Consider the following 115,343-nt stretch of genomic DNA (forward strand, 5'->3'; position numbering starts at 1 on the left):
TTTTATTTATTGCATCAGGGATATTCATAGCAGTCATTACTTGTATACCTCTTACATTTTGATAAATATTATTACTCTGTAATTTGCTCCAAGCTAAATCATCTAAATGAAACATATAAAATATTTCTTTTAATATTTTATGGGCATCTCCAACAAATCTTTGATCAGATTCAATTAATACAGAAATAAAAATTTTTTTAAAATTTTTATTTCTTGATAACGCTTTAAATTTTTCATCTGTTTGTATTTCGTTAATCCCATTAAAAATAGAGTAGCTAATCTTATCTTCAATAATGCGTTTCCATTGCTGTGCATTATGGATAAGCTGAAAATTTTTATACCCGTAGATGAGCACTGCTATTATTAGTAATAGTACAAATAGTAGCAACGCAGTCAATGCGAGTGTAAGATTGTGTAGTTGAATTTTAAGAAATATCATTTTATTTCAAACGTAGTAATCTCTTTATTCTTAATACGAGCTCATTTGGATTAAATGGTTTTACCATAAAATCAGCTGCACCTAACAAAAAGGCTTCTTCCACAACATCTTCTTGACCTAAAGAAGATAATACAATTACATTAGTATATAAATTATGCTCCTGAATTGCGGAAAGAATTTCAATTCCAGAGGCAAACGGCATCATAATATCTGTTACAATTAAATCTGGTTTAGCCTCTAATATTTGATCTATCGCCTCTTTACCATTTCTACATAAAATGACTTCATACCCTTCATTTTTCAATTTATGTTCGATAGTTCTTAAAATTAATTCGTCGTCTTCTGCTAATAAAATTTTCATTATTTTAATATTTTATAGATCCTCAAGTTTTTTTAAACTTGTATTTATTTCTGTTATAATGTCATTATAATCAACATCTTTCAAAGTGTTTAAGAGGATAAGATCTTCGTATTTTGATACCTTATTCGCTAATTTATTCATTCCAATCGTTGATGCCGAACCTTTAAGTTTGTGAAGTATATGTCTTAACTCTTCTACGTTGTTGTCTTTTTCACAATCCTTTAATGTTTCTATGGTCTTATTTAATTCAGTAACTATCAAGTCCATAAAGAAGATCTTAAAATCATCATCTCCAATAAAATTTTGACATTTCAGATACTGTAATTGGTTGTTATCAATCTGGGTCCGCATTAATAATTCCGAAAAACCAATTATACCGTTAAGCGGTGTGCGAATTTCATGACTCATATTCGCTAGAAATTCTGATTTTGCATTATTAGCTAATTCAGCCACTTTTCTAGCTTCTACTAATTCTTTATTAATTTTTATATAAGAGGAAATATTTTGAGCAAATATTATAATACCTCCTACAATGTTTTTAGATATATACCATGGTCTAACTTCCCAATTTAAGTGTTTTGGTTCTTCGTCTTCTCTAAATTGAATACGTTCGTTAGAATTTTTGTAAGTAATGCCTTTTAGGGCATTTAAATATATATTTTTTCGTTCTTCAGGTAGATTTGGAAAAAGTGAAAACAGATTCTTATCCTTAATTCTTTTCAAGTTAATTCCAAATTCCTTATGCCACTCATTACTGTAGAATAAGAAATCAAAATTATGGTTAAACATTGCTACAGATGCAGGAACAAACTTCACAAATGTGCGCAACATAGCTTCTTTTTTTTCTATTTCTAAATAGAGTCTTTTACTTTTATCAATGTTCTGAATAATGCCATATATACGGGAACATTTACCATTTTTACATTCAGGTATACCTTTAAGACGAATCCAGATCGATTCCGATTTTTTTTGTTTTAGTTTTAATTCGATATCAAAACCCTGTATTGATTCAATGGCGTGGTTTAATGCTTTTCGAAGTGTTGATTTAGACTCTTCATCAAAATGATTTTCCCACTGTAGTAAGTTGGAAATTGAATCTTTTTGAAGGTTAAAAATACTCTCAGCGGAATCGGAAAATTGAATTTTTTCATTTTCCATATTGATTTTCCATCCTCCAACTTGAGCTACAGCATTCGTTTGTTCTAATAACTCTTTAGTGCGTCTCAATTCAAGTTCAAGCTTTCTCTGCTCGGTAATATTAAAGGAAGTACTCGCTACATATGGAGAGTCTTCAGTATCCTTTTCTAAGGTGTTGTGGTATAGAAAGTAAAGCTTATCCCCGGACTTTGATACAAAGGAAATTATTCCGGAGGTTTGATTTTTTTGCGTAATATTTTTTAGATATGCATCTAAGTACTCCTTTCTATCCTCTGGTATAAAGTCTATAATGTTTTTTCCAATAACATCTTGGACATTATACCCAAGGAGTTGACATCCTTTTTCATTAATTTTAATGATGTTTCCTTCTAGGTCATGTAAACATGTAAGGCCAATACTGTTTTCAAAAAAATTTCTGAACTTACGCTCTGAGGTTTCAAGTTTTTTTCGTTCTTCACTTTCTTCCGTTATGTCTCTGCCGAAGACAAAGAACTCCTTAAATTTGCTGTTATATTTAAAAGCCCATTCTATTTGTAATATCTTATTATCTATAATACTAATAGATTGTTTGCTGCTTTTGCCGTTTTTAATACTATTAGATATAGCTTGGTTTATTTTTTCGCTGTCGCTATTTATCACATCAACGAAATTTTTAAAACTATTACTGGGCCTGTAAGCCGTCAAAAATAATTTATGAAATACTGGATTTGCTTGTTTAATATTTAAATCATAATCCAGAACGCAAATCATATTTTGCGTTTGTTCATACATATTTTTATAATACCCAGATTCTAGATCTTTTTTCTTTCGAGTATAAAGCTGGCTGACGGCCTTTGCTAAAAGGTGTAAAGATGATATCTGATCTTCGGTAAGATTTTTAGGTTTATAGTCGATAACGCAAATTGTTCCTAGTACAATATCGTCTTCATCTATTATTGGAACTCCAGCATAAAACTTAATTCCAGCGGCATTAATTAGGGGGTTATTCGCTGTTCTGGGATCTTTTGCAGTGTCTGTAATTATAAGAGCATTTTTGCTCATTATTGTATATTGACATACAGTATTTTGTCTTTCAACTGTGTCTATTTCTAATCCAATACAACTTTGTATACGTTGAACATCGTCTTCCATCAGCGCAATCAATGAAACAGCGCATCCTGTGATTAATGTTGCTGACTGAGCGAAGATATCAAATTCTGCATCTTTACCTAATCCTAACAGTTCGTAATCACGAAGTCGGCTAATTCTATCAATTTCATTATGAGGAATAGGAAACATTTTCATAATAAAGCTATATTTTAATTAGACAATACTTTAGGCGTGTTTTAAAATATTCTACTAAAGCCAATACTTAAATCATACTGATTACCTTTCTCTAAAGGTTTATATTCTTGATTAAAGTATGTAGCCGATATATTTATCAAGTTTCTTTTTTGGATGGAGAAATTATAGTTAGCGCCTATTTTATACGTTTTTAATTTGAAGGAATCTTCAATGAATAAATTGTTTCTATTTTCTTCAGGACTAATTCCGGTACCAACTTGAACACCAAAATAATCGTTGGCACCTTTTAAATAATAGCGTACAGTTCCCGTATAAGAGTGTGAAATGTTTTCGCTATCGGGTGAAAGGTAGGTTCTTAGGTTAAACCATAAATTTTGGTAATATTTTCCTATAGATGCTGTATATAGCCATATATTGTTTGAAAAATACAATTGTCGGTATCCTATTTCACCCTCAAAGCTTTGAGGTAAGTTGGCGTATAGGGAAACACCAGTTCTATATTTTGGAAATATTCCAACATTTTCAGAATAGCCAGCGCCGAGGTATAAATAGAAAATTTTGTTGATTCTAGGGTAAGCTTCTATTTCAAACTGCAAGCCGTTATCAGCAAATTTATTAGCGTAATTTGCCTTAAATAATATTGATCCAAAGGATGTAGCTCTCTTATAGCCAACTCCTAGGATATGCCAGTTGTCCTCAAATTGTTTATCAAAGTGCGTGAAATCATAGTTAATGTCTATTTCGGAGATGCTGGTTCTTCGTCAATTTTGGTGAATTATGCTGATTTTGCAAGTATCATTTTCCTCAATAGCTGAAATCCTGCCCTTCCGTACATTTTTCTTTTTATATTTTTTATTCGATTCACTTGTCCCTCAACCTGGCCGTTACTTACTGTTCTTACTACTGCATTATTCACTGCTTCATAGTCCCTTAAAAGGTTTTTAGCGAAATTTTTAAGCCCGCACTCTGATGTTGATGCCTCCTGAATCCATTTTTGTAACATTCCGTCTTTCTTGATAAGAAACAATTGTTTAAAGTCCTTTATCAACTGCTCCAGTTGTTTTATTTGAGGAAGCTTTTCAAATAATAATTCTAAAAATTCTTTATCATCTTCCTTAAGGTGTTTTGACTCCCTATAGAGCATTAAGGATAATTTGGTTGGCGACCAAGTTTTTGCTACCACCACCTGCGGCTTATATTTCATTCTACTAAGCCCCGGCATATTATAAACTTCATTCATCTTGTGGCAAAACTGGGTATACTTACCATTGAATCCCATCTGAACAATAGTGTTATGTAGTTCTCTATATGTTTTTCCGTGGTTCTCTTCGCTCAAAAGATAATTAATGAAGGATTCCAGGTTGGTGGAGTTTCTGGACTGTCTTTTCTCAAGTTTTTCCACGGATACATACCTTGCGACTGTTTTTCGATCCAGGTTTGTAATTCTGGCAATTTGTCTCAGCGTAATACCATTGGCATATAGCTCTTTAACCTTGTCGAATAGATATTGTTTATGTGCACCAATGTTTGCTGTAGAAATCGTTGCTAGAACTTCTAAATTTGCTTCAACAGGCCCGGTAACTTCCGTTAATGTAGGTTCTTTCCTTTTGGGATCATTATAAAGCTTAAATATTTCCTTCAATTCTTTTGCTTTTGATTGTAAGACTTTTTTAGCTGCTTCCCCTAAGTTCATAATTAGGTGAAAGCGGTCGGCTACCTGAATGGCATCAGGGGCCCCTGTTTTTATACCCAAAGCATATGGGCCATAGCGATCTCTGGATACTACTTTTATTTCTGGATGATTCTTCAGCCACTCTGCCAGCGTATCCGATTCACGATCCGGAAGTAAATCTATCACTTCTTTCCGTTCTAAATCCACAATAACGGTTCCGTAGGTACTTCCTTTTTTGAATGCCCAATCATCTACGCCAATTACCCCAGATGTCAAAGCCTTAGGTTGTATATCTACTCCTTGAATCACTCTTAACATAGTGGAGGAGCTAACCGGCAGTCCAACATAGCGACTAATTGCTGAACCTCTAATTCCTCCCAATTCAAGCCCCATTTTAAAAAGAAGTTCATTTGAACGAATCATTCTTCTATAATATGGCCTGATTTCACAATCGAAGCGTTCAGTAAAAACCTTTCGATGACAGACTGAATTATCACAAAAATACTTCCTAGCCCTGAGCTTGATTTTTACTAAATATCCGGAAACAGGAAGGTCTAAAAGAGTTCGGAAATATCTACTATGAACCCTATCACTCGTAATGCCACAAATAGGGCATGTTGAGTGTTTTTGATAAGCGTACGTACTAATATAAAGCTCTCCTAGAGAGGTGTACGTTGTTTCAGCTTTTAACTGTAAATTGGGAGGAAGTACAAATTCTGGAATCATAACTAAAAGTATAATATTAAATTACACATAATAATTTATATATTTGTTGTTTAGAAAAAATAAATTACAGTGGGAAAATCAGTCTTACAAATTCAGCGATCAGACGCAACAGAGATAAAGAAATTATTAAATGCAAATGATGCTTATACCGTTGGTATAAGGCTATACATGGTATATCTTGTTGCATTAGGCTATTCGAGCAGACGGTTGTCTGAACTACATAATATCAGCTTCAAGCAGATAACAAATTGGGTTCATAGATTTGAAAAAGAAGGTATTGAAGGATTAAAAGATAAGAAAGGGCGCGGTAGACGGAGCAATTTATCAAACGAACAACTCGAAAGAATCAAAAACTTGGTCATAAACGAAAAACCCTCGGATCATGGATATCAATCAGTAAAGTGGACAGGCCCTCTTTTGGCTCAATGGATTGATAAAGAATATGGCTTAGCATATCAAAAGGCACAAGTCTATAACTTGCTCGAAAAGGTTGGAATTGTGTTTGAAAAGAAAAAAGGTTTAGTTTATAAAGTGTAATTATTTAACATACTTTCACCAAAATTGACGAAGAACCGAGATGCTGGGGCAGGGATTTCGGAGTCATTGGGCCAATTATTTCGCTAGTCATTGGGGCACTTTCCGATTACAATAATATACAATTTGATTAAGATTCCAATTTCTTTTTTCTACGATAGGATTCACCTGTCAATTCTACTCTATGTGAGGAGAATGTTACCCTGTCAAGTATAGCATCAGCAATCGTACTTTCACCGATTAGTCCATGCCATTTTTCTACGGGGATCTGAGTAGCTATTATTAATGAGGCGCTATTATAACGATCTTCTATGATATCCAAAAGTGCTGTCCTTGCGTGCTGATCTATGGAAGTAAGTCCAAAGTCATCGAGTATTAGTAATTCTGCTCTTTCGATCTTTTTGAGTAACTTATGGTATGTGCCATCCAATCTGGCGATTTTCACCATATCAAAGAACCTGCCTGTATTGAGATAGAGCGTCTTATACAACATCTGACAGGCTTTAACTCCGATACACTGCGCAAGGAAGCTTTTTCCTGAACCGGCAGAGCCTGTTAATATTATGTTTTCTTTACGGTTTATAAACCCCAGAGAAAGGAGTCTCTCAAACATATTTCTGTCAAGGTTTCTGGAAGGGTTGTAATCAATGTCAGTGGCAGCAGCTTTTTCCTTGAATGAAGCCCTGTAGATCAGATTATCAATATTCTTATTCTGTCTAGCTTCCCATTCTGCATCGATAATGGTCGCTAGGAAGTCATCCAGGCTCATTTCACGATAAAGATTATCACTCAGACTACTTCGATAAAGCTCGGCCATGGTGATCATACGCATCTTGCGCATTTTTTCGATTGTTGTGTTCTCATTCATATTATCATTTTTAATGTTGTTTACTATCTGTAAATCGAGGTGTCCCGTAGATTTTCATGCTCAGGGATATGGAAGGTCTGTTGTACTTCCTCTTCTAGAGTGTCAAGTTTATTTTTAAGGATATTGACTATCGTTTGGTAAGATGATTTATGATGGAAAAGACCTCTCTTACAGGCGTTTTCAACGCGGGAAACGCTATGGGTTTTCACAAGAGCAAGTATTCCCTGTGCCTGTTTATACCCTAGTTCAGGGTAGCTATACTGTGCAATTAGTTGGCGGATATATTGTTGTGCAGATGGTCCAACAGCTTCGGCCCGCTGTTCAAAGTACATCGGACTCCAGTGGTTATAAACCTGATGTGAAGAAGGCATATGATCTGCGATGGTGGCATAGTTACCCGGTCGAAAGCACCGCTGATGCTTTGCTATACGCTGAAAGTTATAAAAGACCTCAACAGTGTCATTGTTATATTGAACTTCTACATGATGGCCAATATAACGGTGAGGTACACTATAGTAGTTTCTATCAGCATTGAGATATATATGCGATATCTTCTGCACTTTTGCTCGTCTAAAGTACCGCAAGTTATAGGTTGATAAAGGTAACGGGGTTAGGTGTTCTTTTTCCATATCAATAAATTGGCTCCTCCTAGTGGAGCCTCCATGTGAGAACAAATAATCATTATATAACACCAACTGTTCTGCTATGGCTACATTAAGTTCTTTCAAACTAAAGAAGGTCTGTTTGTCCAGTGGGTAAAAGATACGCTGGTAGACCAATGTTACACTACGTTCTACAAGAGCTTTATCTTGTGGGTGATATGGGCGGGCAGGATCTACTACACAACTATGAAAGAGTGCAAAGTCGGCAAGTGTTTTATTGATTTCTGGGGCATATTTGGAGCCTTTACTCACGGCTGATTTAAGATTGTCAGATACAATAGCCTGCGGCACGCCACCAGACCACTGCAAACAGCTATTAAGGCAATCGATAAAATCTTCACGTTTTTGGCTTGCAACGGCTTTTACAAACGTATATTGACTGCAGGGATAGACGGCAACGAAGATTTCGACAGGGATAACCTCTCCTGTACCTCTATCAACATAGGACATCTTTTTGCCTGTAAAGTCTACGAAAAGTTTTTCACCCGCTTTATGATCCAGTTTCCCCGAAGCTTTGATCTTGCCTCTCCACTTTCTGTAATGGGTGGTAAATTGGGTATAGCGGTAACCATCAGGATATTCAAGTAGGTAATTTTGCCATAACGTCTGCAAGGTGGCCCCAGGGCGCTTAAGCTCTTGCTGTATCTTACTGAACTGAGATGACAGGTGTTCATATCGCATCTTTTCGGTTTGGTCATCCTGGGTAAAAAGATCATGAAGATTTGCATCATCCATAGCTAGAAGTTCAGCATGATCTAATTCTAGTACTTTAAACCGCTTAATATAGCTGTCCACCGTTTTACGGTTGATGTTCATTATCTGGGCAACCTTACGGTTACTAAGTCCTTTTTTCTTTAGAAGGATAAGTGTTCTGAGTTCCATTTTGTCTTTCCGTTGTCCTGCCATGCTGTGATCATATGATTATACAACAGCAACTTAAGCAGTTTAATGGAAAGTGGCCCAACGACCTCCGAATTTAAGAAGATTATTTGGCCCATTGACCTCCGAAATAATTGGCAAATCAAACCGAATCAACTGGCCCATTGACCTCCGTTATAGACAGTTAATGCTTATTGCATTTTTGGCCGTATAAGATTTTAAATTTTGAGCCAATGAATTCGCATCTGTATTTTTTGGGTTGATCTCTAATAGTCGGTTGACAGAGTTTTCCGCTTCCTGATAGTTTTTAATACCGTAATTAAATTTGGAATGGAGTAGCAATATATCCTCCGAGGTTGGATGTTCAATTAATCCCTCGTTTATTATAGATTGTGCTTTATGATTAATATTATTCCAGTAGAGGAGGTACCCGTAGGCTAAATAGAAATCTTCATCTTTCACTTTTTTGCTATGCAAATTTTCGAAAACATATGTTGCGGAATCTATTTTATCGCTCCAAGTATAGAGCCTTCCTAAAAAAACATGTTAGTCGGTGTAGTCTGGAGACTGCTGTATTGCTTGCTTAATCAGTCCAATAGCTTTTGGGTAATCCTTAGAATCGAAGGCAGATGTACGCGCGCGTGAAAATAATTCATCAGAAGATAAATCTGTTGATTGACCATAGACAGCTATAGTTGCTAGAACGCTTAAAAAAAGCGAAATTATGTAAGGCTTCATAGATAAACAAAAAGTCGGGAAATTTATTAATTTTATAAATATATACAATTATGTATACATATTATATTAACCCTTTAATATAACAATAGTTTCAGTCTGAGAATTACCTGTTTTCTCGGCTCTGATCGGGATTATTTATTAGCTTCTGGATAATCTTAATACCTCTGTCTATTTCACTCACGATATTTAATATTTCGTTCCATCGAAACGGTTCTTGGTTTAAAATTTTACTTTCCAATTCTTTAGTAACTTGAGACAGTTTTGCGAACCCCACATGCGAGGCCGTACCTTTAAGTTTATGAAGTATTGATTTAAGGGATGAGACATCCTTAAACTCCATTGCTTGGTTTAAAGTGTATTGGATGTTTTCTAATTCTTGAATTACAAGGTCAAGAAAATAGCTTTTGAACTCTGCATCATTGGTGTAGTTACTTTCAAGAACCGAAATATCAAAATCTAGATCCGTGTTATCGGTTTGGATACTTTCTTTAGCAAGAGGATTCGGCAGGGCTCCTAAAATTACATTTTTTAAATCTTCAAGGCGAATAGGTTTAGCAAGAAATTGAGTCATGCCTGCTTGCAAACATTTTTGTTTTTCGTTCAGTGTATTACCGGCAGTGATTGCAATGATAGGGGTATGTTTATAATTATGCATTTGTCTTATTCTTTTAGTCGCCTCTATACCATCCATGTTTGGCATTTGCACATCCATTAAAAGAAAATCAAACTGATTTTCTTTACAGGAATTGACCGCCTGTTCTCCATCGCTTACTGCGATTATTTCGGCCTTAGGTAATAGACCAGCTAACATGCGGAGATTTAACTGCATATTCACCGCGTTGTCATCGGCAACCAATATGGAGACCGTAGATTCGGTTTTGCCCAATAAATCATCTGCCCCGATGCTACTATTAGGTAGTGATTTATTTTGTTCCTTATCTTGATTGTGTTTGTGTAATGATTGGTTTATCGCTAAATATAATTTGTCCGTCTTAATTGGTTTCATCAAGCTAACAATTTCATTATCGTCGCTTAAGTGTGATAATAATTCTTTCTTTTCGAATGAAGTGTGCAAAATGATTAAGGGTATTTCCATATTCTTACTACCCATAATGTTTTTCATCTTAGCGATAGTTTCTACTCCTGAGAGAACAGGCATATGATAATCAACAAGTATAAGTTCGAATTCTTCACCTTGAGCTAATATTTGTAAAGCTTCAACACCATTTTATGCTAAGGTTGCATCAATGCCTTTATACTTAAGCATATGCTCCATTATAATCCGATTATTCGTGTTGTCATCTACAACCAAAGCCCGTTTGATAGGGACTTCGAGATTTCTGGAGTTCGTTATTGCCTTTTCAAACTTAACTTCTAAATCAAAAAAGAAAGTAGCCCCATTTCCTGCCTCACTGAGAAGTTGCAAATTGCTGTCCATGTATTTTAATAAGTTGTTAGATATGGTCAGACCTAGGCCCGTTCCACCATACCGCTTACTAATAGAGCTATCTTCCTGCGTAAATGCCTGAAATATTTTGTCCTGTTTTTCTTCTGCAATACCTATTCCTGTATCTCTCACCGAGAATCGAAGTTTTATTTTTGATCCCACCTCACTAATTTGTTGAACTTTAAGTTCGATTTCCCCTTTATCGGTAAACTTAACAGCGTTACTCATTAAGTTTATTAAAACTTGCTTTAAGCGCGAATCATCCACCCAAATATTCAAATCAAGATCTTCAGGTACATTAAGTAATAATTCTAAGCCTTTGCTTTGCGCTTGAAACAAGATTACATCTACAACTTGACTACATACCTCGTATAAGTTGCATTTATCAATATATAGTTCGAGTTTGCCAGACTCTATTTTGGAGAAATCTAATATATCATTGATAATACTTAACAGACTATTACCCGATTCATTTATATATTTAAGGTACTGCTGTTGCAGATCATTCAAAGGGGTTTGAAGTAGCAGATCTGAAAAGCCGATTACGCCATTTAGGGGTGTGCGTATTTCGTGACTCATATTTGCTAAGAATTCAGACTTTGCTTTATTGGCTGCCACTGCGGATTGTTGTGCAGTGATTAATTCTTCGTTTTTCTTTACTTCTTCTGATATATTTTGGACAAAAATAATTATACCTCCAATTTCTCCTTCTGTGATATACCAAGGTCGAACCTCCCAATTAAGATGCTTTTCTATTTTATCTTTTCCGATAAACATTACCTCATGGGTGTTCTTGTAAGAAATTCCTTTTAAAGCATTTCTATATATTTCTAATCGATACTCTGGAATATCGGTTGATAATTCACCAATATTTCTGTTTTGGATTTTAGATTTTGAAAAATTAAATTCCTCTAGCCACTGATTGCTGACGTATAGGTAGTTGAGATTATGGTCAAGCATAGCAACAGCTGCAGGGACATATTCAACGAATGTTCGAAGCATGGATTCTTTTCTTTCCATCTCCAGATGCATAGTCTTACTCTCGTGAATGTTTTGTATGATTCCAAATATCCGAGTACACACACCATCGGAGAACTCAGGTACACCTTTTACTCGTACCCATTGTCTTTCTTGATTAGGCGGCTGGATCTCTATTTCTAAATCATAGGGTATTCCTTGAGTGACGGCAATTTTGAAAGCCTCTTGAAGTATAATAGACGACTGAGGTTGGAAATTAGCAAAAGCTGTTTCTAGATCGAGATCATGAACTTCATGCATTTGCATAATTTGTTTGGCTTGTGGAGATAAGTACACTTTATCATTACTAAGGCCAACTTCCCATCCACCGACTTGAGCTACGGCATCGGTTTGCTCTAAAATTTGTTTAGTGTGTAAAAGATCTAACTCTAATTTTCTTCTGTCGGTCATATCTAAGGCCATACTTCCCACATATGGCCTGCCTTCTATGTCGGTCTCCAATACATTATGGTACAGAAAAAAGAGTTTTTCTCCTGATTTTTTTAGTAAGGTCATCATCCCTCTCATTTGTCCATGCTCAATCAGTTGTTTCATATACTGATCATATAGTGGTCTATTTTCTGGAGGTATTAAGTCACTTAATTTAAGGTCCTTTACTTCACTTTCTTGATACCCCAGGAGCTCCCGTCCTTTCTCGTTAACACTTAAAATATTTCCATCTAAATCATGCATACTCATTAGGCCCAAAGAATTCTCGAAATAATTTCTAAATCGTCTTTCAGAGTCCAGCAATTTCAAGCGTTCTTGGTTTTCCTTAGTTATGTCACGTCCAATTGCGAAAAATTCATTGTATTTTTCTTCGTACTCAAAGTGCCATTGTATAGTTATTAAACGATTCTTATCAGAAAGTGAATATGTATAAATAGTTACTTCCTGGCCCGATAATGTGTCTTTGAATGCTTGTTTTAATTCTTTTTGTGTATCGGCTGTGAAAAATGCTAAGAAAGGTTGGCCAATTATTTGGTTATTTTCCTGACTAAATGTTAGCGAGAATGAATGATTAATTTCTTTTATGTTTAAATCACTATCTATTACACCAATTAAATTTTGAGTAAGCTTTAATATATCTGTATAATAACCGGACTCCACCTTTAACTTTTTGTAAGTATAAAGTTGGCTTACATTTTTGGCAAGCGCATAAAGGAGGTCAATTTGGTTTTGGTTAAGTTTTTTAGGGAGAAAATCAAGAACACAAAGAGTGCCTAGGGTAAAACCATCCTCGTCGATAATAGGCACGCCGGCATAAAATCTTATATCTGCCTCTTTCACTAAAGGGTTTGATGCTGTCCTTTTATCAAGTAATGTATCTTCGATGACTAGGGCATCTCTGCTCATTAATGTGTATTGACAGATTGTTTGTTTTCTTTCTACCGTATCAACCTCCATTCCGATGCAACTTTGGACGCGTTGATTGTCTTTTTCCATGATGCTAACTAAGGCGACGGGGCACCCAGTGAAGTTAGCAGCTCCTTGCGCAATGACATCAAAGTCGGCATCCTTACTAAGGTTCAGAAGGTTGAATTTCTTTAGATGATCCAATCGATCATCTTCGTTTAAAGGTATAGGGTATATGTCCATCTTTTTTATTTTGCAACCATACAATTTAGCTATAATCTTTTAATGTTTCTCATTCTGAACATTTAACTAACGAAATCGTTTCATTTTTGATGAAAAGTAATATCATTTATCCATATTCTTGGCTATTAGATTTTGGAGAATATAGAATGGATTTAAAAGAGTGTTATAAAAAAACGAGTATCCATAGCCTATGGTGTTTTGTGTTAAATCTGTAGCAAGTTAAATTGACTACTTACAAAAACCATAGGCCTATTTTATTTCATGGATACTCGTAATCGCAGAAGGGCCTAATTATCCAGCAGTTTGAAAAAAATCGAAGTTGAACCCGGAATATGCATTAGCTATAAACGAGTTTAGGAGGTAGGTTTTCAATTTTGGAGAAAATGCCATCCATTGTCTTCTTTTTGTAGGCAATGCTATTTTTAGCACCTTTCTATTTGCATGTTTCGCCGTCCAAGCTCCTAATGCAAAGCAATAGGATTTAAGTGTACTATGCATAGCTTTGTTATGTTCATTTAATGCAAAATGACGGAATAAACTAATCAGATTGTACGCTATCATAATGAATCTGAAAGATGCTTCTGTTGCCCAAAAGTTCTGTAAGCAGAAGTTTTCTAATCCAAAATCCTGCTTCAGTTCTTTGATCCTATTTTCACAATCCGCTCTACTATTGTAAACATTCCAAATTTGGTCTAATGGCATATCCATATTGGTCACATAGCAACTGTACCTGTAACCGGGCATTTCGTCAAAGAGCTTTCCTCCGCTATTGGGACGGTCATCTACCCGTTTTTTCACAATAATATAACGTCGTTCTTTTCCATTAAGATGCCCGAATGTCATTTCTGACAATTCTATTCCTTTACTTAGCGATATCCAGTTACGCTCTCCCAAAACTTCCGATTTGATATTGGGATACATCCTGACAGCAATCACATAATTTTTAGTTGATTCTTCCAGATAGCTCAAAATATCCTCGGTATAAAAGCCACTATCTGCTCGCACTAAGCCCACATTCTTACTTGCCAAACAGCGGTCAAATGTTTCTTGCATGAATGCTATACAAGATTGTATATGTATTTAGGTGCGCTGATGTTTTTAAACATCGGCTAAAAGCTAAAGTCTGCACAAGATAATAATTTCCTATGCCACTTTGGGCATTATATAATTTTATGAGAGTTTCCTGTTCTCTTTTTTGTAGACCATTTGTGTTTGAGGATAAACACTATAAAATAACTGCTACGTAGACATTAGTCATTAAAAGGAAATATGACTATTTTTGGAATAATCTTAAACAGCATTCAATGCCCGAACAGCAGAATATAGAATATAAACAGAATTGGCACGAAGAATATCTTAAGTGGGTTTGTGGTTTTGCTAATGCACAAGGTGGGGTGATTTACATCGGGAAAGACGATAATGGAAATGTTGTCGGCTTGGAGGATTATAAAAAGTTGATGGATGATATTCCTAACAAAATCCGAAATGCGATGGGGATAACCGTTGAGGTAAATTTGCACGAGGAAGCAGGGAAACATTTTATTGAAATCGTTACGCACCCTTATTCCGTGCCTATTTCATTGCGTGGTAGATATTATTACCGTAGCGGAAGCACTAAGCAGGAATTGACTGGCGCATCACTCAATGAGTTTTTGTTGAAGAAATCGGGCAAAACGTGGGATGATGTGATTGAGCCAAGAGCAACGTTTGATGATATAGATGAAAATACCTTTTCTGCATTCTTGAAAATGTCAGAAGAAAAAGGTCGGATGCCCGAAACAATTGGTTTAACCATTCGACAGATACTCGATAAGCTTCTGTTGACTGAAAGCGGACAGTTGAAAAGAGTTGCTATTATTCTGTTTGGGAAAAACCCTGCAAAGTTTTATCCGAATACGTTTGTGAAAATCGGACGTTTCAGAGAGAACGATATTTTATTTCACGATGTAGCAGAGGGTAATTTGATTACACTTTTGCGAGAAGTTACGAATCAGCTCAATCATAAGTATCTCACACAGAAAATTCATTTTGAGGGTTTGTATCGTATTGAAACAGGCGAATATCCTACACCTGCAATCAGAGAAATGTTATTGAACGCTTTGATACACCGTAATTATATGGGTGCAATGACACAAATCCGTGTGTATGACGATAATATTAATGTGTGGAATGATGGAACATTGCCGGCAGGTATTAGTTCAGAAGCATTAAAAAGACCGCATCGGTCAAATCCACGAAACCCGATTATTGCAGATGTTTGTTTCAAAGGAGGTCTGATTGATTCGTGGGGGAGCGGAACGATAAAAATCATTGACACTTGTAAACAGGCTGAACTCCCCGAACCCGAACTTATCGAGCAAGATGGAGGTTTTTCGGTAACCCTTTTCAAAAATAAGTTGACAGTAGAACAGCTAACGAAACTTGGCTTAAACGAGCGACAGCTAAAAGCCGTTGACTATGTAAAAGAGAAAGGAAAAATTACGAATAGGGAGTACCAAACTATAAATTCAATTAGTGAGCGGACTGCATCAAGGGAATTGTCTGATTTGGTTGATAAAGAGGTATTGAAAAGTTCGGAAACAAAAGGCGCAGGTTCATATTTTTATTTATCCAGCGAATAGCGCCAAAATAACGCCAATAACGCCATGATAAAGCCAGAATGAAGCCAAGTCGTTTTCCCCTCGCTCATTTGTGGCCTGCGAAACGCCACCGCTCTTTTGCCCGTGGCAGTTCTCGCTTTGGGCATTTACGGGATTGGTTTGGCGACTAAATTCTATGAAAAAGGGATTGTTGTTATCGGGGAACTTTCTTATCTTTATGGCAACAAAGTACATTGACTGATTGGAAAAGGTTCTGTCAAGAGAACTCAAAACCCTACAAAGTAGGGCATATTAAAGGAGACCTATTCGGTTACCTGTCTTGATAGTCTACTTGCTAACAATAATATAATCAACGATTTAGGGGAGTGGTGGAAAATCCTGCCACCCCGACTAGAAAAGCTCTAACGAAGGTTAGGGCTTTTTTTGTTTCAGGGCAGGGTGCGAACGTACGACCTTTAAGGGATCAAGCTGAATTCTTGGGGGGAATGTCAAAAATTTCTTAGTTTAGCATCCTTAATACAGATATCCCTTGCAAGAAGCCGAACGTAAATTACTGTCCCTATTGATGCCCGAAGGGCTATTGGAATACTTTCAGATTTTAGAAGTCGATCAGGTTGACAATCAGCTCCACATTTATTTAGATGAGCTTAATATTGCTCCGACAGGCTATCAGAACAGCAAGTTGGAGTCAAAGGGCTTCATGCCTTCCACTGAGATTTCAGACTTTCCCATTCGAGGCCAGAAAGTTACGCTACATATCCGCCGTCGTCGCTGGACGGTCCTGGATACCGGAGAGATCATCACAAGAGATTGGAATCTGGTGCGTGAGGGTGCTCGAATGACTACGGAATTCGGGCTTTTTTTAAAGAAGATATTTGGATAATCATCCTGTAAGCGCCCAATTGGTAGGTCTGTTCTTCCAAATGGACGGTAAGCAACTACAGGATCAATACAAGAACCATCTCAGTGACTTCCAGGACTGGGACCAAAAGCCACACGCAGAGCAATGGACCCTTTTTCCTGATAACATATCGGAACACCTGAGCATCGATGAGACCAGCTTTAGCAACGGTGAACTTTACACGATCGTAAGCAGTAAATCAGCAAAGGGCAGGAAGGGAACCATATTGGCTACCATAAGAGGGACAAAGGCGGAAGATATTATTGCTGTATTAGAGCGCATTCCACTTAAACTAAGGAACAAAGTTAGGGAAGTAACGATGGATATGGCCCCCAATATGGCAAAGGCTATCCGTAGGTGTTTCAGAAATGCCAGAAGGGTTATCGATCGGTTTCATGTACAAAAACTTGCTTATGATGCTGTTCAGGAACTCCGTATCAAATACCGATGGGAAGTCTTAGATGCAGAAAGCAAAAAAATAATGGAATCGCGAAAACGGGGTATCCCATATGACCCCGAGTTGTTGCCTAATGGTGATACGCTCAAACAGCTATTAGCTAGGTCGAGACACCTCCTGTTCAAGCATCCAAGTCGATGGTCGGAAAGCCAAAAACGCCGTGCAGAACTGCTGTTCATCAGGTTTCCCAAGCTAAAACAGGCTTATGATCTTGGAGTTGCCTTAGGTGACATCTTCAATAAATGCAGGGATAAAAAAGTTGCTTTCACAAAGTTAGGACTGTGGCACAACCAGGTTGAGAACGCGGGTATTGCTTCATTCGAGAGTGTCGCAAGATCCATTGCAGCACATCATCAATACATTCTCCACTACTTCGACAATAGAAGCACCAATGCATCCGCAGAGTCCTTCAATGCAAAACTCAAAGCTTTCAGGAGCGTCTTCCGTGGAGTAAGGGATACAACATTCTTCCTGTACAGAGTGATGAAATTGTATGCTTAAAAATGATTACCCCCCAAACTTTCGGTATGATCCCCTTTAAGATATTAGGAGGTTCGATCCGTAGGAGGCTCAGGGTTGTGTTTGGGGAAAGTGGGGCTGAGTCAATCCTGCCACCCCGACTAGAAAAGCTCTAACGAAAGTTAGGGCTTTTTTTGTTTCAGGGTAGGGGCGGACCTGCGACCCTTAAAATGCCAAGAGGTTCCATCCGTAGGAGACTCAGGGTTTTGTTTGGGGAAAATGGGGCCGAGTCAATCTGCCACCCCGATAAAACCCACTGGTAATCAGTGGATTTTTCTATTTTTGGATATATTTCGGACAAATTTCCCTTGTTTTTTAAAGCTTGTAAAGTTAAGAAAAGTGGGATTCATGATACACGTACTTAAATATCCACCAATAGCACACGGTGCTGACCTAAACCTTAAACTTATTTTTCTCAGTGAAGGGTTTCTTCCAAAAATGCTTTCCAGAGGATAAAACCTCTTTCTGGATCGCTGTAGTCATGAAGGATACGATTAAATCTTTCGGGAGTATGGTTTTCTAAGAAAACCTGCCTACCTTTTTCACGAATAATCTGGAGATCTTTATCTATCATCGCAACAGCGTCTTTCAAGACGGTTTTATTTTTATCTGTGTGCCAGATATAAGTCGCCTCCTCCGTATCTAAGGTTTCAAGGATGATGTGGTATAGGCTGTCTCCCGATAGAAGAAATACAAATGCAAAGGGACTAAGCACGAACCTAATCTTCATAATACTGCTCTGGTGGTGATCGGCTAAAAATTGAACTTGCCGAGAGTGTTTGTATTTTCGTAACTTAAGGATTTCAGAAAGTAATTCTTCGGCGTTTTGATATACAGTATCGCCATTCTGTAACTGATCTGAAGTCAAAATATTTTGTTTTTGCAAAGGTAGCTTGCCTAATAATCCCTTGTTCAGAAACTGGAATTTTACACCTTCTACAATTTCTTTATTTATTCGTTCTATATCATCGGAAGTAGCGATTTGCGCGACCAGTTTTCCGTACTCAAATTCAGCGTTTAAGTGAACGACGATATTTTTGGATTTCAGTATCTTGATAAAGTAAGGTTTTAATACCTCAAATTCAGGCCTAATCTCCAAATTTTCGATTTGAAATTCCAAAATCGTATGCATCTCTTCCACTTTATAAGTGAAAGCTACATGCCCATAATGGAACGATAGGTCTTCAATGGGAATCTTGGTCATCTTTTCTAAACTGAATAGATGACCAACTTGTGCGTTATAGTCCACTGTTGGTTCATCAAAAAGTGTCGCTTGTTTGGCGATTTTACGGTAATGGATATTTCGTTTGAGAAACATTTTGCCTAGGTAATCTATCTGTACATCCCGATAGTCATATATAGTTGGATTGATCTCGGATCGCTGCACCCGACCGATGTATTGAATCAATTTTCCATGGAAAGCAAAGGGATAGGCCAAAAGTAGTGTGCTGATATGCTGAATATCAGAACCTTCGCCAAAATACTGACCTGTCGTAATTAGTACTTGAAAATTCCCTTCTGATAATGTTTTCCATTTCGCTTTCTTACTGCTGTCTGAATCATCTCCGCTGAGCGGTATGGTTTCATAATTTGATTTTAGCAATAGATTGAGCGTCTCAATATGTTCTTTTCTTTCGGTAATTATAACTGCCTTTTTTCCTTGGTTTAGCTCTGCAGATACATCGTCTACTATTAATTGGTTTCTTGCTGTATCATGAATTAGAATTTGGGAAAGTGTTTCGAAACTGTCGGTTTTAGAATTATAGGGAACATGGAGTTTGGTATTCCGGACGATGATATTTGCCCTTTTGTAATCTTCAATTTCCTCTGGTCGGATTTCCGTAATGATATCACCGAGATAAGTAAAGATCAATTTATCATCATTATATTTCCGAAAAGGAGTTGCTGTGAGACCGTAGCAATAAACACTGTTTAGTTTTCCGACGGTGGTACGGTAAGATTCCGCCGGAATATGATGGCATTCGTCGATTAGAATTGTACCAAATTTGTCTTGAATAATTTCGATATATTTAGGGAGACTTTGTATCGTTGCAACGGTTATTTTACCGGTACCCAGTTTTGCTTTTCCTTGCCCTATAATTCCGATATCTGCTTTTGGTATCCCCAAGAATGATTCTATACGTTCTATCCATTGATCTAGCAGCTGTTTACGATGCACGACAATAAGTGCAGGTTGTTGTTTGACTGCAATAATCTTCAAGCCAATAACAGTTTTTCCTGTTCCTGGTGGTGCGACAATTACACCGAAATCTTTTTTTTCTACTACCGCTACAGCATTGGTTTGATGCTGTCGCAATGCGGCATTAAAAGAGAATTGGATTATCGGGAGTTCACGTCTATTATCAACAAAGTCATGTGGTACCTGTGTTTCTCTGCAGAATCGCAGCAATTTTCCAATAAATCCTCTTGGGATAAGGATTTCATTTTCCGTTTCTTCAATTAATTTAAAAAATCTTTGCGTTTCGAAGGTATTTCTCCCTGACTTTTTCTTGATAATAAAAGCTGAATTAGCAAAATTAAGTTGCTCCTTCAAAAAATTGATGAGTACAAAAGGTATAGCGTGACTATTAAGACGGATCGTATTGCTTAGGGTAATCTTAAGTTTTTCGTCAATAGCTGGGATATAGCTATCTCCACTAGTAGCCCCAGTATCGTTATATAATTCCTCAAGTAAATTTAAACTTACTCTTTTTACTTTTTTTAGATATGCGATTTGATCCGGAAATGGATCCATTGTTTTAGGGTCGACAAAGGAACTGTTGCCTTTCTGTAAAGCCGACAAATATAAGGGCAGTGCAATTAGGTTTCCTAAACCTTTACCCGACAGGTAATCTTGATTTGGAAACAGACGGTCAAAGCTGGAACTCTTATCAAATGGCGAGAATGCACCGCACCCTTCCAAGATATGCGTAAATAACTTACGACTTTTGGCTGCTGGATAAGGGATCTCAAAGAAAATCCAGACATGTGCGCCATTGCCGGAACGGGACCGTTCAAGATAAGCAGGGATATTTTTAGCGGTACATGATTCGAGAAATTTCAAAGCCTGTTGTTGCCAATCGGATTTATCGAAATCAGCTACTAAAAACCAAGAAGTGTTATCTTGCAACAGTGGGTAAATTCCGATCTGCTGAAGGCCGTTAAGATGTTTCGTAATTTCTATTTCTGACAATGGCAGGTAGCTTTTGTGGGCATAGCTTTGAAAAGTACCGCCATTAGCTTTATGTAGTCGATAATGGTATGGGTCATAGCTATAGGCCGGCATGTACCCGCCTTTACTTCCCTTCTCCCAGCGTAAAGCAAATACGTCTTCGCGACCTCTAAAAAGGTTGAGAAGATAGATTATGTCCTCGTTAGTGAATTCCACTTGTTTTTATTTTGGTATTAAGATAAGTGAATTAGAATATACATCTTAAAAATATTAATAATCTGGAACACTTTCGTTTATTCAAAGTGACTATTGAGATTTGATATCAAGCGTTGTTTTTTGAATAATTGTTACTTATCTTTACCAATCGTGTTACGATAAGACCCATTTTTTAGGTCTTATCGTAACACAAAAGGTAATATGGCAGACAGCGTTTATATATCAGAACATCTTACGAAGCCCCAACTTGGGTTCTTAAAGTTGCTGGATGACTATGAAGTACAGTTGTTCAAATTCTCCGAAATTGAACAGTTGCTAGAACAAAAGTTTGACAACTTAAGTGAAATCCTAGAGAATCTAGTCGACAAGGAACTACTTGTGCGAATGGAAAAAGGTAAATTTTGCAAACAAGGTTTTCGGGACGAATATGTCATCGGTACTTTCGTCGCTGAAAATAGTGCTGTCGCGTATTGGTCTGCATTAAATTTGCACGGATTGACCGAACAATTTTCTAATACCGTTTTTATTCAGACGACTAATCAGAAAAACGACAAGTCAATCTTAGGTACTTCTTATAAATTCGTTAGGATAGCACCTAATAAAAAAACAGGAATAATAGACAATGGTTACGGTAACCTTCATTATCCGATAACCGATGTAGAGAAAACAATAGTCGATTGCTTTGACCTACCTCAACATTCTGGTGGCTATGCGGAACTGATTCGAGCAGTTAGTCAAGCGCAAATGCAACCCACTAAATTAGTCGAGTATTGCAAGGCTGTGAATAATATAGCGGTTACCAAACGAATTGGCTATTTGGTTGAACTTCTACAAATTACAGGCATGGATCCTTTTATAGATTTTGCCAAGATGCAGGTAAAAAATAAATATAATTTGTTTGATCCCCAGGGATTGGAAGAAGGTGAATTTGTCGCAGAATGGCGATTGCGATTGAATATCAGCCGGGAGGAATTGTTAGACATATCCAATAAACAATACTAGATGATACTGAAAAAGGAAATAGCAGAAAAAGCTTTGGAAAATGAAGTGTCCAGAAGTACCATCGAAAAGTTACTGAATCAGAAAGAGCTATTGACTAAGGAGTCAATTTCATAAAGGCATTATGGCAGAATCTCAAAATATTGAATACAAGCAGAGCTGGAGGGATGAATATCTCAAATGGATATGTGGCTTCGCAAATGCAAATGGTGGTACTATTTTCATTGGTAAGGATGATGGCGGCAAGACTGTTGGTGTAGCTGATGCTAAGAAATTGTTGGAGGATATTCCGAACAAGGTGCGTGATGTATTGGGTATTTTGGTTGATGTAAATCTGCATGAGACTGTTGAAGGGGATTTCTTAGAGATTATTGTGGAGCCTTATCCTAATGCTGTAAATTATAAAGGTCAATATCACTATCGAAGCGGTAGCACAAAACAGGAAATGAAAGGTGCTACGTTGGATAAGTTTTTATTACAAAAGAAAGGTGTTCGTTGGGATGGAGCTGCTGTTCCTCGAGTATCCGTTGATGATCTAAAGAAAGAAACGTTTGTTTTTTTTCGTCAACGTGGTTTTAAGAATAAGCGTTTGTCTGAAGACAGTTTGATTGACCGTGACGAGCATTTACTTGAAAACTTGAAGTTGATTGAGAATGGTTATTTGAAACGAGCTGCTATTTTGTTGTTTCATCCTGATCCGGAAAAGTATATGACGGGAGCTTATGTGAAGATTGGTTATTTTGAAGGGGAAACGGATTTGATATTTCAGGATGAGGTTCATGGGAACTTATTTGAACAGGTTGAAAGGACCATCGATCTTTTATTTACGAAGTATATCAAAGCGCTAATTAGCTATGATGGGATCCATCGTAATGAAACTTATGAATATCCTAAAGAAGCTGTACGTGAGGCTTTATTAAACGCCATCGCTCATAAAGATTATTCGGGATTAACTCCTATTCAGATTCGTGTATACCCTGATAAGCTTATGATCTGGAATGAGGGACATCTTCCGGAAAATTGGACCGTGAGTAACTTATTAAAGAGTCATTCTTCGAGGCCCTATAATCCTGATATAGCAAATGCATTTTTTCGTAGTGGCTATGTGGAATCCTGGGGCCGTGGCATTAGTAAGATGACAGAGCAGTGTTTGGCTGAAGGATTGCCTGAGCCAAGTTACTTGGTTGAGGGATCAGATTTCTGGGTTGTATTTAAGAAGGATATTTATAATACGGAGTATCTTGAATCGCTTGGTTTGAATAGCCGACAGGTGAAGGCTGTTTTATTTACAAAGAACAAAGGAAAGATTACGAATAGTGATTATCAGGAATTGGCAGGTGTTTCTAGAGAAACATCTACTCGAGATATCAAGGAGTTGATTGATAAAAAATTATTTAAATCTAGTGGAATTAAAGGTGCAGGAGCTTATTATACCTTAAATTGAATTGCGTCATGAATTGCGTCAATTGCGTCAAACTGGGGCTTTTGAGAATAGTAAAGTAAAAGCAATATAGAGAAAATTTTCACTAGTTTGTACCAGCATTACTGTTGAACCCATGGTTTGCCGATAAAACAATAGTGTAATGATTGCACCTAAAACCTCAGAAAATGTTAGATGTCCGCTACGGCTACGCTTCGCAGTTTAAACAAGAACGCGGAATCAAATCCGGATCTAAAAGATTGGAGAAAAAGACTAAAAGCTTACTATCAAAGAGTTAATCTTTCTTCCTAACATCAAATACTATCTTCGCTCGTTCAGGATCTTCATGTGGATTGGAAATCTCGATCTTGCCCATATCTGCCAATTCTTTCAATCGATAAAAGAGAAAAAGATCGCCTACGGAACTATCATAGAATTCATCCCATATATCACAAAGTGTATAGCCAACAATCAATGCCGACCTTTGAGGTGTCTCGTTGCACCTTTTCAAAAGATATGCATCAAAAAATGTCTCATCGCCAGCTAAATGTTTCCCTGAATCATCAAATAGATTAACTACTGCATCATTCGAACGAATATGCGACCAAAGTGATGAATAGGATTGAATATCATCTTCACTTAACTTTTCAAAGTGTTTAGCAGCCTCCACAATATTGTCTTCTCGCATCACCTGTAAGGAACGGAGATTTAGCTTTTCTCCTTTCTCGTTCCTAAAATTCATATGATGGAAATTGAGTTTATGAATAGGTGTCGAAGATTCTTTCAAGTGGGAGAGTAAACGTGCTATAATGATCTTTTCGTTGGCATCGTCACCAAGCCATAAGTAAATATGGCGATACCGATCGGAAGAAGAGATTACCTTTTTCAAAAGCGCTAGATTGTCATCTACAAAATTATTGCTCCCCTCAGACTGGATAGAACCAAAAACGTTAGTCCACCATGCCTTCCTGCTCTCAATAGCTTCCGCATCGCCCAAATCACATAGAGGTCCGAGACTAAGTGCTTCGGTAAAACCTAAAATTTCACCTTTCTCTACATCGATTAATTTGCTCTGAATGAGTGTAGCATTTCCGGAGAAACCAAAAGTGATGTGCAGATCCTTTTTAGACATGAATACCTACTTATCCTTCAACAACCTCTCCAAATACTCCACCTTAGATTTTTCGGCTTCCAAAAGGCGCTCGTAAAGCTTTTTGTTTTCCTCGTAAGCTTCGATCAGTTTGTCAGCAGGGTTAAAGGTAAATGTTGGACTGGTGCTATATGCGCCAGCACCACTATTATCATGGAAATTATTGAAATAGTTGAACACAGCCTCTTCACTAAAATTCTCAATAGCTTCTGGAGTAACACCTAATATTTCGGCTACCTGTGCCAATAGATCCGCTTCGATAGCAGTACTTTTCTCGATATTGGATACCGTCTGCTGACTAACACCCAATTCGATCGCTAAAGCTTCCTGTTTCATGCCACGCAGTTCACGGATGCGGCTGATTTTTCTTCCAATATGGTTTGTCGTGTTGGTTGTACTCATATTCCAAAGTTAACAAATATTCAGCGTTCAAGATACGAAATATCTTCAGATGGTACAAAACAAGAATCTGTGGTACGATACAAACGAGAAATGGTTTTATACAAGCTGTTTTGGTTCGGTACGTGGACGGCACTATGTTCATTTGTGTAAACCAAAATAAATTTGATATGAAGAAGAAAAGGAAGCACAGAGTTGTAACCGTGGACATGTATCACAAGTATGCTGAAATCGATGAAATGTATTCCAGTAAAGTCAGAGAGATAAAATTGGATATCCCATCAAATCTCAGAATGTTGTGTGCCATACTGGATGTCAAGGTCGAGAAACTGTTAAACGATTTTATGTGGATGTTAAGTTATTCCCATCATAATTCAGCTACACCTAAACAACGAAAAATAGCAAATAAGTTCTTTATCAACTGCAAGTATGGCCAGCCTCTGTATGCTAAAAATCAGGTCAAGCAGATGTTTGATGAATTAAAGGCTGAACGAGAAATTTATGAAACCATAGACGGGATGGATCACGAGGATAAGAAGCTATTTTGGAAAAATAATCATATGTATAAGCAGCACTGGTTTAAACGCTGGTTTGAAAAGAATAGACACACGGGTGATATTTCTGTACTTCAAGAATACTAACTAAAAAATCATGAATGATTTTAACGCCTTAATTATACAAACCCGTTGTAAGGTTATACTTGCACATGGCGAACAACCATCTTTCTCTATCAACGAAAGCGGAGAAAAGGCGAATTGGGTAAATACAGCTATCCTCAACGATCAATTAGTCGTATACACAAAGCCTGAATATTACGGTTACCTGCTGCTACATGATTATTATCCGCAGATAACAATTACCTATAAAACATTGACAGGATTGCAGATGCTGGATAGGTGTTTTGTAGAGTCTGATGGAACGCTCAAATTACAGAAGTTAGGCATGATCGTCAGAGAAGGGTGCATAAATATATCTGTAGATGCTTTTTTAATCGACTGTACCGTGATAAAAAATGGGTATGCAAAAATCTCCGGCGAAACAATCATCTCGTATGTTTTGGTGCATCAAATAAGTGTCTATGATGGATCAGAACTGGAAGCTTCGGGAGGAAATGTGCATGCCCACGACGCGGCCAACGTGTCGATATGGTTTGAAGATGAGCTTGAATTTGGACTGTACGGACAAAGCAGTATGGAGTACAGGGGTAATCCGAGAATGAAAATATTGCAGTTAGATGAAGGCTGTGCATTAAGACAAATCAATGTCGGTGATAAAATAAAAATTAAAAATTGTCGGTTATGAATAATGCTTATATAAAAAATCCGGAAGATGAGTGGGACATTCGATGGTATCTAATTGAAGGAGGAATACTTGAATCCATTCAATATGGCACTTATGAATCTTTCAAGAAAAAGCTATGGGACATCCTTGTTATTCTCACATCTCAAAACAATACAGAAGAAACAAAAAAAGAATATATAATTGATCGTTTAGATAACATCGTCTTAATGGTTAAGGGATGTCATTATTTTTTGCATCATAAAAAGCGATTAAAGTATGAAGAGGATTGGATAGATATCCAATGGCTACCAAATCCTTATCGCTGTTTAGAAAAATATCGACCTCGCGAAGACGAAAAGCTCAATCATCATGTAGCGCATTTCGATTATAATTTCACTCAGCTAACACGAGAAGAGATTCAAAATTTTGTGATCGCATTTGAGAATTTTTTCTCCGAAATGGATCTGTCTTCTTGGCTGAACTTATTAGATGATTGGAAAAGATGTATAAATGAGAAGGAATCCATCTTCGAAAGTTGTGGCGAATACGCATCTTTAAAAACTTACGAACAACTCTTAAAACTACGTGAAGCTTGTTATGTCGCTTACCACTGGGCAGCGATTAGTTATCCACCACCAAACAAACACTTAATAGTTGATTATTTAGGATCGGATTATATAAATGGCTATCAAAGTGCAAACCCTTTCGAAATGACTGGTGAGGTTTTCTATGAACAAAGTTACACGAACATTAGACAAAGTATTTTGTATTTATATCCCACATGTTCTTGTGAAAGAGGTGCCATAGTATTGACTTCTCGTGACCTGCGATATGTTTTAAGGTGGTTGCTCCAAGCCGGATGGATGTTTTTACAAACAGATTATTTTCCTGAAAACTGGCTTGACCCTGACAAAATAGACTTTTTGCGCTGTCCTATTCCAGAAGCCGATATAGCAACTTGGAAGCCGAAGAGCTTAAGTAAGAAAGGACAAAAAAATATTCCAAAGACTTTGTCGAAATTATTTTATGGCGTTGATGTACGTGACGAAATATACAGGGTTGAATGTAGGATGATGACTTACCTAGAGGATAAATATTCCGAAAAATATACAGATTTGAACAAAGAGCAAATTATCACAAGAGAACGGCTACTGAAAGTTTTGGATGTGCTAACCCTCATCGTTTTGGATCTGCGAAAACGTAGAACCAAGAAGGAAGGTATATGCAATCCGCCAATATTCGATCATGACAAGCAGACAGAATTACTAAAAGTTGAAAATGAAACCGAAACTTTATAAGTTATGAGAATTACAAATAAAAATGATCAGACTGATTTAAATAGCATCATTCTGATTCTAGCGAGCAAATACAATATCGATCGGATATTCCTGAACACTTACTATGCGGTTGATGTTCCTTTCTACGAGTTGGTTATTCTATTATCTAACAAGGAGCATAAATCTGTCGGCGAACTAGATCCACAGATTAGAATGTCCTTAAAGGATTTCCCGAAGTTTCATCATGTCACTTTGATAGCGTTTCAGGTAAAAAGTAAGCTTATTGATGGGAACTTATATTTACATATGACCTGTCACCCAGACAAACTTATTTATCAAAATCCATCGTCAAGATTCGAGCTATACCCTGAAGGGCATTCCATCGAAAATACGCTGGAGTCGGTAAACGAATTATTTGCGCGTGAAAATCATAAAATTAATGAGTTTAAAGAAGGATACTATTATTTCAAGGAACGAGATTCGCTGTCGCATGCAGGATTTATGCTGCATCAGGTATTTGAGCTGAGGTATAGATGCATGGAGATTATGGTCATGGGAAAAGAACGCGCAACGCACTCTATCAGGTCTCACCATCGTTATCTGGTTAGAATGGCACCGTCACTAGCCACTATATTTAAAGAAGGCAAATCAGAAGATGAAATTATGCTCCAATTTTTAGAGGGGGTATATCGGGCGACACGCTATGAAGATAATTTTTACGTGGATCTTAATATTCTACTGAAGCTGGAAGAACGGATGGAAAACTTTATGCAGATCACAGACACGATGTTTGAGGATTCCGTGACGAATTTTAAAAACTACTCTTTTGAGGTCGATAATCCGAAAGAGAAATTAGAAGATAGTGTCGAAAGTCAAGAAAAGTCGCTACGAAGCATTTCTAATGACGATACTATGATGCCAGAATATGATATCTACAAAAGCACTGCTGATAAGAAGTTGGAATTGATTATTACTCGTTTGAAGAATACAATTGACATACAAGGTATCTATCTATTTGGTCAGCGAACTAGATCATTTGTCATCAATGGTATTAATAAACCTTCAAATACTGACATTTATGATTACTACTTCGATTTGTTAATTGTTAGCGAAAGTGATATTCGTGCGACAATAGGTAATATTCAAGCATCGATAAATAAAGAATTGGAAGTTTCCGTTTTATTACTTTCTTTCACTCGAGATCAAATACAAAAACAGTTGGACAAAAATAATCCATTCTTTCATCGGTCTTTGCAATATGTGGATCCGCTTCATGGTACTGAGATCAATTTATTGAAGTGGAAATTTCATGAACACAATGGAAAGCGTACTCAAGACGAAATGAAAGAGGCGAAGCAAAATGGTACCAAAGAGAAAATAACGCGAGTGGCTTCTACAATGGAGGTAAAGCGATAGATCAATCCGAAGAGGTTGAAATTAAAGTGCTTCTTTATAATCAAGCTATTGAACAAGCATGTTTGGGTCTACTGGAATATTTTTATGACTATACGCCATACCAATACAATCTAAAACATTTGTTCAGTCTGTGTGCTAGTTTATGGCAATTTCCAAACGATATCTTTCCTCGTAATACCGAAGAAGAAAAATCGCTATTCGATGAATTTGCGCAAACTGTAAAAGATACGCGATATCAGGGTTGGTCCATGGTCGGTTGGGATGAAGCTTATCGTTACGACGAACGATGTGAGCGGTTTCTTAAAGAATGTATAAAGCTTGTTCGAAGTCTTTTGTTTCTCGCTTTCTTTCTGTTTTTTAACATTATATCCTTGTAAACCCGCTGTTAAACAGTTAAATTGCTTGAAATTATTGTCAATTAGAATATAAACATAAATAATATGAACAGAAAAGCGGCATTTCTTTTAGGAATTTTGGCCTCTTGTGCATTACCGCAAGTAACCTTTGCTAAACATTCAATCGGAGAATCTAGTCATTATCAACAAGACGTAGAAGGCAAAGAGCTTATTGGTCGATGGGACATCGAAGTTGATATTAATGGTACCCCGGCACCATCCTGGTTGGAGGTAAAATTGTCGGGCTATAGAACTTTAGTCGGTCATTATGTGAGTACTTCCGGAAGTGCTCGACCAGTTTCGCAGGTGTTTTATGAGAAAGGAAAGTTTAGATTTGCTATCCCACCTCAATGGGAAGGCGGAAAGATGAATCTAAGTGTTGAAGGAGAGGTTGTAAACGGTGTGTTGCAAGGGACAATAACAGAGCCTGATGGGAAAACATATCGCTTTAAAGGTGTTCGTGCTCCGGAGTTGAAGCGAACAGCTGCGGTAAAATGGGGTAAGCCTATTCAGTTGTTCAATGGCAAGGATCTGACCGGATGGAAAGCAACTGGTAAAACGAATCAGTGGGTGGTAAAAAACGGAATTTTGACTAGCCCGCAATCTGGTTCTAATTTGGTCTCTGAGCAAAAATTTGAAGATTTTAAATTACATGTTGAATTTAAAATTCCGGCAGGAAGTAATAGTGGTGTCTACTTAAGAGGCCGTTATGAGGTTCAGATCGAAGATAGTCCTAAAGACGCACATCCCAATGCCGTACTTTTTGCGGGGGTATATGGTTTCTTAGCTGCAAATGAAATGGTCAATAAAGGAGCTGGAGAATGGCAGACCTATGATATTACATTGGTGGGACGTCTAGTGACGGTTGTGGCAAACGGAAAGACTGTTATCAGTAACCAAGAAATCCCTGGTATAACGGGTGGTGCTTTGGATAGTAAAGAGGCAGAGCCAGGGCCAATTTATTTCCAAGGGGATCATGGTCCCGTGGAATTCCGAAAAGTGATTATTACTCCAGCTATTAAATAGCATAACATGATACAAAGGCTATCTGAAAAGGTAGCCTTTTTAAATCCCTATGACAACGACTACAATATCTTCATTCTGGTAGGAGGTATAATAGCGCTCAATGGAGCCATGAGCCTTGTATTCTTGCAACTCTTCAAAAACCATTTTTTTTAACATTCCTTTTCCTTTGCCATGAATAAACTTTATTTCGTTCATTTCCCAATAAATAGCTGCATCTAGATTAGATCGCATAAAATCAATGGACTCTTGTAAGAGTTCCTCTGGCGAATAATCTTCCCAATCTTCAAGGAAAGTATCGGTATGTAAGTCTACGATAGCTGGTGGTCTGCGCATTTTTCCATATTTTACAATGCTGCAAAAGTATAATAAAACGGCGACTTAATAGGTTAAGTCACCAACGAAATCAATCGCTTGAGCAAATTTTTCATACCATTTTTTGATAATAGCTGCAATTTCATACTCTTCCTCATCGGCATGGTTGAGCATGAGTAACTCGATCGATTGGAGTAGCTGTTTGAGATCTAGAAAATAACCGTCAAAATCCCGGAACGCAGACACAGTGTCCCGAATAAGCAGCATGGCATCATGTCGAAGTGTAATCATATCATGACGTGAAGATATTCGGTCCAGCAACCATTCCTTCTGGAAATTGGAATCAATATGTCTGTTGCAAGCCTGATTAAAAAGCAATTCAAATTCTACAATTTGATGTTTCAGATCATATATAGTTTTTTGGAGCTCTTCAAAAGTACTGATGATCTTTTCTTGGGTCTCCATGTTTTTTGATATAATTGCCATGATATTTTACTTAAAAATGTATGAACTTGGTTTTTAGTTATTTAAATAAAAGCATGTAAGGTATATACAAATAGATAAGCCGAATGTTTTACCTGTCTAAAATTCGGTTATGACTTTTGAATACAAAAGAAAAGATGGAAACTAAAATGGACCTGAGTTTTTTCTATTTTTGGTTCAGGTTCAAATGGTCGATTTTTTTTTGAAACCTATTTAATTAATATTATTTCATTTTAAGTATATTTAATATGCTGTATTGGAGTCAATACAGTATGAATGTATTAACAATGGTAGCATCTGGTTTTGTTGATTTCTTTAAGAAGAAGGGATTTTATATGCTTCTTTTACTGCTAATAACCAGCTTACCCATGTGCCATGGCCAATACAGGCTTAAAGATTCTACAAAATTTATAAATGATCAGTTGCCTAGGTATCTCGGAAGAATGGGGAAGATTAAGTCTAGAAATTATCCCCTCTGTGGTCGTGAAGCAATCTTGCGGATATTACTGAAAGACTATTTCGTGAATAGATTGGTGTCAGGAGAGGATAGTTTGGATAGGGAACGTTATCCTGCTTTATGGAATCCGCTTTCGGTACAAACATTTAAAATGCTAAATACGCGTGATATGTTTAGTTACTGTATGCTTGCACCTGAGTTTGAGATGCAAAATTGTGGTTCCTTGGGGCGGTTGAAAGGCCAACACATATTCGGAGTCTTTTATCGAAGGAACATACCGCTGGAATATTGGAGCAATAGACAGTTGGTTGCTTTGCATGTAAATAGAGATTCCGTTGTACAATATGTGAAGCAGATGTGGCCTACACTCGATTTCATTGGTGAGAACACTAAAGATTTAGTGGTTGAATTGATGATGTGGGAGTTGATACCAAAGGTGTTGGATAAGTTGGTTTTGACTCCAGCGGACAATGATCTGTATGCTCTATTGGTACAAATAATGATGCGCCTGAAATTCAAACCTTTTGAAGATTCGGCTATTTATGAGCAATTGTATGGTCCGGCGTCTTATATAGGAAGTCAAATTGAAAGCAATACAGAAAATCGGAATGACATCGTGAAACTTGCGCGGGAATGTTTTGAAACGCTAAATGCATCGCCTGGCTTCCAATTACCAGCTTATATCAAACGAGAGCGTTTCTTAGATCCACCTTCTTCAAAGGATCTGCAAGATCAGGGAAGCACTCCGAAAGGACCGGATTGGAAGTGGAAAAAAGTCGATGTACCTCGTTATAAGCTAAAGCTGTAGATCTTCGTCTGCGAGCAAAATTTCCAACGCTGGCAAAATATCTTTTACCTATAGTATTTTCTAACGCTTGTACTGTTTTGACCAGAGGGAGGGCAGTAGGTTATTTGCTTTTTTTTTACGTTATTCGCGTAAACAAAAAATAGCTTAAAATATAATAGAATGAAGGAAAAGGCAATTGGAAATTACCAATTAGAAATCTGTTCAAATTCCGTAGCATCAGCAATTGAAGCCGAACAAGGTGGAGCGACCCGAGTCGAGTTTTGTCAAAATTTGGAAAATGGCGGGACTACACCGTCATTTGGTCAGTTGAAGTTGGTGCGAGGATTGGTGAATATTGGTATTCATGTGCTTATCAGGCCGCGTGGAGGTGATTTTCTTTATACAGAGACCGAGATTTTGGAAATGATTGAAGATATTGAAGTATGTAAGCAGTTGGGGATGGATGGCGTTGTGATCGGTATGCTGAATGCAGATGGTACGGTTGATAAAGTCAATACCCAACGGTTGGTTGAAGCTGCACGCCCCATGCACGTTACGTTCCATCGCGCCTTTGATCGCGTAGAAGATCCTTTTCAGGCATTAGAAGATGTCATCGAACTGGGGATAGATCGTATTTTGACATCTGGTCTGCAAAATTCTGCTTTAGCTGGAGCTCCACTACTCAAACAGTTGGTTCAACAAGCAAATGGCCGTATTGTGATTATGCCGGGGGCGGGGGTCGACGCGTCCAATATTATTCACATTTTAAAAGAAACGGGTGCAGTTGCGATACACAGTTCGGCGAAAGAGTTACATGTATCAGAGATGAGTTTTAAGCAGACACAGGTTAATGGAATGGATGAAGCACAGTGGATGAGCTCAAAAGAAAAAGTCCACCAAATGGTGGACCTATTAAAAAGCCTTTAAAGTTATACTTTAAAGGCTATTAAATTCTTCTTACTTATTTAGCTTCTGAAACTAATTGATTTAAGATAGCATCGTTTTTAACGATTTGGTTGCTAGCTTTCATTTTTGATCTAGAACCTAACTCTACGTTAGTTCCTAATTTCAAAAACTGAACTTCAACACGTGAAACAGTTTTATTTCTTCTATCTTTTCTTTTTAAACGTGTAACTCCCATTTTGATAATATTTTTATTGTTTAAAATAAAACGAGGTCGGAAGCGGATTCGAACCGCTGTAGGAGGTTTTGCAGACCTCAGCCTAGCCACTCGGCCATCCGACCCTATTTTTTTCCTTTTGAAGGTCTGCAAAAATAAAACTTATAATTGGAATTAAAAAATCTTTATGATAAAACTTTTGAGTTTTTAAGCATTGCTCTGAAAACCAAGCTTGTATTTTCAATACTTAGCCTCTAGTGCATGTTGATGAAAATGTGTTTAAAAATTTAAAGTGAACTTTTAGCCGCTTTACCTCAATAAGGTATCCAGCTTTTTACGAATGCTTTTTAGATGATCATTAACAACATAGTAAGATGAAATTTACTCCACCAATTGTCTTTTTTAAAGGACATTGGTAAATGGAGGATTTTTGATTTTTTTTGTTTTTTTAATTTGAAAATGAACGTATTATATATTTTGGAATAGATATTGCAAACGACGTTGTCAGAAATCTCATACAGGAAATATATGAGAATAAAAGAAAAAAGAACAAAGTAATTAAATTTGGAAACATGAAAAAATTATTATTATCTGCAGCAATTTTATTTGGATCAATGGGCGCCTTTGCACAAGGGGGATTGGGTTACGGATTACGTGCGGGTGTAAATATTCCTAAATATTCAATGGACAATGGTAGTACAAAATCTATCACAGGATTTTTTGTGACAGGTTATTTGGATGCACCAATTTCACCAACGTTTTCTATCCAGCCCGGATTATCCCTGCAAAATAAAGGTGGAAAAGAATCCATCAGCGAAGGCTCAAGTGAAAGTAAAGTAACTGTTATGTCTTTGGATATTCCAGTCAATTTAGTAGCTAAATTTCCTACTGGTGCATCTGGTAATTTCTTTGTAGGTGCAGGACCATATGTTGGTTTTGGATTAAGTGGTAAAACTAAGCAAACTCTTGCCGGTATTACAACGGAAGATGATATTAAGTTTGGCAGTGGTTCAGGAGACCAAATGAAGCGTACCGATTTTGGTGTGAACTTTTTAGCCGGTTATCAATTAACCAACGGATTTCAGATCAATGCTGGTTATGGTTTAGGTTTAACGAACCTATCACCTAATGTTGGTTCGGCTAAAAACAGAGTTTGGTCCGTTGGTATCGGTTTCGGACTATAAGAAATATAAGTACTTAAACTTATTATGAGGAAAGAGTCCCTGCAGTTGTGGGGACTTTTTTAATGCATTAAACTTAAGTCGACCTAAATTGTTATTTTTATGCAAAAGATAGCTGTATGAAAAGATTTCTTATTTTACCATTCTATGTGAAGTTGGCCTGTGTACTTATTAGTATTCTCCTGTTAGGTTATTTAGCAAAGATTGGCGATACGATCCTTGTCCCGATGATCCTGGGATTGCTATTTTCCTTACTTTTGATACCGTTAAGCAATTTCATGGAACGTAAACTACGCTTCCCTCGAACGTTAGCGGGAATTTTAAGTGTAATATTATTTTTCGGAGTTTTGGGGTACGGTCTTTTTCTATTAGCTTCCCAACTCACACTTCTGAAAGAAGATTTTCCGGCATTTAAAGAGCAGATCATGGATGGTGCGAGCAAACTGCAAAGCTGGGTCAGTAAACAATTTGGCATAAGGCACAAAGAGCAGATGGAATTTATCAATAAGACGGCCTCGAAATCCGTGGATTCTGGTACGCTGTTTTTAGGCACGGCATTGGTTTCACTTTCCTCCATGTTTATATTATTTGTTTTTACTTTCCTTTATACGTTTTTCCTCCTCATCTACAGAGGGCATATCGTGAAGTTTCTGCTATTTGTCAATCGTGTCGAAGACCGGCCCATTGTAGTCGATGTGGTACAGCAGGTACAGTATGTGGTGAAAAAGTATCTTATTGGTTTATTGATTCAGATGAGTTTGGTCTCGCTTTTGGTGTTTATTGTTTTGTCATTGATTGGTGTCAAATATAGTTTGCTTTTAGCATTGATTACAGGGGTGTTCAATGTGCTTCCCTATGTCGGTATTTTTTCCTCTATACTTATTATTTCCATTCTTACTTTCGCGACATCTTCATTGACGCACGTGGTTTTTGTTATCTTAGCGTTGATTATTGTACACATGATTGATAGCAATTTTATCGTCCCTAAAATCGTGGGTTCAAAAGTTAAAGTAAATTCATTGTTTGCGATGTTGTCTATCATTATTGGTGAGATGATATGGGGTATTTCCGGGATGTTTTTAGCCATTCCTATTTTGGCAATAGTGAAGATTGTGATGGATCGCATTAGAGAGCTTAAGCCCTGGGGATTTTTACTGGGAGAAGAAGATAGCAAAGATGAAGTTTATAACGATATGTATGCAACATTACATAAAGAACTTCCACCCTTGAAAGATCTTGATAGCGATATAGAATAATATTTTTTTATCATATGTGTCCTAAATAAATTTTAGGATTGGATTTCTGTGGTACAGGCATAGCTTTTTTCATCATTTCGATATTGACCCCTATTTTTCAATCTGCGAAGATCTTTAGCTGTCCCTTTTTTCCTTTTATAGGCGGCCTGAGAAAGGGATCATCTATCCATTGCCAGATGTTTATTTTCACGAAGATATTCATTCTGATGAATTCGACCAGATTGGACAGGTTTCAGTCATATTTGGCCTTTTTTTGTAAGTATTTTAACAGTAATATGCCAATGAGTGAAGTCCAGATCTGGATCATCACTGCATTTTCAGAAGTCCCTATGAATGTCGATACTTTTAAGCGCTGCTTTAGATGCTTGAAGAAGACTTCGATATGCCAGCGTTGTTTATAGATGTCTGCCACCAAAGAAGCCTTCCACTTCGTATTATTGGTCAAAAAGTGGTACTCATTGCCAGTGGTGCTGTCCCAAAAGTGGACTAGGCGTAGCGGCTTGCCGTTGTATTTATTGCAGGCAGCACCGGATAGCTCAATGAGCTCATCCTTAAGGATCCCCTTTTCCATGAGTGCTTCACTCTGATAGGACTTGATAACCTTGTACTTCATATTAACTTTACTCCTGGTAACGAAGTAACACCCCCTGCTGTCCAAATCCCCAAGCCAGCTGTAATCCACGTAGCCACGGTCCACTACCACCACGCTTCCCTTGGAAAAACTGTAACTACCGGCTCGCTGGCTCTCATGTACTTTTCCATCGGTAATCTGCATAAAAACAGGTAGGCAGCCATCATAATCCAAGACAGTGTGCAGCTTTACGGCACCTTTGGTGCTGCGAAACTTTGCCCAGTCAAATACAGATAGACATAAGGGGATGATGCTTGCATCCATCAGATATACTTTACGCTTTAGCTGAACAAGATCTTTGCGAAAATGGGTGTCCTTTTGCCAAAGCCTTTCCAAAACAGAGAAATAAAGATCTTTGAAAAGTTCATGGGTACGGTGTGTGTTGATATAGGATATATTGGACTTACTTGGAGCTCTTACTACACCTAAGTGGTTCAGATTACCAGTGGTACTGCGTAGACCGTTACTAATATCACGAACTGAATCTGCCGAGGAAAAATGACAGAAAAGCATACTGACTAGATGCGTCCAGCTGTTGATCCCTTTCTGATGTTTGTCACTTTTGTGCTTTGAAACCAAATCTTTGAATAATTCGCGGTCGATAAGAGATAAAATCTGACTAAAAACATTTAAATTTATCATGGCGGTGTGTTATAATTTTGCAATTTAAATATAGCAACTTTGCTATATCCAATCACCGCCACTTTTTAAACGTTTAGGACGCAAGTGATGTTGTAGTTTTTTTTGTTCATTATTTAATTTATTTTAATGAAAAGAAAATTACTCTCAATCGCTGCAATATTATGTTTTAATGCTGGCGCAAAAGCACAGACTTCTTATGGCTTAAAGGCTGGTGTTAACTTTGCTAAGTTTAAGGTTAGCCAAGGTAATTTGAATTATACTTCGGACGCTAATACCTCATTTTATATCACTGGATTTGCAGATATGCCAGTCGCGCCAAACTTTAGCTTACAGCTCGGCGTTTCACTTCAAGGTAAAGGAGGAAAGGTTTCTGCTGGTGAGTTTGGTTTGGATGAGGATGCTAAAGATAATCTGATGTATATTGAGGTGCCTGTAAATTTAGTATATTATGCTCCTACCGGAGATGCTTGAAAAGTGTTTTTGGGTGCAGGTCCTTATGCTGGGTTTGGGATCCATTCAAAAGCTAGTAAAGGAAATTATAGTGAAAGCGGAAGTTTTGGCGATGCCGGTATAAAGACCTTCCATGCTGGGTTAAATTTATTGGGTGGTTACAAACTAACAAATGGTTTCTTGATCAATGCTGGTTATGGATTAGGATTAACAAACATGTATAAAGATATTGACGGGGTTACTGCTAAAAACCGCGTATTCTCAGTAGGCATCGGTTACCAATTCTAGTCAAAAAAGTATAAACAACAAAAAAGGGGCTTTTCTTGCGAAAGGCCCCTTCTTTTTTCAGTGACTGAAATCTATCACACTTTGATTTCTACTTCAACACCTGAAGGCAATTCAAGTTTCATCAATGCGTCAACAGTTTTAGCGTTTGATGAATAGATATCCAACAATCTTTTGTAAGCACACAATTGGAATTGCTCACGTGCTTTTTTGTTAACGTGTGGTGAACGTAATACCGTATAGATTTTTTTCTCAGTAGGCAATGGAATAGGACCACTAACAACTGCACCTGTAGGTTTTACTGTTTTTACGATTTTTTCAGCTGATTTGTCAACCAAATTGTAATCGTAAGATTTCAATTTAATTCTGATTCTTTGGCTCATTTTTATTTATTTAAAATGACTGCTAATTAGAGCTATTCACAACTAGCAATCGGTGTTTATTTAATATTTGATTAAAGAACAAAGACAAGCTACAATAGTACTTCATCTTTGTTCCTCTATCTACGGTCTATATTATTCTACAGAACCTTTGATTTTACCTTTTGATTTTGCAATCACCTCTTCAGCAACGTTACGAGGAGCTTCTTCAAAGTGATCAAATTCCATTGTCGATGTTGCACGACCTGAAGTGATTGTACGTAATTGTGTTACGTAACCGAACATCTCAGAAAGTGGAACCAATGCTTTGATTACTTGTGCCCCGTTACGTGAATCCAAACCTTGCATTTGACCACGACGACGGTTTAAGTCACCCATTACATCACCCATGTTTTCTTCTGGTGTTAAAACCTCTATTTTCATAATTGGTTCCATTAACACTGGAGAACATTTAGGTAATCCTTCACGGTATGCTTGACGAGCAGCTAATTCGAAAGACAATGAATCTGAATCGACAGCGTGGAATGAACCATCAATCAAACGAACTTTCATTCCTGATAATGGGAATCCTGCTAATACACCATTTTTCATTGAAGTTTCAAATCCTTTTTGAACTGAAGGGATAAATTCTTTAGGAATTTTACCACCAACGATTTCATTAACGAATTGAAGTGGTGATTTTGACAAATCGAAATCTTCATCCGCTGGAGAAATAACAACTTTGATATCCGCGAATTTACCACGACCACCTGATTGTTTTTTGAATACCTCACGGTGCTCAGTAGTACCGTTGATAGACTCTTTGTATGATACTTGAGGAGCACCTTGGTTAACCTCAACTTTAAATTCACGTTTCAAACGGTCGATCAAGATCTCTAAGTGAAGCTCACCCATACCAGAGATAACTGTTTGACCAGTTTCTTCGTCAGTTTTTACAACGAATGTAGGATCCTCTTCAGCTAATTTACCAAGACCAATACCTAATCTATCAACGTCAGCTTGAGTTTTAGGCTCAATTGCTAAACCAATTACTGGCTCAGGGAAAGTCATAGACTCAAGAATGATAGGTGCTTTTTCGTCACAAAGTGTATCACCAGTTTTGATGTCTTTGAAACCTACAACAGCACCGATATCACCTGCCTCGATGAAAGGGATAGGGTTTTGTTTGTTCGCATGCATTTGGAAGATACGAGAGATACGCTCTTTGTTTCCTGAACGAGTGTTCAATACATAAGAACCAGCATCTAACTTACCAGAGTAAGCACGGATAAAACATAGACGACCTACAAATGGGTCAGTCGCAATTTTAAAACCTAAAGCTGCGAAAGGCTCATTTACAGATGGTTTACGTGTGATTTCTTCACCAGTATCAGGGTTAGTACCTTTTACAGCCTCGATATCAAGAGGTGAAGGTAACAATTCCATTACTAGATCCAACATGGTTTGAACACCTTTGTTTTTGAAAGATGAACCACATACCATAGGAACGATCGCATTATCTAATACCGCTTTACGTAAAGCATCTAAGATTTCGCGCTCAGTCAATGAATTTGGATCTTCGAAGAATTTCTCCATCAAAGTCTCATCATAACCAGCTACTGCTTCCAATAATTTCTCACGGTATTCAGCAACCTCGTCCACCATATCTGCTGGAATTGGAACTTCTGTGAAGGTCATTCCTTTATCATGCTCATTCCATACGATACCACGGTTATTAATTAAATCAACAACGCCAGTGAACGTATCTTCAGCACCGATAGGCAATTGCAAAGCAACTGCATCAGAACCTAGCATTGATTTTACTTGACCAACAACTTTTAAGAAGTCAGCACCTGAACGGTCCATTTTATTAACGAAACCGATGCGAGGTACTTTGTAATTATCAGCCAATCTCCAGTTAGTCTCTGATTGAGGCTCAACACCATCAACCGCAGAGAATAGGAATACTAATCCGTCTAATACACGTAATGAACGGTTTACCTCAACCGTGAAATCCACGTGTCCAGGAGTATCGATAACGTTAACTTGGTATTTATTACCACGGTATTGCCAAAAAACTGTCGTAGCAGCAGAAGTAATTGTGATACCACGTTCAGCCTCTTGCTCCATCCAGTCCATTGTTGAAGCACCTTCGTGAACCTCACCCAATTTATGGTTTACACCTGAGTAATAAAGAATACGCTCAGTTGTTGTAGTTTTACCAGCATCGATGTGGGCAGCGATACCGATATTTCTAGTGAATTTTAAATCTCTTGCCATAATATTTTTAAGCAGCGGACCTTAATGGTCTTATGTGTTTAAATGTAATGTTAAATAAGTACACCGACCTTGATAAAAGATTGTTTTTATCGGAGGTCGGTGTAATCATATTTTTTTGAATGTCTTCAAAATTAGAATCTGAAGTGTGAGAACGCTTTGTTAGCTTCCGCCATTTTGTGCGTATCTTCTTTCTTCTTAACAGCAGCACCTTCACCTTTAGAAGCTGAAATGATTTCTCCTGCTAATTTTTCGAACATTGTTTTTTCACCACGTTTACGAGCGTATGAAATTAACCATTTCATACCCAAAGCGATTTTACGATCTGGACGAACTTCCATAGGAACTTGGAAGTTAGCACCACCAACACGGCGTGATTTAACTTCAACAGCAGGCATAACGTTGTTCAAAGCTTTTTTCCAAGCTTCTAAACCGCTTTCTTGTGTTTTTTGTTCTACTAATTCTACTGCGTCGTAAAAAATAGAATAAGCGATAGATTTTTTACCATCTACCATCATATTGTTTACGAAACGTGTTACCTGAACGTCATTAAACTTTGGATCAGGTAAAATGATTCTCTTTTTCGGTTTTGATTTTCTCATTTTTCTTTCCTCCGTTTAATTATTTCTTTTTACCTTTTGCTGGAGCTGCAGCTGCTTGTCCTGGTTTAGGACGCTTAGTTCCATATTTAGAACGACGTTGGTTACGACCTGCTACACCTGAAGTATCTAATGCACCGCGGATGATGTGGTAACGTACACCTGGTAAATCCTTAACACGACCACCACGGATCAATACGATCGAGTGCTCTTGTAAGTTGTGACCTTCTCCAGGGATGTAAGCGTTGACCTCTTTACCGTTTGTTAAACGTACACGAGCTACTTTACGCATTGCTGAGTTTGGTTTTTTAGGGGTAGTAGTATATACACGTGTACATACACCTCTTCGCTGTGGACATGAGTCCAACGCTGGTGACTTACTCTTATCAACCAGAGCTACTCTACCTTTTCTAACTAATTGTTGAATAGTAGGCATTTACCTGTTTTTGTTTATAAATTTTTTACCTTAAATATTTTAAGTTCGCAAAGATACTTATTCCCTTTTGAATATGAAATAGTTAGTGTATAAAATTTAGATTATTTTTTGAATTGGTGCTACTCGTTTCTTTATTATCAATTGGCTTCTTTCGTATTCTCTGATCCTGACTACCCCTTTTTTCTATTGCAGTGTGTTAAGCGAACCGTTTAGTATTTTTAGTCACTTGTAGCTTTGATTCAGGAAACTATCTGCAAGCAAGCTGAATATCCTCGTTGAGGCAACGATGGGTAGATTATATATCCTTTACGACAATCACTATTCAACTCCTGATGGTTTGTTGTACACGAATATGGACGATTATAGGGTAGCAAAACGGCAAAAAGCTATGTAATATAGGTTTCTTCTTGTAAGCACTCTAAGTTGTTCTTTCGCTGTGCAGTATCCTTTAAATAATGGTATTCTTTCGAAAATATTCTTCTACTGGTTTTCAGGTATATTGCACCTCCTGCATGTTTTTGCGTTCTGTTTGGCAAAGTGTTTGATAAACACGTGTAAATATTTAGTAGAAACAAATTAATGTATTCAAGTTATGAAAATCAAAATGAAATTAATGTATGCAGTGGTACTGGCCTTGGTAACCTTCGCTTTTGTTGGATGCTCAAAGGACGACGATAATACTGTACCATCAGAGAACAAAGGGGCTCTTAAGGTTACAGTTACAACTTCTTCATCTTTCACTGTTGACGGTGGAGATGTGTCTGTATCTTGTGGGTCTGCGGGAGGCGATGCGAAGCCACAAACGTGGACTGTTAATGGAGCTGCAGGGACAACAGGTCAAGTGTTATATTCAGTTGAAAAAGAGTATTTTCAAGGAGGTAAAACTGCTGTTTTGGAATCACCGGCTAATTATTTGACTGCTAGTGTAAATATTTCTGCATTTACAATTAAGCAACCATTTACACTTACATACAAGGTTGAGCAGGGAGGGAAAGTAATTGTTGAGAAATCTCAGGAAATTAAATCTGGAGTAACTCCTATATCAGTCTCATTAACATATTAGTATGTTAGTATTTTCGAGATGTGTCTGTAGAAACTAAGTTGTTTTATTTTTTTAATACAAACTCAGGTTTTTTTACAATCAATTTTTTAAGAAAAAGAGCGTTAATTTTGAATAATAACGCTCTTTTTTTATTCTTAACTCAACAACGTAAAATCAATCTGCCTTTTATCCAGATCCACTTTCTTTACGCGGATTTGAACCTCATCACCCAGCTGGAATTTCTTTTTCTTCCGTTGGCCAATAATCGCATAGTTCTTCTCGTCAAGTACGTAAAAGTCATCGGTGATATCCCGCAGCCTGACCATACCCTCACATTTGTTTTCCTCAATCTCCACATACATCCCCCATTCAGTAACACCCGAGACAATACCCGTATATTCGGTACCAATTTGATCCTGCAAGTATTCTGCCTGTTTGTACTTAATCGATGCACGTTCGGCTTCAGCCGCTTTTTTCTCCATTTGTGAAGAATGTTCGGCCATTTTCTCGTAATGCTCCGCATTGATCTTGGTACCGCCCTCCAGATAGAATTGTAAAAGACGGTGTACCATCACATCGGGATAACGACGGATAGGAGAGGTGAAATGGGTGTAATAATCAAATGCGAGTCCATAGTGACTTGTCTTCTTTGTCGTATAGATCGCTTTGGCCATCGAACGTACCGCAAGTGAGGTCAGCATATTTTGCTCTTTGCTACCTTCTATCTTCGTCATCAGCGCATTTAAAGATTTAGCTGTTTCCTTATCTGTTTTGATGGTCAATTTATGACCAAACCGCGCTGCAAATTGAGAGAAAGTTGTCAGCGTCTCCGGATTAGGTACATCGTGGAACCGGTACACAAAAGTAAGCTTGTTTTTTCCGCGGCCTTGTTTGCCAATAAACTCGGCAACCTTCCGGTTGGCCAATAACATAAAATCTTCAATCAGCTTGTGCGCATCTTTACGGACTTTGGTATATACCCCTGTAGGTTTGCCATTTTCATCCAAGGTGAATTTTACCTCTTCACTTTCAAAGGCTATTGCGCCATTTTTGAACTTACGCTCCCGTAGAATATAAGCCAGTTCATTTAATTTCAGGATCTCTTCACTGAAATCACCCGATTTCGTTTCGATCACCTCCTGTGCTTCTTCATAACTGAAACGTCGGTCCGAATGGATAATTGTACGGCCGAACCATTGATCATGTACATTGGCTTTTTCGTCCAATTCAAAAACAGCCGAAAAACAAAGTTTATCTTCATGCGGACGTAGCGAACAGACACCATTGGAAAGACGCTCCGGAAGCATCGGAATAACGCGGTCAACCAGATAGACGGATGTGCCGCGGTTGAATGCTTCTTTGTCCAATTCTGTGTCGGGTATGACAAAATGCGAAACATCCGCAATATGAACACCGATTTCATAATTGCCATTCTCTAATTTTTGAAAGGAGATGGCGTCATCGAAATCTTTTGCATCCGCTGGGTCAATGGTAAAGGTCGTAACGTTTCTAAAATCACGCCGCTTTGCAATTTCTTCCGCGCTTATTTTTTCCGAAATCTGATTGGCTTCAGCTTCAACTTTTTTAGGGAACTCCAATGGGAAACCATAGTCGGCCAAAATAGCGTTCATCTCGGTGTTATTTTCCCCCTTGGTACCCAAAACATGTTTTACCGTTCCGACAGGATTTTTGCTCCCGCTTGGCCAGTCGATAATCGAAACAACCACTTTTTCCTTGTCCTTGGCTCCATTCAGATTGTCCAAAGGGATAAAAATGTCGTGTAACATCTTGCGGTCATCCGCAATAAAAAAAGCAAAATTGTTGGAGATACTGATCGTTCCCGTGAAATCAGTCTTGGCCCTTTGCAGGATTTCAACGACTTCACCTTCTTTTTTGCGGCCGCCTTTTCTTTTTTCGAAGGTATGGACCTTGACAATATCGCCATGGAGTGCCTGTCTAAGTTTCCGTGGAGCGATATAAATATCATTTTCAAATTCGTCATCGGGAATTACATAGGCAGAACCATCGGCGGTCATATCTACTTTCCCTGTGACATACACTTTGAGTTGCTTCAAATTAAATTTGCCTCTGTCCACCTCAATAAAAAGCCCATTCTTTACATTATCATGTAATATATCGGCGATAGCGACTTTTGAGTCGTTATCCGTGAGGTTCAATTTAGAAGAAACTTGTTTATAGTTGAGCGGCTTATTACCCGATTTTTCGAAGATATCGATAATCAGCTGTGTTAAGACCTCTTTATATGGATTTTCTTTTCTTGTTTTCATTCACTTATTATTTATTATTATTCATTTACATCGGTCTTTGACAGCCCAATGGATCCTTTGACTGGCTACGATAATGGATTTCAAAAAACCAGTCTTTACCACAGATTACGAGCGCTGTACATCAAGATCGATGCCAATACAATATACGAAAAAAACTGCACTTGACAGGACAATAAGGAGCTAAACGGAGCACCTTCCGATAGCCAATGTAAAGACAGTTCAGCCGAAAAATAGTTTTGGATTGGTACAGCCTGATTTACTTTTTGCAATGATTGCACACACCAAGTGCATTTACTGCGATCGCTTCAAGACTAAAACCTGCTGGGATCGACACCTTTGGTAAGGTCATATCTTCCAGACAGTATACAGAATTGCATACCCGGCAAATAAAATGCACGTGTTGATCATGATGATCATGTTCTGAACAGTTTGTCGAACACATGGCATAAGTCGCTGTACCATGTAGATCAAAGATTTTATGGATAATCCCTTTCTCTTCAAAACTGGCCAATACCCGGTATAATGTGACACGGTCAATATCCTTGCCCAGTAATTTCTCTAGCTCTGGCTGCGAAATTGCCGAGTCTTTCCTCGAAATAATTTCAAGTACCTTCAACCGGGGTTGGGTAACTTTTAAACTATTTCGTTTGAGAATTTCTGGATATACAGTGTTGGAATCTTCCATGGATTTCTTCGTTAAGCCTTAGATCAAATACAAACTAAGAGAAATTTAAACTTATTTGCAAGTTTAAAAACTATCCGACGGATTTATTCATCGTATTTTTTCCCTTTAAATAGACCAGTAAGAAACAGAAACTGAATGTTTCATTTCTCAGAGATCATTTTTACAGTACAAAAATACGGAATCTCTTAAAAATAAGAAAACCGATAAGTTTAAGATTAGTGTCATCTTACCTATCGGTTTTCGTTATTATATGAAATATAGGAATCTTATTTGCCTGCAGCTTTCGCGTGATCAGCTAAGAATGTCGCTAGACCGCTATCTGTCAATGGGTGTTTTAATAAAGCTACAATCGCTGATAATGGACCTGTCATGACATCAGCACCGATTTTAGCACAGCCTAAAATGTGTGCGCTGTGACGTACAGAAGCTGCTAAAATTTGTGTAGGGTAGTTGTAGTTATCATAGATTAAACGAATATCTTCGATCAACGCTAATCCATCTGTAGAGATATCATCCAAACGACCGATAAAAGGAGATACATAAGTTGCCCCAGCTTTAGCAGCCAATAGTGCTTGACCAGCTGTAAATACCAATGTACAATTTGTTTTAATACCTTTTTTGCTGAAATATTTAATTGCTTTTACGCCATCTTTAATCATAGGGACTTTTACAACAATCTTGCTGTCAAGAGCCGCTAAAGCTTCTCCTTCTTTGATCATTTCTTCATAAGTTGTAGAAATAACTTCAGCACTGACATCGCCATCAACGATTGCGCAGATCGCTTTATAATGGTTGATTACGTTTTCATCACCGCTAATACCTTCTTTAGCCATTAAACTTGGATTGGTTGTTACCCCGTCTAATACACCTAAGTCTTGGGCTTCTTTGATTTGCTCTAGGTTCGCTGTGTCAATAAAAAATTTCATTGTATATGTTATTGAATGATAATAATTTGATTATTCTAATGTTCAAAATAATGACGCAAAGTTATTGATTATATTCCAGTATTGAAGCATTGATTTTCACCTATTGTATCTTTATTTTAGCAAAAAGGAATCTCTTCTCCTAATTTTTTGTTATACTTTTAATATACTATTATCTTTACGTATGCAGGTTTTTCGTTCTCTCCATTATAGAAATTTCCGTTTACATGTTATAGGACAAGCAATTTCCCTTATGGGAACTTGGATGCAGCGGATAGCCATCAGTTGGTTAGTCTATGAATTGACCGGATCTGTGTTTTGGCTTGGTTTTGTGCAGTTTATCTCCCTATTGCCTTCTTTGGTCCTGTCTCCATTTATCGGCAGTTTTGTCGATAAGCATAAAAAGTATAAATTGGTTCTGATGACCCAGATTGGTCTGATGATACAGGCTGGGATCTTGACCTTGGTCGTTTATCTGAAATGGGAGAGTGTCTTATGGCTTTCCATCTTAGGTCTTATACAAGGAGTCATTAATTCCTTCGATGTTTTGGGGCGTCAGTCGCTGATGATGTATTTGGTTGGGGACCGTAAAGATCTGCCGAATGCCATAGCGCTGAATTCAACAATTTTCAATGGCGCCCGAATGCTGGGGCCTGCAATAGGCGGTATTTTACTGAGTACATACGGTGAACTCGTCTGTTTTGCCCTGAACTTTATCAGTTTTGTTCCGGTCATTATTACATTATTGATGATGCAGGTTGATGAAACACATGTTCAACTGAGCAAGGGAAGCAATTGGGAAGGCTTGGTCGAAGGCTTTCGTTACCTCAAACGTTCACCGCACATCTCCTCGCTGATTATTATCATGACATTCTCCAGCTTGATCGTTATTCCGTATACCTCGTTGCTGCCTGCCATAGCAAAAGAAATGTTTCATGGTGATGAACGTACGTTCTCCTGGTTTGAAAGTGCGGCCGGCCTGGGTGCCATGATTGGTGCTTTTAATATGGCCCGTTTAAAATCGGGTACCAATTTGCGCTATCAGGTGATGGGGGCAGCAGCACTTATGGGAGTTGCATTATTGTTTTTGGCGCATTCGAGTATGCTGCAGATGGCACTCGTCTATGTGATGTTGGTATCCTTTGCCATGATGATGCAAAACTCAAGTATCAATACATATATTCAGACGCATGCCATACCAATCTATCGTGCCCGGGCAATCTCGTATTACGTCATGGCTTTTCAGGGGATATTTCCCATTGGTACATTGATGATAGGTTCCTTTGCCAATTACTGTGGGCTTCGAACGACATTATACGTCATGGGGGGACTGGGTATATTGATCGCAATAGTGTACTATGGCTATCTCCGGCTCCATATCCACAAACGCCTATTTAAGTTTTAATTTCCGGGTTCTTAATTTTAAGGTGCGCTTTGCATAATCAATGACAGCGCCATAGTCTGCAAAAATATCTCCGCCCAGTACGCCGATCACTGGTTCGAGGTCCATCTGCTGATAGGCATAGTTGATCGAGCTTAAATCCAATACCGCAGTATTTAAGTTTTTTATCTGCCATTCACCTAATGTCAGACTCGGAATTTTTATATTGAAACTCTCCATTGAATTGGTGCCAAGTCCTGTTGATAATGTTTCTGAAGGTTCAAGCTGCAATTGGTCATCCAAAAGATGCCCCAATTGCGTTTTATCAAATACAGTTTTAGATGCGCCAGTATCAACTACCATCTTGAACGAACGATTATATATTTCTACATCGACTAAAATGTGTGTGCCCTGGCCTTGTAAATCCAATAATTGAAATGGTACTGTTGTCATATAGCCAAACATACCCAAAAATTCCCTTAAAAAAGAAATTTTAAAACCCGCAGTGCGTGTTGAACGTTCATAAAAAAAGCTGTTATTGATAGAATAACAGCTTTTTATCTCTTGATAGTTTATGAGCTACAGCGCTTTTATTTCTTTCAGTACATTATTCATTGTCCGTACTGCTTCTGCACTTTTATTGAATTTTTCTTTGTCCTCTTCATCGAGTTGAATGGGGACGATGCGATCCCATCCTTTTTTATTGATGATAACCGGTACGCCCAGATTGATATCTTCTTGACCAAATTCACCTTCCAAATAAACGGATGCTGTAAATAATTTTCCTTGATCACGTACGATACTTTCGACGACTGCAGCTGTTGCGGCTCCCGGAGCATACCAGGCTGAGGTGCCGATTAGGCTGGTTAATGTTGCTCCACCAACCATAGTTTTGTGTACAATTTCGCCTTGCTCTTCCGGGGTAAGGAAATCAGTGACTGGAATACTGTTCCACGTGGAGTGCTTGATGAGTGGTATCATTGTTGTATCTCCATGACCGCCAATGACAATGGCATTGAGATCGGCAGCAGAAGCATTCAGTTTTTCACTCAGTTGATATTTGAATCGTGCTGAATCCAATGTACCTCCCATTCCAATAATTCTATTCTTAGGCAATCCACTTGATTTAAGTGCTAGATAGGTCATGGTATCCATGGGATTAGATACGATAACAATGATAATATCCGGAGAATGTTTTACTAAGTTTTCGACAACCGACTTGACAATATTGGCATTTGTCCCAATCAATTCTTCGCGTGTCATTCCGGGTTTACGCGGAATTCCCGATGTAATGACGGCAACAGTAGAACCTGCAGTTGAAAGATAGTCATTGGTTACCCCTTTGATTTTTGATTCAAAACCCAATAAGGCAGCGGTTTGCGCCATATCTTGCGCTTTGCCTTCCGCAAAGCCTTCTTTAATATCCAATAATACAATCTCCTCGGCGACATTTCGACGGATTAAATTGTCCGCTGTAGTTGCTCCTACAGCTCCAGCACCAACAATAGTTACTTTCATATGTAAATAATTTGTTTATTCATGAGCTAATTGTCCGCTTAAGTATATACATCTGCCTTTTAATTATATAGCTGCCTTCGGCGGTCCTTATGCCACATTGGATATCCGGTCCATCTTCACGAATGCTTGTATTTTTTTATATGGATATTTCATGAGCATTTATGTGGATTATTAAATAATTCTTGAATTTAATCAATTATTGTCAGTAAATCAATGTATTTAGCGGGAATAACTTGTTTTTTGACATAAGAAATAGAACCCTCCAAAATCGATGACTTTTATAAAATAGTAAAAAAATAACAGGCCTGAAATTTGTTCAAGCCTGTTATTTCTATCGTGTAAATCAAATTTGAAATCCTAGAACGGATAGCCGATGGCTAGGTTGAACATCAAATTATCCTTTCTCCATTTTGAACTTCCAAAGTCGATATCCTTAAATACCCAACGTTCTCCTTTTGGAAGATAGGGAATGCGGAAAGGTATGGACATATCTGTACGAATGATCAAAAACGTAAAGTCGAAGCGTAATCCAGCTCCACCGCCGACGGCTAATTCATTTAAAAAGTTCTTGCTGAACTTACCACCCGGCTTGTTGACATCATCCCGTTGCAACCACACGTTCCCGGCATCAATGAATGCTGCCCAATGAACAAAGCCTGCTAATTTAGCTCTGTATTCTGTGTTAAGTTCCAATTTGATATCACCGGTCTGATCGGCATAGAAGAGGCCGTTGCTTAATTTTTCAGGGGCAACTGTTCCCGGTCCAATTGCACGAGCACCAAAGGCACGGATACTATTAGGGCCACCTACATAATATTGTTTTAAATAGGGAAGTGACCGGGAGTTCCCATAGGAATAACTCAAACCCAAGCTGACCCGCGACGCAAGTTGCGAATTCTCCGATAACTTTAAATAATGTCTGCCATCGCCGCTGATCTTGATGTATTGCGAAAAATAAGCATCGAACAATTTGAAGGTTTTCCCTTTATTGAAATCTGCTCCTTTTATCAAACCGAGTATGTTCCCTGAGAGGTCCAAGTTGCCTTTGAAATAAAATGTATTTTTCAAATGCTGCTTCATCGTATTTTGAAACGTGAAGTTATAATTTGGGCCAATCGTAAATTGTGGATCTATTGCGTGCCTTAACGCCGGAATAGTATCCATTTGTTTTTGGTAGTTTTCAGAAATACCTTTAGGCTGAACATAGGTAATCTCCATTAAAGCAAGATCGTGCTGCTTCTCTTCAGACTCCTGCCAGATATAACCGTAATCCAATGCGATGGAATTTAAGGTATATGCTTTGCGGCGATTTAAAAATTCATAGCGGCCTTTGACGTAAGTCTTCGGAATAAAACGTCGCGTAGGAGAAATCCTTCCAAAAGGGGACAATATCCGCGGAAAGGTCAGTGTAGCCTCCATCCCGTAACGGTAATAACTCGAGTTGAGGTCGGCCGATCCACCGGTCTGGGTTTCATAACCACCGAATACATTAAAACTTAACTGCTCTGCGCCTTTAAATGCATTGCGTAAAGTCCAGTTGACATTAACTTCTGTACCATTGTATACCGAAGCCATTTTTCCCAATAGTTCCACGCGGAGTGATTTTTTTGGCAACGGGGTTAAGTAGTAGTAGACGTCAAGTGCGTTGGGAACTTCTTTGCTGTCAACAAAGTTGTTTTTGACAAATTTCCAGCTATTGAGATTCACCAGATGGCTGATGGTTTGGTTGTGGGCATTACGGTTGTAGACATCGCCGGGATGAAAGAAGATATGATTCGCGATAACAGGCTTTCTATAAAGATGCTGGCGGTCTATAAAATAGTAGCTGCTATCATATAGTTCCGCGTTACGGGTGGATCGCTGATAGCCAGAGCTTGTTTCCGTGTAGTTCGGGTAAATGTAGATTTTATTGATCTTTGAAGGTACCCTCGCCTGTGCCGGTGTTTCCTTCTTTACAGTAACATACATGTCGACCTTGTTGTTCCGGTGTGAACTGTCTACCTGAACCAGGATATAGTCCGGACTGAAATAATAATATCCTTTATTTTTGAGGTCATTGTCGATGCGGTCACGCTCATTTAGGATAACATCAAGGCTATAATTTTTGCCCACCTGTAAGAGACTTTTATCGGAGCTCGAACGAATATCTTTACCCAGCTGCGTTGTGCTGTCAATATCAAATTGAACAGATCTTATTCGGTAGATAAAATTTGGCTTGGCTGTATAATTAACCGTTGCTTTTTTGTTTTCAACCAAAGTGTCGGATTTTACTTCAGCATTAAAGAAACCAAAATTCTCCAGACGATTGCGCAGTAGATTCTCATTATACTCGCGATTGACATCGCTCAACAATACCGGTTTCTCACCAATTTTCTTGAAAAATTTTTTAATGATATTATTCCCTACAGAATCGCCGGCCATATTGTTGAAGTACAACTTAAATGGTACGCCAGCTAAACGTTTATTGGGCTTTGGCATCAATGCCGCTTCTAAATGAGTCGCAATCTTCTCCTTATTTTCTTTGGAAATCGTGTCCGAATCGACTATCACATTGCCTTTGACATATAAGCTTTCCCCTTCTTTCAGATTCTTGGTTGACGAACAGGATGCTATAAATGCAGCGCATGAAACTATTCCAACAATATATTTTAGTTTAGTTTGCATGATAACTCCTTTCCTCATCTTCATTTTTTATAGCTGTCGTTCTGATGGTATCTATGTTTGATTTTGGACTATCGCTTTTCGGCGTACGTTTCGTTGAGTCCAACTGTTGTTTACGTTTTTCTTTTTCTCTTTCCTCCATACGTTTTCTGTACTCAGGGCTATGGGTCATTAAACTATCTCTGATGACTGTGCGTACGCTATCACGATAGACTGAATCGGTTTCCATACGTTCCACATCAAAACGTTTTCTGAAACCTTTGCTATTTGTGTCATAGTACTCTTTGAGTTTTTTCGAACTCATCCAGATTTCCTTAAATCGGTTGTAATCCATATTGATGATAAATCCGATACCCGTTTCTACATATTGGCCTTGCAGCGTAACCTGATATTGATTTTTACGATATACCCGTGCAAAATAGCGACCATCTTGCGAAAGTTGATAATCCAATTGGATATCACCAGCAATGTTGTTGGCCGTTTCTCCCGGACGTGTATTTCCTTCAACTTCAAAATTAGAGCCAATAGTAATTTTTAGGCGGTCATTTAAAAGCATTTTAGATACACCGATATTCAAATCTGTTCGGGTTTGGCCCGCTCCAGTAGCATAATCTTCTTCCGAAGTTAAGTTGAAATCCAGTTCTACTCCGGTGATAAGCTCGGAGGCAAGGCGGTTCAATTGACCGCTCAGGAATGAACTGATGCTATTTCTGACAATGGCTTCTGTGCCACCACCACCGGATAAACTCTCAAATGGATTGGTCGACATAAAGCGCCCCAAAACGATGAGTGAAAAGACCTGTTTGTTCAGTTCAGATGGATTTTCACGTAAGGTGGTCAATGCGTTATTTACTTTGCTGATCACATCTTGGGAAACAACGGAATTGTTTTCGTCCAGGTCGATATCAAAATTCAGTTGCGGTTGGAACAATTTGTCTGTAATCTTCAACAAAACATTGAAAGGAATACGTTGTTTGTATAAGTTGGCGTTTTCCGATCCCAGTTGCGTCGCTACAAGTTCCAGGGTTGGCGCTTTGGTTGTGTATGCTGCCGTAATATTAAGTTGCGCATCCAAAGGATCTCCGTTCCAGGTGATCGTACTCCCTTTTCGGAATGTAAAGTCTTTTTTTACGGGGCCAAAACTGAATGAGTAACTTCCTTTGTCTACGGTAAACGTACCTGACAAGGTAATTTTGCTGCTCGCATCAATGCCTGCGTTCAGTTCCGCCTCCCCTTGGATATTCAGCGCATCCTGTGAGCCGGCATCCAAAAGGATCTTAAATTTGGCGTCCTTATCCGTTTGAAGATTCAGATCTACGTCGATTCCCGTCAATCGGGTTACGGTCATCGAATCTAATTTTGCAAATACGTTGGCTCTTGTGGTATCACTCTTATCAACAAATTCGACAACACCTTTACGATCGGCCATCCCCGGATCCTCGTTTGGCATGACAAAGGTGAAATCGGTATCATCTAATACCTTGATTGTACCATCAACGATAGGCTTATCAAGATTTCCCCGAATGCGAAGGTTCGAGGTAAGATACATTTTACCATAGAACATATCGTTGTCGCTTTGTGTTGAATTGAGCACCTCAAAATTGTCTGTATTGACATTAAGGTTAAAATCAAAATCAGTATACGTTTTGGTTTCTATGGATCCCGTTACCTTGGCAATATTCCCTTTTTTGTCTTCCAATGCAAATTTAGGGAAAGTAATACCCCTTTCATCCAGATGAATGGTTTCATCTTTGGCTTTGAAAAGTGCATTCAACATCGCAATATTGAATTGCGCATCTTTAAACTTCACATCGCCGTTAATGAGTGGTTTGGATGGTGATCCCGTTATTTTTAACTGGCCTTCAAGATTTCCCTTCGAGTCTTTTAGATAACCCAAACTGAATGCCTGAACTGTCTGCATGGAGAGTGGCGCAATATCTAAGGTGAAATCCAGGCTTGCCTCTCCCTGTGGAGGATTGATAAAATCACCACTTAATACGACATTGTTGCCATTTTCACTGATACTGATATTCGCATTATAGGTGTTTTCTTTTTCATTGTTCACTTTTATGTTGACATTTCCTACAGTATCTTTTCCAATATAGAATTTGTCGATCACAAGATCGGATACAAAAACAGGGCTACTTTCCAAACGTGATATGGTTGCCTGACCATTAATCCCGCCGCCGAGATCGACAGTTTCACTTTCAAGCATTTTGCTTAATGTCTCAATGCGGAAATTTTTAAAGGCAATGTTGAGTGGCGAATTGAGCACACTGTCCTGTGATGATATACTCAGCTCTTGTCCTTTATTACTTAAAATAAAGTCATTGGCCTGAATACCCGTACTGCCAAATTTGAGCACGTTGTTTGGATTTATCGTCCACTTGTCGTAGTTCAGCATAAGACCATCCTGAAGTAGGCTAAAAACAAATGCTCCATTATCCACGCGCATATTGGCGCCCAAATGATACTGCTCTTTCTCTTTCTTGTCTTTAATCCAAAGGCCAAAGTCCAAATTGTTTTGGATGACTTTACCGCTGAAGACTGTATTCACCAATTCAATATTGCTCACCTTGATTTTATTGATCAAGGCCGAATAGTAGAGTGTGCTGTCCAGGGTATTGATATCTAAGGTAACGTTGTTGATCTCGGTACCATTATAAATAATCTTAGGTGCATCTAATTTGGCAAGAATGGTTTTTGATTGACTGTTGAACATACCATCCAACGTAATATCAGACATCTCGGTCAGTTCTGGCAAGAAATCCTTGATAAATTTAGTTCTGGTCAATTGAGCCGAAAACTCGATATTCTGAGGCTCGTACTTGGGAACTTTAACAGCTTTGCCTGGTTGGTAATATACCTGTAAGATGTCTTGAACGGCATTCTGCAATTCTAAAATTTTGTATTTTCCGACTAAGTGGGCATTTAGAAAGTCCGATTTTAAAAGCAGCAAGTTGCGGCTCGTATCCGCTTTTGCAATCAGTGAAATACTGTCTAGCGAGTAATAAGCATCATTGTAAACAATAGATGAATTGGTAATATGCGCTTCTCCATTTAAGAAATTAGGATCAGCTGAACTAAAGTTTCCGACAAGTTTACCATGATACTTGAATTCGTCGTCCATTAATTTTAAATTTTTAAGATTAATGGTATCCACCATAAGTTCGAAATCGACCTGTGGATACTTGGATTTCATATTGGCCGTCGCATCCAGTTTGAGCTGAATATTGGGGTCGGGGCTGACAATAGAAGCTTTAATATCTCCATTGTCTGCGGTAAGGTTCATGTCTATATTCTGATAACGATAACCCATCGCATCCATTCGATTTACTTTGCCATTAAAATTGGCGACAAGCTTCTTGGGATCGGTACCATGGCCTTTAATTTTTCCTTCGAAGGAAAGTATTCCCAATGTGCTGTCCATTTTCATAATCTTACCAATGTCAAAATCACGAATACTCACATAGGCATCGTAGGTTGTATCGCGGCCAATCATGCCTACTTTACCATTGAACTTGGCGGTTCCTTTTTCTGTTACTAAGGAAAGATTGGTATTAAAGGCATTCATTCCCCCTCTAAAAGTTCCGGTAAGGCCAATCGTATTGGGCAGCTCTATTCCGCTAGGCAGCATTTTTTTTGAAACCAGCTTTTCGATATCCGAACGACCTGTAGTCAGCTTTTTTAAATTAAGATCCATTGACATTTTATCGACATTGGGTAGCCCTTTTAAATGCAGACTTGCAATGACACGTGTATTGGACAGCGTTTGGAAATCAATTGCCGGAATATTTAAATCATTTACCTTGCCCACAACGCGGCCATCAATATTAAACTTTTTGTCCATTAATGGTTTCATCACCTGCATGGTATCCAAAAAAGGAGCAAAATAGTAGATGTCGCGCATATCTACGTGGCTCTTTTTGATCGTTGCATTGACATAGATCAGCTCTGGCTTTTTGGCAATAATATCCAAAGATGGATAGGTTACTTTTAAGTAATCACGCAGTAGGGTGCGTGGTGTCTCTGCGTACAGGTTTTTGATCTCCGCGCCGGTATTTGTATATTTAAAATCTCCCTTCAATTGCTTGATTACAAATCCGGAATGGTCAGAGGCGATAAGCTCTTTTAATGACCCACTGATGGAATCGGCGCTATAGTAAAGATCATTTAAACTGGTTTTCATTCCAGGGATCTTTATGTTGAAGTAATCAAAGCCTTTCATCCGGGCCTGATTGTCGTCTCTGTACGCTAAGCTTGTATTGTTGATTTGGATATCTTTGGCTGAGACAACCCAGTTTATTTTGGTGGTATCCGCGGTGTTTTTCGCTCCTGTGTTTACTTTTTTCTGGATCTTTCCAAAGAGCACATTATTGTCCGAACCGTCAAGATTGATTGTTTGAATATCGACAAGTTCTTTGTTAAGGTCGATCTTGTTAATGTCTGCATGAAGACTTTTAAGATAGAACTTGGTGTTCAACAGACTGGATTGATCCTCATAGCGCACTAAAATATTGGTCAGGTCAGCAATCTGTATACCGACATCGGGAAGTAATGTGGTTGCTTGGGCCGTTTTATCCGTAATGCCAAAGTCTTTGACGGTGGGTGCCGTGCCATCAACAACTGGTCGCCATTGTTTCACTGTAGCACTCAGACCATCTATCTTTACTTTGGGCAGATTGAAAGCCATGTTTTTTGTGAGGTCAAATTTCTTGATATTGGTATTGAGGCTGTTTAGATAGACGTCTGCGCTCGTCCCAATTACATCATCGGCATAAACAATATGAAATTTGTCAAATTTGACTTTATCAAGGTTAAATAGGAGGGCTGAACTGCTGTCTGCAGTAGGTTTGCTTTCTTTTTGAGAAGCGAAAGCTTTAACAATATAATCAAAGTTGAATGAACTGTCCGGCAATGTACGGCGGATTTTTGCGGTGATTCCTTCTGCTTCAATGCTCTGAATTTCAACGGTATTTTTCAGAAGTTTTAGCATATTAATATCGACAGCTATGCTTTTTCCTGCCACTAACGTATCCTTGCTTTGGTCAGCTAAATAGATGTCCTCTAAAACCAGTTTTTTAGGGAAATCAATATTAATGTAGCCAATTTTAACGGGGGTACCAATCTTACCTTCCACATAGTGTGTTACTTTTCCAGCAATATAATTCTGAACGGCGGGTATTCTGATTAAAAATACGATTAAAATAGCCAGCGCAATGATGACTCCAATAATCCACAATATTGTTTTGAAAGCAATTCGGGTAAATCTGTTCAACGTATAATTTGATTTAAGTATCTATTAATAAAAATTAAAACGGAAAAAAGTTTGCTAAGTTTTCAGCTATATAACGTATATCGCCACGATTTCAGCAAACTAAGATAAATTTGCGTGTAAATGCAAGTTTAATTTATGTGCTATACTTGCTAGCAAATATTAGACAGTTCTTCATTCCCCTTGTATAAAATCATTTTATCGTGGGAATATTCTAAAAACACATCAAATAATTGACCAAACCATTCTAGTCGTACAAAGTTTTTTGTTTTTTAATTTTATGTTAATAAAAACATTAAATACCTGTCAATTTGTCAAAGTAATAGGTATTTAATAGATGCATTATCCTGCTCGATATTCGTTTGGAGAAGAATGTAAGCAATTATTCCATCAGTTTTTTATACTTGCCCCAGTTTTCGAATACCACCCATAGCCAAATAATGAAAAGTACAGCCCAAATAATTAGTCCCATTTGGCTGTAAAAAATCATGTTGTGGGTAAAAATACCAATGAGTATGGGGAAGATGACCAGTGCACCCAGTGTTCTCGTTTTTGGGAAAATAAACAATAAACCGCCCAAGAGTTCGATGATTCCAACCAGTGGCATTAGCCATTTAATCGTGGCAAAAGCCTCAAATACCTTTTTCATGTCCATATCCATTGGTGGCGTAGGCATATAATGAAAAAGTTTATCCAGCCCCGCATTGATGAATAGCAAGGCGAATAGGATACATAGTATATTTTTAAAGATCTTCATAACGGTCAATTTTAAATTGATTATTTTACGGTTATCGTTGTAGGTGGATCTGTGCTGTTATCTTCTTTGTTTTCTTCGTCTTTGTTTGTATTTCGTTCTACGGTAATTGTACATTCTGTAAGCAATGCGGCTACAGCGCCAATTGCTGCAAAGACAGGTGCTAAGATCAAGCCTATTGCACCAATAGTGACAGGAAAGCTCATGATTTCTTTGCCATGTTTGTCCGAGATGCTGATTTTGCTCACATTGCCCTCAGCAATGATTTCTTTGATCTTTTGTAAAAGGTTTTCACCGTTAATCTGAAATGTCTCTTTGAATCCCATAATGATATAATTTAAGTTCGCTCTTATAAAGTTATTCATTTTTTTACAAGAATTTATACAAAGTTATCAGCATTGTTGATCTCCGGTTAATTATAAACTGTATGGTTATTTTGGAATAGAGGAAAGCGCTTTTGCCTTTTGTTTCAAAAGTTTTTATCGTATATCCTTGTGCTATATATTACCCGTGAATGATGGACCAAAATTTACTTGAGCCATCTGTTTGGCTCTTTCGTGAAAGCACGTGCTCCTCGTAGAGAACAACAGTCAATCAAATTCGCTCTTGATACGTTTTTTTATCGGATATACTTCGGATATTTAACGGTGCTTATTCGCTTGTAACCGAAGAAGCACCGAACAAGCTCCGAAGAAGTACCGAACAAGCACCGAACGATCTCCGAATTTGGTCGCTCGTTAAACATAAAAAAGTCCCGTGCATTGCACGGGACTTTTTTATGTTTATAGTGTAGCTGTTAACCTAATGCTGTTAAGCTTTCTTGAAGAATTTTAATCTTCGCTTCGGCATCAGCCTTTTTACTTTTTTCGTTTTCAACAATTTCAGGTTTAGCATTTTGCACAAACCGTTCATTGGAAAGCTTTTTGTCTACAGATACAAGGAAACCTTTTAGGTATTCCAATTCTTTCTCGATACGCTCACGCTCGGCATCTGCATCAATATTGTTCTCTAAGGTAACATAACATTCGTCTTTGCCGGCAAGGAAACTTGCTGCACCAGTTATTTTCTCGGAAACAAAAGTCACACCCTCCAAGTTTGCAATCTTGGTGATGATATCAATATATTGCTCCAGGTTGACGTCCGATTGTTGATTGATCGCTAACGGTAAAGCAACTTTAGGGGAGATACCTTTAGAATTGCGAATATTGCGAACTTCCGAAATAATCTGTTGAGCGATAGCGAAATCTTTTATAAGCTGCTCATCAAAATCATTCGCTGTAGGATAAGGGGCTACGATAATGCAATCTTTCTCGTCTTTCACACCGAACAGTTCGTCATGCCACAATTCTTCTGTTAGGAAAGGCATGAAAGGATGTACTAAAGTGAGTATACGTTGGAAAAAAGATTTTACTGTTGCTAAGGTTTCGCTAGAAATAGGGGAGCCATAAGCCGGTTTCACTAATTCAAGGTACCAGGCACAGAAGTCATCCCATACCAATTTGTAGGTTGTCATCAATGCATCTGATAAACGATAGTGTTTGAAGTTTTCTTCGATATCGACCAAGGCTTGATTTAACCTTGCTTCAAACCAAGATGCCGAAATCTTATCTGAATCCGAAGCTGGAGTAGCTGTAATTTCCCAGCCTTTAACCAAGCGGAATGCATTCCAGATCTTATTGGCAAAATTACGGCCCTGTACACAAAGTTCTACATCAAAAGGAAGGTCATTACCTGCTGGAGCAGTCAATAACATTCCCATCCGCGTAGCATCTGCACCATATTCATTCATTAAATCAATCGGATCAGGAGAGTTGCCCAGTGATTTAGACATTTTACGGCCCAGTTTGTCGCGTACAATACCCGTGAAATAAACATTTTCAAAAGGCAATTGTCCGCGGAATTCATATCCTGAAACGATCATACGTGCTACCCAAAAGAAAATGATGTCTGGGGCAGTGACTAAATCTTGCGTAGGGTAATAGTAGTTGATTTCTGCATTTTCCGGTTCGTTGATGCCATTGAAAACCGAAATTGGCCATAGCCAAGCTGAAAACCAGGTATCAAGCACATCCTCATCTTGACGTAGATCGGTCAATTGAAGCGTTGTATTACCTGATTTTTCCTGCGCTAAAACAAGGGCTTCTTCAACCGTTTGTGCAACCACAAAGTCTTCGTTTCCATCGCCATAGAAATAAGCCGGTATTTGGTGCCCCCACCACAATTGTCTTGAGATATTCCAGTCGGTAACATTCTCCATCCAATTGCGGTAAATATTTTTGAATTTCGTCGGATGAAATTTAATGGTATCATCCATAACATTATCCAATGCCGGTTTTGCGAGATCCTCCATCTTAAGGAACCACTGATTAGAGATTTTAGGCTCAATAACAGCACCTGTTCGCTCTGAAGTTCCAACATTATTGGTATAGTTTTCAACTTGCTCCAATAATCCTTTTTCCTCCAGCTCTTTCTCGATTTCCTTACGGACTTTAAAACGATCCATGCCGGCGTAATGCAGGCCATTGTCGTTCAGTTTTGCTTCATCGGTAAAGATGTCGACAAATTCCAGGTTGTGCTTTTTACCTAGTGCGTAGTCATTCACATCGTGCGCTGGAGTAACTTTAAGGCATCCTGTACCAAACTCCAAATCGACATATTCATCTTCAATGATGTTCACTTTTCTACCAACGATCGGCACAATGACTTGCTTTCCTTTTAACCAGGTGTAGCGCTCATCATTGGGATTGATACACACGGCTGTGTCACCAAAGATGGTTTCAGGACGGGTAGTCGCCACAACAATATATTGATCTGTTCCCTCAACCTGATATTTCAGGTGGTATAATTTGCCGTTTTTCTCTTTATAAATAACCTCTTCGTCTGAGATATTTGTTTTTGCTTCAGGATCCCAGTTGACCATGCGGTAACCACGATAAATCAATCCTTTATGATAAAGATCGACGAATACACGGATAACAGATTGATATAACTCCGGATCCATGGTAAAACGTGTACGATCCCAGTCACAGGAAGCGCCAAGTTTTTCGAGTTGTTTTAGAATAATACCACCGTATTTTTCCTTCCATTCCCAAGCATGTTTTAAGAAATCTTCACGCGATAAAGATCGTTTGTCAATTCCCTGTTCTTTCAACATAGCGACGACCTTAGCTTCAGTGGCAATGGAGGCGTGATCGGTCCCCGGTACCCAACAAGCGTTTTTTCCCTGCATACGTGCGCGACGAATCAAAACGTCTTGAATGGTATTATTCAGCATATGCCCCATGTGCAATACTCCCGTGACATTCGGAGGAGGCATCACAATCGTGTAAGGTTCACGTTCGTCCGGGGTGGAACGGAAAAATCCATTCGCTTTCCAATAGCTGTACCATTTTTCTTCAGCTTCTTTTGGATTGTAAGTTTTCGCTATGCTCATTTTAAATTTTTGTATTCAAACTTTTAAGGAACACAAAAGTAAGGAATTCTATGTTATTTTCCTTAGTAATCCATTGATCTTGTTCTCAAACAAAAAGAAGTTATGAATAAAGGCTAAGCAATAAGTTTATTGAAGATCCTCCTAAGCAGAAGAGGTGGTTATTGCAGTGGGGTAAAGCATAATGCAGGATTTATACTTTTTTAATCTTTTCTTCATATTACTAAGTAATTAGCCCGTATTTCATGTAAATTAATGTAAATTTGCCTGTTTTATTTTTACACGAAGGGATGCAACGATTTGCTAATGAGCTTAGAGCTTTAACACAGTATTTTCTGTTCTGGTTAATTATCTGTTTTATAGATAGATTGATTTTTGTTACTGCTTTTTTTGAGAAAATAGGTTTTTCGAATTTTACGGAGATTTTCAGAATTTATTACCACGGTTTGAACCTGGATTTTTCTGCTGTTTCCTATATATGTGCGCTGCCGTTTCTTGTGTATTGCATGTTAAGTTTTTTCCCAAAACTGAAACCCAAACGGCTGATCCTGGATATCTATACCATTATTGTCCTGGTATTGTTCTTTGTGACAAGCTTTATCAATGTTAACATCTACCGGGAATGGGGTGACAAAATTTCTAAACGTGCCATCGATGCATTTTTTGCCTCACCTTCGGGAGCCGTAGCTTCGGCTGAGTCCACGCCGGTGTTTCTCCCCATCGTTGGGATGTTGATCGGTATATTCTGTGGTTATTTTCTGTACCGTTGGATGTTTAAAAAAGTCTCTTTTTTCAATATCAAATCTCCTGTAGGTAATTTTTTCAAACTGGCAATCGGAGTCTTTGTACTTTTCACGTTTATCCGCGGTGGTTATGGGAGAGCGACACTAAACCCTAGTAAAGCCTATTATTCCGAGGAAACGTTTTATAATCATGCAGCGGTTAATACCCAATGGTCTTTTTTACGGGATTTCTTTGCCGAAAGTACCAAACTGAAAAACCCCTATAATTATTACGCGGATCAGAAGGATATTCAGGACAAGCTACGACCCGCCTTTCAAAGCCAACCTGATTCTGCCGTTGAGGTATTGTCAACCACTCGTCCAAATGTCGTTATTATCATGCTAGAAAGCTTTGTTGGCGATCTCATTCAGTCTCTCGGAGGGGAAAAGGGAATTACGCCACACATGGAAGAATTGATTAAGGGTGGTATTTTGTTTGACCATATTTATTCTGCAGCTGATCGATCCGACAAAGGCATGGTAGCGGTGTTGAGCGGTTTTCCGGCGCAGGGGCCCGAGAGTATTATCAAATATATCGACAAGCATGAAAATATGCCTGCCATTGGACAGGAGTTCGATCATGCCGGCTACGAAACATCATTTTATCACGGTGGCCAGAGCGAGTTTTACAATTTTAAATCGTATATGCTGACACACGGGATATCTAGGGTGGTGGATAATGCCAATTTTGGCTTGGATGCGGAACGTGCCTCATGGGGTGTCTATGACCATGTCGTCTTTAATCAGATGATCAAGGATTTTAAAAAAGAAAAACAACCTTTCTTTTCGACGATCTTTACTTTAATTAATCATGAACCATTTGAATTAAAACACGGCTATAAATTTGGGAATGCCACCAATGCAGATAAATTCCGAAGTACGGCAAATTATACAGATTCAGCTGTTTTTGATTTTATTAATAAAGCAAAAAAGGAAGCTTGGTATAAAAATACCCTTTTCGTTATTGTCGCTGACCATGGACATCGCCTTCCTTCAGAAAAATGGGAGCTGTTTCACCCCAATCGCTTTCATATTCCGCTGATCTTTTTCGGCGATGTGATCAAACCTGAATATCGCGGCAAAATATTCAATAGAATTGGTAACCAAACGGATCTGGCGGCAACTTTATTGACACAATTGAAGCTTCCGACAGATCATTATCACTGGAGCCGGGATCTGTTTAATCCCACAACACCACAAATAGCATTCTATAATTCTAAAGACGCCTTCGGTGTAATTACACCAAAACAAGCCGTTTCATTTGATAACGTTGGAAGGATCATTAACTATAGAGCCAATAAGGAATATCCGGTTGGCAAAACAGATAGCTTATTGAATATTGCCAAAGCGTATTATCAAGACGTATACCGTGAATTTTTAAAATATTAGGGCTATGAAATTAAAAGGAGTATTTGCACCTTATTTTGCTGTCGCAATTCGTTTTATCTTTCTTTTGGTCATCTATGCGTTATTGCGATTGGGGTTTTATGGCGTCAATGCTTCCTTATTTCCCCATGTCGATGCAGGTAAGCTCTTGGTGATGTTTGCGGGTGGTGTACGATTCGACATTGTGGCACTCCTCTATTTAAATATCCTGTATATTGTTATGCAGACTATTCCAGGACCGTTTAAATTAAATAAACACTATCAAAATGTTGCGAAATGGATCTTCATCGTGACCAATTCAATTGGCATAGCGTTAAATTTGATTGATTTTGCCTACTATCCATTTACCCTAAAAAGGACGACAGGAACGGTAATTGACCAATTTTCCAATGAATCCAACCTGTTGAAGCTGGCTTTTGATTTCTGTTTGGATTATTGGTATCTCATTATAGTGTTGGTACTGGTTGTGTATGGTTTGATTAAATCGTATAAGCTTATTCAGATTGAAAGGACTACGAAATATAGCTGGAAGTCATTTTTGATCCAATTGCCTTTATTTTTACTGACTGCTTTTCTTTTCATAGGTGGTGTGCGTGGCGGTTGGGCCCATAGTACCCGTCCCATTACATTGAGCAATGCGGGTGATTATGTGGAGACACCGGAAGAAATGAATATTGTGCTGAATACGCCATTCAGTATATTGAAAACGTTAAAGGCTGTCAATCTTAAACCTATCCATTATTATTCCGAACAAGAGCTTGAGCAATTATACAACCCTATTCATGTACCGCAATCAGACCAGCCCTTTGCGAAGAAAAATGTCGTCGTTCTGATTTTAGAGAGTTTTGCAAAAGAACATTTTGGTGAGTTGAATAAAGATATCCAAGGTGGAAAATACAAAGGTTATACGCCTTTTTTGGATTCATTAATCCGCAATGCTTACACATTTACAGATACTTATGCCAATGGCCGTAAATCAATTGATGCTTTACCATCAGTCATTACCGGCATTCCTTCCATTGGTGAACCTTTTGTGCTTTCGATATATTCTGGAAATGAAACCACAAGCTTAGCGAAGCTTTTAGGGAAAAAGGGATATGAGACTGCTTTTTTCCACGGAGCACCCAATGGCAGCATGGGCTTCTCCGCTTATATGAAACTGGCGGGTATCCAGCATTATTTTGGTAAAAACGAATATAACAATGACGCTGACTTTGATGGTATATGGGGAATCTGGGATGAACCGTTTTTGCAATTTGTAGCGAATAAGATCAACACGTTTCATCAGCCATTTTTAGCTAGTTTCTTCTCTTTATCTTCGCATCACCCATTTAAGGTGCCTGAAAAGTATCAGGGGAAATTTCCTAAAGGACCTTTGCCCGTACAGGAACCCATTGGATATACCGATAATGCGCTGCGTGAATTTTTTGCAACAGCATCGAAAATGCCCTGGTACAAGAATACCGTATTTGTTATCTGTGCAGACCACGCTACTGTAAGCTACCTGCCGGAATATCAAACGGCAGCAGGGGGCTTCCAAATCCCTATAATATTTTATGCACCCGGTGATAATCTAGTTGGCAAAGCGGATAAACTGGTACAGCAAATAGATATTATGCCTACTATTTTGAATTATCTGCACTATGATGAGCCTTATTTTGCCTTTGGTTCAGATGCCTTCAAACCGGGTAAGGATAATTTTGTGCTTAATAATAACTCAGGAAGTTATAATCTCTACTATAAAGATTATATGATGTCTTATGATGGACTGAAAGTGACATCATTTTATGATCTTAAGAAGGACCGCTTGATGAAACAGGATCTGTTAAAACAACATCCGACGGTATTGGATACGATGGAGACCAAGATGAAAGCTTTTATCCAGCAATATAACAATCGTATGATTGAAAACAAGCTGACCTATAAAAAATAACAGCCGGTTTTCTACCTGTTCAATTTTGCGCGAATGCTTCTATCGATAATAAACAAAATCAAATCATAGACGAGGTAGATCAAGGGTAAGGTGAAGATGACCAACAGGATAAAACCGCGGGACTTTTCGTCAAAGACTCCATTGACAAGATAGTTGGCCAGACTGGACCAAAACCAGATGAAGAAGTAGAAAGAGCTTGGAATGATTAGATTTCCAAGTAGGAGTGCATAGCGGTATCGGCCAGTTTTGTATTTTAGATAAATACAGCGGATATGCAGGCATAGCAGGCATATTGACCCGATCAGGGCGAGCAGCTCGGGATGTACCCAAAGAATTGCTTGTGCTAACATGGAGGTTTTTAAGCCAACTTCAATATGAAAACTCTCTTTCTTTTCGACCTGATCAATTCTCCAGTGAACAATGGAATCTGTTTGTAATTTGGCTGTTCCCAGATCCTGTGTAAGTACATCCATCTTCCCGTCGAGGTGCAGATACAGTTCAATCGGGCCAAAAGACGACCAGTACCTGGAAGGGAATAGGAGGTAGTCAATTTGGTATCTGGTCCGAATATCCCGTCGGTCATAGCCCATATAAGCGCTGTATTGAACCTGAATGCTGTTATCACCTTTGTGAAGCTTAGCGGTAAAATGAAATGCATCATTCAGCGAAATACGTTTCCATTCATCGCTGTCGTAGCTGATTTCATAATAGCCATCCTTTAAACGTAAAAAGGGAAATTTTGAACCGGGCTGATCCATTTTTTTTCCTTCAATTTCGTTCTGATTGACAAGGATGCGATCCAATCCGTCCATATTTAAAGCGAGAAATACCAGTGGTAATTCGATAGCCTCTTCTGCATGGATGTTATAGACAATGCTGAAGTGACTGCGATAGTCCGAATTATAATCAGCAGTGTCTGCCAAAAGATGAATGTCAATACGCTCATTGGTAACTTTCAGCTTTGCGGCAGGAACAAGCTGTCCTGTTATGCTATGGGGGCTCATTGGATTTGCCATGTTGGCAAACAATGTCATTACAGCGAGTAATAGATATACAGTTGTTAGTAGAATTTTATACTTCATTTGCTTGATATTGTTTGCTTAACATCAAGTTTCATATTCGTATGCCGGCCTTTAAATGACAGTGTCGGTTGTATATTAGGATATGCTTGATCTTTAACAAGATGAAAGTAAAAATTAAAAAGGAGAAATTAAAAAGGCGATTTATATTCGTCTATCTCCGATTCATATTTGTCAAGTATATTGCTTCTATTCCGATGTCAATAAAAAACTTCATGATTTCGCAGGCACCCACAGCAATGAATGCGAACCAAAAGTCTTTCTGTCCAATAATAGGAGACTCTTTCAGAAAAAAAAGACCCATGCTGCAAAGCATAGGTCTTTTTATATTTCCAATTTTATTGCGGTTTAAACACCCAACAATAAACGAGCTGGATCTTCTAATAATTGTTTTACACGAACCAAGAAGCTTACTGATTCACGACCATCGATGATACGGTGATCATAAGAAAGCGCAATGTACATCATTGGACGGATCACCACTTGGCCATTTTCAGCAATAGGACGTTGGATGATGTTGTGCATACCCAAGATTGCAGATTGTGGAGCATTGATGATCGGCGTAGACATCATTGATCCGAATACACCACCGTTGGTAATGGTAAATGTACCACCAGTCATCTCGTCAATCGTTAATTTGTTGTCACGGGCTTTACCTGCCAATGTAGCAATTGCTTTTTCAATTTGTTCCAATGACATGGCATCAGCATTACGGATAACCGGAACAACCAAACCTTTAGGTGCAGAAACTGCGATTGAAACGTCTGCAAAATCAGAATATACAATCTCGTTATCTTCGATACGGGCATTTACGGCAGGCCATTCAGCCAATGCAGTTGTTACTGCTTTTGTAAAGAATGACATGAAGCCAAGACCGATACCAAATTTCTCTTTAAAGGTGTCTTTATATTTAGCACGAAGATCCATGATCGGCTGCATATTGACTTCATTGAATGTTGTCAACATCGCCGTTTCATTTTTAACGGCAACTAGGCGTTTCGCGATTGTTTTACGTAATGAAGATAATTTCTCACGACGTTCGTTTCTTGCACCCGCTACCGGAGCAACTGTCGCAGCAGGAGCAGCGGCAGGTTTTGCTGCTGGTGCAGCAGCTTTAGCGACAGGTTGAGCTTTTTCAGCATCTTCTTTTGTGATGCGTCCTTCTTTACCTGTTCCTTTTATTGTAGAAGGATCAATTCCTTTTTCTCTTAAGATTTTTGCAGCAGCAGGAGAAGCTGTACCAGCAGCATAGCTATCTGGATCTTCATCTTTTGCAGCGGCAGCCGCAACTGGAGCTGCATTTGACGCTTCTGCAGCAGGGGCAGCAGCTGGAGCTGAACCACCGGCAGGAGCAGCACCTTCTTCAATTGTACAAACAACAGCACCGATTTCTAAAGTATCACCTTCTTGTGCAATGATTCTTAAGATACCCGCTTTTTCAGCTGGTAATTCAAACGTTGCTTTGTCTGATTCCAGTTCGGCGATGTTTTCATCCATCTCCACATAATCGCCATCTTGTTTCAACCATTGTGATAAGGTTACCTCCGTGATTGATTCACCTACGGTTGGTACTTTAATTTCTAAGCTCATATATAATGTTCTTTATTGACAATTGCGTCCTATAGATAAGACGCAATTGATTTTAAATTGTTTTTATTCGAATGATTTATTTAAGATTTCTGCTTGTTGCGCAACGTGTTGTTTCATGTAACCCGTAGCTGTACTTCCACTTTCTTTACGGGCAACAAAACCTGTAAATGCAATCTCAGTACCCATTAGTTTACGGCAGTAGTAAGACCATGCTCCCATGTTCTCATTTTCTTCCTGAACCCAAACAAATTCTTTTGCCTTGTTGTATTTTTTACGGATTGCTTTCAATTGCTCTGTAGGAATTGGGAATAATTGTTCCAATCTGACGATAGCGATATCTTTGCGTTTGTCCGTTTCTTGTTTTTCTAATAAGTCGTAGTAAACTTTACCCGAACAGAATAACACGCGTTTAACGTCTTTTGCCGCAACATTTGCATCATCAATTACCTCTTGGAAAGCAGCTTCTGTAAAATCTTTCAACGGTGATACCACTTTAGGGTGGCGCAACAATGATTTTGGCGTAAATACAACCAATGGTTTACGGAACTCACGTACAAGTTGACGACGCAACAAGTGGAAATAGTTAGCTGGAGTAGTACAGTTTGCTAAGACCATATTCTCATCCGCACATAGCTCTAAGAATCTTTCGATACGTGCTGAAGAGTGCTCAGGACCTTGACCTTCCATACCATGAGGAAGCATCATAACTAAACCGTTAGAACGTTTCCATTTTGTCTCTGCACTCGATAAATATTGATCGACGATGATTTGAGCACCGTTATAGAAATCTCCGAATTGAGCTTCCCAGATTGTCAGCGAATTTGGATTAGAAGATGCATAACCATATTCAAATCCCAAAACAGCATATTCTGAAAGTAACGAATTGTAGATAGAGAATTTATCGCCACCTTTAATATTGGCTAAAGGAACATATTTCTCTTCCGAATCTTCAAGCGTCAATACCGCATGACGGTGTGAGAAAGTACCACGTTGTACATCTTGACCCGAGATACGTACACGGTTACCTTGATCCAATAATGTCGCGTAAGCCATCAATTCGCCCATTGCCCAATCGTATGAATCAGCAGTGATCATTTTGGCACGATCTTCAAACAAACGTGTAATCTTACGGAAGAATTTTTTGTCGGAAGGTAAGGTTGTGATTTCTTTCGCTAATTTTAAGAATAGATCTTTTGCAACTTTCGTTTTATCCGAAGTTGTTAATACTTCACCTTTTTTAGCAGGACGCAATCCTTCCCATGCACCTTTAAACATCGGGATCTCTTCAGTCAATACCTCAACTGTTTTAGATTCCTCAAATTTAGTTTGCAATTCAGCTTTAAATTCTTTCTCGATATTTTTAGAATACGCCTCGTCAATACTTCCTTCAGTAATTAATTTTTTAGCGTAAACTTCTTTCGGGTTCGGATGTTTTTCGATGATTTTATACAACAATGGTTGCGTGAATTTTGGTTCATCTGCCTCATTGTGTCCAAATCTTCTATAACATAACAGATCGATAAATACGTCTGTTTTATATTTTTGACGGTATTCAACAGCTAAATTAATCGCATAAACTACCGCTTCAGCGTCATCACCGTTCACATGGAACACGGGTGAAGAAGTGATTTTTGCAACGTCTGTACAGTATGTTCCAGAACGTGCATCCTTGTAGTTTGTTGTAAATCCAATCTGGTTGTTGATGACAATATGCACTGTACCGCCAGTTTTATAACCATCGAGTTTGGACATTTGGGTTACTTCGTAGACTACACCTTGTCCAGCAATTGCCGCATCACCATGAATGATGATCGGTGCAATTTTAGAAGAGTCACCTTCGTATTTGAAATCGATCTTAGAACGAACCATACCTTCAACGATTGGATCTACAGTTTCCAAATGCGAAGGGTTCGGTGCCAAACTTAAGTGGACAGATTTGCCATCGTTTGTTTTAACCTCAGATGAAAAGCCCAAGTGGTATTTTACGTCACCACCAAAGTTTACTTCAGGATCATCGGCATAAGTCTTACCTTCAAATTCAGAGAATACTGATTTGTAAGATTTACCCATGATATTAGTCAATACATTCAGACGGCCACGGTGAGCCATACCGATAACAAATTCCTGGATACCGATTTCTGCACCTTTTTCAATCACAGAATCTAATGCTGGAATTAAACTTTCCGCACCTTCCAATGAGAAACGTTTTTGACCTAAAAATTTAGTACCTAAAAAGTTTTCGAATACAACGGCGTGGTTTAATTTGTTTAAAATTCTCTTTTTTGTGTCCAAAGAGAATTTTGGCATGTTACGGTCCGCTTCCATACGGTCCTGTAACCATTTAATTTTTTCTGGGTTACGGATATATTTGAATTCTGCACCAATAGAACGGCAGTAAGTATCCTCCACCAATTGACGGATGTCTTTTAATGTCGCTGGACCTAAACCGACTTCAACACCTGCATTAAAAACGGTGTTCATGTCTGCTTCAGCAAGACCAAACGTTTCTAATTCCTTGCCAGGATAGTATTTACGTCTCTCACGAACGGGGTTAGTGTGTGTGAATAGGTGGCCACGGTCACGGTAGCCATTGATCATGTTCAGCACATTGATTTCTTTCAATACGTGCTCAGGAGTAGCTTCACCTACTGAACTTGTTGTTCCACCAGCATTTTGACCGAAATCAAAACCTTCAAAGAATTTTTGCCATCCGAAATCTACCGATTGGGGATCTTGCTTGTACGATTGATATAAGCCATCGACATAAGCCGAATCAGCATTACTCAAATATGTCAGATTGTCCATTTACAATTAAAACTATGAAATTTGTCAAAGTTATGAATAAAAAAAGAGTTTCTAATACTGAAATTGAATAATTTAATCAATAAATCTATCCAATTCTTAACATTTTTAGCATGATTTAAAAAGGGCTTCTAGCGTACTACAAATTTATTTTCTATTGGAATTATTTATTTCTGCCGAAGATTTATTTAACCAGTATTTCCTCCAGTTTTGGAAGTCCATTTGGGAAATGAGTTTTGATCAATTTTTGCCAATCCAGTGCTTTATTGTCTTTTTCGCTTGTCCCAACCCCGGCAATATGAGACCACTGTCCGTAAACAGTTGCTGGAGAATAATCTAATAGATGCTCTTCATACCAGGAGGCGCCACGAAGCCAGTTTACCTGATACTCATGAACTAAATAGCTGGCTGCGATTAAGCGTGCCTGATAAGGGATATAGCCGGTCTTCTGTAACTGGACCATCACACTGTTTATAAAATCGTGTTCTGTATGGCCCGATTTCCATTTTTCAAATAATTCTTCATTCCTCTCTAAGTTCGGATGATTCTGATGGGAGCTGTTTTTAGTGCCCTGTGGCTTAAAAAATATATTTGGATATTTTTTAAGCATAAACCTAAAATAATCGCGCCAGAGAAGAATGTCGACAATCTTTTCAAATCGTTTGTCCTTCTTACCTTCACCAAGTTTTTTGATATTGTTATAGAGTAAAATAGGTGACAAGATACCTGAAGCTATAAAAGGCCCTAGAATCAAGGGGTCCTGGTCCGTTTCCGGATAGGTTGACAATACCGCATGCATAATACTAAGCGCCGTATCTTCGCCACCGAGAATATAGATGTCATCAACAGATTTGATCTCCTCCTCTGAATAGCCTAAATCTTTTAATGACGGAATTTTGGTGTCCTCGAGATGGGGAGGGGTAAGGAAATTGGTCGGAAATGGGATTGGTTGCCGAACTAGACTTTCCCGCTCAACTTTTTTCTTGAAAATAGAAAAACCATTGGGTATATCTTTAATAGGGAAAGGAAGGTCTTCCTTGTGGTAAAGGGTATGGCCAATGAAATGACGCAAATTTATTTTACTGCTCCAAAGCTCACTTTCTACTTTTTCCGATATAGAAGTTTCCCGAAGTGCCACTTCGCGGTGATGATAAACCTCGTTGACTTGGTATTTTTGTGCTATTCTTGGAATAATATCTTCAGGCTTGCCAATATAAGTCAATAAATCGCTACCATGGCTCTTTAATTTTTCTTTTAAAGCGGTCACGGCTTCGATGACAAAAGCCGCCCGTAAAACACCGGTATTTAAGGTGCCAAATTGATTGCGGTCGAAATATCGGGGATCAAAACAGTATACCGGGATGATAAATGAACTTTTTTCAGAAGCTTGATAAAATACTTCATTGTCATGAAGTCTTAAATCATTTCTAAACCAGATCATTGTAGCCCTTTTGTCCATAGAGGTGAAGATAAATACTTTTTAGTGCAGCCTATTTTCAGAAGATTTACAAATATATAAGGATATTGTGTTCCTGAAAGTATTTATGCGCGAATTGACAAAAAAAGGACAATGACGGTACTTGTTTGAATGGTTTACTATATTTTGGTTAGGAAAAAATAAAAATAGTGTTAAACTTATTTTATGTTTCTCTGTTCTAAAATCAGGGAATTATGATATTTGTAGGTTATTGCCGCTGTTCTTGAGACAATCGGAGTAACATATTAAAAGCGTAAGAAAAACATGGAAAAGATAGCTGCATCACCAATGAAACCATCCTAGGGATTTTGTTCGTTTAAGAGATTGAAAGGGTACTAGGAAGAAACGATCTTATTTAATGGCTCACGATCGTGAGAACGAATCATTAAATCGTGATGGTTTCATAGCCATAAAAATAGAGAATACGAATGAAAAAGGTTTTAATCAGCGGGCTAAATACCTATTTGGGACGACGGGCATCCTGTTATTTGCAATCCAGCGATTTTGATGTAACGGGATTAGTGCGCAACTTATCCCTTTTTAATAAAATAGTGAAAGAAAAGGTAACGGCAAAACTTTTTGAATTGGACCTGCTGCGGAAAGGGGAAGCTTTCGAGCGTTTTCAAATTGCTGATCTCAATTTTGGGATTTATTTTACGCAAGTTCCCTCGCTTGACAATGATATACAGCTTCAGCTTGAACTGCTCGGCCTGCGCAATTTTGTAGAAATTTGTAAACGTGCCGGCAATAATCGTGTGATCTATGTTGCTCGGTTAATGGATGAACATTTCTTGGAGCCTGTACGTGATCTGCTGGAGAACTTACGTGTCCAATATACCATTGTGATTAAAAGTAGCGTGATCGGGAAAGAGAGTGTTTTGAATCGGATATTTGCGAAACTTGCCAAACGGCAGACCATATTTTACTGGAACTGGGTGGCTTCGCTGAAGTTTCGACCGCTGCCTTTGCTCGATGTATACCGCTGGCTGCGGGAAATGCCTTGGGAAAATAATTTTATATCAGAAGTTATTTACCTCGGCGGCAATGAAGAAATGACATTTAGAGGCTTATTTTACCATTTCCTCAAGTGCACTTCCGAGAGTCAAAAGAGAGAAATAGGCGTCAATAAATTTTTTGCTAAACTCTTGCTGACAAGGTTGAATGATATCAATAAAGAAGATATCGACGAATTTAGAAGAGTACTGTATTATGAGAAAAATGTAGATAATTCAACTTGGCAACGGGTACAGGCATTTGAATTTACTCCTTTGAAATCCTATGTCTGCATGGATACCTAGTGGGCTACTGAAGCCCTTGCTCGATGTGCTTGTTTTTGTTTGAACGTTGCTTTTAGGGTGTTTTGGCCATCTTATGTCGGTTGTATACGATGGTAGGGGAGCAAGATCGAAGATCGCTAAAGGTTTTTTCTTTATATCCTGTTTAATAAATTATTCTGTTAAATTTGTGGATTAACGTGTTGAAGCAGATTTAATATATGGGATACAATAGTTTAGAAGCATGTGTTGCGGATCTTGAAAAACATGGCCATTTAATCCGGATCAAAGAAGAGGTCGATCCGTATCTAGAGATGGCTGCAATTCATATGCGGGTATTTGATGTTGAAGGACCGGCATTGTATTTTGAAAATATCAAAGGTTCGGAGTTTCCCGCTGTATCTAATTTATTTGGAACGCTGGATCGTTCGAAGTTTATGTTTCGGGATTCGTTGGATCACCTGAAAAAATTGGTGGACGTTAAGATGAATCCTGCCGCAGTGCTGAAAAATCCCTTTCAATATATTGGTTCATCGATGACCGCCCTAGGAGCTTTACCCTGGAAAAAAAAGTCGGGGGCTCCCATACTTCACGGAAAAACATCAATTAGTAAACTTCCGCAGATTGTCAACTGGCCAATGGACGGTGGCGCTTTTGTGACGATGCCGCAGGTATATACGGAAGATGTTGCCAAACCTGGTATTATGCAGGCTAATTTGGGGATGTACCGGATTCAGCTTTCCGGGAATGATTATCTGCCCGATCAGGAGATTGGTTTACATTATCAATTACATCGTGGTATCGGGGTTCATCAAACTAAGGCAAACGCGCTCGGTAAACCTTTAAAGGTGAGTATTTTTGTCGGCGGACCTCCAGCCCACCCCTTGTCTGCAGTAATGCCGCTGCCGGAAGGACTCTCTGAGATGATCTTTGCCGGGGCATTGGGAAATAGAAGATTTCGCTATTTTTATGATGATGGAGGCTTTTGTATCTCTGCGGATGCGGACTTTGTTATTACAGGTACTGTTTATCCCAACGAAAATAAACCAGAAGGTCCTTTTGGGGACCATATCGGCTATTATAGCTTAACTCATCCGTTTCCTTTGATGAAGGTGCATAATGTGTACCACAAGAAAAATCCAATTTGGTCTTTTACAGTTGTGGGACGACCGCCGCAGGAAGATACTAGCTTTGGTGCTTTAATCCATGAAATTACGGGTGCGGCTATTCCAAAGGAGATTTCAGGTCTCCATGCAGTTAATGCTGTTGATGCCGCTGGTGTACATCCCTTGCTTTTTGCAATAGGGTCTGAACGATATACGCCTTATCAGCGTGTCGATCGACCGCAGGAAATTTTAACAATAGCCAATCAGATACTGGGTAAAAATCAGCTCAGCCTTGCTAAATATTTGTTTATTTCAGCACATGAAGATAATCCGCAATTGGATATTTATGATATTCCGGCTTTTTTGGGGCATATCCTTGAACGCATAGACCTCACTCGAGATGTTCATTTTCAGACCAATACGACTATTGATACCTTGGATTATTCCGGAGATGGATTAAATGCGGGTTCAAAGGTGGTTTTTGCTGCCGCTGGTACAAAGAAAAGAACATTGGGTCGTGAATTGCCTGCCAATTTTGAGCTGCCACGACCTTTCAATCAGGCAAAATTTGTCATACCTGGTGTTATTGCGATAGATGGACGGGCATTCTCCACATACGAGCATGAATCGAAAATTATGGCGGAATGGTGCCGCGCTGCCGCTGCAAGCTCCTGGGAAGGTTTTCCATTGATTGTTTTATGTGATGACGCCAATTTTACCGCTGCTACTGTCAATAACTTTGTTTGGACAACGTTTACCAGAAGTAACCCGGCGTATGATATTTATGGAATAAATAGTTTTACAGCATTTAAACATTGGGGTTGTGAAGGTCCCCTGATTATTGATGCGCGAACAAAACCCCACCATGCCCCGGCTTTGATTAAAGATGAAGCGGTGGAAAGACGTGTGGATCAGCTTGCTGCAAAGGGAGGTTCGCTGCATGGAGTTATTTAAGAGCGCTTAATGCCTGTTCATTCAGGTTTATGGTTGAGAAATTAAATTAGAATAGATTTTAAAAGGTATAACATCAAGATGAATACAGCAGAATTATTGATTAAATCAAAAGGAAGCGAATTACAGTTTCAGGAAGTATTGGCTCATATTGCCGATCAGTACAGCTATAGTCCCAGTGCATTTCAGAATGGGACGTTGAAAAATTCGAAAGAAGAAAATCAAGGTAGTGCAAAAGTTTTCTATTTTGCACAGTTGAATGGTCTTTCGCAGGAGGATACCTTGCGTCTTTTTGCCGAGCATTATCAGAATGTACTCGATAATCCTGAGGGAGAGGGACATCAGAACATTCGTCAATTTAGGACAAATGGCTGGGAAGGGATCCTGTTTGAGCAAGAGGTATTGGTAAAGAAATAATACGTTCAGCTTTAGGGGGAGCTTACGGTGGAATAGGGATGCCTTGCTGTAGCGACAGTTCCGATCGAGATCGCGTAAATAGGCAGAAGTCATCGAAAATAGAACGGGCGGTAAACAGTTGTTACCGCCCTTTTTTTTGCCAAATACATTACGGACTGTTTCGCTGGCTTAAGGCTTACTTTCGCAATCTTCTTCTTTATTTCCGCCAAAATAAACCATCCAGCAAATGCCAAATTGATCTTGAAAAGCGCTGTATAATTCGGCAAAGAATGTTTCGCCGAGCGGCATTTCAACAGCCTTTGCATTGGTACTCAGTGCATCGTATAATGTTTTTGCCTCTGTGGTGCTTTCACACATCAGCATGACGTAGCTGTTGTTTCCTTGAATGTATTGTTGACCAAAAGCAGGAATGACATCGGCACCCATCAACATGCTGTCTCCATTGATCGAAATTGCTGTATGACAGATTTTGTTTTTTGCTTCATCTGGAACAGGTGGCATTTGTGGATCAGCGGGGATATCTCCGTAACGCATGTAGCCTGGGTTCTTTGTGTTGAAGACTTTTTCATAAAAATTGAATGCTTCTTCACAGTTTCCGTTGAAATTTAGGTAAGCGTGTAATTTTGCCATGATTTCTAATTTTTGAATATAATGATTACTTCTTTTCGTTCTTTTTCTCAATTATTCTTCCCAGGGGACTACAAGAAATAGCGTGGGAGTACATTTGTAAAATTAAACTGAAGTTTTCTTAAAAATCTTGCCTTAAGGCAAGATTTAAAAATTAGTCCTTTATTCATTAAAAAGGATTAATTTCCGTGGACAATTTCTTTTCGAATACGGCTTAGGGAAGTGTCGGTAATACCCAAATAAGATGCGATATGTTTTAAGGGGGCTTGCTGTATCAATATAGGTTTTTCCTTAATCAGGCGTAGATAACGGGCAGTAGCAGGTTCTGTAATCATGGCAATAGCTCTATTTTTACTGTGAACAAGTTCTTTAGCCATCCAGGAACGGCCCCATTCCCTAAATTCGGGAATCTGATGAAAGAGTTCCTGAAAATCTTCAAATTTTATTTTCCAGAGACGGGTTTCCATGAGCGCCTGAATATTTTCCACCGTGGGATTGCGTTGAAAAAAAGAAGCCACTTCAATGACAACATCATTATCACTGCAGAAGCCGATGGTGACTTCATTACCTTCATAATCATGTAAAAAGGAGCGTGTAAGTCCGTACTCAATCAAGTAGTAAGCATTTGAAACCTGCCCTTTGGTCAATATAAAATCGCCCTTTTTGACGGTTATGGCTTCGTGTTTGTCCGTGATGGCCGTTAATTCCTGGGGTGTGAGCGCAAGCTCACTATAGAAGGTTCTAATTAGATCCATGTCCTGGTTATTTGATTATGACGTTAATTTAACGATAAATCCGCAGATCAATTGTTAATCTATTGTGTGATTATTGTAAACAAATAAGTGTTTCGTTGATAATTTTGTTTATGAATCTATTTTTAATAAAAACACAATAAAAATTAAAAAACATTATGAATTTAGTTTTTAATTGTTTTACTTTGTATCAATAACATAATGTAAAAACGAAATATTTAAAATTTTCATAATATGTGTGGAATTATTGGCGCTTTTGAATTAAAGCAACCTGCAAGCTCATTGAGATCTCAAGTATTAGAAATGTCAAAACGTATTCGTCACCGTGGTCCCGATTGGTCGGGTATATTCACTGGTGAGAAAGCTTTGTTGGCACACGAGAGATTAGCTATCGTTGATCCCAAATCGGGAAGTCAACCTTTGTACAGTCCGGATGGTAAAGTTGTACTAGCAGTTAATGGCGAGATCTATAACCACCATGAATTAAGAAATAGCCTTCCTGATTATGCGTTTTCTACACAAAGTGACTCTGAAGTTGTTTTGGCTTTATATTTAGCAAAAGGTCCCTCATTTGTGGATGAATTAAATGGTATTTTTGGATTTGCACTATATGATTCGCGTGATGATTCCTTTTTTGTTGCACGTGACCATATGGGTATTATCCCTTTATATTACGGTGAAGATGAACAGGGACAGTTGTTTGTTGCATCTGAATTAAAATCACTGGAAGGTTTCTGTACGACGATTGAACAATTTCCTCCGGGACATTACTTGTATAGCAAAGCTGGGAAAACTCCACAGCGCTGGTACCAACGTGATTGGGAAAGTTACGATGCCGTAAAAGACAACGAGACCGATATCGCCGTTTTACGCAAAGCTTTGGAAGATGCGGTACATCGTCAATTGATGTCAGATGTACCTTACGGTGTACTGCTGTCCGGTGGACTGGATTCATCCGTTATTGCCGCGGTAACGAAGAAATTTGCATCTAAACGCATCGAGAGTGACGATAAAGAAGATGCTTGGTATCCTCAATTGCATTCATTTGCGGTGGGACTGAAGGGTGCACCGGATCTAATTGCAGCGCAAAAAGCTGCAGATCATATCGGAACGATACACCACGAGATCAACTTTACAATCCAAGAAGGATTAGATGCTATTCGTGATGTGATCTATCACCTGGAAACTTATGACGTCACAACGGTACGTGCTTCTACACCAATGTATTTATTAGCTCGTGTAATCAAATCAATGGGCATCAAAATGGTATTGTCGGGTGAAGGTTCAGACGAGCTTTTTGGTGGGTATCTTTATTTTCATAAAGCACCTAATGCACAGGAATTTCATGAAGAAACTGTACGCAAGCTGAAAAAGCTTTATCTATACGATTGTCTGCGGGCAAATAAATCACTTGCGGCCTGGGGAGTAGAAGGACGTGTACCTTTCTTGGATAAAGAATTTATGGATATTGCTATGCGCATCAATCCTTCCGATAAAATGATTCGCGAAGGAAGAATGGAGAAATGGGTTGTACGTAAGGCATTTGAAGACTACTTGCCGGAGAGCATCGCATGGCGCCAGAAAGAGCAATTTTCTGATGGTGTAGGCTATAGCTGGATCGATACCTTGAAAGAGCAGGCTGAAAATAAAGTTTCTGATCAGGAATTTGCAGAGGCTTCAACGCGCTTCCCGATAAACACACCGAAAAATAAGGAAGAGTTTTTATATCGGACAATTTTCGAGTCCCATTTTCCTTCAACAGCGGCGGCACAAACTGTTCCTTCGGTAAAATCTGTCGCATGCAGTACACCAGAGGCCTTGGCTTGGGATGCTTCTTTCCAGCATCTGAATGATCCATCTGGAAGAGCTGTAGCCTCAGTCCACCAAGAGAGCTACGAGAAATCCAAAGTGGAAGCAGTGTAACTAATCAACCCTCATATCTATATTTAGTAAAGCCTGGAAAGATTCTTTTCAGGCTTTTTTATGTTCTCTTTTTAATTAAATAAGGGCATATTATTTAATTGATTAAAAATGAATGTGTTTTTTTAAATATTCTTTAGTAATTTTCGGAAAAACCAATCACAGGAAACGTTGAGTTTCTGAATTAGCTGTAGGTGAACAAAATAGGAACGTGAATGTACAATTCAATATATTCCAGATGATCGTGTTCGCTGGTTAACAATTAATTATAAATAATGATATAAAGATGAAGATAGATTCAATGAAATACCATGGAATGAAATCTTTGGGGCTGGCACTTCTATTATTGAGCGCTCCAACTATTTTTGCGCAAAATAAAGACGCGATGGTTTCGTCAATTGTGCAGGAGGCAAATGCAAATTCACAATTGGAGAAGTATGCGTTTGAGCTTGTCGATATGATTGGCCCCCGTCTTGTCGGGAGTCCACAAATGCAACAGGCGCACGATTGGGTTGTCAAAAATTATAATGCGCTTGGAGCACAGGCTCGTAATGAGCCTTATGGTGAATGGCGTTCCTGGGAACGGGGAACTTCTCAAGTGACGATGACTTATCCGAGAATAAAGTCTTTAGAAGGTACACAGTTGGCTTTTAGTCCTATGACGAAGGAGAAAGGGATCGAGGCAGAAGTGGTCGCTATGCCTTTGTTTAGCTCCCAATCTGATTTTCAGTCCTGGCTTAAAACAGTTAAAGGCAAGATTGTATTGATTGGGATGAATCCACTGTCGGGGAGATCTGATGCCAACTGGAAGGAGTCTGCTTCCCCGAAAGGTTATGAAAAATATCAAACCTTAAAGAATGATCAGTTGAAAAAATGGGAAGGCAGCATGTCCTACACGGGAAGCACCCGTCGGACATTGCCATTGGCCCTGGAGAATGCGGGAGCCGTTGGTGTTATTGATTCCTACTGGACGGAGCTGCCAGGCATCACACGGATTTTTGATGCGAAGTCCAAACAGATTCCGGTATTTAATGTCGGATTGGAAGATTATGGTCTGTTATACCGCATGGCAGAACATGGGGTCAAACCTCGGGTATCACTACAGGGAAATTCAAAGGAGCTTGGGACATCAAAAACCTATAATAGTATTGCGGAGATCAAAGGAAAAGAAAAACCGGACGAATATGTTGTGCTTTCGGCACATCTAGATTCTTGGGACGGAGCTTCGGGTGCTACAGACAATGCTACCGGGGTGATTACAATGATGGAGGCAGTCCGTATTTTAAGAAAGGTTTATCCGGAAAATAAAAGAACGATTTTGGTCGGTAACTGGGGTAGTGAGGAACAGGGGCTGAACGGTTCTTCTGCATTTGTAGAGGACCATCCCGAGATCGCTAAAAATATACAGGTGGTATGGAATCAGGATAATGGGACGGGGCGAATTGTTCGTATCGGGGGGAGTGGTTTTGAAAAATCCTACGAATACATTAGCCGCTGGGTGCAATATTTGCCTGAAGAGTTCCGCAATGAAATCCAAACCAGTTTTCCGGGCATGCCGGGGACGGGAGGGAGTGATCACTCTTCTTTCGTTCAAAAAGGAATTCCAGCCTTTGGGCTCTCTTCCACTTCCTGGGATTATGGTAAAGTGACCTGGCATACCAATCGCGATACCTACGATAAGATTGTGTTTGATGAGGTGAAACAAAACGCCATTATCGTTGCGATTTTAACTTACCTAGCCTGTGAAGAACCAACTTTGGTCTCCCGGGAAAAAATCATATTGCCAATCGATAAGGATGGCAAGCAGATGGTATGGCCAACAAATCTACAGTCAAAAAGAACAAGTGGTAATTGATGATGAAACAGCTCATTTTTGTTTGTCTATTTTTGGTATGCGTCCTATTCTCTTATGGACAGGCTTCATATGCTAATTTGGAAAACTACAGAACAGAGTGGTTAATCCTTCGTGAAAATAATAATTCCTTGGTGGGGATCCGTAGTTTCACGAAAAATGCTGTAAAATATTATTTAACGGTAGATCCTACTACATTGCAAACGCGTGTAGTAGGAGATCGATCAGTAAGCGTTCTGTACAAAGATGCGGCTCAGGTTACGAAAAGTCTAAGTGGTTCGGTGTATGAAAGTTGTTTTTCCTTGGTCAGAAAAACTGAAAATAACTTACAGGATGCGGGGCTGAATTTTAGACTTCCCAAAGAGGCTGGTATTAATTTGACGATCGATCTATGTCCTTCACACAAACCATTGGACAAAGCTATTTTTGAGGATCTTCTCCTTGCGTTTAAGGGAATTGATAGCACCCTGCCACTGGCCGTTTCTGTTTCGGGCAAATGGATGCTAAATCATGCTGCAGATCTGGAATGGCTAAAGTCATTGGATACAAAAGGTGTAAAGATTACCTGGATCAATCATACGTACGACCATGTTTTTAACAATAACCCTTTAACGTCCAATTTTCTGCTTTCTAAAAATACGAATCTAAATTATGAGGTATTGGAGAATGAAAAATTGATGCTAAAGAATGGTCTTATGCCTTCCGTTTTTTTTCGTTGTCCGGGCTTAGTTTCAGATCGAAATATTATTGAACGGCTGTTGTCTTATGGTCTTATTGCAGTTGGCTCGGATGCATGGTTGGCTAAAGGACAGCAAGCCAAGGACGGAAGTATTGTTCTGATTCATGGCAATGGGAATGAAGAACTCGGTGTGCGTGATTTTATCCAATTGCTTCGGACAGAAGCTCAGTCAATAAAAACAAAACATTGGACATTGTATAGCTTATCTGAAGGTTTGGATGAGGAGCCGCATTAACTATTGAACAACTTGTTTTTAAGGATCGCCTTTCCTTTGCGTAGCTGGATGGCGTGGTAGATACTTGGGATGTCGTTAGACCAATTTTTGAGCGTGAGGATAATAGCAATAATTTCCAAACGTGTAAGAAGGCCTAGCCAGACTGTTAACTGAAATAAGATTGTCGATTGGCAATGTAGTAGTAATTCGACTAAAAGGGCGAATAAAAACAGCGTCCAGATCTTCGCTCCAATGGAGTGTGTTGCAATTTCCTTTTTAAATTTTGCAAAGCTAATGATGTAGGTTAATATCTCTGATCCTACCAAGATCAAAATCAATGTAGCATTATCCTTAAAAAATTGAGGACAGCTCAGGTAACTTACCAGTGAAATACAGGCAAAAAACAGGAGATCAACACTGGAGTCCCATCGGCGTAACAGCGTGGTAGAAACAGCTAGCCTACGGGCAATAATGCCGTCGAATATGTCGCTTAATAATCCGATTATAAGAAATGAAATTGCATACCATTTAAAATGATCCACTTTGAGCCAGTAAAAGAGCAACAGCAGCAGGCCTAAGACAAGGCGCAGTATAATGAATGTAAAAGGAATGTTCTTTTTCAAAGCCTGCGGATAATCGGTTAAAGTGTTGTCATTAAAGATACGTATTGTACATTATAAAACAAAAAAGGCATCTTTCATATTGAAAGGTGCCTTTTTTATTTTTCTAGCTTGCCTGAGTTTTAAGATGGATTTTTGAGGTGTTGATTAAAGTAGTCTGCAATTTTTTCGTACATATGAATACGGTCTTTCCCCATCACATTGTGTTCATGAGTCGGGTATAGAAAATAATCTACTTGCTTTCCGGCTTTAATACACGCTTCTAAAAACTCCATGCTGTTTTGTTGTACAACGACAGGGTCTTGTGCACCATGAATAATCAATAGTCTTCCTTTCAGTTGATCGGCCTTATTAAGCAGAGAGGTCAATTTATAACCTTCGGGATTTTCTTGCGGAGTGTCCATGTAACGTTCGCCGTACATAACCTCATAAAATTTCCAGTCGATTACTGGGCCTCCTGCTACAGCAGCCTTGAAAATATCGTTATGATGTAGCATGAAGGAAGTTGTCATAAAACCACCGAAGCTCCATCCGAAAATACCCATGCGTTGTTGGTCAACAAAAGATTTGGATTTTAGGAACTCAATTCCTTTCATCTGGTCGGCCATTTCATTTTGACCGAGGTTGCGATGCGTAGCAGTATAGAAATCACGGCCTCTGTAATTTGTGCCACGATTGTCCATGGTAAACACAATATATCCTTGTTGGGCCATATACATATCAAAATAACCAGCGCCTCCTAGCCATTTGTTGGAAACCAGCTGCGAATGTGATCCGCCGTACAAATAGTACATGACTGGGTATTTTTCCGCAGGATCAAAATCGTTGGGATAAATGATACGTCCTGTCAATGGGTATTTTCCATCTGCGGATGTCAACTGTACAAATTCAATTTTAGGTTCATTTATTTTTCCGGCAAAAGGGTTTTCTGCATTGACTAAGGTTGTTTCTTTAGCAGATTTCACTTCTTTGATCTGAACTTTATTTGGTGTTTTTAAATTACTATACTGATCGTAGATGTACTTGCCATCGCTGCTTAGCGCAGCATGGTGTATCCCAGATTCATTCGTTAGTTGAACTGTTTTCCCTGATTTTAGATCGACTTCAAATAATTGTCGATCTAAACCGTTGTTGGTTACTCCTGTATAACTTACTTTGTTGCCATCGGCCGAAAAGTCAAGGAATGCTTCCATGACAATGTCTTTATAGCCTAATTTCTTAATCAAATTGCCCTCCGTGTTATAGAGGTAAAGTTGATTATAGCCATCTTTATCGGATTGATAAAGGAATTGATCCGGTTTGTTTGGTAAAAATGTCAATGGGTTTTCTGGCTCAACCCAGGTTGTCGCAGTTTCTTCGAACAGGGTTTTGACCAAGGAGCCGTTTTCTGCATTATATTTGTTGACTTTAAGATCATTTTGCCCACGGTTAAGTACTCCGACGTAGATGTATTTACCAGAAGGATCCCATGTAACCATGGTTAAATATTGCTCTGAATGCTCGCCGGTTTGAAGGGTTACCTTTTGCCCTGTGGTGGTATTGTAAACGATCAAAGAAACTTCTTCTGATTTTTGGCCTGTCATGGGGTATTTGATCCATTTGATATCCGCAATTTTGGGACTCCATTGCGGTAATGGATAATTGGCAACCATCGTTTCGTCTTTGTGGTAGTACAGCAGTTTGTCATTTTGATTGTTCCACCACATTCCTTTCTTGATGCCAAATTCTTGACGGTGGGTATAATCGCTTCCATTGACAATCCCTTTGTCTGTATCGTTGGTTACAGCGGTAATTTTACCGTTTTTGTCAACAATTGCGATGTTGTTGTCTACTAAATAGGCGATTTTTGAAAAATCCGAACTGACTTCGCGATTAACTCCCTTGTTGTCATTACCGATAAAACTTTCAACATTTTTTGATTTAATGTTGTAAGCTACCGTATAGGTTTTATCTTTTCCTTCAACTTGCAGTAATAGTGCATTTCCGTTGCGCCATTTGTAGTCGTAAGGAAATACGCGTAAACTAAATGTTTCGTTCGGGATAGCCGTTTTTAGTGCTTTTTCGAGATCTGTTTTAGATACGAGATTTGTTTCGCTCCAGTTGTTGGAAGCGCTTTTGGATAATAGGTTCTGGTACGATTTATCGAGATAGGAGAGGTTGTTTGATTTTGGGATCCACGATGCTCCGGCTATCGATGTTGGGGCATAAGTTCGGGGGCCAAATACTGTTTCTTCTAAATTGAGGTTACGTTGTGCATAGCTGCTGATGGAGCTTGCCAACAAGAAGAATAGCGCAATTCTTTTCATTAAACTGTAATATTGTGTGAATGTTTATACTCAACGGCATAAGTGAGCCCATTCCAGTGGTTATTTGCGTGTCATTAATCCACTCACATAAGGCTTCTAAGTCTATTGCGGTAAGAAATTAATGGCGCAAGGAGCTCATTACATTCCGTTTGTTTTTAAATTTTATAGGGCTAAATTAGGGAAATAGCCCTATAAAACCTAGTACAGAATTGTTGCTTTTCTAACTAAAATTGTTTGCTGCAAACCTATAGCTTACGTAACCAGATGTTTCTGAACTGGACCAAATCACCGTGATCCTGCAGTATAATCGGGCCTGGGCCATGGCTTATCTGCTTAGGTAGTCCTATATATTCTGTGGTACCGTCGATTTGGGTATTGTTTTGTACAACGACTCCATTATGTAAGACTGTTACTGTTCCTTTAGCGGTCAATATTCCATTTTTACTGAATTGAGGAGCCTTATAAATAATATCATATACATGCCATTTGTCCGGTGCAATTACTTGCGCTAATGGTGGACGTTGTTTATACAGACTACCCGCTCCACCATTGACATAGGTTGGATTGTTATTGTTGTCCAATACCTGAATTTCATAATGCCCCTGTAGGAAAATTCCACTATTGCCGCGTCCTTGACCCTCACCCTTGATCACTTCGGGGCTTTTCCATTCAACATGCAGTTGAAAATCGCTAAAATGTTCGTTAGTCTCAATGGCTCCAGCTCCCGGTTTTACTTCGAGCACGTTGTTGGCTACAGTCCAATTGGCTTTTCCTTTTTCACTTTTCCACTTACTGAGATCCTTCCCGTCAAAAAGGACAATGGCATCGCTTGGAATACCATGATCGATCGTTAATGTAGGGGGGACAGGACTATAATATTCCGTGTCACTGGCTTTCATATTGGTTTGGGCCTGCAGTGCTGTGGCACCAAATAAGAGCGTTGTTGCTAGTGCTGATGATAAAAAAAAGTTCATCTGTTGGGTTTTTGGTATGGCTAAATATACAAATAATCCCATTTGTATGGAACAATTTCCTTAGGTTTGTACATGGCAACCATTTTACAAACAGTATCGCTGAAAGAAGCCCGATTCTATGCACCAATAGGTTACTATGAAGAAGAACAGGTGCTTGGCAATGAGTTTTTTGTTTCTATTGATGTATGTTTTCCCTTTTTGAATACGGAGACAGAGAACTTAAAAAATACGCTCAATTACGAAGAACTCTATCAGATTACCGCTAGCGTCATGCAGCCTAAACGAAAATTGCTCGAATCTGCAGCTTCAGAAATACTAGATCAGATTGGGCTGCGGGTGGCAGATGCTGTGACGATCGAAGTGGTGATACGTAAATCAAACCCTCCCTTTGGTGGAGATCTTTCTTGCTCCCAAGTTAGCCTTAAATATTTCAAGGATTAAATTGAAACTGGATCAGCGATATGCTGGCTGAAAGATTTAGTTTTGCCAACTGTTATCTGATAGTCTTAAATTAACATTATGAATATTTACGATCTTGTAATTGCCGATAAGGAAAGGATAGCTTTAGAAGATGTCTTCTTGGAAGAGGAGAGCCGTCAGAAGCTCCATCAGCTGATTAAAGAGCATCGTTATATTAAAGAGCTTTCACAATATGGTCTGCCGGTTAGCAATAAGATTTTACTGCACGGTTATTCTGGTTGCGGAAAAACAACAACGGCGAAAGCCTTGGCCACAGCGCTCGAAAAACCAATTTATGTGTTGAATCTGAGCAACCTCATTTCTTCTCGTATTGGTGAAACCTCGCAGCATATTAAACAGGTCTTTGATAAAGCTGGGCGTGAAAAAGCAGTTCTGTTTTTAGATGAATTCGATCAGATAGGAAAGGCACGAATTAGTGAAGAAAAGGATGTGGGGGAAATGCGTCGTCTCGTGAATACCATTATACAGCTGATCGATTATTTTCCTGCTGAAGCGGTATTGATTGCAGCAACCAACCATCCCGAAATATTGGATACAGCCATTATCCGTCGGTTTCAGCTTCGTTTGGCTTTTGAGTTGCCGACAATGGTGCAGTTGGATGCTTATTATGATAAATTATTTACACCATTTTCGCATTATGCTGATGTCGTACCTCGACGCTATGGGATCTCCTATGCAGAGGCTAAGGACTATATTTATGATGCCGTCAAATTCTTATTGATTGCTACATTGGAACAAAATCAACCTTAATGATTTTTTTGAACGCTCCGCTTGAGATATTTAATAAAAATAGCGATTTCTGATAAACTGTTTTTCTCTTCTAAGTGAGTCTGTTAGTTAAACGCTCCGCTTCAGATGCTTAATAAAAAAATAACACCTTCTGATAAACTGTTTTTCTCTTCTACGTTAGTCTGTTAGTTGAACGCTCCGCTTCAGATGCTTAATAAAAAAATAACACCTTCTGATAAACTGTTTTGTCTCCTATACGTTACTGTGTATATGGGGACAATTTATGATAAGACTGGATCCTGTCGATGACAGATTGATCGCTAAGTCGCTAACAATAGTTTGTGAATGAGTCAAAATGGCATTTGTTTTTATTTTTAAATGACATTTTGTCTTTTAAGAACTGCTGGTACGCAAATTGAATAATTCTCTTCAAATAGTTAGAACAAAAAAGCTTAACAATAAAACAAAAAATTAGGAGGGCAAAAAATGGCATTAATTAAATTCCCTACAAAAAGTTTAAACACTGATGCAGTAAATCCATTTGTAAACACTGTATTTGACAATTTATTCAATGATAACTTCATCTCAGATCGTTTGGTATCCCGTGTGCCGGCGGTCAATATATCGGAATCCGAAAAATCATTTAAAGTTGAAATGGCAGCGCCCGGATTGGATAAATCTGACTTTAAGATCAATGTAGATAAAAATCTAATTACGATTTCAGCTGAGAAAAAAGAGGAAAGTGTTAGTGAAGAAAAATTATACAGCAAAAAAGAATTCAATTACTCTTCGTTCTCAAGATCATTTACATTGCCAGAGACCGTAGATTACAGCAATATCGAGGCTGCCTATGAAGGTGGGATATTAATTTTGACTGTTGGCAAGAAAGAAGATGCAATCATTGCAAAACGTTTGATTGAAGTTAAATAATTCAGCAATGCACAGGAAATAGTTCATTTTGGGAATGACCAAAAGATGAATAAAAGACAATAGTTTTTAGGTTTAGTTTATGTTTTAATCCCTCGGAGTTCCGTTTGTGTTCCGAGGGATTTTTCTTTTATAAGGATGGTCTTGACATGATGAAAAGACTATGCAGTTTCCGTATAGTTTTCAGATCGGGGAATTCTGGCGAGATAAGGCTCCATCTCTTCTGGTAATTTGGTTAATTTCCGCTTTTGAAGGTCCAGCCAGGCTCCATCGACGTTAACGGTACAGCACAAAACTCCGTCATTACGAAAAACCTGATGTATAAATGAAAAACGACTATTTGTTTTGTTGTATTTGGTCAGTTCTACTTTTACCTGTACATATTCATCCAAATGTACTTCTTTAAAATAGATAAGTTCTTCCCTGAATAAAATCGGACCGATATGAAATTCGGCAAATTTATCCAATGAAAAGCCCATTTTGTTCAACATATTACTACGGGCCTGAGCGCATATGTCTGCGTAAGCAGAATGCCGCATATGTCTATTTGCGTCGATCTGCGCCCATATAATTTGACCTTGATAAAATATATTCTCCATAATCTTCAGCGATTAGTCTCTTTTTTAATAACAATTTACATATTTTTAAATAAAGCTGTAACATTTTGTTTGTTTGCTATACTTATTACCTAAATATATTTAAAGAAAAATCGCTAGGTGAACCCATCGGAAATAGAATTTCTTCGACTCATTGACGAGAATAAAGGTATTCTCGTTAAGGTGAGCCGTATGTATATGGATGATCACGAGGGGCGGCAAGATCTGTATCAGGAAATCGTGTATCAGCTGTGGAAATCCTATGCGACATTTAAGCAACAGAGTAAATTTTCAACGTGGATGTACCGTGTTGCCCTCAATACCGCAATGGTATTCTTAAAAAAAGAAAAGAAGCATCAGATTTATGATGCCTTAGAGGAGCGACATGATTTTGCAGAAGAAGCTTACGATACCGATAAAGATGAGCAACTGAAAGTCTTTTACCAGGCCGTTCAAGAGCTCAATGCAATTGAAAAAGCCCTGATATTTTTGTTTTTGGAAGGTCAAAGTCATCGCGAGATTGCAGAGAATCTGGGTATATCGGAAGTCAATGCCCGCGTAAAATTAAACCGCACGAAGGAGCGAATTCAACAAATCATTAAAAAATACAAGTATGAATTTTGATGAGTTAAAGAAATCTTGGCAGGAACAGCCTACAGATGAGGATTTACAGAATCCAAATCTCAAATACTATAAGGAAGTTGGCAATATCATGGGCAAGTTGCACAAGAATATCAAACGCGAGTTTATCTCCTGGGTCGTTTGTATGGGCTTTTTGTTTTTGGTGCCTATCTTGCCAATGTATAAGATTGAAGGTTATGCGGCATTTGCCTATTACTTTTTTATCGTACAGATATCATTATCAAGTCTTTTATATTACCGGAGGTTCTTTTATTTGGTAAAGAGCACGAAAAAGATTGAGTTGTTGGCTTCTAAAGAACATTTGCTCAAGTTGTATTACGATTTGAAGTATGCCGTAGAGACTTATCGTATTGCGGCCTATGTGATGATTCCACAAGCTTTGTTTCTATATCTTATTATGATAGCACAGAATAAGACAACAGTGTGGTTTGATCGGTTGTACCATTTCAAGGAAACTTTCCAAGAGGAACCGAACTTTATTGTGTGGATGATTCTTTCGGCAATTGTGTCTATCGTCCTTGTTGTTGGTCTGACAGAAATTATGATTCGTTGCTACTACAGTAGGTATATCACGGAGATCAAGGAAAAATTGGATCAAATGGAAACGGAATAAGGCGGCCATATGAAATATCTACTTTGTTTTACAGGTGTTCGTGTTTATAGCGCGAGGATATTTCGTATATTGTTATCGAAAATCATTGTCCATTATGTATAATCCGACAAAGAAGTTACAGCGCAGTTCCCAGATCTTAAGTATATTGGCCAAATATGGTTTTAAAGATGCAATCGCTCGATTGCCGTGGAAAGGACCCAGATCAGCCGTAGAACATCCTATTGATGTCGATGAGATCGGTGTTTATGCCCGTATTCGCATGGCGCTTGAGGAGCTCGGTCCGGCTTTTATCAAGCTTGGACAATCTGCTTCGACCCGGGAAGGATTGTTGCCCAAAGAGCTTGTAGAGGAACTGAAGCGTCTAGAGGACAATGTTCCGCCCTTTGAAGTGGATATTAAATCTTATCTGAAGGAAGAACTGGAGCTGGATATTGAGGAGCATTTCCAGGAGATTGCTGCGGAACCTTTTGCTGCGGCTTCTATTGCACAGGTATATCGCGCAACCTTAAAAGATGGAACCCCTGTGGTTTTAAAAGTCCGACGTCCCGGTATCGATGAGGTTATGCGCTGTGATCTAGCACTCATGCGTGATATTGCCAAAATCCTGACCATGTACAATGATGTACTGGAAAACCTTAATCTTCTGCTAATTGTTGAATCTTTCGCTACGACCATGCAGGAAGAGATGTCCCTGATGATTGAGCGACATAACATCGAACGCTTCACGAAGAACTTTAAAGGAAATAAACTGATCAAGGTGCCTCGTGTTTATCCTGAACTCTCCTCGGACCGTGTTCTTTGCATGGAATATCTTGATGGTTTCAAGGTAACTGATGCCGTTGAAATTAAACGTCGGGGAATGGATGTCCAAACGCTGGTCAAAAATGGGATCAATTTATACCTTGAGCAAGTGATTATTCATGGTTTCTTTCATGGCGACCCCCATCCCGGCAATATGATGGTGATGCCGGATGGACGGATTGCTTTTTTGGATTTTGGAAATATGGGTAAATTATTGGGAATAGACCGTAGGCAGCTTGAGGAGTTTATTCAATCGGCTATTTCCGAAGATGCTGTCCGTTTAGCCGATGTGATTGAAGACGTTGCGGTGGTGAGCCATATTCCGGACCGTAACCGGTTTGAAAGATCCCTATATGAGATTTTCGATATGATTGATAATGTGTCTCTCGGGGATCTTAGCTTAGATTTATTATTCAATAAATTGTGGAACATCATTGGCGACAACCGCTTGTATTTTCCGGAATATATCTATCAGTTGATGCGGGGCATTTCGTTGATGGAAGGTATTGGACGCCAGATATATCCCGATCTTAATATTATGGAGAGTATCAAGCCTTTTGCACGAAGGATTATGATGGAGCGACTCTCTCCAGAGGCGATATTCAAAAAAGGAAAACATAAAGTTGAATCTTTTGCCCGCGATGTCGAAAAACTCCCTGAAGATATGCGTGCTCTTGTACGTTTGTTTCGGACGGGAAATTTTACACTCAACCATCGTCTGATCAGTGCACGATCTTTTAATGCCATTTTACGCAGGGGGGTCAATCGTATTGTCATCGGAATTATGTTTATGTCACTCAATTTACTGGGCGGAATGATTATCGTTGCAAGGGTAGAACCGCAGTGGTGGGGAATTCCCATTTTTGCCTGGATATGCCTTGGCTCCGCATGGGTCTTTGCTATATATTTATTTGTCGCCATGATCCGGGCAAAGGACAACGATTAGTCGGATCTAGAACGTATTTTCAGCGAAGATGACTGGCTATGCATACATACACACTATAAAATAGAAAACAAAAAGATATGGAAATCAATCTAAATGGGAAAAAGGCGTTGATCGGAGCGAGTTCTGCTGGTATAGGTGCAGGTATTGCCCAGGTGCTTGCCTCTTGTGGCGTATCTGTAACTTTAGCTTCCCGACATGAGGAAAAGCTACAGCGTACCTGTGAAAGTCTTGATACTTCCAAAGGGCAGGTGCATCAGTATATCCTGGTGGATTACAATGATCACGAAGCGTACAAAAAGCAAATAACACATTATTTTGAGTCGAATAAGGTTGATATTTTGATCAATAATTCGAATGGCCCACAAGCAGGAACCATAGACCAAAAAAATCTGGCGGATTACCAACATGCTTTTGAACTCTTATTTCAAAATCACTGTTACACAACCTCATGTGCGCTGCCGTATATGTTGGCAAACCGATACGGACGTATTATTAATGTGTCTTCTTCAACAGTGAAAGAACCGGTGTCTAATTTAGTGTTGTCCAATACGATCCGTACAGCATTGATTAGCTGGAGTAAATCGTTGGCCGTGGATGTTGCTAAAGACGGTGTGACTGTCAACAGCATCTTAACAGGTCTGTTTGATACGGATCGTATCCAGTCGCTAACCAAGCTAGATGCACAACGTCTGGGAATTTCCTATGAGGAAGCGTTGCAAGTGCGGTTAAAACAGGTTCCTGCACAGCGCCTGGGTAAGCCTGAAGAATACGGTTATCTCGTCGCTTTCCTTTGCTCCGAATATGCAGGTTATCTGACTGGGACCAATATTCCACTGGATGGCGGTATGTTAAAAGGCTTATAAAAAAGTGGCTATCCTATATCAAATAGGATAGCCACTAAGTTTGTGTGATTTATTATTTTCAATTAGTTCAATACCAATTCGGTATTGACAATGATGTCAACATCAGAAGCAACCGCTTCTACACCAGAAGGTAATTTATCATTGTATTTCATGCCGAAATCCTGACGGTTAATTTTTGTTTTAGCAGTAAAGCCAGCACGTGTTTTTCCCCAAGGGTCGGTAATGATTCCGCCATTTTGAGTCACATCGAAAGTTACTTTTTTCGTTACATCACGAATAGTCAAATCTGCTATCATAATATATTTTCCTTTTACTTTCGCATTTTTAAAACTGATAGACTTTAATGTCATTTTAGGGAATTTTTCCGCAGCAAAGAAATCATCGGTCTTCAAATGATTGTCACGGGCAGCTATACGTGTATCGATGCTGTTGACGTCGATAGAAAAATTAACTTTAGCATTGTTAAAGCCTGTTCCTGTTGCAGTTTCAACTGTACCTTCTACCTTTGTGAATTCACCATCAACAAAGCTGATTCCAAGGTGTTTTACATCGAATCTTGCATTTGTATGCGCAGGGTCTGCAGACCATTTTACTTGTGCTACAGCAACATTAACCATTAATACTGCTACAGCCAGAATTTGGAAAAATTTATTCATGTGTTTTCTTTTTATTTATCTAACCTTCAAAAGTTCAAAATGTTTGTTTGAACAAGCTTCTGCAAAGGTGGGATAAACTAACAACGAAAAAATTGATGTAGGTCAAGAATTTCGATTCGGCTTTAATATTTGTCTTTTTAGACGGCTTAAAAACTCTTGCGTGACGCCAAGATAGGATGCTAATTGCATATTGGAGATCCGCGGATAGATTTTAGGATACCTTTTGATGAAATCCAGATACCGCTCTTGTGCTGTAAAACCTATGCTCGAGATAATACGGTGCTGCGATGCTATTTGGGCACGTTGGGCCATTATCCTGGAGAGTTTCTCAAAGATTGGATGATCTTCGTAAAGTTTGTCTTTATTTTTTTTTGACAGTGTAAGTACCACAGCGTTTTCCAAAGCTTGGATATTTTGAAGCGCTGGCTCCTGATAATTAAAGCTGGCAATATCGCCGATCCACCAATCTTCAATTGCAAACTGTAGAATGTGTTCGATCCCATCCGCGGTGACATAGAATGATTTAAATAAACCGCTGATCACGTATGCTTCATGGTGGCACACCTCTCCGGCCCGGAGAAAGTATTCTTTTTTCTTTATTTTCCTTACCTGATAACGTGAAACGATGTCATTCAGTTCTTCCTCAGTGACATCAATGCGTTGTTTTACAAATTCCTTGAATTGTTCCATTTGGCTGTAAAATACGAAATTTTGCAATGCTAATTTAACAAGCTGTTTGATTCCTGTCAATCCTAAGTTAAAATAATTCAGTTGCTGGCTATTGCTTTTATTCAATTTGATCAAAACAGTGATGAAATCAACATTTTGGTGTAATATTTGACTGGATATTGCCGTAATTCAAATAGTTTCATCAATAATTGGTATCTTCTGTAGGATTTAAAATAATTTGATTGCTAAAACTATAAATATATCTCATGAAGTTTGTTGCACCCAATACTCTTGAAAACGATAAGGTTGTATTACGAATCATAGAACCAGCGGATTTTGATACGCTATATCAAGTTGCCAGAGACCCCCTGATCTGGGAACAGCATCCTAATAGGGACCGCTGGAAGGAAGACGTTTTTCGCCAATTTTTTGAAGGCGCCTTAGCAAGTAAGTCTGCTTATCTGATCTTGGATAAGGAAAGTGGTGCCTGCATCGGTAGTACGCGGTATTATGGCCTTGATGAGGCGGAAAAATCGATTTTTGTTGGGTATACGTTTTATGCCCGTGCATATTGGGGTGCAGGCATCAATCCATTGGTCAAAGAGATGATGTTTGATTTTGCCTTCAATTTTGTGGATCGAATTTACCTGCATGTGGGGGCTGAAAATTATCGTTCTCAGACAGCAGTTGAGCGCTTGGGCGCAATTAAAGTGGCTGAAAAGATGGTCAGCTATGTGAACGAACCTGAACGTAAAAATTTTGAATACGCACTGGAAAAATCTGCCTGGCGGCGAATCAAGAGATAAAGCCTTATTATCCCTTGATTCCGCTGAGTATACTGCCTATAATGACTGTTAATACAATCAATGTGATAATAATGTAAAGCCTGTCCTTCTCGATGACAAACCCAAATAACGAGCCGATCACGCGTACAATAGGGGTGCAAATCAATAGAAGTACACCTAACTGTATAACCTGTGGAATATTTCGGCTAAAGGCCCCGGTAATAATTCCGGTAATTGTTGTGTTGGAATTCCCCTCACCGACAAAATCTCTGTAATTCGGTACGGTATCCTGTCCATGAACAATGAGGTAGAAGATACCGCCAAGGATAAGAATAGAGGAGGCGAGTATAACGCCAATACGTAAAATTTGCCCTACCAAAAGTGAGATGTCCTTGTCTCCCCAATAGTGTTTCGAAAATACTTGTTTCATTTTGAGTATTTATGTCCTTCATCGTCTAGCGGAAGGACGTTACAAACCTAAAATTCTAAATCGTGTAAACTACCGTTTTTAGAATTTATGCTGGAATCCGTTGAAGATCATTTCCAATGCCACCAATGTAATGGCGACGGCGAAAATAATGCGTAAAGTCTTCGGATTCATCCGTTTTAAGAGCTTGGATCCGGTAATGGCGCCGCATAATACGCCTAGGATAACTGGAAAAGCAATACCTGGATCCATATAACCTCTTTGTAAATAGACCACTGCAGAAGCAGCTGCGGTGACACCGATCATAAAGTTGCTCGTTGTGGTACTGACTTTAAATGGAATTTTCATCATGCTGTCCATTGCTAGTACTTTAAGGGATCCGGATCCAATGCCCAATAATCCAGAAAGTATTCCTGCAACCCCCATCAAAGAGAAGCCTCCGGCTATGTTGGTAAGTTTGTATGGAATTAATTTGCCATCAGCAGGATAGGTACTGTTCAGCTTCAATTTTTCTGCCAGGACCGAACCGCCGGAAAGTGCGTGTTCGTTTTTCTTACGTACCGTCATAGCCGCAGAGAAGATAAGTACAACACCAAAGATGATTGCAATGGTATTCGTAGGCATGTAAATGGCAATAACAGCGCCGATCACTGCTCCAATGGTAGTTGCAATTTCAAGAAACATCCCGAGCCGGATGTTGGTGATGCCTTCCTTGACGTAGGCTGTAGCTGCACCGGATGAAGTCGCTATGGAAGCCAGCAAAGCAGCTCCAATGGCATAACGGATGTCGACATGAAATAGAAGAGTTAATAAAGGGATGACAACGACCCCTCCGCCTAAGCCTGTCAGGGATCCTAAGAGTCCTGCTACAAAAGCACCCAGGAGAAGGATGATTGTAAAGGTGAGAATAGTCATAAATATTTGTTTGTTTGTGTGATCCAAAAAGCAGCAGCTGCTTTTTGGAAGGTAATTTGTTGTAAACTTAAGGGCTTTTTATTGTTTTTGAAATTTTTAAGCCGGAATAGATACAAATGTTACATCAAAAGTATCATAAAAAAATGATACTGCCCTGTCGTTTCACAGCGTGGGGCAGTATCGATGACCTTTTAATGGTCTAAGTATATAATATAAAATATGGACAACATTATTCAGCGATTGTTTGTTGTACCTTTTCTTTTCTGTTGAAGATATCGTAGATGATTGGAAATACCAACAACGTCAATATCGTCGCTGAGATTAGTCCTCCAATGATGACGATCGCCAAAGGTTTTTGTGATTCCGAACCTATACCGGTCGATAATGCAGCCGGCAATAGTCCGATGGAAGCCATCAGAGCTGTCATGACAACAGGTCGTGTTCGCGATTTTACACCTTTGTAAATCGATTGGTCATTGGGTAGACCTTCCTTCTTATTCTGGTGGAATTCCGAGATCAGGATAACCCCATTCTGGATACATATCCCGAATAATGCAATCATACCTACTCCAGCCGAAATTCCAAAATTCATACCTGTAACGTGCAAGGCAATAATTCCTCCGATCAAAGCAAACGGAACGTTGGCCAATACGAGCAGCGAATCCTTGATATTCCCGAATAGAATAAACAATAGGAAGAAAATGACGATCAAACTGATTGGTACCACCTGTGCTAAACGATGTGTAGCACGTTGCTGATTTTCAAATTGTCCAGTCCAGCCAATGGAATATCCTTCCGGAAGCTTAATTTTACTTACTTTTTGTTGTGCTTCAGCAATGGTGCTTCCTAAGTCACGGTCGCGGATGGAAAATTTGATGCCGATATAGCGTTTGATGTTGTCGCGATAGATAAAAGCAGCACCATTATCTTTTTCAATGGTCGCGATACTTTTCAAAGGAATTAATGTGCCATCACCACATGGAACCATCAGCTGTGCAATATCTTTTTCTGTTTTCCGATATTCGGGTGCGTAGCGTAGGCGAATGTTGAATTTGCGTTCACCATCGTACAAAATGGAAGCGGTCTTTCCGCCGAAGGCCATTTCCAGTACCGCCTGTGCATCTGCCGGTAGAACGTTGAAAGCTGCCATACGGGTCCGATCCAATACCACACTCACTTCGGGCTGACCAATATTGAGAATAATACCGGGTTCTTTAATGCCTTGAATACCTTTGACCTGTGCATAAACTTCTTTCGCCAGGCGGTCTAAGGTCGCGAGGTTATCGCCAAAGATCTTGATGCCGTTTTCGGCCTTGAAACCAGCAACGGCTTCGGCGACATTATCCGAAATAGGCTGTGAATAGTTATAGGTAATACCCTGAAATTGTTTGAGTTTATGGTCCATCTCTTCGATCAGCTGATCCATGGTGATTTTACGGGTCCATTCCTCTTTAGGTTTTAGGGCCACAGCAAACTGAACAAAGCCAAAGCCATTGGGGTCGGTACCATCGTTGCTCCGTCCTGTTTGCGACAGTACGCCGGTGACTTCAGGAAAGGTTTCCAAAGTACTCTTTAACAGTTTGGTTGTTTTAACCGATTCACGTAAAGAAGTGCTCATAGGCATCTCGGCAGTAACCCAAAGAGACCCTTCATTTAATGTCGGTAAAAATTCTGTTCCTAAAAATTTTGCAGAAAACAAGACTGCAGCTAGTAAAGTAATCGCAACGATCATACTCAGACGCTTGTTTCGGAATGTAAATCCAAAACCCTTGGCGACAATTCTATTCCAGAATTCAACAAATGGATTGTGTCTTTCTTTCACATTTTTATTGAGCAGAATATGCGATAAAGCGGGAACGAGTGTCAAGGTAAACAGTAATGCACCCAGTAAAGCAAAACCCAGGGTAAAGGCCAGTGGAGAGAACATTTTTCCTTCTACTTTTTGGAAGGAGAATATGGGCATCAATGAGGTGATGATAATCAGCTTGGAGAAAAAGATTGCTTTCCCCAAGCCTGTTCCTGTCTGTTTGATCCAACCTGCTTTGGCCATTTTGTTGAATTTCTCCATGCCCAGCTTATGGGCTTGGTGGTCCAACATGACAAATATCCCTTCAACCATGACGACTGCACCGTCGATGATAATACCAAAGTCTACAGCGCCTAGAGAAAGCAAGTTGGCACTCATGCCTGCTAGTTTAAGGCATAGAAAGGCAAAAAGTAATGCGAGCGGTATGATAATGGAAACGATGACCGTAGTGCGCCAATCTGCCATAAAAAGTAATACCATTAAGGTGACGAGCACAATACCCTCGATCAAGTTATGCATAACGGTATGGGTCGTGAAATCCATGAGATTGTCACGGTCATAGAAGGTTTGCATTTTGACATCCTTGGGAAGGATTTTGTTGTTGAGCTCGTCTATTTTCGCTTTTACAGCAGTTAAAACCTCTCTTGGATTTTCGCCTTTCCGCATTACGATGGTTCCTGCTACCACATCATCATTTTTACCAAAACCGGCTTGGCCCACGCGGGGCATCGCGCTTTCTCTTACTTCGGCTACATTTTTAACAAAGACAGGATTTCCTTTTTGGTTGATTACAGTGATGTTTTCGATATCATTGATTGAGTTGACCAAACCAATACCGCGTACGACGTAGGACTGGCCACTTTTTTCGATGACATCTCCACCGACATTCAGGTTACTTTTGCTGACAGCATCAAATACCTGCAAAGGGGTCAGATTAAATTTGTCTAGTTTGATAGGGTCAGTACTGATTTCGTAAACCAAATCCTGTCCGCCAAAAACGTTGATATCTGCTACACCTGGAACACCGCGTAAAGCGCGGTCAATGACCCAGGTCTGCAAAGTAAGGAGGTCGCGTGAATTACGTTGATCGCTATGTAATGTATAACGGAATATCTCTCCTGTAGGGCCATAAGGGGGCTGTACTTCAGGGTCGACATTGTCGGGCAAGCTTACAGATCGCATGAGGTTGTTGACCTGGTTGCGGGCAAAAGTGTCGTCAACACCATCATCAAAGATGATTTTAACAATGGAGAGGCCAAACATGGTGGTGCTCCTTATACTTGTTCTCTTTTGAACTGGACTCATGCCTAGTTCGATTGGTGTCGTTACAAAACGTTCGACTTCCTCCGCACTTCTTCCATTCCATTGGGTAATGATGGTTATTTGTGTATTGGTTACATCAGGAAATGCCTCAATAGGCATGCTTTTAAAGCTAATGAAACCAGCAATAGCCAAAATACCGACCCAAATAAAGGTAAATGCTTTATTTTTAATGGAAAAGGCAATGATATTTTTAATGAATTTGTTCATTCGTGTAAATGCTAAGACGGATTAATTATTCAGTGCTCTATAGATCAAAAGTTTATTGTTGACAACAACTTTTTCACCTTCCTGTAGTCCCGTAGCCATATAGGTTGTTCCTTCGTTTTGTTTGATCGGCAGTATTTCGCGAATCTTAATATCATTTTGGGATTTATAGATTAATACGAAATATTTGTTTTGATCGAAAATGACCGCATCAGAAGGAACTGCGAGCGCTTCCGTATTGGAGCGATGCAATACTTTAATGGTCGCTTTACTATCCGGAATAAGTAAACCATCCTTATTGTCTAGTACCACCCGTGCCTGCATTGAATTCGTCTGCGGATCGATGATCTTAAAGATTTTATCGATACTGCCCTGGAATTTTTTGTCCGGGTAGCTCAGGGTAGACACCATAGCGGGCATGCCCATACTGATCTTGTCGATATCCGTTTCGTTGACATTAAGAATTGCCCATACATCTTTTGTATTGGCCACATCAAAGATGTTGTCGCTGCGGTCACTACGCAACTGCATGTCCTTATTGATGTTCTTTTGGACGATGTAACCATCGATTGGAGATACGACCGAATAAATATTGCCTGTACGGACATTGTAAATCTGACTGACAGCCTCTGAACGGCGTAGCTGCTCTTTGGCTTTGGTTAATTGTCCTTTTGCCTCCAGCATGTCTTTATCTGTGCTCAATTTTCCGTTATACATATCTTCAGCTACACGGTAGTTTTTCTCGGCGAGTAATACATCGGTTTTGGCATCCGAAAGATCCTTTTGTATACCAGCGACTTCCGTACTTCTGATTGTTGCCAATACCTGACCTTTATGGACATAATCACCCAAAGAAACATTCACGGAGACAACATTCCCTCCAACGAGTGGGAAAATATCGATGTAATTGTTTTGATCGGCCGATATCTTTCCAAAAAAGTTGAGTTCGTCGGTCACATTTTCTTTTTTTACCGTAGCAAAACTTGTCGATTTAAGCATCGTCTCACTAATTTCGAAACCTTTGACAATGGTTGCATTATCTGTTTCTTTATGATTTTGGCAAGAGTAAAGTAGCACTATTGCCACAGTGGCTATAAGAAATTTTTTAGTTGACATGAGTTGAATTGAATATAGAAGTTTGAGCCAGGTAGTTTAATTGTTCGGCGTTGAGAATAATTTCCTTTTTCATATCGTATAACTTAAGAATAGATATGCGATAGCTGTCCATAAAATCAGTGAACTCAACTAAAGAAATATTCCCTTTTTTAAAATTATTGAATATGCCATCATAGACCACAGCGATGTTGTGAAGGTCGTCTGAAGTAATGGTAAAATATTGATTATATTGATTTTCCCATGACTGATAGTTGGAACGGATCTGTGACTCCAATAGCTGCCGTTGGACTTCAATATTTTTCTTTGCCTCTTCTTCGGCGTATTTCGCTTTGATAACATTTCCTTTATTTTGTTTCCACAACGGGATCGGAATGGCGGCTGTAACATTGACTTCATTGTGGAATACCCCCCCGTTCTGGCTGTAGGAAAGGCCAAGGTTAATATCAGGTGTATTTAAAGACTGTTGCCATTTTGTAAATAACTGTGAGCTTTCCGAGGTCTTTAAGGCAAATTGATAATCGGCATTGTTTTCCAAGGCCAATTGATAAATTTTGTCCAAAGCCATGGTTGGCTTTACGGCAAGTTCCTGATCTGCTTCTTGATCTGTTAACTTCGGTAATACATCTTCCTGACTGGAAATAAGCACACGTAATTGCTGCTGTAGATTGATGCTATTATTGATCGCTGTTGTTTTTTCGTTGTTGAGATCGATGGCCATTGTTTGAAGACGAACTTGATCTTTTAAAGAAATATTTCCTTTTTTTTCTTGCTCTTTATAAGCTACAAGTAAATTATTTAGGTAATCCAACTGGATTTTAATATCCGCCAATTTATGTTGTTCAAAGTAGAGGGAGTAGAAGGTTGTACGTAGCTGCGCACGGAGGCTTGCTAGCAATTGACTGAACTGTAATTTAGCAAGTTCAACATTTGATTTAGCAAATTCCACCTCATTCTTCTTTTTTCCACCGAGATAAATCAATTGGGATACGCTTGCTTCCTTGGATTGACCAATATGAAATGTTTGTTTGTTCTGTGGGTCATAGGCATTGGCAGACAGCTGCAACTGTGGTAGATCCCATATTTTGGCCTGTATAACGTCAGCCTCTGCTTGGCTGATGTCATATTGTTGCGCGAGCAAGGAGAGGTTACTTTTGATAAAGGTTTCTTCGCATTCCTGCAGGGTCATCTGTTGTCCCAAGATCTCACTTTGCTTAGTCCCAAATGTACTTTCATGAATGCTCGTATAAACAGCTTGTGGTGGTTTTTGTTGAGCAAAAGTCATGCTATTGAAAAGCAATAAAAATATAAGGGGTGTCTTTGTCATATGTTTCAAATCTTATGTAACAAAATAACTGGTCTAAGATTAAAGACCCCTTAATAAATGCTTAAAAAAAGCTTAAAAAAGCATGTTTGTCAGATGGGTGGATAGGTATTAATGGGTATAGTAAATAGATGTTCTTGTTGCTAAGAGACTTGACATAGTCTGTCTAAATCAGGTAACTATACTTCGCGGTTAGGAAACAATTTAAATAATAATACAAAAGTATGCGTAGATTGTTTTAGATCTGCCTGATATGCTATCGTTGCTTGATGCGATTGCATGATACGCTGAACGATACGTAGCCCTAAGCCTGATCCTGTTGTTTCACTTGCGTTTTCACCGCGGCTGAACGCATCGAAAATCCGCTTTTGGTCGATTGTGCTTAAGGCCGGGCCAGTATTACTGACAAGTACCTTGAGTTCGAAGGTTGATTCTAGAATCATCACTTTTACCTCCCTGGTATCGGAGTAGAGCGCAGCATTTTTAAATAAATTCACAAAAGCAATTTCAATCAATTGTGCGGAACAGAAAATACTAAGTTTTGGATCTTCGATCCCACCAATTGAAAAATCCAGTTGCAGGTCGGGGAATACCTTGGCTACTTTTTCATAGGCCATAAAGATAATTTCATCGATCCGCTCTTCCTTATAGGTCATTTTCAAACGCTCGGAGTCGAACTTTGAAAGTAACATCAGCGAATCGGTTACCTCCGAAAGATGTAAGGTTTCCTTGGATATGTTACGTAAAACCTGCTTTACGTCTTCACTCAGCTGATTTTGATGATAAAGGTTCTCCAGCTGAAAGGACATTCGGGCAAGCGGTGTTCGCAGCTCGTGGGAGGCGCTGGAATTAAATTCTTTCTGCGATTCGAAAGCAGCCGAAAGTCGCAGCAGCATGGTATTAAATGCTCGGGTTAGTACAGCAATCTCATCGGTATGACCGGTATACTCGACAGGTTTGGTAAGTTTACTGGCATTAATCTGCGTGATATTATCTTTTAATTTATCGAGTGGGATCAATAGGCGCTGGATGAGTTTATAACTAAATATCCAGACCAGAACAGCGCTCAGGACAAATAATATCGTTAGGACGAGCGCTAGATGGTCCATTTTTTCATTTCCGGAGTAATCCTGTGCTTTTACGATAATATAATAGGGTAAACCGTTGATGCGATAATATTTGGCCAGTGTTTCATATTGGTCCTGATAGTAGAAGATCTGTTTTTCCTGATTTAGCCGATTGACAATTGAGGCATTCCAGGTAATGGTCTGATCCTTTACGGTACTGAAGACGAGCTGTTTGTTTTTGTCAAGGATGATAACATCTTCATAGAAAAGGCCATCTTCGTCATCGTGAAAATAGTTTTTGTAAGACTGGCGGTTGAAATAGGGGTTACTGGCGATATAATGGGAAATATTGTCCAATTTATCAATCAGTCGCTGGCGAAATTGATCTTTCCGAAAATCGAAACTAGCATAGTAGATAATCAACATCGCCATACCGAAAAGGACGGAGAATGCAATGCTAAAGCTAATCGCTATTTTCTTCTTTAAATTCATTTTTCTGCCGATAGGTAATAACCAAAGCCAGGTCTTGTATGGATCAGTTTATTCTCAAAGTTTTTATCAATCTTCTTACGCAAAAAGTTGATATAAACTTCAATTGTATTCTGTGTTGTCTGAAATTGATTTTGCCATACTTCCTCCGAAATATGTTGCTTGGACAGGGTGCGGCCCTTTGCCTGTGCTAAGATAAGCAGCAGCTGAAATTCCTTTTGAGTAAGATTAATTTCTTCATTTGCACGTAATACACGGGCCTCATCAGGATAAATGATCAGATCATCGACTACCAGTGTTTTTGTTTCATTGCTTTCGCTATGCTGTTGCCGACGCAATAGGGAATAGATGCGCATCAGCAATTCATCTAAGACGAAAGGTTTAACCAAATAGTCATCAGCAGCCCGTAGAAATGCCTCCTTTTTATCATCTATATCATCGTATGCCGAGAGAATAATAATTGGTGTAAAGGCGTCATGGCTTCTTATCTTTTTACAGATTTCCAATCCATTGATTTTGGGGACATTGATGTCCAATAGATAAAAACCATATTTTTTCTGGTGTGTTTTGGCCAAAAAATCGATTCCATCAAAGGCTTGATCACAGGTAAAGCCCTGGCTTAATAGAAAAGATCGGATCTCTTTAGAGAGTACCTTGTCGTCTTCGAGCAGCAAAATGTCCACCATATTTATATCTGTTGTCTTTTCGTAAAAATAAACAAATTTTTGTCATCCAATCAAGGCGATGTTTTCTTCGTTCTTAATTTGGTAACATAAGATTTACACGAAGAAATGTGAAACAAAAAGAAATCTAAGTAGATTCAAATCGAAATTATAAATAAGTGTTATGGAAACCAGAAGAGAATTCTTACGAAAGACCCTACTATTTTCAGGAGCAGCAGGTATTGCCAGCTTCATGCCCGCATCGATCCAGAAAGCCTTTGCCATAGACCCTGACCCAGGAAGTAGTTTTTTAGATGCCGAACATATCGTCATCCTGATGCAGGAGAACCGATCCTTTGATCATACGCTAGGTAGTCTTTCGGGAGTTCGGGGTTTCAATGATCCACGTTCGATACGTTTACCGAACGGTTTACCCGTATGGTATCAAACGGATAAAGAGGGAAAAACGTATGCTCCTTTCCGATTAAACCTGAAGGAAAGTAAAGTGACCTGGATGGGTTCTCTTCCACATAGTCGTGCAAGCCAGGTGGATGCCTTTAACCAAGGTCGTTACGATCATTGGCTGTTATCGAAGCAATCAGGGAATAAACAATATGCGGCTATGCCCTTAACATTGGGGTATTTTACACGTGAAGATTTGCCCTTTCATTATGCCTTAGCGGATGCTTTTACAGTATGTGATCAGAATTTTTGCTCGGGCATGACCAGCACTACGCCTAACCGTTCCTTTTTCTGGACGGGTAAGATTACAGAGATGAAAGATGGTCTGCAAAAAGCGAATATTCGGAATGATGACTTTGGCTATGGTAAAATGACCTGGGAAACTTTTCCGGAATTGCTTGAAAAGAATGGCATTAACTGGCGTTTTTATCAAAATGAGACAAGCTGTGGCGGCGGGTTTTCTGGACAGGAAAGGGCATGGCTATCCAATTTTGGGTGTAATCTGCTGGAGTTTTTTCAGGCTTATCAAGTTAAATTTAAGGAGAACTATATCAAAAGCCTAGAAACACAGGTTCGGGATTTGCCCATGCAGATTTCCAAGTTGGAAGAGAAGTCTCCTTCTTCCGAAGAACAAGCCGAAAAGATACGCGCTGATATTCGCAAAAAAAGTGAGGCACTTGAGCGAGCGGAGACCGAACTAAAGGAATTCAATCCAAACAATTATAAAAAGCTAAGTGATTTTACGAAATCATTAAATGATCGGGCGTTTACGGTAAACAAAGGGGACAACAATTACAGGTCGCTTGATACGTTACATTTTAAGGCACAGGGGAAAAAAGCTGCGCTGGAAGTCCCAAAAGGCGATATTCTTTATCAATTTCGCAAAGACGTTGATACTGGTAAATTGCCTGCGGTATCCTGGTTGGCCGGCCCACAGAATTTCTCGGACCACCCGAGTGCGCCCTGGTATGGAGCTTGGTATGTATCTGAAGTTTTAGATATCTTAACAAAGAACCCTGAGGTTTGGAAAAAAACTATTTTTATCATTACCTATGATGAAAACGATGGTTACTATGATCATGTTAAACCTTTCCTTGTACCTGATTTAAAGAAGAAAGATACAGGGGCATGTTCTCCTGGGATCGATACGGAGGTGGAGATGGTTCGTTTAGAAAATGAGCTAAAACAGGGGATTCCTAAAAAGCAAGCACGCGAAGGGGCTGTGGGCCTAGGTTTTCGTGTTCCCATGTATATTGCGTCGCCTTGGTCACGAGGTGGTAAGGTCTGCTCTCAGGTATTTGATCATACGTCTACTTTGCAATTTTTGGAATCTTTCTTTAACAAAAAGCTGAACAAGAATATGCATTTGGAAAACATCAGTGCATGGCGTAGAACAATCTGTGGTGATTTGACAACCGCTTTTACACCTTTTACTCAGCAAAAGGAACAACTCCCTTTTCTTGATAGGAATCAGTATATCGAAACGATATACAATGCGCAGTTCAAAGATGATCCGCGAGGCTTTGTTGAGGTCAAAGATCCTGATCTCGCGACTAAAAACGGATGGATTCCGGGATTTGACCGAATACAGGAGCGGGGGATTCGTAAATCTTTGCCATTGCCTTATGCGCATGATGCGGTGGGCTTTGTGAAAGACGGAGTGTTTCATCTAACGATGACTGTAGACAGCAAGTTTTTCGGAAAAAGGACCGCAGGTACAGCCTTCAACGTTTATAGTCCGTTGGAATATCGTGATGAACAGGGGCAAAGTGAAACTTACCGTAATTGGAATTTTGCGGTGAAGGCCGGTGATCGTTTGGCATATCAGTGGGACCTGGCACGATTTGAAGGAGATCGCTATGCGTTTGAATTGCACGGTCCAAATGGTTTTTATCGAAAATTTTCTGGACAAAAAGGAACAGCAGCACTAGAGGCTACCGTTTCTCCGGAACTGAAAGCGCTAACTCAGGCAGCGACAGGGAAATTGCAGCTGAGACTCAGGAACAAGAGTGACCAGCGGGTAACGGTAGTTGTCGAGAGCCTTAGCTATGGAAAATATGCCATAACGAAAGAAATAGCTCCCGCCGAAGAAGTTTCATTGATCCTGGATGTTGAAAGTCAAGGAAATTGGTATGATATTGCTGTACGAATCAAGGGAGACAGCAGCTTCGTCATTCAGCTCGCAGGGCGATTGGAAACAGGTGTTGAGTGTACAACTGATCCATTATTAGCATAATCTGTACTGTTTCAGCAGGGATGGCGGTCAATTCTTATTGAATGGGTTCCCTGCTGTTACTATATATCTATCAATAGTATCCGCTTGACCTTATTTACAAGCAAACAAATAAGGTCTCCGGATAGTTTGTTTCTATATAACGACGAAGATACAACTCGGTATCAGTACTTATCGTGCGGTCTTTATGAACAGGGAATGTATTGTAAACAACGGTATGTAGATTGATCCTGCGCTTGGTGATCGCTTCCAGACTAAGTAAGGTATGATTGATACTCCCTAATTTTCCAGAGGTGACAAAAATAAGCGGATACTGCATTTCTTGGATGTAATCGATAATCAGATAATCTTCTCTTAGTGGAACCATCAACCCACCTGCACCCTCAATAAGAACAGCGTCGTAGCGTTGGCTTAATGTTAAGCTAGCTTGTCTGATCTTTTTAAAGTCAATTTCACGATTATCCAGGCGTGCTGCTAGATGGGGGGAGGCGGGGTAGGTGAAAATCTCTGGCATCGTGATTTTCTGATGATCTTCTGCCGTTAATGGGATTTCCATGAGTTGGCGATGGAGGACGATGTCTTCGGAAATAGTTGTATTTCCAGTTTGTACAAGCTTTTGGGTAGTGGTGCGTATACCGCTTGTATTCCATTTTTTCGCGAGGAGGCCAGTCGCATAACTTTTTCCGATCCCGGTATCTATGCCGGAAACAAAATAGATATTTTCATTCATCGCTGTATTTCTTTTGTAGGTTGTTCGATTGTTTGTAATTCGAGTGCTCAGCTGTTATTTTTTTGCAATAATATAGATGGGATGGTAGGTTAGGGATACGCCCTCTTCTGTCCCATAGTGAGATGTATATTTATCACAGAAAGCCCGAAGTTTGCCTTTTGTCCACCGGTGATTTTTTATTCCCGTTACCCCCGTTTGTTTCAGGTGAACAAGAACTTGTAGTGGGCTTTCAAAGTGCAGTTTCAAATGTTCTTCTTGTGCAATGAGGATCTTATAATTCAACGCTAAAAGTTCTGCGATAAGTTCCGATTTGGATCGATATGTTAGTCCAACATGTGCCGTTGCATTGACCTCGTGCATATTGTCATGTCCAAAAGTGCTGAAGGCAAGGATACCGGAATCCGGAAGGGATCCATAACAGCTTTCAAAGAAAGCGCGAGGATTGTTGAACCACTGAATCGTAGAACAGGACGCGATTAGATTGATGTCTTTGGGAAAAGCATAAGTTTCTGCATCAGCACAGATGAACGTGTGCGACGATGTCAAAATATCCATTACTTCGGGCATCATTTCTGGACAGATATCATTTAAAACCATTTTCTTTGGTTTGATATGCTGTAAGATTAACCGCGAAAAAAGCCCTGTTCCGCAGCCAATTTCCAATACTTTTTGTGGTCTTAGCTGTATGTTCTCCTGCATCAACCTGATCATTTTTTTTGCTATTTCGTATTGGGCGATCGCTGCCGACTGATAGTTAGATGCCGCTTTAGCGAAACGGGACCTAATCCTTTGTTTGTCCATCATGATGATCATCTTAAAAGGTGCTTAAATAATTGTTCGGGATAATGAGTAGCATCGATTATCGTATAGGCAGTACCGGGCCAGGCGCGTTTTTGATTCTCTAAGTTGAAGATTCGATCTTCTTTGCCAATATACATCTGATGCCATTGGAATGCTGCTGCTGATTTTGCACCAGCTGTTTTTTCAATCGCGATGAGCTCTGAACGGAGGTCTTCGATGTCGCGTTGGGGGGCTCTTTCAAGAAAGTAGTTAAAAAGGGCCTTGGAACCACACATGCGTAATCTGAATTTTTCCAACGTTTTATTGCTCAGTGTATCCAATGTTCCTTTAAATAACTGGCTAGGAATTCCTTTTTCGTCATCTATTGGAAATGGTGTTCCATTGATTGCAGTACATGTGCTGATGGGGTAATTGCTGTTTTGAAGTTCGGGCAGTACCATTGATGCTGCCCATACCCCCATAGACCAGGCGAAAACCTCAATTTCCTGGTAGCCTGCCAGTAGACTTTTGTCCAACAGTAAATCCGTATAACTATGGGCAACAATAAGATCTTTGCCGACTGGGGAATAGTGCAAAAAAGGATGTTCATCCATGCCCCAGCCTGCAAAGAATAACAGTAGTTTTTCGTTGGATTTTACCTGAAGATGCTGCCCTGGCAAGTTATCGACCGGAGTGACTCTTTTAGGAGCGATTCTTTTAAGTATCATAAGCTTGCTGCGAGTTGTTTGATCATGGACGATGTCATTGTTGCTGTCAATGAAATTCGGATTCTTGATGTTCCTTCTGGTACTGTGGGCGGGCGTATGGGAAGCACGTAGAATCCCTTTCGCTGCAGGTCTTCTGCTTTCAGTACCGTTTCCTTGTTATTACCGATAATGACCGGTAGAATATGGCTCTCTGACGGACAATTAAAGCCTTTGGCAATTATGTGCTGTTTGAGCAATAGGCTATTTTTGTGCAGCTGTTGGCGCCGGTCTGTAAAGTCACTTAAGCGTTCCAAAACAAACACAGTCCATGATAGATTGATGGGTGGCAGCGCTGTTGTAAAAAGTAGCGTACGTGCCTTATTGATCAAATAATTCCGGATTGGTTCCTTACATAGCAGGTAGCCACCAACCGATGCTAAAGCTTTTCCGAAGGTGCCTGTCAGGAAATCAATATCGGCAATACATTGCTGTTCTTCTGCGCAGCCAAGTCCCTGTATTCCGCGTACGCCTACGGCGTGAGCTTCATCGACATAAAGTAAGGTATTGGGGAAACGTTGTTTTAGACTGACCAGATAGTTGAGGTCCGTGCAATCACCATCCATGCTAAAAATACTTTCTGTGACGATGATGATGCATGTGAAGCGATGGGCATATTTTGTCAATAAATGCGTTAAGTGCGTATATTCGGAATGCCGGTACCTGTAGCAGGTTGCATTGGATAGTCGGATGCCGTCAATTAGGCTTGCGTGGACACCTTTATCGGCGAGAATTAATGTCTGCGTATCACAAACTGCAGGAAGTATGCCTACATTCATATGATAGCCGCTGTTAAAGACCAATGCACTCTCCGTACCGAACATTTGGCACAACATTGTTTCCAATTGTGTATAGCGTGCATGGTTTCCTGTGAGTAGACGCGAAGAGGAAGCGCTGAATACAGCATCGTCTTTTGTTACCGAGTTTAGGAATTCTTGACGAAGTATCTGATCTGTCGCAAGTCCAAGATAATCGTTCGACGAAAGGTTGTAACGCTCTGTAACATGCTCCTGTGCTGTGTTATCCTGTTGTGTGATAAGGGGAAGTTTTCGTTTATTCCCTTGTTTTTCAAGGGCAAATAATTCATCTTCAATGCGCTGGATTAGGCTGTTTTCAATCATTGGACTGTGCTGATTACGGCTAGCAATGCCTGTGTTAACTTGTGAAGCTCACCTTCATTTATGATAAAAGGGGGCATGATATAAATCAGTTTTCCGAATGGCCTTACCCAAATTCCCTCTTCGATAAACCGCTGTTGTATGCTGGATAGATCGACGGAGTTTTTCATCTCGATGACTGCAATTGCACCTAGAATTCTGAGCTCCTCGACTTGGGGCAGTGTTGTTGCAGTACTAAGTTCCCGTCTCAATTGTTCTTCGATTAACGTTACTTTCGCTTTCCAGTCCGTTGCCAATAGTAGTTTGATGGAAGCGTGGGCTACAGCGCAAGCCAAAGGGTTGGCCATAAAAGTTGGCCCGTGCATAAACGTACCTGGTGTACCGTTGGAGATTGTATTCGCAACATGATCTGAAGTGATCACGGCGGATAGCGTCATATAGCCACCAGTCAAGGCTTTGCCGATACACATGATATCGGGCACTATTCCGGCATGCTCCCAGGCAAAGAGCTTACCCGTGCGCCCAAACCCGGTAGCAATTTCATCAAAGATTAAAAGAAGTTGATTTTCTTTGCAGAGGTGTGCTGCCTGACGCAAGTACTCCGGATGGTAAAAACGCATTCCACCGGCTCCCTGGACGATAGGTTCAAGGATGAGAGCGGCCAATTCATCCTTGTGTGAGCAGATCAGATCTGCCAAGGGTTGGATGTCATTGGCATCCCATTCTTGCTCAAACCCTATTTTTGGGGCAGGGGCAAAATAGCGCTTGGGTAAAGCATTGTCAAAGATGCGGTGCATGCCAGTAATGGGGTCACAGACCGACATCGCGTTCCAGGTATCACCATGGTACCCCGAACGAACCGTGACAAAGTTTGTCTTATTGGTCTTTTTCTGTGAGACCCAGTATTGAATAGCCATTTTAAGCGCAACTTCTACCGCAACAGAACCCGAATCGGCATAAAATATTTTGTTGAGTGAAGTAGGGGTGATGTCAAGCAGTATTTTACCGAGAGCAATTGCTGGTTCGTGCGTAAGTCCACCAAACATCATGTGTGACATGCTGCTGAGCTGTGTTGTGACCGCAGCGTTAAGGACGGGGTGATTGTAGCCGTGGATGGCGCACCACCAAGAGGACATACCATCTATAAGCTGCTGTCCATTTTCCAGCTCGATTATACAACCATCTGCCCGTTTAACCTTGTAGGCAGGTAAGGGATTTGTCATGGTGGTATACGGGTGCCATAGATGCTCTTTATCAAAATCATCGATAAGGTCGTGTTGGTTGATTTCTTCTCGTTCCATGATGGTCTGCCGAATTAGTTTTGTTATTTGTTTTGCTGCTTAGCGATGTTGCGCTGGATTTTATGTTCGGGTCTTGACCATTTTGGTCTTTCACCAAGATCATGGTAATGCGCCATCTCAGTTGCGATGGTTTCGGGTTGATTTTTTTTCTCGAATGGCTGTTGTGGCACCAAACCTAATGTTTTAAACATGTCCATGTCTTCATTGACATCGGGATTGGGCGTGGTGAGGAGTTTATCGCCTGAGAAAATCGAGTTAGCTCCTGCGAAAAAGCATAACGCTTGCCCTTCTTTACTCATGTTGGTACGTCCTGCAGAAAGGCGAACTTGTGTGGTGGGCAATAAAATTCGGGCTGTAGCGACCATGCGTACCATTTCCCATATCGAAACTGTTTCCATGACTTCCATTGGAGTACCGCTTACAGGAACGAGCGCATTGATCGGTACCGATTCGGGTTGTGGAATGAGGGAAGCAAGTGTGATCAACATCGCGGCACGGTCGTCTATACTTTCTCCCATCCCAATAATACCACCACTACATACAGTAATGTTTGTTTTACGTACATTTTCGATCGTTTGAAGGCGATCATCATAGCTTCTGGTCGAGATAATTTCCTTATAGTAATCGGCAGAGGAATCGAGGTTGTGGTTGTAGGCGTATAGTCCAGCTTCTGAAAGGCGTTGTGCTTGGTTTTCGGTCAGCATTCCTAGCGTGCAGCAGACTTCCATGTCAAGTCTATTCAGTGTTCGGACCATATCAAGTACATGGTCAAACTCAGGACCATCTTTAACATTGCGCCAGGCGGCCCCCATACAGATCCTTGAGCTACCTCCAGCTTTGGCCGCTAGTGCCTGCTCTTTTACCTGCTCTACACTCATCAAGCCTTCCGATTTTACGTTCGTATGGTAACGTGCGGCCTGGGGACAATAGGCACAGTCTTCGGGGCACCCACCTGTTTTTATTGATATCAATGTGGACACTTGTACTTTGTTCGGGTCGTGATATTTCCGATGTATCGATGCCGCATCATAAAGCAGGTCCATTATTGGTTTGTTGTATAAAGCGACAACTTCTTCCTGCGTCCATTTTGGTTTTGTTTCCATATTAATGCTAAGTTTTTATGCTAAAATCAAATCTATTTTACTTAATGACCATTCGGATTTCGTAATTCAATGCGATTATTTTTTTCATGATGATTGCAAAGATTATAGTTTAAATGATAACTTTGGTAGTCCGAAATAAACATAATGAGTAGTCCGGTTAGTATAGGTTTTCATTCCATTATTAAGATAGATCGCCGTAAGGAAGATGCCATCTATCTACAGATCGTTTATCAATTTATCAATGCTGTCAAGCGAAATCTATTGGAAGATGGAGATCTGTTGCCCGGAAGCCGGAAGATTGCTGAAGAACTGAACGTGCACCGAAAAACCATTGTAGCCGCTTTAGCGGAATTGCAGGAACAGGGCTGGGTAAAAATTTTGGCTAATCGCGGGACTTTTGTGAAAAATCCTGAGCTTATCGGTACTTCCGGGTCGGCGATTGAAGCATTTAGACAGCCACCTGATTTTGCACCTTACTTTTTTAGAAAGGAACTCATATTGGATATGCCTATTTCAGAGGTTCCCGAAAGGTACTATTTTACGGATGGAACACCTGATTATAATGTCATTGGAGCGGAGGAACTGGTGCGTTTTTATGCATCCATGGTGAAACGGAAAAAGAAAAGTGATGATTTTCCGACGACGACTGAAGGAAATTTGTTTTTTAGGGACCAGTTAAGCTATTATCTGAATTTAACAAGAGGGTTTCATCTTTCCCGGAATTTCTTGTTGCCGATTGCTAGCCGCGAACAAATTTTTTCAATTTTATCCCGATTATTGATCCGGCCCGACGATATTGTATTGGTAGAAAATTTAAGTTATTTTTTACCTAACATGATCTTTAGTCAAGCTGGGGCCAAGCTAAAAACCATTCCGGTAGATGCGGAGGGGATGATTGTAGATAAGATCGGAGACCAATTTAGACCCGGAGAAATCAGGTGTATTTACCTCAATACCAGGTGTCAGTATCCAACGACGGTTAACCTTTCCGAGCGAAGGAAAATTCAACTGTTACAGTTGGCCGAGCAGTATAACTTTATCATTATTGAGGATGATGTGGATTTTGAGTCTTCCTTTTTTAAGGAGAAAGGCGAATCACTTTTCCGGAAAAATGGCGGCAACCGTGTGATTTATACAGGTGCTTTCGGTAGTTTCTTTGACCCTGGTTTCCAAATGAATTTTTTGATCGCACCTCAGGATCTGTTGGAAGAGGGAAAAAAGTATTTGAACATCTTCGGAAAGCCGAATTTTATGATCGAGAAGACATTGGGCGAGATTATCCACCAGGGTGATATCTTTCGGTATCAGCGTAAATTTCAGAAAACAATTGCAGAGCGAAAAGAATTGTTTGCACAATTGCTGTTACGGCATTTTGAAGATAAAATCAGATTTGACGTCCCGGCTTCGGGACTGGCTTTTTGGATACAGTTTAATACAGTTGTTTCGCTGACAGCCTTGCAGGAGAAAGTGCGGTCGCAGGGACTGTTGTTGCCGAGTAATTGCCTTTATCAAAATAAAACGGTCACTGCATTGCGGTTGGGGTTTGCTCATCTTGACGAACAAAGTATGGTGGCGGCAATTTCTTTGTTGCGTGCAGCTTATGCCGATTTGGTCGAAAATATCGACTAGCTGCTTTGCAGTATATGGGTCAATTTGTTTTTGGCTTCTTGGTGGGGACCACAGAAATCCACAAAGTATCTGTGCTGCCATTGTTTACTTTTGGTAGCCTGTTTGTTTGTTGGGATGCTCCAATCTGGATAAATACGGAATCCGCGTTTGCCCATTTGAGAACCCGCTGTGAGGATTGTATGTTCAACTAACGCCTGTTTTGGAAAGACAAATAGGCCGCAATGCTGTTCCTGTTCAACCGAAATAAGATAATAATCGAAATGATCATCTGCAGTAAAGGGGATGGTCGACCATCGCTGTCACGTTTCCAAAGAGCAACGAATAACCCCACTTTTCTTGGTGTTATCTTAGCCTTCCTAAATTTGAAGTTTTTGTTGCCCAGTTGAAAATTAAAACCATAATAGGCTCTACCTGTTTGATCTTGTGATAGGTTAGAGCAATGGAGCATAAGTATGCTTTCGAGTTGATCTAGCACTTTCCTAATCATCTGGTCAGCGATCTGTGGGGCAGCCTGACGGTTAAGATTCATGTTGAGGGATA

Annotated in this window: 97 protein-coding genes, 1 tRNA gene and 1 pseudogene (2 of these 99 running past the window's edge); 38 read left to right on the plus strand and 61 right to left on the minus strand. The window is 39.3% G+C overall.

The window, feature by feature from the left end; translation table 11 throughout:
* The 5 genes in view from AACH28_RS20075 to AACH28_RS20095 are tightly spaced (at most 41 nt apart) and all read right to left on the minus strand, a layout consistent with a single transcriptional unit that may run on beyond the window.
* Positions 1 to 439, minus strand: partial view of a hypothetical protein gene (locus tag AACH28_RS20075; RefSeq protein ID WP_341831318.1) — the start only. Its footprint begins 629 nt before the window's first position; the window shows 439 of its 1,068 coding nt (coding positions 1–439); the start codon lies at positions 437 to 439; the stop codon falls past the left edge of the window.
* A 1-nt stretch (position 440) separates the two neighbouring features.
* On the minus strand, positions 441 to 800 hold the full coding sequence (locus AACH28_RS20080; protein ID WP_341831319.1) for a response regulator: 360 nt from the start codon (positions 798 to 800) through the stop codon (positions 441 to 443).
* Positions 801 to 812: 12 nt separating this feature from the next.
* On the minus strand, positions 813 to 3,242 hold the full coding sequence (locus AACH28_RS20085) for a PAS domain S-box protein (protein WP_341831320.1): 2,430 nt from the start codon (positions 3,240 to 3,242) through the stop codon (positions 813 to 815).
* Positions 3,243 to 3,283: 41 nt separating this feature from the next.
* Positions 3,284 to 3,991: a YaiO family outer membrane beta-barrel protein gene (locus AACH28_RS20090; protein WP_341833132.1), complete on the minus strand. Its 708-nt coding sequence runs from the start codon at positions 3,989 to 3,991 to the stop codon at positions 3,284 to 3,286.
* 26 nt (positions 3,992 to 4,017) lie between these two features.
* The gene (locus AACH28_RS20095; RefSeq protein WP_341831313.1) at positions 4,018 to 5,640 is read right to left on the minus strand and encodes an ISL3 family transposase; all 1,623 of its coding nucleotides are present in this window, start codon (positions 5,638 to 5,640) and stop codon (positions 4,018 to 4,020) included.
* 69 nt (positions 5,641 to 5,709) lie between these two features.
* On the opposite strand from AACH28_RS20095, the gene AACH28_RS20100 reads away from it, so the two are divergent.
* Entirely contained in the window at positions 5,710 to 6,177 is a 468-nt protein-coding gene (locus AACH28_RS20100) for a helix-turn-helix domain-containing protein (RefSeq protein ID WP_341831312.1), read from the plus strand.
* A gap of 127 nt (positions 6,178 to 6,304) precedes the next feature.
* Here AACH28_RS20100 and istB read toward each other — a convergent pair whose 3' ends face one another.
* The 6 genes from istB to AACH28_RS20130 form a co-directional block, all read right to left on the minus strand.
* Positions 6,305 to 7,042: an IS21-like element helper ATPase IstB gene (istB, locus tag AACH28_RS20105; RefSeq protein WP_034737329.1), complete on the minus strand. Its 738-nt coding sequence runs from the start codon at positions 7,040 to 7,042 to the stop codon at positions 6,305 to 6,307.
* Between the two features lie 23 nt (positions 7,043 to 7,065).
* Positions 7,066 to 8,610 (minus strand): IS21 family transposase, encoded by a 1,545-nt coding sequence (gene istA / locus AACH28_RS20110; protein WP_034737327.1) that lies wholly within the window; start codon positions 8,608 to 8,610, stop codon positions 7,066 to 7,068.
* A gap of 147 nt (positions 8,611 to 8,757) precedes the next feature.
* Positions 8,758 to 9,090 carry a hypothetical protein gene (locus AACH28_RS20115; protein WP_341833133.1) on the minus strand — a complete coding sequence of 111 codons (333 nt, stop codon included), beginning with the start codon at positions 9,088 to 9,090 and terminating at the stop codon, positions 8,758 to 8,760.
* Between the two features lie 334 nt (positions 9,091 to 9,424).
* The gene (locus AACH28_RS20120) at positions 9,425 to 10,444 is read right to left on the minus strand and encodes a response regulator (protein ID WP_341831321.1); all 1,020 of its coding nucleotides are present in this window, start codon (positions 10,442 to 10,444) and stop codon (positions 9,425 to 9,427) included.
* 105 nt (positions 10,445 to 10,549) lie between these two features.
* Complete coding sequence (locus AACH28_RS20125) at positions 10,550 to 13,384, minus strand: PAS domain S-box protein (RefSeq protein WP_341831322.1); 2,835 nt, start codon at positions 13,382 to 13,384, stop codon at positions 10,550 to 10,552.
* A 291-nt stretch (positions 13,385 to 13,675) separates the two neighbouring features.
* Positions 13,676 to 14,437: a transposase gene (locus tag AACH28_RS20130; protein WP_341831323.1), complete on the minus strand. Its 762-nt coding sequence runs from the start codon at positions 14,435 to 14,437 to the stop codon at positions 13,676 to 13,678.
* Positions 14,438 to 14,688: 251 nt separating this feature from the next.
* Here AACH28_RS20130 and AACH28_RS20135 point away from each other — a divergent pair, with 251 nt between their 5' ends.
* A complete protein-coding gene (locus AACH28_RS20135; protein WP_341831324.1) occupies positions 14,689 to 16,005 on the plus strand; it encodes an ATP-binding protein in 1,317 nt (438 codons plus the stop codon).
* On the opposite strand, the gene AACH28_RS20140 is transcribed toward AACH28_RS20135, so the two are convergent.
* Positions 15,991 to 16,218: a hypothetical protein gene (locus tag AACH28_RS20140; protein ID WP_341831325.1), complete on the minus strand. Its 228-nt coding sequence runs from the start codon at positions 16,216 to 16,218 to the stop codon at positions 15,991 to 15,993. The genes AACH28_RS20135 and AACH28_RS20140 overlap by 15 nt on opposite strands.
* Positions 16,219 to 16,513: 295 nt before the next feature.
* Between AACH28_RS20140 and AACH28_RS20145 the strand changes: the two genes are divergently transcribed.
* Entirely contained in the window at positions 16,514 to 16,867 is a 354-nt protein-coding gene (locus tag AACH28_RS20145; RefSeq protein WP_286767917.1) for a transposase, read from the plus strand.
* A complete protein-coding gene (locus AACH28_RS20150; RefSeq protein WP_286767918.1) occupies positions 16,860 to 17,843 on the plus strand; it encodes a transposase in 984 nt (327 codons plus the stop codon). Before AACH28_RS20145 ends, AACH28_RS20150 begins: the two co-directional genes overlap by 8 nt.
* A 433-nt stretch (positions 17,844 to 18,276) precedes the next feature.
* Here the strand turns inward: AACH28_RS20150 and AACH28_RS20155 are convergent, their stop codons facing one another.
* Entirely contained in the window at positions 18,277 to 21,249 is a 2,973-nt protein-coding gene (locus tag AACH28_RS20155) for a TOTE conflict system archaeo-eukaryotic primase domain-containing protein (protein ID WP_341831326.1), read from the minus strand.
* A gap of 201 nt (positions 21,250 to 21,450) precedes the next feature.
* Between AACH28_RS20155 and AACH28_RS20160 the strand changes: the two genes are divergently transcribed.
* Both AACH28_RS20160 and AACH28_RS20165 read left to right on the plus strand, forming a co-directional pair.
* Entirely contained in the window at positions 21,451 to 22,251 is an 801-nt protein-coding gene (locus AACH28_RS20160; protein ID WP_070563017.1) for a hypothetical protein, read from the plus strand.
* Positions 22,252 to 22,372: 121 nt separating this feature from the next.
* Positions 22,373 to 23,692: an ATP-binding protein gene (locus AACH28_RS20165; protein ID WP_341831327.1), complete on the plus strand. Its 1,320-nt coding sequence runs from the start codon at positions 22,373 to 22,375 to the stop codon at positions 23,690 to 23,692.
* A 271-nt stretch (positions 23,693 to 23,963) separates the two neighbouring features.
* Here the strand turns inward: AACH28_RS20165 and AACH28_RS20170 are convergent, their stop codons facing one another.
* Both AACH28_RS20170 and AACH28_RS20175 read right to left on the minus strand, forming a co-directional pair.
* The gene (locus tag AACH28_RS20170; protein ID WP_070563009.1) at positions 23,964 to 24,800 is read right to left on the minus strand and encodes a DUF1835 domain-containing protein; all 837 of its coding nucleotides are present in this window, start codon (positions 24,798 to 24,800) and stop codon (positions 23,964 to 23,966) included.
* Positions 24,801 to 24,806: 6 nt separating this feature from the next.
* Positions 24,807 to 25,220: a helix-turn-helix transcriptional regulator gene (locus AACH28_RS20175; protein ID WP_341831328.1), complete on the minus strand. Its 414-nt coding sequence runs from the start codon at positions 25,218 to 25,220 to the stop codon at positions 24,807 to 24,809.
* 167 nt (positions 25,221 to 25,387) lie between these two features.
* Between AACH28_RS20175 and AACH28_RS20180 the strand changes: the two genes are divergently transcribed.
* The 6 genes from AACH28_RS20180 (at position 25,388) to AACH28_RS20205 (ending at position 30,612) form a co-directional block, all read left to right on the plus strand.
* On the plus strand, positions 25,388 to 25,858 hold the full coding sequence (locus AACH28_RS20180) for a hypothetical protein (protein ID WP_341831329.1): 471 nt from the start codon (positions 25,388 to 25,390) through the stop codon (positions 25,856 to 25,858).
* Between the two features lie 10 nt (positions 25,859 to 25,868).
* Positions 25,869 to 26,519, plus strand: a complete 651-nt coding sequence (locus AACH28_RS20185) for a GIN domain-containing protein (RefSeq protein WP_070563002.1) — start codon at positions 25,869 to 25,871, stop codon at positions 26,517 to 26,519.
* Positions 26,516 to 27,796, plus strand: coding sequence for a hypothetical protein (locus AACH28_RS20190; protein ID WP_341831330.1), 1,281 nt, complete (start codon positions 26,516 to 26,518; stop codon positions 27,794 to 27,796). The genes AACH28_RS20185 and AACH28_RS20190 overlap by 4 nt, the downstream gene beginning before the upstream one ends.
* A 3-nt stretch (positions 27,797 to 27,799) precedes the next feature.
* The gene (locus AACH28_RS20195) at positions 27,800 to 29,191 is read left to right on the plus strand and encodes a hypothetical protein (protein WP_341831331.1); all 1,392 of its coding nucleotides are present in this window, start codon (positions 27,800 to 27,802) and stop codon (positions 29,189 to 29,191) included.
* A 62-nt stretch (positions 29,192 to 29,253) separates the two neighbouring features.
* Entirely contained in the window at positions 29,254 to 29,568 is a 315-nt protein-coding gene (locus AACH28_RS20200; protein WP_341831332.1) for a hypothetical protein, read from the plus strand.
* 63 nt (positions 29,569 to 29,631) lie between these two features.
* Positions 29,632 to 30,612, plus strand: coding sequence for a DUF1080 domain-containing protein (locus AACH28_RS20205; RefSeq protein WP_341831333.1), 981 nt, complete (start codon positions 29,632 to 29,634; stop codon positions 30,610 to 30,612).
* Positions 30,613 to 30,651: 39 nt separating this feature from the next.
* Here AACH28_RS20205 and AACH28_RS20210 read toward each other — a convergent pair whose 3' ends face one another.
* Together AACH28_RS20210 and AACH28_RS20215 are read right to left on the minus strand one after the other, a co-directional pair.
* Entirely contained in the window at positions 30,652 to 30,945 is a 294-nt protein-coding gene (locus AACH28_RS20210; protein WP_341831334.1) for a Smr/MutS family protein, read from the minus strand.
* A 45-nt stretch (positions 30,946 to 30,990) separates the two neighbouring features.
* Positions 30,991 to 31,410, minus strand: coding sequence for a hypothetical protein (locus AACH28_RS20215; RefSeq protein WP_341831335.1), 420 nt, complete (start codon positions 31,408 to 31,410; stop codon positions 30,991 to 30,993).
* Positions 31,411 to 31,679: 269 nt separating this feature from the next.
* Here AACH28_RS20215 and AACH28_RS20220 point away from each other — a divergent pair, with 269 nt between their 5' ends.
* Together AACH28_RS20220 and AACH28_RS20225 are read left to right on the plus strand one after the other, a co-directional pair.
* Positions 31,680 to 32,672 carry a hypothetical protein gene (locus AACH28_RS20220; RefSeq protein WP_341831336.1) on the plus strand — a complete coding sequence of 331 codons (993 nt, stop codon included), beginning with the start codon at positions 31,680 to 31,682 and terminating at the stop codon, positions 32,670 to 32,672.
* A gap of 159 nt (positions 32,673 to 32,831) precedes the next feature.
* Complete coding sequence (locus tag AACH28_RS20225) at positions 32,832 to 33,578, plus strand: copper homeostasis protein CutC (RefSeq protein ID WP_341831337.1); 747 nt, start codon at positions 32,832 to 32,834, stop codon at positions 33,576 to 33,578.
* Positions 33,579 to 33,612: 34 nt separating this feature from the next.
* On the opposite strand, the gene AACH28_RS20230 is transcribed toward AACH28_RS20225, so the two are convergent.
* Positions 33,613 to 33,792 carry a spore protein gene (locus AACH28_RS20230; RefSeq protein ID WP_341831338.1) on the minus strand — a complete coding sequence of 60 codons (180 nt, stop codon included), beginning with the start codon at positions 33,790 to 33,792 and terminating at the stop codon, positions 33,613 to 33,615.
* A gap of 33 nt (positions 33,793 to 33,825) precedes the next feature.
* Positions 33,826 to 33,896, minus strand: a tRNA-Cys gene (locus tag AACH28_RS20235).
* Between the two features lie 447 nt (positions 33,897 to 34,343).
* On the opposite strand from AACH28_RS20235, the gene AACH28_RS20240 reads away from it, so the two are divergent.
* Positions 34,344 to 34,955: a porin family protein gene (locus tag AACH28_RS20240; protein WP_341831339.1), complete on the plus strand. Its 612-nt coding sequence runs from the start codon at positions 34,344 to 34,346 to the stop codon at positions 34,953 to 34,955.
* A gap of 116 nt (positions 34,956 to 35,071) precedes the next feature.
* On the plus strand, positions 35,072 to 36,208 hold the full coding sequence (locus AACH28_RS20245) for an AI-2E family transporter (protein WP_341831340.1): 1,137 nt from the start codon (positions 35,072 to 35,074) through the stop codon (positions 36,206 to 36,208).
* Positions 36,209 to 36,440: 232 nt separating this feature from the next.
* Here the strand turns inward: AACH28_RS20245 and AACH28_RS20250 are convergent, their stop codons facing one another.
* On the minus strand, positions 36,441 to 37,481 hold the full coding sequence (locus AACH28_RS20250) for an IS4 family transposase (protein WP_341831341.1): 1,041 nt from the start codon (positions 37,479 to 37,481) through the stop codon (positions 36,441 to 36,443).
* Positions 37,482 to 37,607: 126 nt separating this feature from the next.
* Here AACH28_RS20250 and AACH28_RS20255 point away from each other — a divergent pair, with 126 nt between their 5' ends.
* Together AACH28_RS20255 and AACH28_RS20260 are read left to right on the plus strand one after the other, a co-directional pair.
* The gene (locus AACH28_RS20255) at positions 37,608 to 37,952 is read left to right on the plus strand and encodes an outer membrane beta-barrel protein (RefSeq protein WP_341831342.1); all 345 of its coding nucleotides are present in this window, start codon (positions 37,608 to 37,610) and stop codon (positions 37,950 to 37,952) included.
* Between the two features lie 9 nt (positions 37,953 to 37,961).
* Positions 37,962 to 38,219: a hypothetical protein gene (locus AACH28_RS20260; RefSeq protein WP_341831343.1), complete on the plus strand. Its 258-nt coding sequence runs from the start codon at positions 37,962 to 37,964 to the stop codon at positions 38,217 to 38,219.
* Between the two features lie 74 nt (positions 38,220 to 38,293).
* On the opposite strand, the gene rpsJ is transcribed toward AACH28_RS20260, so the two are convergent.
* From rpsJ to rpsL, 4 genes are all read right to left on the minus strand, one after another.
* Positions 38,294 to 38,599, minus strand: coding sequence for a 30S ribosomal protein S10 (gene rpsJ / locus AACH28_RS20265; protein ID WP_028070501.1), 306 nt, complete (start codon positions 38,597 to 38,599; stop codon positions 38,294 to 38,296).
* 132 nt (positions 38,600 to 38,731) lie between these two features.
* A complete protein-coding gene (gene fusA / locus AACH28_RS20270) occupies positions 38,732 to 40,855 on the minus strand; it encodes an elongation factor G (protein ID WP_313187587.1) in 2,124 nt (707 codons plus the stop codon).
* A gap of 131 nt (positions 40,856 to 40,986) precedes the next feature.
* Positions 40,987 to 41,454 (minus strand): 30S ribosomal protein S7, encoded by a 468-nt coding sequence (rpsG, locus tag AACH28_RS20275; RefSeq protein ID WP_046671863.1) that lies wholly within the window; start codon positions 41,452 to 41,454, stop codon positions 40,987 to 40,989.
* 19 nt (positions 41,455 to 41,473) lie between these two features.
* The gene (gene rpsL, locus AACH28_RS20280; protein ID WP_002993550.1) at positions 41,474 to 41,887 is read right to left on the minus strand and encodes a 30S ribosomal protein S12; all 414 of its coding nucleotides are present in this window, start codon (positions 41,885 to 41,887) and stop codon (positions 41,474 to 41,476) included.
* Positions 41,888 to 42,479: 592 nt separating this feature from the next.
* Here rpsL and AACH28_RS20285 point away from each other — a divergent pair.
* Complete coding sequence (locus tag AACH28_RS20285; RefSeq protein WP_088162892.1) at positions 42,480 to 42,950, plus strand: hypothetical protein; 471 nt, start codon at positions 42,480 to 42,482, stop codon at positions 42,948 to 42,950.
* A 134-nt stretch (positions 42,951 to 43,084) separates the two neighbouring features.
* On the opposite strand, the gene rnr is transcribed toward AACH28_RS20285, so the two are convergent.
* From rnr to fsa, 3 genes are all read right to left on the minus strand, one after another.
* Positions 43,085 to 45,217, minus strand: coding sequence for a ribonuclease R (gene rnr, locus AACH28_RS20290; protein ID WP_341831344.1), 2,133 nt, complete (start codon positions 45,215 to 45,217; stop codon positions 43,085 to 43,087).
* A 256-nt stretch (positions 45,218 to 45,473) separates the two neighbouring features.
* Complete coding sequence (locus AACH28_RS20295; RefSeq protein ID WP_046671865.1) at positions 45,474 to 45,902, minus strand: Fur family transcriptional regulator; 429 nt, start codon at positions 45,900 to 45,902, stop codon at positions 45,474 to 45,476.
* Between the two features lie 266 nt (positions 45,903 to 46,168).
* Positions 46,169 to 46,828 (minus strand): fructose-6-phosphate aldolase, encoded by a 660-nt coding sequence (fsa, locus tag AACH28_RS20300; protein WP_070562966.1) that lies wholly within the window; start codon positions 46,826 to 46,828, stop codon positions 46,169 to 46,171.
* Positions 46,829 to 47,009: 181 nt separating this feature from the next.
* On the opposite strand from fsa, the gene AACH28_RS20305 reads away from it, so the two are divergent.
* Entirely contained in the window at positions 47,010 to 48,230 is a 1,221-nt protein-coding gene (locus AACH28_RS20305) for an MFS transporter (protein WP_341831345.1), read from the plus strand.
* Here AACH28_RS20305 and AACH28_RS20310 read toward each other — a convergent pair.
* From AACH28_RS20310 to AACH28_RS20340, 7 genes are all read right to left on the minus strand, one after another.
* The gene (locus tag AACH28_RS20310; protein WP_088163761.1) at positions 48,216 to 48,659 is read right to left on the minus strand and encodes a retropepsin-like aspartic protease; all 444 of its coding nucleotides are present in this window, start codon (positions 48,657 to 48,659) and stop codon (positions 48,216 to 48,218) included. The two genes, AACH28_RS20305 and AACH28_RS20310, sit on opposite strands and share 15 nt — an antisense overlap.
* 126 nt (positions 48,660 to 48,785) lie before the next feature.
* Positions 48,786 to 49,724: a malate dehydrogenase gene (locus AACH28_RS20315; RefSeq protein ID WP_153846792.1), complete on the minus strand. Its 939-nt coding sequence runs from the start codon at positions 49,722 to 49,724 to the stop codon at positions 48,786 to 48,788.
* Positions 49,725 to 50,081: 357 nt separating this feature from the next.
* Entirely contained in the window at positions 50,082 to 52,406 is a 2,325-nt protein-coding gene (locus AACH28_RS20320; protein ID WP_317669608.1) for a BamA/TamA family outer membrane protein, read from the minus strand.
* Complete coding sequence (locus AACH28_RS20325) at positions 52,378 to 57,663, minus strand: translocation/assembly module TamB domain-containing protein (protein ID WP_341831346.1); 5,286 nt, start codon at positions 57,661 to 57,663, stop codon at positions 52,378 to 52,380. Before AACH28_RS20325 ends, AACH28_RS20320 begins: the two co-directional genes overlap by 29 nt.
* A 379-nt stretch (positions 57,664 to 58,042) precedes the next feature.
* Positions 58,043 to 58,417, minus strand: a complete 375-nt coding sequence (locus tag AACH28_RS20330; RefSeq protein ID WP_075994106.1) for a DoxX family protein — start codon at positions 58,415 to 58,417, stop codon at positions 58,043 to 58,045.
* Positions 58,418 to 58,437: 20 nt separating this feature from the next.
* The gene (locus tag AACH28_RS20335) at positions 58,438 to 58,779 is read right to left on the minus strand and encodes a DUF4342 domain-containing protein (RefSeq protein ID WP_333577114.1); all 342 of its coding nucleotides are present in this window, start codon (positions 58,777 to 58,779) and stop codon (positions 58,438 to 58,440) included.
* 431 nt (positions 58,780 to 59,210) lie between these two features.
* Positions 59,211 to 61,847, minus strand: coding sequence for a valine--tRNA ligase (locus AACH28_RS20340; RefSeq protein ID WP_341831347.1), 2,637 nt, complete (start codon positions 61,845 to 61,847; stop codon positions 59,211 to 59,213).
* A gap of 503 nt (positions 61,848 to 62,350) precedes the next feature.
* On the opposite strand from AACH28_RS20340, the gene AACH28_RS20345 reads away from it, so the two are divergent.
* Both AACH28_RS20345 and AACH28_RS20350 read left to right on the plus strand, forming a co-directional pair.
* Positions 62,351 to 64,015, plus strand: coding sequence for an LTA synthase family protein (locus tag AACH28_RS20345; protein ID WP_341831348.1), 1,665 nt, complete (start codon positions 62,351 to 62,353; stop codon positions 64,013 to 64,015).
* A 4-nt stretch (positions 64,016 to 64,019) separates the two neighbouring features.
* Complete coding sequence (locus AACH28_RS20350) at positions 64,020 to 65,945, plus strand: sulfatase-like hydrolase/transferase (RefSeq protein ID WP_341831349.1); 1,926 nt, start codon at positions 64,020 to 64,022, stop codon at positions 65,943 to 65,945.
* Between the two features lie 11 nt (positions 65,946 to 65,956).
* On the opposite strand, the gene AACH28_RS20355 is transcribed toward AACH28_RS20350, so the two are convergent.
* The 4 genes from AACH28_RS20355 to AACH28_RS20370 all read right to left on the minus strand — a co-directional run bounded on the left by AACH28_RS20355 (position 65,957) and on the right by AACH28_RS20370 (position 72,875).
* Positions 65,957 to 67,027, minus strand: coding sequence for a hypothetical protein (locus tag AACH28_RS20355; RefSeq protein WP_341831350.1), 1,071 nt, complete (start codon positions 67,025 to 67,027; stop codon positions 65,957 to 65,959).
* 345 nt (positions 67,028 to 67,372) lie between these two features.
* Positions 67,373 to 68,614 carry a 2-oxoglutarate dehydrogenase complex dihydrolipoyllysine-residue succinyltransferase gene (gene odhB / locus AACH28_RS20360; RefSeq protein WP_286769997.1) on the minus strand — a complete coding sequence of 414 codons (1,242 nt, stop codon included), beginning with the start codon at positions 68,612 to 68,614 and terminating at the stop codon, positions 67,373 to 67,375.
* 63 nt (positions 68,615 to 68,677) lie between these two features.
* Positions 68,678 to 71,419, minus strand: coding sequence for a 2-oxoglutarate dehydrogenase E1 component (locus AACH28_RS20365; RefSeq protein WP_286736842.1), 2,742 nt, complete (start codon positions 71,417 to 71,419; stop codon positions 68,678 to 68,680).
* Between the two features lie 181 nt (positions 71,420 to 71,600).
* Entirely contained in the window at positions 71,601 to 72,875 is a 1,275-nt protein-coding gene (locus AACH28_RS20370; protein ID WP_341831351.1) for a deoxyribodipyrimidine photo-lyase, read from the minus strand.
* Between the two features lie 446 nt (positions 72,876 to 73,321).
* Here AACH28_RS20370 and AACH28_RS20375 point away from each other — a divergent pair, with 446 nt between their 5' ends.
* The 3 genes from AACH28_RS20375 (at position 73,322) to AACH28_RS20385 (ending at position 76,641) form a co-directional block, all read left to right on the plus strand.
* A complete protein-coding gene (locus AACH28_RS20375) occupies positions 73,322 to 74,191 on the plus strand; it encodes a hypothetical protein (RefSeq protein ID WP_336834999.1) in 870 nt (289 codons plus the stop codon).
* Between the two features lie 197 nt (positions 74,192 to 74,388).
* Positions 74,389 to 76,227 carry a UbiD family decarboxylase gene (locus AACH28_RS20380; RefSeq protein ID WP_341831352.1) on the plus strand — a complete coding sequence of 613 codons (1,839 nt, stop codon included), beginning with the start codon at positions 74,389 to 74,391 and terminating at the stop codon, positions 76,225 to 76,227.
* Positions 76,228 to 76,305: 78 nt separating this feature from the next.
* Positions 76,306 to 76,641, plus strand: a complete 336-nt coding sequence (locus AACH28_RS20385) for a HopJ type III effector protein (protein WP_341831353.1) — start codon at positions 76,306 to 76,308, stop codon at positions 76,639 to 76,641.
* Between the two features lie 168 nt (positions 76,642 to 76,809).
* On the opposite strand, the gene AACH28_RS20390 is transcribed toward AACH28_RS20385, so the two are convergent.
* Together AACH28_RS20390 and AACH28_RS20395 are read right to left on the minus strand one after the other, a co-directional pair.
* Positions 76,810 to 77,271, minus strand: coding sequence for a VOC family protein (locus tag AACH28_RS20390; RefSeq protein ID WP_159731185.1), 462 nt, complete (start codon positions 77,269 to 77,271; stop codon positions 76,810 to 76,812).
* 176 nt (positions 77,272 to 77,447) lie between these two features.
* Positions 77,448 to 78,023 carry a Crp/Fnr family transcriptional regulator gene (locus AACH28_RS20395; protein ID WP_336834995.1) on the minus strand — a complete coding sequence of 192 codons (576 nt, stop codon included), beginning with the start codon at positions 78,021 to 78,023 and terminating at the stop codon, positions 77,448 to 77,450.
* A gap of 231 nt (positions 78,024 to 78,254) precedes the next feature.
* Here AACH28_RS20395 and asnB point away from each other — a divergent pair, with 231 nt between their 5' ends.
* The 3 genes from asnB (at position 78,255) to AACH28_RS20410 (ending at position 82,766) form a co-directional block, all read left to right on the plus strand.
* On the plus strand, positions 78,255 to 79,943 hold the full coding sequence (gene asnB, locus AACH28_RS20400) for an asparagine synthase B (RefSeq protein ID WP_341831354.1): 1,689 nt from the start codon (positions 78,255 to 78,257) through the stop codon (positions 79,941 to 79,943).
* Between the two features lie 283 nt (positions 79,944 to 80,226).
* Positions 80,227 to 81,795: a M20/M25/M40 family metallo-hydrolase gene (locus tag AACH28_RS20405; RefSeq protein ID WP_341831355.1), complete on the plus strand. Its 1,569-nt coding sequence runs from the start codon at positions 80,227 to 80,229 to the stop codon at positions 81,793 to 81,795.
* The gene (locus AACH28_RS20410; RefSeq protein WP_341831356.1) at positions 81,795 to 82,766 is read left to right on the plus strand and encodes a polysaccharide deacetylase; all 972 of its coding nucleotides are present in this window, start codon (positions 81,795 to 81,797) and stop codon (positions 82,764 to 82,766) included. The genes AACH28_RS20405 and AACH28_RS20410 overlap by 1 nt, the downstream gene beginning before the upstream one ends.
* Here the strand turns inward: AACH28_RS20410 and AACH28_RS20415 are convergent.
* The 3 genes from AACH28_RS20415 to AACH28_RS20425 all read right to left on the minus strand — a co-directional run bounded on the left by AACH28_RS20415 (position 82,763) and on the right by AACH28_RS20425 (position 86,645).
* Complete coding sequence (locus AACH28_RS20415; RefSeq protein ID WP_341831357.1) at positions 82,763 to 83,368, minus strand: CDP-alcohol phosphatidyltransferase family protein; 606 nt, start codon at positions 83,366 to 83,368, stop codon at positions 82,763 to 82,765. The genes AACH28_RS20410 and AACH28_RS20415 overlap by 4 nt on opposite strands.
* Positions 83,369 to 83,487: 119 nt before the next feature.
* Positions 83,488 to 85,671, minus strand: a complete 2,184-nt coding sequence (locus AACH28_RS20420; RefSeq protein ID WP_341831358.1) for a DPP IV N-terminal domain-containing protein — start codon at positions 85,669 to 85,671, stop codon at positions 83,488 to 83,490.
* Positions 85,672 to 85,916: 245 nt separating this feature from the next.
* A complete protein-coding gene (locus tag AACH28_RS20425) occupies positions 85,917 to 86,645 on the minus strand; it encodes a DUF1080 domain-containing protein (protein WP_341831359.1) in 729 nt (242 codons plus the stop codon).
* A gap of 72 nt (positions 86,646 to 86,717) precedes the next feature.
* On the opposite strand from AACH28_RS20425, the gene AACH28_RS20430 reads away from it, so the two are divergent.
* The 3 genes from AACH28_RS20430 (at position 86,718) to AACH28_RS20440 (ending at position 88,784) form a co-directional block, all read left to right on the plus strand.
* Positions 86,718 to 87,086 (plus strand): dihydroneopterin aldolase, encoded by a 369-nt coding sequence (locus AACH28_RS20430; protein WP_088162873.1) that lies wholly within the window; start codon positions 86,718 to 86,720, stop codon positions 87,084 to 87,086.
* Between the two features lie 78 nt (positions 87,087 to 87,164).
* Positions 87,165 to 87,875: an AAA family ATPase gene (locus AACH28_RS20435; protein ID WP_088162872.1), complete on the plus strand. Its 711-nt coding sequence runs from the start codon at positions 87,165 to 87,167 to the stop codon at positions 87,873 to 87,875.
* A gap of 465 nt (positions 87,876 to 88,340) precedes the next feature.
* Entirely contained in the window at positions 88,341 to 88,784 is a 444-nt protein-coding gene (locus AACH28_RS20440; RefSeq protein WP_075994089.1) for an Hsp20/alpha crystallin family protein, read from the plus strand.
* A 158-nt stretch (positions 88,785 to 88,942) separates the two neighbouring features.
* On the opposite strand, the gene AACH28_RS20445 is transcribed toward AACH28_RS20440, so the two are convergent.
* Positions 88,943 to 89,380, minus strand: coding sequence for a thioesterase family protein (locus tag AACH28_RS20445; protein ID WP_313187520.1), 438 nt, complete (start codon positions 89,378 to 89,380; stop codon positions 88,943 to 88,945).
* 117 nt (positions 89,381 to 89,497) lie between these two features.
* Here AACH28_RS20445 and AACH28_RS20450 point away from each other — a divergent pair, with 117 nt between their 5' ends.
* From AACH28_RS20450 to AACH28_RS20465, 4 genes are all read left to right on the plus strand, one after another.
* Entirely contained in the window at positions 89,498 to 90,001 is a 504-nt protein-coding gene (locus tag AACH28_RS20450) for an RNA polymerase sigma factor (RefSeq protein ID WP_075994087.1), read from the plus strand.
* Positions 89,991 to 90,632 carry a hypothetical protein gene (locus tag AACH28_RS20455; protein WP_341831360.1) on the plus strand — a complete coding sequence of 214 codons (642 nt, stop codon included), beginning with the start codon at positions 89,991 to 89,993 and terminating at the stop codon, positions 90,630 to 90,632. The genes AACH28_RS20450 and AACH28_RS20455 overlap by 11 nt, the downstream gene beginning before the upstream one ends.
* A gap of 94 nt (positions 90,633 to 90,726) precedes the next feature.
* Complete coding sequence (locus AACH28_RS20460) at positions 90,727 to 92,379, plus strand: AarF/UbiB family protein (RefSeq protein ID WP_341831361.1); 1,653 nt, start codon at positions 90,727 to 90,729, stop codon at positions 92,377 to 92,379.
* 77 nt (positions 92,380 to 92,456) lie between these two features.
* Positions 92,457 to 93,242: an SDR family oxidoreductase gene (locus AACH28_RS20465; RefSeq protein WP_120333284.1), complete on the plus strand. Its 786-nt coding sequence runs from the start codon at positions 92,457 to 92,459 to the stop codon at positions 93,240 to 93,242.
* Positions 93,243 to 93,304: 62 nt separating this feature from the next.
* Here the strand turns inward: AACH28_RS20465 and AACH28_RS20470 are convergent, their stop codons facing one another.
* Positions 93,305 to 93,898, minus strand: coding sequence for a YceI family protein (locus AACH28_RS20470; RefSeq protein WP_088162866.1), 594 nt, complete (start codon positions 93,896 to 93,898; stop codon positions 93,305 to 93,307).
* Between the two features lie 102 nt (positions 93,899 to 94,000).
* Positions 94,001 to 94,702, minus strand: a complete 702-nt coding sequence (locus AACH28_RS20475; protein ID WP_088162865.1) for a Crp/Fnr family transcriptional regulator — start codon at positions 94,700 to 94,702, stop codon at positions 94,001 to 94,003.
* Between the two features lie 131 nt (positions 94,703 to 94,833).
* On the opposite strand from AACH28_RS20475, the gene AACH28_RS20480 reads away from it, so the two are divergent.
* Positions 94,834 to 95,373 carry a GNAT family N-acetyltransferase gene (locus tag AACH28_RS20480; RefSeq protein ID WP_205400492.1) on the plus strand — a complete coding sequence of 180 codons (540 nt, stop codon included), beginning with the start codon at positions 94,834 to 94,836 and terminating at the stop codon, positions 95,371 to 95,373.
* A 7-nt stretch (positions 95,374 to 95,380) separates the two neighbouring features.
* Here AACH28_RS20480 and AACH28_RS20485 read toward each other — a convergent pair whose 3' ends face one another.
* The 7 genes from AACH28_RS20485 to AACH28_RS20515 all read right to left on the minus strand — a co-directional run bounded on the left by AACH28_RS20485 (position 95,381) and on the right by AACH28_RS20515 (position 104,707).
* Complete coding sequence (locus AACH28_RS20485) at positions 95,381 to 95,782, minus strand: DUF1634 domain-containing protein (protein WP_088162863.1); 402 nt, start codon at positions 95,780 to 95,782, stop codon at positions 95,381 to 95,383.
* 78 nt (positions 95,783 to 95,860) lie between these two features.
* A complete protein-coding gene (locus tag AACH28_RS20490; RefSeq protein ID WP_088162862.1) occupies positions 95,861 to 96,694 on the minus strand; it encodes a sulfite exporter TauE/SafE family protein in 834 nt (277 codons plus the stop codon).
* A gap of 229 nt (positions 96,695 to 96,923) precedes the next feature.
* A complete protein-coding gene (locus tag AACH28_RS20495) occupies positions 96,924 to 100,031 on the minus strand; it encodes an efflux RND transporter permease subunit (protein WP_088162861.1) in 3,108 nt (1,035 codons plus the stop codon).
* Positions 100,032 to 100,052: 21 nt separating this feature from the next.
* Positions 100,053 to 101,144, minus strand: a complete 1,092-nt coding sequence (locus tag AACH28_RS20500; RefSeq protein WP_341831362.1) for an efflux RND transporter periplasmic adaptor subunit — start codon at positions 101,142 to 101,144, stop codon at positions 100,053 to 100,055.
* On the minus strand, positions 101,134 to 102,468 hold the full coding sequence (locus tag AACH28_RS20505) for a TolC family protein (protein WP_341831363.1): 1,335 nt from the start codon (positions 102,466 to 102,468) through the stop codon (positions 101,134 to 101,136). Before AACH28_RS20505 ends, AACH28_RS20500 begins: the two co-directional genes overlap by 11 nt.
* Before the next feature lie 176 nt (positions 102,469 to 102,644).
* On the minus strand, positions 102,645 to 104,024 hold the full coding sequence (locus tag AACH28_RS20510; RefSeq protein ID WP_286766954.1) for a HAMP domain-containing sensor histidine kinase: 1,380 nt from the start codon (positions 104,022 to 104,024) through the stop codon (positions 102,645 to 102,647).
* Positions 104,021 to 104,707 carry a response regulator transcription factor gene (locus AACH28_RS20515; protein ID WP_201667286.1) on the minus strand — a complete coding sequence of 229 codons (687 nt, stop codon included), beginning with the start codon at positions 104,705 to 104,707 and terminating at the stop codon, positions 104,021 to 104,023. The genes AACH28_RS20510 and AACH28_RS20515 overlap by 4 nt, the downstream gene beginning before the upstream one ends.
* A gap of 160 nt (positions 104,708 to 104,867) precedes the next feature.
* Between AACH28_RS20515 and AACH28_RS20520 the strand changes: the two genes are divergently transcribed.
* A complete protein-coding gene (locus AACH28_RS20520; protein ID WP_341831364.1) occupies positions 104,868 to 107,381 on the plus strand; it encodes a phosphocholine-specific phospholipase C in 2,514 nt (837 codons plus the stop codon).
* Between the two features lie 94 nt (positions 107,382 to 107,475).
* On the opposite strand, the gene bioD is transcribed toward AACH28_RS20520, so the two are convergent.
* The 6 genes from bioD to bioB are packed head-to-tail and all read right to left on the minus strand — an operon-like array spanning position 107,476 to position 113,174.
* Positions 107,476 to 108,108: a dethiobiotin synthase gene (gene bioD / locus AACH28_RS20525; protein ID WP_286766956.1), complete on the minus strand. Its 633-nt coding sequence runs from the start codon at positions 108,106 to 108,108 to the stop codon at positions 107,476 to 107,478.
* A 54-nt stretch (positions 108,109 to 108,162) separates the two neighbouring features.
* The gene (gene bioC / locus AACH28_RS20530) at positions 108,163 to 108,912 is read right to left on the minus strand and encodes a malonyl-ACP O-methyltransferase BioC (protein WP_341831365.1); all 750 of its coding nucleotides are present in this window, start codon (positions 108,910 to 108,912) and stop codon (positions 108,163 to 108,165) included.
* Positions 108,913 to 108,917: 5 nt separating this feature from the next.
* Positions 108,918 to 109,616, minus strand: a complete 699-nt coding sequence (locus AACH28_RS20535) for a pimeloyl-ACP methyl esterase BioG family protein (RefSeq protein ID WP_341831366.1) — start codon at positions 109,614 to 109,616, stop codon at positions 108,918 to 108,920.
* Entirely contained in the window at positions 109,613 to 110,773 is a 1,161-nt protein-coding gene (locus tag AACH28_RS20540; protein WP_341831367.1) for an 8-amino-7-oxononanoate synthase, read from the minus strand. Before AACH28_RS20540 ends, AACH28_RS20535 begins: the two co-directional genes overlap by 4 nt.
* Entirely contained in the window at positions 110,770 to 112,071 is a 1,302-nt protein-coding gene (gene bioA / locus AACH28_RS20545; protein WP_341831368.1) for an adenosylmethionine--8-amino-7-oxononanoate transaminase, read from the minus strand. The genes AACH28_RS20540 and bioA overlap by 4 nt, the downstream gene beginning before the upstream one ends.
* 23 nt (positions 112,072 to 112,094) lie before the next feature.
* A complete protein-coding gene (bioB, locus tag AACH28_RS20550; RefSeq protein ID WP_159731201.1) occupies positions 112,095 to 113,174 on the minus strand; it encodes a biotin synthase BioB in 1,080 nt (359 codons plus the stop codon).
* 144 nt (positions 113,175 to 113,318) lie between these two features.
* Between bioB and AACH28_RS20555 the strand changes: the two genes are divergently transcribed.
* Entirely contained in the window at positions 113,319 to 114,803 is a 1,485-nt protein-coding gene (locus AACH28_RS20555; RefSeq protein WP_286736892.1) for a PLP-dependent aminotransferase family protein, read from the plus strand.
* Here the strand turns inward: AACH28_RS20555 and AACH28_RS25555 are convergent.
* A pseudogene (locus tag AACH28_RS25555) lies at positions 114,800 to 115,332 on the minus strand (MepB family protein). The gene AACH28_RS20555 and the pseudogene AACH28_RS25555 sit on opposite strands and share 4 nt — an antisense overlap.
* Positions 115,322 to 115,343, minus strand: partial view of a dihydrofolate reductase family protein gene (locus AACH28_RS20560; RefSeq protein WP_112375548.1) — the final stretch only. 530 nt of this gene lie beyond the right edge of the window; only the last 22 of its 552 coding nucleotides appear in the window; its start codon lies beyond the right edge, outside the window; it ends in the stop codon at positions 115,322 to 115,324. The pseudogene AACH28_RS25555 and the gene AACH28_RS20560 overlap by 11 nt, the downstream one beginning before the upstream one ends.

It is taken from the genome of Sphingobacterium thalpophilum, from assembly GCF_038396785.1.
GTDB lineage: Bacteria > Bacteroidota > Bacteroidia > Sphingobacteriales > Sphingobacteriaceae > Sphingobacterium > Sphingobacterium thalpophilum_A.

Bases quoted from the DNA above. Each gene is read 5' to 3' on its own strand.
- AACH28_RS20215 (WP_341831335.1), bottom strand. From the start codon at position 31,410: ATGGCAATTATATCAAAAAACATGGAGACCCAAGAAAAGATCATCAGT.
- AACH28_RS20085 (WP_341831320.1), bottom strand. From the start codon at position 3,242: ATGAAAATGTTTCCTATTCCTCATAATGAAATTGATAGAATTAGCCGA.
- odhB (WP_286769997.1), bottom strand. From the start codon at position 68,614: ATGAGCTTAGAAATTAAAGTACCAACCGTAGGTGAATCAATCACGGAG.
- rpsJ (WP_028070501.1), bottom strand. From the start codon at position 38,599: ATGAGCCAAAGAATCAGAATTAAATTGAAATCTTACGATTACAATTTG.
- fsa (WP_070562966.1), bottom strand. From the start codon at position 46,828: ATGAAATTTTTTATTGACACAGCGAACCTAGAGCAAATCAAAGAAGCC.
- AACH28_RS20255 (WP_341831342.1), top strand. From the start codon at position 37,608: ATGAAAAGAAAATTACTCTCAATCGCTGCAATATTATGTTTTAATGCT.
- AACH28_RS20190 (WP_341831330.1), top strand. From the start codon at position 26,516: ATGAATAATGCTTATATAAAAAATCCGGAAGATGAGTGGGACATTCGA.
- AACH28_RS20540 (WP_341831367.1), bottom strand. From the start codon at position 110,773: ATGATTGAAAACAGCCTAATCCAGCGCATTGAAGATGAATTATTTGCC.
- AACH28_RS20345 (WP_341831348.1), top strand. From the start codon at position 62,351: ATGTTAAGTTTTTTCCCAAAACTGAAACCCAAACGGCTGATCCTGGAT.
- AACH28_RS20365 (WP_286736842.1), bottom strand. From the start codon at position 71,419: ATGGACAATCTGACATATTTGAGTAATGCTGATTCGGCTTATGTCGAT.
- AACH28_RS20535 (WP_341831366.1), bottom strand. From the start codon at position 109,616: ATGATACTTAAAAGAATCGCTCCTAAAAGAGTCACTCCGGTCGATAAC.
- fusA (WP_313187587.1), bottom strand. From the start codon at position 40,855: ATGGCAAGAGATTTAAAATTCACTAGAAATATCGGTATCGCTGCCCAC.
- AACH28_RS20390 (WP_159731185.1), bottom strand. From the start codon at position 77,271: ATGGCAAAATTACACGCTTACCTAAATTTCAACGGAAACTGTGAAGAA.
- AACH28_RS20315 (WP_153846792.1), bottom strand. From the start codon at position 49,724: ATGAAAGTAACTATTGTTGGTGCTGGAGCTGTAGGAGCAACTACAGCG.
- AACH28_RS20435 (WP_088162872.1), top strand. From the start codon at position 87,165: ATGAATATTTACGATCTTGTAATTGCCGATAAGGAAAGGATAGCTTTA.
- AACH28_RS20355 (WP_341831350.1), bottom strand. From the start codon at position 67,027: ATGAAGTATAAAATTCTACTAACAACTGTATATCTATTACTCGCTGTA.
- AACH28_RS20220 (WP_341831336.1), top strand. From the start codon at position 31,680: ATGAATGTATTAACAATGGTAGCATCTGGTTTTGTTGATTTCTTTAAG.
- AACH28_RS20520 (WP_341831364.1), top strand. From the start codon at position 104,868: ATGGAAACCAGAAGAGAATTCTTACGAAAGACCCTACTATTTTCAGGA.
- AACH28_RS20095 (WP_341831313.1), bottom strand. From the start codon at position 5,640: ATGATTCCAGAATTTGTACTTCCTCCCAATTTACAGTTAAAAGCTGAA.
- AACH28_RS20510 (WP_286766954.1), bottom strand. From the start codon at position 104,024: ATGAATTTAAAGAAGAAAATAGCGATTAGCTTTAGCATTGCATTCTCC.
- AACH28_RS20440 (WP_075994089.1), top strand. From the start codon at position 88,341: ATGGCATTAATTAAATTCCCTACAAAAAGTTTAAACACTGATGCAGTA.
- AACH28_RS20295 (WP_046671865.1), bottom strand. From the start codon at position 45,902: ATGGAAGATTCCAACACTGTATATCCAGAAATTCTCAAACGAAATAGT.
- AACH28_RS20470 (WP_088162866.1), bottom strand. From the start codon at position 93,898: ATGAATAAATTTTTCCAAATTCTGGCTGTAGCAGTATTAATGGTTAAT.
- AACH28_RS20460 (WP_341831361.1), top strand. From the start codon at position 90,727: ATGTATAATCCGACAAAGAAGTTACAGCGCAGTTCCCAGATCTTAAGT.
- AACH28_RS20425 (WP_341831359.1), bottom strand. From the start codon at position 86,645: ATGAACTTTTTTTTATCATCAGCACTAGCAACAACGCTCTTATTTGGT.
- bioD (WP_286766956.1), bottom strand. From the start codon at position 108,108: ATGAATGAAAATATCTATTTTGTTTCCGGCATAGATACCGGGATCGGA.
- AACH28_RS20405 (WP_341831355.1), top strand. From the start codon at position 80,227: ATGAAGATAGATTCAATGAAATACCATGGAATGAAATCTTTGGGGCTG.
- istA (WP_034737327.1), bottom strand. From the start codon at position 8,610: ATGGCAGGACAACGGAAAGACAAAATGGAACTCAGAACACTTATCCTT.
- rpsG (WP_046671863.1), bottom strand. From the start codon at position 41,454: ATGAGAAAATCAAAACCGAAAAAGAGAATCATTTTACCTGATCCAAAG.
- AACH28_RS20495 (WP_088162861.1), bottom strand. From the start codon at position 100,031: ATGAACAAATTCATTAAAAATATCATTGCCTTTTCCATTAAAAATAAA.
- AACH28_RS20445 (WP_313187520.1), bottom strand. From the start codon at position 89,380: ATGGAGAATATATTTTATCAAGGTCAAATTATATGGGCGCAGATCGAC.
- AACH28_RS20490 (WP_088162862.1), bottom strand. From the start codon at position 96,694: ATGACTATTCTCACCTTTACAATCATCCTTCTCCTGGGTGCTTTTGTA.
- AACH28_RS20125 (WP_341831322.1), bottom strand. From the start codon at position 13,384: ATGGACATATACCCTATACCTTTAAACGAAGATGATCGATTGGATCAT.
- AACH28_RS20180 (WP_341831329.1), top strand. From the start codon at position 25,388: ATGAAGAAGAAAAGGAAGCACAGAGTTGTAACCGTGGACATGTATCAC.
- AACH28_RS20305 (WP_341831345.1), top strand. From the start codon at position 47,010: ATGCAGGTTTTTCGTTCTCTCCATTATAGAAATTTCCGTTTACATGTT.
- AACH28_RS20225 (WP_341831337.1), top strand. From the start codon at position 32,832: ATGAAGGAAAAGGCAATTGGAAATTACCAATTAGAAATCTGTTCAAAT.
- rnr (WP_341831344.1), bottom strand. From the start codon at position 45,217: ATGAAAACAAGAAAAGAAAATCCATATAAAGAGGTCTTAACACAGCTG.
- AACH28_RS20120 (WP_341831321.1), bottom strand. From the start codon at position 10,444: ATGAAAAACATTATGGGTAGTAAGAATATGGAAATACCCTTAATCATT.
- AACH28_RS20350 (WP_341831349.1), top strand. From the start codon at position 64,020: ATGAAATTAAAAGGAGTATTTGCACCTTATTTTGCTGTCGCAATTCGT.
- AACH28_RS20455 (WP_341831360.1), top strand. From the start codon at position 89,991: ATGAATTTTGATGAGTTAAAGAAATCTTGGCAGGAACAGCCTACAGAT.
- AACH28_RS20160 (WP_070563017.1), top strand. From the start codon at position 21,451: ATGGCAGACAGCGTTTATATATCAGAACATCTTACGAAGCCCCAACTT.
- bioC (WP_341831365.1), bottom strand. From the start codon at position 108,912: ATGATGGACAAACAAAGGATTAGGTCCCGTTTCGCTAAAGCGGCATCT.
- AACH28_RS20420 (WP_341831358.1), bottom strand. From the start codon at position 85,671: ATGAAAAGAATTGCGCTATTCTTCTTGTTGGCAAGCTCCATCAGCAGC.
- AACH28_RS20230 (WP_341831338.1), bottom strand. From the start codon at position 33,792: ATGGGAGTTACACGTTTAAAAAGAAAAGATAGAAGAAATAAAACTGTT.
- AACH28_RS20515 (WP_201667286.1), bottom strand. From the start codon at position 104,707: ATGGTGGACATTTTGCTGCTCGAAGACGACAAGGTACTCTCTAAAGAG.
- AACH28_RS20395 (WP_336834995.1), bottom strand. From the start codon at position 78,023: ATGGATCTAATTAGAACCTTCTATAGTGAGCTTGCGCTCACACCCCAG.
- AACH28_RS20555 (WP_286736892.1), top strand. From the start codon at position 113,319: ATGAGTAGTCCGGTTAGTATAGGTTTTCATTCCATTATTAAGATAGAT.
- AACH28_RS20340 (WP_341831347.1), bottom strand. From the start codon at position 61,847: ATGAGCATAGCGAAAACTTACAATCCAAAAGAAGCTGAAGAAAAATGG.
- AACH28_RS20385 (WP_341831353.1), top strand. From the start codon at position 76,306: ATGAATACAGCAGAATTATTGATTAAATCAAAAGGAAGCGAATTACAG.
- istB (WP_034737329.1), bottom strand. From the start codon at position 7,042: ATGAATGAGAACACAACAATCGAAAAAATGCGCAAGATGCGTATGATC.
- AACH28_RS20165 (WP_341831327.1), top strand. From the start codon at position 22,373: ATGGCAGAATCTCAAAATATTGAATACAAGCAGAGCTGGAGGGATGAA.
- AACH28_RS20245 (WP_341831340.1), top strand. From the start codon at position 35,072: ATGAAAAGATTTCTTATTTTACCATTCTATGTGAAGTTGGCCTGTGTA.
- AACH28_RS20175 (WP_341831328.1), bottom strand. From the start codon at position 25,220: ATGAGTACAACCAACACGACAAACCATATTGGAAGAAAAATCAGCCGC.
- AACH28_RS20485 (WP_088162863.1), bottom strand. From the start codon at position 95,782: ATGAAACAAGTATTTTCGAAACACTATTGGGGAGACAAGGACATCTCA.
- rpsL (WP_002993550.1), bottom strand. From the start codon at position 41,887: ATGCCTACTATTCAACAATTAGTTAGAAAAGGTAGAGTAGCTCTGGTT.
- AACH28_RS20210 (WP_341831334.1), bottom strand. From the start codon at position 30,945: ATGCGCAGACCACCAGCTATCGTAGACTTACATACCGATACTTTCCTT.
- bioB (WP_159731201.1), bottom strand. From the start codon at position 113,174: ATGGAAACAAAACCAAAATGGACGCAGGAAGAAGTTGTCGCTTTATAC.
- AACH28_RS20430 (WP_088162873.1), top strand. From the start codon at position 86,718: ATGGCAACCATTTTACAAACAGTATCGCTGAAAGAAGCCCGATTCTAT.
- AACH28_RS20310 (WP_088163761.1), bottom strand. From the start codon at position 48,659: ATGACAACAGTACCATTTCAATTATTGGATTTACAAGGCCAGGGCACA.
- AACH28_RS20375 (WP_336834999.1), top strand. From the start codon at position 73,322: ATGAAAAAGGTTTTAATCAGCGGGCTAAATACCTATTTGGGACGACGG.
- AACH28_RS20410 (WP_341831356.1), top strand. From the start codon at position 81,795: ATGATGAAACAGCTCATTTTTGTTTGTCTATTTTTGGTATGCGTCCTA.
- AACH28_RS20185 (WP_070563002.1), top strand. From the start codon at position 25,869: ATGAATGATTTTAACGCCTTAATTATACAAACCCGTTGTAAGGTTATA.
- AACH28_RS20465 (WP_120333284.1), top strand. From the start codon at position 92,457: ATGGAAATCAATCTAAATGGGAAAAAGGCGTTGATCGGAGCGAGTTCT.
- AACH28_RS20135 (WP_341831324.1), top strand. From the start codon at position 14,689: ATGCCCGAACAGCAGAATATAGAATATAAACAGAATTGGCACGAAGAA.
- AACH28_RS20130 (WP_341831323.1), bottom strand. From the start codon at position 14,437: ATGCAAGAAACATTTGACCGCTGTTTGGCAAGTAAGAATGTGGGCTTA.
- AACH28_RS20335 (WP_333577114.1), bottom strand. From the start codon at position 58,779: ATGAATAACTTTATAAGAGCGAACTTAAATTATATCATTATGGGATTC.
- AACH28_RS20240 (WP_341831339.1), top strand. From the start codon at position 34,344: ATGAAAAAATTATTATTATCTGCAGCAATTTTATTTGGATCAATGGGC.
- asnB (WP_341831354.1), top strand. From the start codon at position 78,255: ATGTGTGGAATTATTGGCGCTTTTGAATTAAAGCAACCTGCAAGCTCA.
- AACH28_RS20330 (WP_075994106.1), bottom strand. From the start codon at position 58,417: ATGAAGATCTTTAAAAATATACTATGTATCCTATTCGCCTTGCTATTC.
- AACH28_RS20195 (WP_341831331.1), top strand. From the start codon at position 27,800: ATGAGAATTACAAATAAAAATGATCAGACTGATTTAAATAGCATCATT.
- AACH28_RS20080 (WP_341831319.1), bottom strand. From the start codon at position 800: ATGAAAATTTTATTAGCAGAAGACGACGAATTAATTTTAAGAACTATC.
- AACH28_RS20140 (WP_341831325.1), bottom strand. From the start codon at position 16,218: ATGTACTTTGTTGCCATAAAGATAAGAAAGTTCCCCGATAACAACAAT.
- AACH28_RS20500 (WP_341831362.1), bottom strand. From the start codon at position 101,144: ATGTCAACTAAAAAATTTCTTATAGCCACTGTGGCAATAGTGCTACTT.
- AACH28_RS20170 (WP_070563009.1), bottom strand. From the start codon at position 24,800: ATGTCTAAAAAGGATCTGCACATCACTTTTGGTTTCTCCGGAAATGCT.
- AACH28_RS20505 (WP_341831363.1), bottom strand. From the start codon at position 102,468: ATGACAAAGACACCCCTTATATTTTTATTGCTTTTCAATAGCATGACT.
- AACH28_RS20380 (WP_341831352.1), top strand. From the start codon at position 74,389: ATGGGATACAATAGTTTAGAAGCATGTGTTGCGGATCTTGAAAAACAT.
- AACH28_RS20320 (WP_317669608.1), bottom strand. From the start codon at position 52,406: ATGAGGAAAGGAGTTATCATGCAAACTAAACTAAAATATATTGTTGGA.
- AACH28_RS20480 (WP_205400492.1), top strand. From the start codon at position 94,834: ATGAAGTTTGTTGCACCCAATACTCTTGAAAACGATAAGGTTGTATTA.
- bioA (WP_341831368.1), bottom strand. From the start codon at position 112,071: ATGGAACGAGAAGAAATCAACCAACACGACCTTATCGATGATTTTGAT.
- AACH28_RS20250 (WP_341831341.1), bottom strand. From the start codon at position 37,481: ATGATAAATTTAAATGTTTTTAGTCAGATTTTATCTCTTATCGACCGC.
- AACH28_RS20285 (WP_088162892.1), top strand. From the start codon at position 42,480: ATGAAAATCAAAATGAAATTAATGTATGCAGTGGTACTGGCCTTGGTA.
- AACH28_RS20370 (WP_341831351.1), bottom strand. From the start codon at position 72,875: ATGGACAAAAGGGCTACAATGATCTGGTTTAGAAATGATTTAAGACTT.
- AACH28_RS20205 (WP_341831333.1), top strand. From the start codon at position 29,632: ATGAACAGAAAAGCGGCATTTCTTTTAGGAATTTTGGCCTCTTGTGCA.